We start from the raw sequence: 115,343 nt of genomic DNA on the forward strand, positions 1-115,343 counted from the left end.
TTTGCTTGGTAACCATAGCGTTTTGGACCCACCTGACCCCATGCCGAACTCAGTAGTGAAACGAAACAGCGCCGATGATAGTGTAGCATTTGCTATGTGAAAGTAGGACATTGCCAGGCTCCAAATAAGAGAAACCCGTTACAGCGATGTGACGGGTTTTTTGCTGTCTGGGATTTAATAAATAGCCAGACCATGGCTAACTCAGTAGTGGCCGCTCTTGCACATCCTGTGCTCCACGGTATTTGTATTCCTATACATCAAACGAAACAGCTCGAAGGCGAGCCCGACGGAAGGCCGCCCCGACACAATGATAGTGTCTCATTTGCTATGTGACTCTCTACCGCTGTGGGCACTACGACATCGCCAGGCTCCAAATACAAGAAAGCCCGACTCGAAAGAGGCGGGCTTTTTTACGTCTGCAGAAAAGTGAAAAATACATTCCAGATATTATTCGCACAGTCTCCACCACCACCGTAGCGTGGGTTGAGTATCACGAAACCCGCGCAAAGAGCCCACCACAGAACTCACACTCTTTGTACTAAAGGCTTCAATTTCAGCTTTAATAGCTGTTTAGCATGCTAAACCCGCTATTGAAAAGTGCTCTTTTATCCCAAGCTATAGTTATAGAGCATCTACACACTTATTTATGGCGAGTTTCTATGTTAAATAAACAAAGGCATATTTACACAAAAGATCAGGTTCGCTCCTATGAGGGAGAGGCGGCTAAGCAATGTGGAATAGATTTATTTACTTTAATGCAGCGAGCGGGAGAGGCAGTATACAAGCAGTGGCAGTCTTTTAACGCTAAGCTTACTTTAATTATTGCAGGTAATGGTAATAATGCGGGTGATGCTTACATAGCCGCGCGTTTAATTAAGGACTCTGGTGCAGAGGTTAAAGTTTGCGCTATAGACCCTGCTAAAACACTCAGTGGTGACGCTGCTAAAGCGAAGCAATTATGGCTTGATAATGGTGGCATAGTTAACGAGTTTGCAAAGAGTGATTTAGATTGCTGCGACTGTGTGATTGATGGGTTATTAGGTACTGGGCTTAATTCACCTGTTCACGAAAATTATTGTGAGATTATTACTGCCATCAACCAAAGCGAAAAGCCTGTTTTAAGTATCGATGTTCCCTCAGGGATTGATGCAAATACAGGTGAAGTATTAGGCGCAGCTATTCAGGCAACAAAAACACTTACTTTTATTGCGATTAAACAGGGCCTTTCTACAGGGACAGGTAAACAGCATGCCGGTGAGTTGATTCTCGATGAATTAGCAATTGAAGATACTTTTAGTCAACTCGCTTCACCTTGTGCTCACTTGATAAATATAGACAGCTTTAAACGCTTGGGCTCTCGGGCTGTAAATAGCCATAAGGGCAATCATGGCAAGTTATTATGCGTAGGGGGCAACCAAGGTACTGCGGGAGCAATTAGGCTCAGTAGTGAAGCTGCGCTAAGAGCAGGCGCGGGGATGGTAAAGGTTTATACGCACCAAAGTTCTATTATGCCAATAAGCATAGGTAGGGCAGAGTTAATGGTCATGAGTGAAAACCTTGAACAGGCTTTAGAGTGGGCAAGTTGTGTTGTACTTGGCCCTGGACTTGGGCAGGATGAATGGGCTAAAAAAACGTTTTGCACTGTAATGCACTATTGCCAAGAGCACAATACGCCGCTTGTACTTGATGCTGATGCACTTAATTTATTAGCTGAAAATGCAAGTGCTTATACGTTGGCTCAATGTGTCCTTACTCCGCATCCTGGTGAGGCGGCTCGGCTCATTAGCAAAAATACCTCTGAAATAGAGTCAAATAGGTTTGGAAGCGTGCGACTATGCGCAAAACGGTATAATGCTACTTGCATATTAAAAGGCGCTGGGTCTTTAATTGATAACGGCAAAAGTACTTGGGTGTGTGAAAATGGTAACGCAGCACTTGCCGTGGGAGGGAGTGGCGACGTACTTACAGGTATTATTGGTGCATTGCTTGCTCAAGGGCTTAGTATCGATGAAGCAGCGCGATATGGGGTAACTCTTCATGCTCGAGCAGGTGAGGTTGCGGCTGAAGAGCAAGGGCAGCGCGGCATGCTACCCTCGGATTTATTTCAAATAGTCAGGTCGTTAATCAACTAAGTATTTAGCTCTGTTGAATAAGATCCCATTTGTTACCATAGAGATCTTCAAATACGGCCACCGTACCGTAAGGCTCATTACGAGGCTGCTCATGAAATACTACGCCATTTTCTAGCATGCTTTCGTAGTCGCGCCAAAAGTTGTCAGTGTTTAAAAATAGCCATACACGGCCACCTGCTTGATTGCCAACAGCGTTAAACTGCTCTGGCTCTGTGGCTTGTGCAAGTAATATATGTGTGCCGTTTGAGTTGGGTGGGGTTATTAACACCCAGCGTTTTCCATCACCTAAATCCGTATCTTCCACTAATTCAAAGCTTAATTTTTTTGTATAAAATGCGATTGCTTCGTCATAGTCTTTTACAACAAGAGCAATACTACCTATATGCTGCTTTGGCATAACTTAAAAACCTAAAGTTGTTTTATGTTTGTGTATTTTCACATATCAATACAGGGTTGAATAGTATAGGTAAATGTTTATTAAAGCTTATTTTAAGGGGAGATATACGTTATACATTGGCTTCGCATCTATCGCTAGCAGTAAAAGGATTCACTCTATTTTAAACCCTATAGCATGCTTAAAGCGTCCTTAAAAAGTGTTCTAATTTACGCAGCTAAACTGGCTTAGTCATCTTCATTCGTAGGGTCGTCACCTGAGTCTTCTTTGCGTTTACGCTGCTCTTGCTTGGCCTTTTGAACATTTTCATAAGTAGGGGGTGGAATAGGCATAAGTGAAATTAGTGGAAAAAATGCTAAAAATAAATACGCTCCTTTAGACATGCTCTTACCCCATATAACGAGCTTAAGCATAATCCAATCAATAAATACCACTAACCCTGTTATAAGTGATACCAAAATAAAGAAGATGATTATTTCATTATTATTAAGCAAATCCTTTTACCTTTAATCCAATAACTCATGGTATAGATTTGGAGATAAATTAAGCAATAACAATAGGCTTGTATTAAAAAGCAAAAACCCAGCCGAAGCTGGGTTTTATATAAGCAAGGTGCTTAAAGGAGGATGATCACATCATGCCGCCCATACCACCCATTCCGCCCATGCCACCCATATCAGGGGCACCAGCAGCTTCTTCTTTAGGGATTTCAGCAACCATTGCTTCGGTAGTGATCATTAGACCTGCAATCGAACCTGCAAATTGTAGTGCAGAGCGCGTTACTTTAGTTGGATCTAGGATACCCATTTCAAGCATGTCGTTGTATTCGCCAGAGGCTGCATTGTAACCGTAGTTACCTTCGCCACCTTTAACAGCGTTTATTACTACTGACGCTTCGTCGCCTGCATTTGTTACGATTTGACGAAGTGGTGCTTCCATCGCACGAAGTGCAACTTTAATACCGTGGTTTTGGTCTTCGTTGTCGCCAAGTAGCTCAACTAGCTTGCTAGCAGCACGTACTAGAGCAACACCACCACCAGGTACCACGCCTTCTTCAACCGCTGCACGAGTTGCATGTAATGCATCTTCAACACGGTCTTTTTTCTCTTTCATTTCAATTTCAGTCGCTGCGCCTACTTTAATTACTGCAACACCGCCGGCAAGTTTAGCCATACGCTCTTGTAGTTTTTCTTTATCGTAGTCAGACGTTGCTTCTTCAATCTGTGCTTTAATTTGAGCAACACGGCCGTTAATGCCATCTTCTTCACCCGCACCATCAATGATAGTTGTATCATCTTTAGTGATTACTACACGCTTAGCAGTACCTAGGTCTTCGATAGTTGCTTTTTCAAGCTCTAAACCAATTTCTTCAGAGATAACAGTACCGCCAGTTAGTACCGCGATATCTTGTAGCATTGCTTTACGACGGTCGCCAAAACCAGGGGCTTTAACTGCTGATACTTTAACAATACCGCGCATGTTGTTAACTACAAGCGTTGCAAGTGCTTCGCCTTCTAGGTCTTCAGCAATGATTAATAGTGGCTTGCTTGCTTTAGCAACGGCTTCTAATGTAGGTAGTAGCTCACGAATGTTAGATACTTTTTTATCTACAAGTAGAATGAACGGGTTGTCTAGCTCAACAGCGCCTTTTTCAGCGTTATTGATAAAGTACGGAGATAGGTAACCACGGTCAAACTGCATGCCTTCTACAACATCTAGTTCGTTCTCTAGTGATTGACCTTCTTCTACAGTAATAACACCTGTGTTACGGCCTACTTTTTCCATTGCTTGTGCAATGATGTCGCCAATTTCTTTATCAGAGTTAGCTGAAATGGTACCTACTTGTGCAATAGCTTTAGTATCAGCACATGGTACAGATAGCGCTTTAAGCTCTTCTACTGCAGCGATAATTGCTTTATCAATACCGCGCTTAAGATCCATTGGGTTCATACCCGCAGCAACCGCTTTAAGGCCTTCATTAACAATAGATTGCGCAAGTACAGTTGCGGTAGTAGTACCGTCACCCGCTGCATCATTTGCTTTAGATGCAACTTCTTTCACCATTTGTGCACCCATGTTTTCAAACTTGTCTTCAAGTTCGATTTCTTTTGCTACAGATACACCATCTTTAGTGATCACTGGAGAGCCAAATGATTTATCTAGTACTACGTTACGGCCTTTAGGACCTAAGGTCACTTTTACTGCGTTTGCTAGGATATTTACGCCTGTTAGCATTTTACCGCGTGCGTCACCTGCAAAAAGTACTTCTTTTGCTGCCATCTTTAATTTCCTCTAAATTCTTAAATGTTTGTTAAACGAAAAGTAGGGTTAGCCTACAATGCCTAAAATGTTGTCTTCACGCATGATCAGGTACTCTTGACCTTCGATCTTTTCAGTTTTTTCAACATATGAGCCAAATAACACAGTGTCACCGGCTTTTACTTCTAAAGCTCTAACGTCACCGTTATCTAGAACGCGACCATTGCCAACAGCAATAACTTCTCCGCGAGTTGATTTTTCAGCTGCAGAGCCAGTTAATACAATACCGCCAGCAGACTTGGTTTCTTCTTCTAGACGCTTAACGATTACGCGATCTTGTAAAGGACGAATGTTCATTTTTTTAGTTCTCCTAACAGTTTCTGAACAGTACAGAAAAAAGCTTTTCTAATTTGCATTCATTAATGGGGGTAGAGTGTAAAATTCCAAGAGAAAAATCGATAAATTTTTAATCTTTTCTCTCATATTCGCCATCAATGGTAGTTGGTTTATTTACATGCTGTTGTTCTTGCTGCGAGTGTGCATGTTGTGTAAAGGCTGAAGAGCCTTGTGGTGCACCTGTGCTCATGCGTACCGTCGCTTGACTTGCAAGGCCTGCAGCAAGTTTATTACGTATTGAGGGGGTTAATAATAGTAGGCCGAATACATCGGTCATAATGCCTGGGGTTAGCAATAAAACACCCGCAATGATCACGCAAATACCGGTAAATAATTCTTTAGCTGGCATTTGTCCTTGGGCCATTTGGCTTTGTGCATTTTGTAATGCACCCATACCTTGTTGTTTAACCATTCTGGCGCCCAAAATAGCCGTAGCAATCACTAGGGCTATAGTCGCAAAACCACCAATTACATCGCTAACCTGTATTAGTAGCGCAATTTCGATGATAGGAATGATAATAAACAACACAAATAAAAATCTAAACATAGGGCTCTCTAAATAATGGCACTCAAAAGAGTGGATGAAATATAAGTGAGGGTGAAGGGGTCTATTTTCAAGGTTGAGCTTAAAGTGATTAATAATTGCTTAATATCTACAATTATTCATCGCCTACACATTACACTAGCTATCAGATACTATTGCATTAGTTCCCTATAAATTAGTAAAGGTTAATTATGACTACGCAATTTAAATTGATATTTACCACGTGCAAAGATGAGGCTGAAGCACGCACTTTAGCAAAAGCACTTGTAGCGCAAAAATTAGCGGCGTGTGTAAATATTTTACCAAATATGACCTCAGTTTATATGTGGGAAGGCGATGTTGCCCAAGAGATAGAAGCAAAGCTACTGATTAAAACAAAATCAGAAAAAATGAATGATGTTTTTGAAACCATCAAAAGTTTACACAGTTACGAAGTACCAGAAATTCAAGTGGTTGATGTGGCCACTGGTAATTTGGCTTATTTTCATTGGATGGATGAGGTATTAAATTAATGCGGTTTTTCTTTTTATTATTGGTTAGCTTGCTGGCGCTTCCGGCAAAGGCAAACACCAATAATGTGCTAGGTGATTTACTTGCCCCGCCACAGCAAACCTTTTTACCCGTAGACCAAGCGTTTGTATTTGATTTTGATCAGCAAGGTAGCACTTTATTTGTGGGATGGGATATAGCGCCTGACTATTACCTTTATAAAAAGAAAATAGAAATTATCGCCAAAGGCGCCAACATCAAGGTAGGCGATGCCGGTTCTGGCGAAATAATTGAAGACGAGTTTTTTGGCAAAACCGAAGTTTTTTTCAATAGTGTGAGTGTTATAAGTAAGCTCAGTAATGTTACAGAGGGTGCTGTTGTAAAGGTGCGCTATCAGGGCTGTGCCAAAGCAGGGCTGTGTTATCCGCCTGAGGTTATTAGTATTCCTTTAAGTGTTATTGCCTCAGAGCAAGCGCAAGGTAATAACTCATCTGCTAATGCCGCTGATACATTAAACGCATTAACTCCTCCTGTAGACTCAATGCGTAGCCAAAGTAATACAACCACTCAAGATTTAAGTTTTACAGAGCGATTAGCAAGTCAAAGTTTAGTAACCAATTTACTTATATTTTTTGCTGTTGGGGTGGGGCTTGCGTTTACACCGTGTGTGTTCCCTATGTTTCCTATTTTATCGAGTTTAATTGCAGGGCAGCAAAATCTATCTACTAAAAAAGCGTTTGCGTTGTCGTTTGTATATATACAAGGTATGGCGCTTACTTATGCTGCATTAGGGTTAGTAGTGGCGGCCTTAGGCGGGCAAGTGCAGGGGTATTTACAACACCCTTATGTACTTATTAGTTTTAGTTTACTGTTTGTATTGCTCGCAATGTCGATGTTTGGCTGGTACGAAATTAAGTTACCCAGCGCCATGATGAGCAAGCTAACGCAAGTCAGTAATAACCAAAAAGGCGGCAATTACCTAGGTGTGTTTTTAATGGGGGTGTTGTCAGGGTTAATTGCATCACCTTGTACCACAGCTCCGTTATCTGCTGCGCTATTATTTGTAGCGCAAAGTGGTGACTACCTTGTCGGTGGTTTAACCCTGTATGTATTAAGTTTAGGAATGGGCCTACCGCTTTTATTACTCGGTACGTCTGGTGGCAAATTGCTTCCTAAAGCTGGCGGTTGGATGGAGCAAGTTAAAACGTTATTTGGTTTTATTATGCTTGTTGTGCCACTTATTTTATTGGAGCGCATAATTAGCGCCGACATTATTTTACTTATGGCGGGTATTTTAGCACTGGCAACGGCTGTTTATTTACACTATTGGCAGAGTGCTCAGCCACAAAGCAAGCTTAAAACAGCGCTTTGGTTTAGTGCTACATTTTTAGTACTTACTGGTTTTACATTAGCTAAAAACGTTATTTGGCCGCAGCAACAGGTTGAGCAGGTTAGTCAGCAAAGTAATGAGTTTAAACAAGTGGCTAATTTAACCGAGCTAAAAAACGCTGTTGCTGAAGCTAATCAGCAAGGCAAACTGGTGATGGTTGATTTATACGCCGATTGGTGTGTGGCATGTAAAGAGTTTGAGCATTACACATTTCCAGATGCCAAAGTACAGAGCGAGTTTAGTCACTATCAGTTAATTCAAATCGATTTAACGCAAAGTGATGACACCACCATTGAGCTAATGGAAGAGTTCACTGTGTTTGGTTTACCCAGTATTTTGTTTTTTAACACACAAGGGCAAGAGCTAAGTTCAGAGCGCGTTACAGGATTTTTAAACGCCGATGATTTTGCCACCCACCTAGCTGCAGTGCGCGCCAGTGCACAATAATAGTGCAATTTAGCCGCTTGGGCTTACCAAGTGGCTTGCCTTCAATTACGTCATATTTATTACACCTCCAGAGATTAGACCAGTATTTTGCTGCTATTTACATCGAACTGACTATAATAGTTGGCTAACGTGAGAATTTGTTGCAATTTTTGTTTTTTATACTTACTTTAGTGTACAAAATTAGCTCGCAACGGCTTAACTCATTACTTAGAGGATATATCGCGTATTATGGCTGCAAAATTTAAACTTTTAGTTATAAATGGTCCAAATTTAAACATGCTAGGAAAGCGTGAGCCAGAAAAGTACGGTTTGCACACTCTTGGTGAAATTATGAGCGAACTAACGACTGCCGCAGAGGGTCTAGATGTTCAGCTTACGCATTTTCAAAGTAATAGTGAGCAAGCCCTTATAGAAAGAATACACGATGCTTGGCAGGCAGTTGATTACATAATTATTAATCCTGCTGCATTTACGCATACTAGCGTCGCTTTACGTGATGCATTGTTAAGCGTTGATATTCCTTTTTTTGAGGTGCACTTAAGTAATGTGCATGCACGTGAAGCATTTCGTCATCATTCGTATTTTTCTGATGTGGCGCAAGGTGTGGTATGTGGATTAGGTGCAATGGGTTACCACGCAGCATTGAACGCTGCCGTGAGCCGGTTGCAAAACTCGAATTAATTTAAACTAACAAACTTATAGGCGGGTCGTTCATGGATATTCGCAAGATCAAAAAGCTAATCGAATTAGTAGAAGAATCAGGTATTGCTGAGCTAGAAATCACTGAAGGTGAAGAATCAGTACGTATTAACCGTAACAACATGAGCGCAGGTCCTGCTTACGCTCAGTACGCACCACAGCAATTTGCTGCTCCAGCACCTGCGGCACCAGCACAAGCTGCGCCAGCCGTTGAAGCCGATGCTACACCAGCAGCGCCTGCAGGCCATCAAGTTAAATCACCTATGGTTGGTTCATTTTACTCAGCAGCTTCTCCAGAAGCGCCAGCATACGTAGAAGTTGGTTCTCAAGTTAAAGTAGGTGATACATTATGTATCGTTGAAGCAATGAAAATGATGAACCAAATTGAGTCAGATAAAGCGGGTACAGTTACAGCTATTTTAGTTGAAAATGGCGAACCAGTAGAATTTGATCAACCTCTATTCATCATTGAATAATTTAGTAACCTAAAGGCCAACTCTTATGTTAGATAAAGTAGTCATTGCAAACCGAGGTGAAATAGCACTTCGCGTATTGCGCGCCTGCAAAGAGCTTGGGATCAAAACGGTTGCTGTGCATTCAACGGCGGATCGCGATCTTAAGCACGTATTACTTGCAGATGAAACCATTTGTATCGGTAGACCTCCAGCCACTGAAAGTTACTTAGATATTCCGCGCATTATTGCGGCTGCTGAAGTAACAGACGCTGTAGCGATTCACCCAGGATATGGTTTTCTTTCAGAAAATGCAGATTTTGCTGACCAAGTTGAGCAAAGCGGCTTTGTATTTATTGGTCCAAAAGGCGACACTATTCGTCTTATGGGCGATAAAGTATCGGCAATCAATGCAATGCGCAAAGCTGGTGTACCATGTGTACCTGGTTCTGACGGTCCGGTATCGGATGACAAAGAACGCAACATGCAAATTGCAAAGCGCATTGGTTACCCGGTAATTATTAAAGCCGCTGGTGGCGGTGGTGGCCGTGGTATGCGTGTAGTACGTAGCGAAGCTGAATTAATTGATTCAATCGCACTTACTCAACAAGAAGCGAAACAGTTTTTTGGTAATAGCATGGTTTACATGGAAAAATTCCTTGAAAACCCTCGCCATATTGAAATTCAGGTACTTGCTGATGGACAAGGTAATGCTGTTCATTTAGGTGAGCGTGACTGTTCTATGCAACGTCGTCACCAAAAAGTAGTTGAAGAAGCGCCTGCTCCAGGTATAACGGCAGAAGTGCGTAAATTTATTGGTGAGCGCTGTACACGTGCATGTATCGAAATTGGTTACCGTGGTGCGGGTACGTTTGAGTTCTTATACGAAAACGGCGAATTTTACTTCATCGAAATGAACACCCGTATTCAAGTTGAGCACCCAGTGACTGAAATGGTAAGCGGTGTTGATTTAATTAAAGAGCAGCTAAAAATTGCTGCTGGGCAACCGCTATCTTTCACGCAAGATGACGTGGTTATCCGCGGCCATGCAATTGAATGTCGTATTAACGCAGAAGACCCAGAAACGTTTATCCCGTCGCCGGGTAAAATTACACGTTTCCACCCTGCAGGTGGTTTAGGTATTCGTTGGGATAGCCATATTTATGCTGACTATACAGTACCCCCACATTACGATTCGATGATTGGTAAGCTTATTACTTACGGTGAAAACCGTGATGTGGCTATTGCCCGTGCTCGTAATGCGTTGAACGAATTAGTTATTGATGGCATCAAAACAAACACGCCATTACATAAGAAAATTCTTGCAGACGAAAACTTCCAAAGTGGTGGTACAAATATCCACTACCTTGAGAAAAAACTAGGGCTATAAAGCCCCAGTTAATTAAAACCGGCTTAGGCCGGTTTTTTTATGCCTAAAACGCCAATTTATCGCCTTCAAGAAATATTCTGGTATGATTAGCAAAGATGCGCTTTTAGTAAATTTTTGAGGTAACAATGACGCGTAGTTTTGAAGCTCACCTAAATGATGAAATAGCCACAGTAGCAATGGGTAACAAAGTGGCTGCTATTATAGAGCAAGGTGCAGTAATTTATTTACACGGCGATTTAGGTGCAGGTAAAACAACATTTACGCGTGGTGTAGTGCAAGGCTTTGGCCACACTGGTAAGGTAAAAAGCCCAACCTATACGTTGGTAGAGCCATACGAACTGACACGTGCTAATGTATATCATTTTGACCTATACCGGTTAGGCGATCCTGAAGAGCTTGAGTACATGGGTATAAGAGATTACTTTTCTGAGCAGGCTATTTGTATTGTTGAGTGGCCAGAAAAGGGGGGAGAATTTATACCAGTTCCCGATTTAGACATTACCTTAAGTTACGTTGGGGATGAGCGCAAAATTGTTCTTAATAGTGCCAGCGAGCGCGGAATAGCAATTGTCGAAAAGCTAACTAACCTAAACCCGAGTTAATATACTTACTAACACATTGAAATATAAAAGCATCAAAGTTACCTTTTTAGTTGGCGTACAAAATAGCAGCTTAAGGTAGATTTACTATCCAACGTTTAGGTTAATAAGCTAATAGCGGGTCAAGGCGCCCGCTCTCATAATAATAAATAGTTAAGGCAATGGTAGTTATAATGAATCGAGGTGTAGTTAAACTTTTTATTTGTTTCATAGTTTTCGCTGTGAGCTTACCGTTGTGGGCAAAAAATACCATAAATAGTGTACGCGTATGGCCCTCGCCAGATAGCACGCGGGTGGTATTTGATTTAGATGATAAGCCCGATTTCAGCTATTTTATGCTTAAAAACCCGAGTCGCTTAGTGGTCGACCTTGAAAACACCAAAGGGTTAAAAGTATTACCGAGTATTCCTTCTAAACACAAAATTGTTAGCAAGCTGCGCTATTCAAAGCCTAAAAATAAACAAAGTGTACGTTTTGTATTTGAGCTAACCGCGCCTATTAAGCCGGTTATTTTTGCGCTGGCACCTACTGGTCCGTACAAAAATAGGTTAGTTGTTGATTTATATAATAAAAGTGAACCTGCAATAAGCACTACACCTGCCCAAAAAGCAGCTAAAAAGCGCCAGTTAAGCCAAGAGCGAGACATTGTTATTGCAATTGATGCGGGCCATGGCGGAGAAGACCCAGGTTCTATTGGCCCCTCCGGTACGTATGAAAAAACCATTACCCTGCAAATAGCTAAACGTTTAGAGCGTATGATTGACGGCGAACGTGGCATGATTTCGCGCATGGTAAGAAGTGGCGACTACTTTGTTAAGCTTAATACCCGTACCAACCGAGCACGCCAGAAAAAAGCCGACTTTTTAGTGTCAATTCATGCTGATGCATTTACCAGCCCTGGGCCAAATGGTGCTTCGGTGTGGGTGTTATCGCTTGGTCGCGCTAATTCTGAGATTGGTAAATGGATAGAAGATAAAGAAAAACACTCAGAGCTTTTAGGTGGTGCAGCCGATGTAATTAAAGATGCTGCTAACGAAAAATACCTCGCGCAAGCGCTACTCGATATGTCGATGGACCACTCAATGAAAACAGGGCTTAGTGTGGCCGAAGAAGTAGTAAAAGAGCTAAAAAAGGTCGCTAAATTACATAAAAAAGATCCACAGCATGCAAGTCTTGCTGTATTAAAGTCGCCAGATATTCCTTCCATTTTGGTTGAGACAGGCTTTATTTCAAACCCCCGTGAAGAGCGTATGTTAAAAAGCGCTAATCATCAGGAACGCTTAGCTAAAGCGATGTTTACGTCTATAAAAAATTATTACTTAAAAAACCCACCAGATGATTCGTTATTTGCAAAGCTTAAATCGCAGTACCCAACTAAGCATAAAGTTCGCCCGGGTGAATCGCTAAGCCTATTAGCGAGTCGTTATGGCGTATCGGTAGCCAAATTAAAGCAAGTTAATCAACTACGCTCAAACACCTTGTTTATAGGTCAAGAGCTGGACATACCGCAGAGTTGATGTTTATTAAACCTGTACACGTATTAGGGGCCTCATGAGTATTGAAATATTACCTGCACGATTAGCTAACCAAATAGCGGCAGGTGAAGTGGTTGAACGCCCGGCTTCAGTGGTTAAAGAATTAGTAGAAAACAGCTTAGATGCGGGCGCAACGCGTGTGCAAATAGACATAGAGCGGGGCGGTCACAAGCTTATTCGTATTCGTGATAATGGCTCAGGTATTGGCAAAAATGAGCTCACTTTAGCGCTTTCGCGCCATGCAACAAGTAAACTTAAATCACTCGATGATTTAGAAAACATTTGTTCTTTAGGCTTTAGAGGGGAAGCGCTTGCATCTATTAGTTCGGTATCGCGTTTAACGCTTAGCTCAAAGCCCAAAGCACAAGATGCCGCGTGGCAAGCGTTTGCACAGGGCCGCGATATGGACGTGCAAGTAAAGCCGGTAGCCCACCCAGATGGCACAACGATAGAAGTTAAAGATTTATTTTTTAACACCCCAGCAAGGCGCAAGTTTTTACGCACCGAAAAAACCGAATTTAGCCACATTGATGAGCTTATAAAGCGTATTGCACTGAGTCGTTTTGATGTGTCGATTACACTGACGCATAACCAAAAGGTGGTTAGGCAGTACCGTGCTAAAACCGATCCAAATCAAGCGATTACTCGGGTGGCGCAAGTTGCAGGTAAAGCCTTTGCTGAGCAAGGATTGCATATTCAATCTGGTGAAAGTGGTTTACAGCTACATGGTTGGGTATTGCCAGTGGGATCAGCTAATACCACGCAATATACATATGTAAATAATCGCATGATGCGCGATAAACTAATTTTACATGCTATTCGTCAGGCGTTTGAAGAGGTAAGTGGAGCGCAAGAACTCCCAGGTTTTGTTATTTATATTGATATTGACCCAAGGCAAGTGGATGTAAATGTTCATCCTGCAAAGCACGAGGTGCGTTTTCATCAAGGCCGGTTAGTGCACGACTTTATATTACAGGCAATTAAGCAAGTAGTTGTGCCTCTACAAGGCGAATTTGCAACTAATCAAGCGCCCACAGACAATTACCAATCCTCGGCGTTTATTGAGCAGCCAAGTCATGCGGCTAATAACCAGCCAGTTCAGCAGGGGTATGATTACCCAAAGTCACAGTTGCAGCCAATAGATTCACAAAACGGTGGTTTTACTAGTCGTGCCTCCTCTAATCGCGCAGGGTCAGGGGGTGGCGCTACGGGGTATGCTTCACCGTCTCAAAAACATGGTGCAAATCATCACGATGTAAATGCATTTTATCAAGGGGTGAGTGAGCAACAAGCCGCTCATTTTGAGCATAGTGTATCAACGCAGCCCGTTACTGATGAAAGCGCTGCACACGCATTAAAAAGTGTGCAGGTATTAAATGTAAATAAAGGCGTGTGTGTATTTACTCAGCAGCAGCAGTTATTTTGTTCACACTATAAGCATGCACTTGTTGATTACTGGCATGCACAAATAAAAGAGTTGGGTAATTTAGAGGGTAAAGCCTTGTTACTACCAGTGAGAGTTAGCCTTGAAAAAGCTGACTGCGAACTAATAGCTCAGCAGCAATCGTGGTTTACTTTATTAGGTTTTGAGCTAGTTATTGAAAAACAGTTTGTGATGGTTAAAAAGCTACCCACGTGTTTATATTTACTTGAAGTATCAGCTGCGGTTGAAAGCTTGCTTGGCGCATGTAAAACACAGCTCAACGAGTTACAAGCGTGGCTTACATGGCAGCTTAGTTGTGTACCAGAGCGCTTTTATGAGAGTAATGCATTTATTGAATTACAAATTAGCTTACAAAATAATCCGCAAACAATTGAACGTTTAAAAGAAAAAGCAGTTAAAATAGACCTAGAACACTATTTAACGCAATTAAATTAAGGTACCCGTGTTGAGCAATTTACCGGTCATATTTTTAATGGGCCCAACCGCAGCTGGTAAAACGGCGTTGGCAATTTCACTGTGTGAGCACTTAAATACAGAAATAATCAGCGTTGATTCAGCGTTAGTGTATAAAGGTATGGACATAGGTACGGCAAAGCCCGATGCAGAAGAGCTTGCTCGTGCTCCGCATCATTTAATTGATTTACTCGATCCGAGCGAAACCTATTCGGTCGCCGATTTTAGACGTGATGCGATAAAAAAAATTGATGAATTCCATCAACAAGGTAAAGTACCAATATTAGTGGGTGGCACCATGATGTACTTTAAATCTTTAATTGATGGATTATCGCCACTGCCAGAAGCCTGCCCAGTCGTTAGAGCAGAGCTTGAATCGCAAGCAAAACAATTTGGCTGGCCACATTTACATCAAGAGCTGGCTAAAGTAGATCCGCAAGCGGCCGACAAAATAAGTGAAAATGATTCACAAAGAATAAATCGAGCTTTGGAAGTTTACCGTATTAGTGGTAAAACAATGACTGAATTGCAAAAGCAAAAGCAGCCAACGTTACCTTATACTTTTCATCAATTTGCGATTGCGCCTGATGATCGCAGTGAATTACATCAGCGAATTGAAAAAAGGTTTAAAATAATGATAGAACAGGGGTTTGAAAAAGAAGTTTCGACCCTATATCTACGTAAGGATTTACACCCCAATATGCCTTCTATTCGTTGTGTAGGTTATAGACAAATGTGGGATTATCTTGCGGGTGAAGTAGACCATGATGAGATGGTTTTTCGCGGCATTGCTGCAACGCGTCAACTGGCAAAACGTCAGCTAACGTGGTTACGGAGTTGGCCTGATGTTACTTGGTTAACAACAGACGATGAAGAAAACTTGCATCGCGTAGTAAGTTCGCTAAGCTAGTAGTAGTTGCGAATTATTTAATTAAATAAGTTCAGCTACTTAAATTATAATAACACCTAGAACGAAGGAACAATAACATGGCAAAAGGCCAATCGTTACAAGACCCATTTTTGAATGCACTACGTCGTGAGCGCATTCCAGTATCAATCTTTTTGGTAAATGGCATAAAATTACAAGGTAAAATTCAGTCATTTGACCAATTTGTTATTTTACTTGAAAACACTGTAAACCAAATGGTGTATAAACACGCAATTTCAACAGTTGTACCTGCTCGTGCAGTCAACTTCCAAGGTGTTCAAGGGAGCGATGACACTGAAGAGCAAGAACCAGGAAATATTTAATTAGGAGCGTAATGCTTGTTTGACCGCTATGAATCCGGCGAACAGGCAGTCTTAGTTCATATCGACTTACCTAAAGATGGCGATCGTGAAGATCTTCATGAATTAGAGTTGTTGGTATCTTCTGCTGGTGTTAGTAGTTTGGCGGTTGTGCAAGGCAGCCGCCAAGCACCACATCCGAAACTATTCGTCGGTACCGGTAAAGCAGAAGAAATAGCTGAGATTGTCAAAATCCACAATGCAGATGTTGTCATCTTTAATCATCAATTAAGTCCGTCTCAAGAACGTAATTTAGAGCGCGTTTGCCAATGTCGTGTACTTGATAGAACAACACTTATTCTTGATATTTTTGCCCAAAGAGCCCGTACCCACGAAGGTAAGCTACAAGTAGAGCTTGCTCAGCTTAGGCATATGTCTACTCGGTTAATCCGAGGGTGGACTCACCTTGAACGCCAAAAAGGGGGAATAGGTTTACGAGGCCCAGGCGAAACACAGCTTGAAACCGATAGACGTTTATTGCGCGCGCGCATTAAAAATATTCGTGCCCGATTAGCCAAAGTGGCTGTACAACGCGAGCAGGGTAGACGTGCGCGTACGCGTAACGAAATTCCTACCGTGTCGCTTGTAGGGTATACCAATGCAGGTAAATCAACCCTGTTTAACCGTATAACAGACTCAGATGTATACGCAGCGGATCAGCTTTTTGCCACGCTTGACCCAACACTACGTAAACTTGATATAGGTGATGTTGGTTCGGTTATTTTGGCCGATACAGTGGGATTTATTCGCCACTTACCGCATGACTTAGTGGCAGCCTTTAAAGCAACACTAACAGAAACGCGTGAAGCCGACCTACAGTTACATGTAATTGATGTGGCAGACCCACGCAGACGCGAAAACATAGAGGAAGTACAGTCGGTTTTAAAAGAGATTGAAGCTGATGAAGTACCGCAATTATTAGTTTATAACAAAATTGATGCGCTTGATGATGTAAGCCCACGAATTGATCGGGATGACCAAGGGCAGCCTATAAGAGTATGGTTATCTGCACAAACCGGCGAAGGGTGTGAGCTACTTAGCGAAGCAATAAGTGACCTGCTTGCTAAGAAAATGCTTAGTGGTACGTTATTACTTGCCCCTCAATATGGCCGCTTAAGAGCGTCTTTATTTAGCTTAAGTGCAGTCCATGAAGAGCGCTTTGATGAACATGGTAACTGGTTGTTGGATGTACGTATACCTATGGTTGAATGGAACCGATTAATTAAAGAGTTTGGTCCTGAAATTGAGGGTTTTATCAATCGCGATTAAAAATTGGCATATAAATGTCGGTTTTTGTATGAGAAACGCGGTAGATTTGATAGATTTAACACAATTTCCTAATTTATTTAGATAACAATGGAGTATAGCTATGGCCTGGAATGAACCGGGTAATAATGGCAATGACAAAGATCCGTGGAACAATAAAGGCGGACGTGATCAAGGCCCACCTGATTTAGACGAGGTGTTCCGTAAGTTTAGCAACAAGTTAGGCGGCATATTTGGCGGTAAAAAATCCGGCAATAATAGTGGCGGTGGACTTGGCGGAGCCGGTATTTCATTTATCCTCATTATCGCCGCAATTGTGTGGGCGTTAAGTGGTATTTATACGGTTAAAGAAGCCGAACGTGGTGTGGTACTGCAATTTGGTAAGTATGACCGTATTGCAGAGCCAGGCTTACGCTGGAAAATGACCTTTATTGAAACGGTTATTCCAGTAGATATTGAAGCTGTACGTTCATTATCTGCATCTGGGTTTATGCTAACGGAAGATGAAAACGTGGTAAGCGTTGAGTTTGAAGTGCAATACCGTGTTATTGACCCGTACCTTTACAAGTTTAGCGTAACTAATGCTGATAACAGCTTAGAAGAAGCGCTTGATAGCGCGTTACGTTACGTTGTTGGCCATGCAAAAATGGACCAAGTACTGACTAATGGCCGTGAGGTTGTTCGTCAAAATACGTGGGATGAGCTTAATAAAATCATCGAACCGTATAACTTAGGTTTAATTGTGACCGATGTGAACTTTAAAGATTCACGTCCACCAACTGAAGTAAAAGATGCATTTGATGACGCTATTGCCGCACAAGAAGATGAAGAGCGTTTCATCCGTGAAGCAGAAGCGTATGCACGTGAAATTGAACCGCGCGCGCGTGGTCAAGTAACACGTATGACGCAAGAAGCAGAAGGTTATCAAGAACGCATTACACTTGAAGCACAAGGTGAAGTGGCTCGTTTTGAAAAGCTATTACCTGAGTATCAAGCAGCTAAAGAAGTAACGCGCGAACGTTTATACATTGATGCTATGGAAGAGGTGCTTAGCAGCAGTTCTAAAGTCATTGTTGATGTTAAAGGCGGTAACAACATGATGTACTTACCACTTGATAAAATTATGGAAAAGCAAGGCACTGCAACACGTGTAGCTTTACCAAGCTCAAGTGATATTCAAGATTTACGCAATAAAGTAAATACATCACGAAATAGCACTGTGAATAGCGGTAATGACCGTTTTAACAGTGATCGCTTTAACAATAACGGGAGATAAGCGTAATGAAAAACTTTAGTTTAGTCATACTATTAGCTGCCATTGTTATGTCTTTCTCTGCGGTATTTGTAGTACCTGAAGGGCAAAAAGCGATTGTGTTGCTATTTAGCAAAGTTGAAAAAGACAGTGAAGACAAAGCCGTTGTATACAGCCCAGGCCTTCACTTAAAAGTACCATTTTTTAGCCAAGTACGTCGTATTGATGCACGTATTCAAACGCTAGATGGCACGCCAGACCGCTTTGTAACAAGCGAGAAAAAAGACTTAATTGTTGATTCGTTTGTTAAATGGCGCGTAAACGACTTTAGCGCATTTTACCTTCGTGCTCGTGGTGATAAGCAATACGCTGAAACACTACTAAAGCAAAAAGTTAATAATGGTCTGCGCACTAACTTTGGTACGCGTACTATTCGCGAGATTGTATCGGGTGAGCGTAGTGAGCTAATGGAAGAGGCGTTAGTACAAGCTTCTGAAAGTGCGCGCGAGTTAGGTATTGAAGTACTTGACGTGCGTGTTAAGCAAATTAACTTACCACAAGAAGTGAGTAGCTCTATTTACCAACGTATGCGCGCTGAGCGTACTGCTGTTGCAAAAGAGCACCGCTCGGAAGGTCAAGAAAAAGCAGAAACTATTCGTGCTAATGTTGACCGCCGTGTAACGGTAATGCTTGCTGATGCAGAGCGTAATGCGCGCTCAGTACGTGGTCAAGGTGATGCAGAAGCTGCCGCTATTTATGCTAAAGCATACAACAAAGATCCAGAGTTCTTTGGTTTTGTTCGTTCTTTAGAGGCGTATAAAAAAACCTTTAAAGATAAACAAGATGTTATGGTACTTTCACCAGATAGTGACTTCTTTAAATATATGAAAGGCGCTGCAGCGCAATAAGCGATGCCTTAATCATTTAAAAAGTTATAAAGCCCCGCCTATGCGGGGCTTTTTGTTAAGCATAATTTAAAACTTTAAATTACTGTTATATATGTGGTTATTTAAAAAGTGTGATGGCCTAAAAAATACGCGCAGAAAAAATAAGCTGAACAGGGGTGATCTTTACTTCCGTTTTCTGGTAAAATCTCGTCCTAATTTTCTCGAAGTGAATTTACAATGGGTAAAAACGTTGTTGTATTAGGCACCCAATGGGGTGACGAAGGTAAGGGTAAGGTTGTTGATCTCCTTACAGACAAAGCATCTTTAGTAGTTCGATACCAAGGTGGCCACAATGCGGGTCATACTTTAGTTATTGACGGTGAAAAGACAGTTCTACACCTTATTCCATCGGGTGTATTACGTGACAATGTTAAATGTGTGATTGGTAATGGTGTGGTTTTATCACCAGAAGCGCTAATGAAAGAAATTGGCATGTTAGAAGAGCGTGGCGTACCTGTACGTGAGCGTCTTTTAATTAGTGAAGCATGTCCGTTAATTCTGCCTTTCCATGTTGCATTAGATGTAGCTCGCGAAACTGCTCGCGGCGACAAGCCAATTGGTACAACTGGCCGTGGTATCGGTCCTGCGTACGAAGATAAAGTAGCCCGTCGCGGTTTACGCGTAGGTGACTTATTCAATCCAGAATTATTCGCAGCTAAACTAAAAGAAGTACTTGAATACCATAACTTCACTTTAGTTAACTACTACAAAGTAGATGCTGTTGATTTCCAAAAAACGTTTGATGATGCAATGGCTGTTGCAGACATCTTAAAAGCAATGGTTGTTGATGTAACTGAGCTTTTAGATCAAACACGTTTAGCGGGCGAACACATTTTATTTGAAGGTGCACAAGGTACATTACTTGATATCGATCACGGTACTTACCCTTATGTAACCTCTTCAAACACCACTGCTGGTGGCGTTGCGACTGGTGCTGGTTTTGGTCCATTAAACCTTGACTACGTGTTAGGTATTATTAAAGCGTACACTACACGTGTTGGTTCTGGTCCTTTCCCTACAGAGCTTTACGATGGCCTTGAAAAACAAGACCCAGTGGGTAAGCACTTAGGTGATAAAGGTCATGAGTTTGGCGCGACAACAGGTCGTTTACGCCGTACTGGTTGGTTAGATGCTGTGGCAATGCGCCGCGCAGTTCAAATCAATAGCATCTCTGGTTTTTGTTTAACTAAGTTAGATGTTTTAGATGGTTTAGAAACGCTTAAAATCTGTACTGGTTACCAGCTTGAAGATGGCACAGTGACTAATGTAACGCCATTAGCTGCTGAGGGTTACGAGAAAGTAACACCAGTATATGAAGAGATGCCAGGTTGGTCTGAAAACACAGTTGGTGTAACTAGCCTTGAAGGCTTACCAAAAGCTGCGATTGACTACATCAAGCGTATCGAAGAAATCACAGGTGTACCTGTTGATATTATTTCTACCGGCCCAGATCGTGTAGAAACAATGGTACTTCGCAACCCGTTTGCTTAAATCACCATTAGTTTAAAAAAAGCTGCTTTTTGCAGCTTTTTTTATGCCTAAAATTCACCTTGGAACGATCTTTGTATATTATTTGATAAGTTTTATTTTATACGTGGTAAACATGCGCCTATCTACCTGTAACACTTTTCTAGCGTCTTTGCTCACTCTGTTACTTTTATCTATAAGTAGCAATGTGTTAGCTGAAGAAACGCCTGCTGCGGTGCCGCTTTATACCGAACCGGAGCTGATTGCACTAATAAATAAAAATACACATTTGCAGCGTGTAAAGGCAGACGATTGCCAATTAGTACAAGATATAGAGGCAAGGGCCAATAAAATGGCGCTGCCATCTTACCAATTTTTATATGGCGATATGCTGGCATATAACGTGTGTGTTGAACGCAATGTGGAATTAGGTGTGTACTACATGCGTAAAGCGGCTGAACAAGGCTTAGCGGCTGCATTAGAGCAGCTTGGACGTTATTACGACACGGGTCGCTTAGTGCAGCAAGATAAAGCTATGGCCATTACCTACTTACGAGAGGCCTCAGCGCAAGGGAACTTAAAAGCACAGCTAAGGCTGGTTAAGCTTTTTAATGCAGGCTACGGAAGCCCACGTGACTTTGAAGATGCGTATCGCTGGTTATTCAATGCCATGGTGGCAGATAAAGCAACCCATAAAAAAATTGAGCGTGCGCTTAGCTTACTCGCTAAAAAAATGCCCGACAGCGTTGTTGCCCGCGCCCGATTGCCCATGTAAGTGCCGATAACGCACGCTATTTATATAAAATAAAAAAGCCCTAATATTTAATTAGGGCTTTTTTGCAATAACCAAAAGAGGTTAGCTCTCTTCTTTATTTTTTGTTTTAGCGGGGTCTTTTAACACCGACATTTTTGGCGGCTGAAGTGCAAATATACGCTCTCCCTCTTGCGGTGGCTTTTCCATATTACTGGTAAATGGGCGAAGCTTAACTGGCGTATCGTCGTCGTTGTCTTTATCACCTTTTAAAATAAACAACGGGATCGCTTCAGGGTTCATCTCTTGGTATTTTTCCCAATCAAATTCTTCTGAAATACGCGTCGCACTTACTTTACCGCCTTTAGCAATAATACTGCTTAGGCGAGCGTAAGAGCCATCTTCACCAAACAAAATTTGTCTAGATAGGAATGTTGCACTGTCTTTGTTTGCTTTAGCATGCGAGGTAGATGAGCGCAGTGAAAATACATTTTTTTCATTCAACAAGTGAGAAAAATATTGTACACCAAGCGCATTATGGTGGCGGTTTGGTGAAAGTGCTAATACCGTTCTTATTGTTGTGAGCGGCAAGTAACGCTCAGCATGCTCTGATTGTGGGTTACCATAATAACAGGCAAGGCCGTCCATACGAGCCATTTTACAGTTCTCCCATGCGGGGTCTGAGAGATGAACAGGAATGCTTTGCTCTTGTAAGCCTTTACCTATAGCGCGAGATACATGGTTTGCACCAATAATCAGTATGGTATTTGGAGAAGGTTGGCGCACGCCCAATAGCTTAGCAACAGGAATAGCAGTTAAGCTTTGCAATACCACAGTGATGATAATAACGGTAAATATTAACGGCACCATTTTTTCTGCATCAGCTACGCCAGCTTCCATCATACTTAGCGCAAATACCGAGCCAACAGCAGCTGCAACAATACCTCTAGGGGCTATCCACGATAGCACCAAGCGCGATTTCATTGGCAAGTCAGTACCAAAAGTAGATATGGCAATACACAATGGACGCGCTATAAATAACACCACTGCAAGGAATATAAATACGTCGCTGTCTAACATCATCAAGTCAGAAAGCTGTAGCCGTGCAGCAAGTAAAATAAACAGTGATGATATTAAAATCATCGATAAGTCTTCTTTAAACTCAAGTACAGAATCGATTTCTAAATCATTTTGGTTAGCAAGCCAAATACCAAATACGGTAACAGCTAATAATCCCGATTCGTGACTTAAGTGATTAGATACCGAAAAGCTAATAAGCACCAAGGCAAGTATGCCAAATTTATGTAACTCGAACGGTAGCCATTCACGGCGCATAAGCTGTGTGGTGATCCAGCCCGCAACAACACCGATAGAAAGCCCCACGCCGACTGTTTTAACAAGTGCAACAATAGTGTGGCTAAGCACTTCTCCTTGGCCTACCAACATGACTGCTTCAAATACAAGCACAGCAAAAAGAGCACCGATTGGGTCAATTACAATGCCTTCCCATCGTAATATTCGGTCAATATCTTGTGTTGGGCGCATCGAATTAAGTAAAGGGGCGATTACCGTAGGCCCTGTTACTACTAGCACAGCGCCTAATACTGCAGCCACCCGCCAGTTAAGCTCCAGTAACCAATAGGCACTTAAGCTTATTACCACACAGGTGGTGATCATGCCGATAGAGCACAGGTTGCGTACGACCTTACTTATGCCTTTTAATTCTCTAAAGTGCAAAGTAAGGGAGCCTTCAAATAAAATGACAGCCACGCTCAGTGACACAACAGGAAATAATAAATCACCCAGTAAAGCATCAGGGTCTAATACACCACTAAACGGCCCTAGCAATAAACCGGTAAGCAATAAGAACAAAATAGCGGGTACTTTAAACGCCCACGCTACCCATTGGGCAAGCACCGAACAAAGTGCGATACCGGCTATATAAATTGCTGACATAAATTAAGAATTCCTTATTTATCACAATGTGAAAAGTATAACTTTTGTTAAATATTAATACAGGGGTATACACGTGAAATGTTTAATTTGCTAATAAAATTTTAGCGCTTAATACAAAAATTGTAGGTTAAACTTATTGATTTATTTATAAAAATTGAATTAAAACACAAAAATAAATATAACTCTTTGATTTTAAATGATTAACCGCATGAAGGTGAGGCGAAGATCTACATTAGAGTGATTTTTAGCCTTGATCTTACCCCTTGAAATGTCGTATTATATTTAGAGTTCAAACAATTAGTCATCTAAATATAATTTTGCAAAATAACGGTAAGTATTAATACTAGCGTCATATTTGCCCTGTAATAATAGATTTGTACGCTATTATTACCATTAATTAGTAGCTATTGTATTATTGAATATCTTGGTATGGTTTTTTCAAACAAGTTTATTTAAGCAATTAAGTAAATAAATGTTTGAGTTGAACTATTACTTTCAATGTTTAGCTCCCATCGTGGCGGCTAAATCTCGGTCCTTAAGTCATCACCCTATCTGTTGGTGTATCTGACTTTAGAGGCTCTATGTATGTTGTTAACAAAAAGGCCGCACACAGCTTTTTACAGCGATACATAAACAACACTTTTTATCTTTATATTTAATAGACCTCCATTTATTTTGGTTGGTGCTGTTTCATGTCTTTACAAATCTAAAAGCAATTTTAGGTCGTGTATTTGCGTGCGTTTAAAAAGTGTATAAACAAACAACCTATTCGAAATTGCGTATTTTATACGCAATTACCTAGTTTTAGTTCACACTATGTGAATGCAGATAAAATGGAAAGTTGAGATTTTATGCAAAAGTTAAATTGGCGTCGTATTGTTTTAAAAGTAGGTAGTGCTCTAATTGCTCCAGATCAAGATGGGTGCCGTTCACGCTACATATTAACCATTGCGCAATTTATTGTTCGCTGTCGTGCTCGTGGTATTGAAGTTATTTTAGTATCTTCAGGCTCAGTAGCTGCAGGCTCACACTTATTCCCATCTGACATTCCACGTTCAGTTGTGATGAAAAAAGCGATGGCAGCAGCAGGTCAAACTGAAATGATGGCCATGTGGGATCGCTTTTTCGATTTTCCATCAGCGCAATTATTGTTAACCCATGGTGATTTACGTGACCGTGAGCGCTATGAAAGTATTCGCGAAACTATTTTTACTTTGCTAGAGCATGGTGTACTGCCTATCATTAACGAAAATGATGCTGTAACAACTGATGACTTAAAAGTAGGTGACAACGATAACTTATCAGCCATGGTAGCGGCGGCCGCTGATGCCGATGCATTAATGATTTTTTCTGATGTAGATGGGTTGTATGATAAAAACCCAAATTTGCACGACGATGCAGTTTTACTGCCTGAAATAAAATCAATTGATGAGTCTATTTATGCTATGGCAGGATGTGCTACAAGCTCTGTAGGAACCGGTGGCATGAAAACCAAAATTGAAGCTGCTGAAAAAGCAACGTCTCACGGTATTGCTACTTATATTATTAATGGCTTTAAAGAAGAAACCTTTAATAGATTATTGGCAGGTGACAACCCTGGTAGTGTTTTCCTTCCTTATGAAAAACCAATGCAAGAAGCTGTGCACTGGATGACGCATACAGCCAATGAGCAAGGTGAAGTAGTCGTAGATGGCTCGTTTGATGAGTCTCTTGAAGGTGAAAACGGTTGCATACGGGGCGACGAAATAATGGAAGTTCATGGTGAGTTTGCCATTGGCGATACCATTTTAGTTAGAAGCGAGGATGGCACACGTTTAGCAAAAGCCACCGCAAATTATAGTAGTTGCTTGTTAAGCTTTATTGCAGATAACGAGCAAAGTGAATTTAGCGAAAAAATGCAGGATTCTATTGGTCCTGTTATTTCAGAAAAAGATATCGCATTATTGGAGAAGTCATGAGTTTGATTACGGATATTTCACGCCAGGCAGCAAAAGCTGCAAACACACTTGCTTTACTCGACACCGAGACCAAAAACCAAGTGTTAACCGAAATGGCGGCAGCATTACGCGCAGAAAAAGCATTTATAATTAAAGAAAACGAAAGTGATTTAAGCGCAGCACGCGATAATAACTTAGCCGCTTCGATGATCGACCGCCTAACGCTTAACGAAGAGCGCATTGAAGCAATGGCAGAGGGTATTGAAGTTATTGTAAGTTTAGATGATCCAGTCGGTCAGCTACGCGACATTACAGAGCGCCCAAATGGCATTAAAATACGTAAAATGCGTGTGCCATTAGGTGTTGTATGTATGATTTACGAAGCGCGTCCTAATGTAACTGCGGATGCTGGCGCATTGTGTTTTAAATCGGGTAATGGTGTTATTTTACGCGGCGGTAAAGAAGCCCTTAAAAGCTCACAAGCCATTGCGAGTGTAATGCACGGTGTACTTGAAAAACATAACTTACCTAAAGCGCTGATCTCAGTTATTCCTGATCCAGACCGTGCATTGCTTATGGAGCTAATGCAGCAACGCGAAAGTATTGATTTAATCATCCCTCGTGGTGGCGAAGGCTTAATTAACTTTGTTACAGAAAATAGTACTATTCCTGTTATTCAGCACTTTAAAGGGGTGTGTCATTTATACGTAGATAAAGATGCCGACTTAGAGGTTGCACTTAATTTACTATTAAATGGTAAAACACAGCGCACAGGCGTATGTAATGCGCTTGAAGGGCTAGTGGTTCACCAAAACGTTGCTGATGAATTTTTAAATTTATGTGCCGTTGTATTGCGCCAAGAAGGTGTGAAAATTAATGCAGATGAGCAAGCCGCAAAATACTTTGATAACGCAACAGTACTTGCTGATAATGAATTTGGTGAAGAATACTTAGATTTAGAAATTGCTATTCGTGTAGTACCAAGCTTTAGTGCTGCTGTGGAGCATATTGCTCAATTTGGTTCAAACCACACTGAGGTTATTTGTACTAAAAACGATACTGCGGCTGAGCTTTTCCAACGCAGTGTTGATGCATCGGTAGTAATGGTAAATGCATCATCGCGTTTCTCAGATGGCTCGCAATTAGGGTTAGGTGCTGAAATTGGTATAGCTACAACTAAGCTACATGCTTATGGTCCTATGGGGCTTGAATCACTTACAACTGAAAAGTATTTAGTTAATGGCGAAGGCCAAGTACGTAAGTAATATACTTCACATATAAAAAACGCCGATTGTTTAATCGGCGTTTTTTTATGCATTTTGCAAAGTATGCTTTAGTTTTTCTAACCAGCTTTCTAATGGCTCAGGCCGGTGCAGATGGTACCCTTGTAGGATAACCTCAGGGTACTCTTGTAATAAGTCAAAGTGCGATTGATTCTCAACTCCTTCCGCTACCACTTCTAATTGAAACAACCTGCCAAGGCTGACAATCATATCAATAATTAATTTATCGTTGTTATCAGTGGGGGCTTCAAGTACAAATGAGCGATCTATTTTTAGCTCATGAATAGGTAACTGTTTTAAGTAGGTTAAACTTGAATAGCCCGTGCCAAAGTCATCTATTGATACACGTACGCCCAGCTTTTTAAGGTAGTGTACGGCTTCAATGGCCGCTTCCATGTGATTAAGTAACGTCCCCTCTATTATCTCAATGGTGAGTTGCTGAGGATTAATATCAACACTTTTAATTTGTTGGCTTATAAAGTTTAAAAATCGCGGTTCATGAAAATGGCGACCGCTTATATTTACCGAAATATTCAAACTTGGGTGGCTGTATTTAAGCTTGGTAAGTAAATTAAGTGCATTAGTCGTAACCCAGCAGTCTAATTCAAAAATAACATCAGATTCTTCAGCTATTGATATAAATTCACATGGGCTTATAAAGCCTTTTTGAGGGTGATTCCAGCGCAGCAGTATTTCTGCGCCTTTTAACGTTTGCTTACTATCAAATTGCGACTGCAAAAATATGGATAGCTCATTTTGATGAATGGCTTTTCTTAAGTCTTGTTCAATTTCAAAACGTCGTTTAGCCTGCTCGCCAAATGTGGTATCAAAAAATGTAACTCTGTTTCCGCCTTTTTCTTTGGCTTTATAGCAGGCTGCTTCACAATTTCTGATTGTCTCAATAGCACTTTCCCATACATCGTCACGCGGGAAAATATAAGTGCCTATACTAATTGTTAAGCTAACCTCTTGCCCATCAACGTCAAAAGGGTGGTTGACTGCGTTTAAAAGCTCTTGCGCTTTGTTTTCAGCAATAGATTGCGCACGTGTACGCCCAACTCCTTTATCTACGCTACATAAGGCGGCAAATTCATCACTGCCTAAGCGTGCAATAATATCTTTTTTATCTACATTGGCATGAATACGCTGAGCAAGCTCCTTTAAAATATTATCCCCTGCTAAAAGCCCTAAGCCATCATTAATAGAGTGGAAGCTGTCAATGTCGATAATATAAATATAGGCACATGTTTTATCGCTACTGCAATCTTGTAGTTGCTGTTCTAATTGCTTTAAAAAACCGTTACGGTTTGGCAGCTTAGTAAGCTCATCATGCCAAGTTAGGTAATCTATGCGCTCTTGCGTTACCTTTACGCTTGAAATATCACTAAAAACGCCAATGTAGTGAATGTTGGTGTCTTGCTCGCTTTTAACCTTACTAAGCGTTAATAACTCGGGGTATAGCTCGCCATTTTTTCTTCGTGTTACAAGTTCACCGCTCCAGTAGCCAGCTTCGTTAGCATGTTTCCATACTTCATCAAAGCTAATACTTGGGTGGTTATTTTGTTTGATCTCTTTTAAGTCCATTTCCAGTGATTCAGCTTCACAATAGCCGGTAATTCTACAAAATGAAGGATTAACAGCGATAATCTTGCCATCGCTATTAGTAATTACAACACCATCGGCGGTACTGGTAAGTGCTTGATAAAATAACTTTTGCTTAGATGAAAGCTGCTTAAGCTCTTCCTCACGTTGGCTTAACTCTTTTGCAAGGGCTTCTATTTCGAGTAATTTGTCGTGTAAGTCAAAGTTTTTTTCGATGAGTCTGTCAAGCATGCCTTGCGAAGTAATGTGTGTACGTATACGTGCTCTTACCAACGCTAATTTATAAGGTTTGTGGATATAATCAATGGCACCCATTGCAAAGCCTTTTTCTTCAGATTCTTCTTCGGTCAGTGCGGTAACAAAAATTATAGGAATGCCTTTGGTATTTTGCTTTGCTTTTAATCTTTTACATACTTCATAGCCGTCCATGCCTGGCATCATAATATCGAGTAAAATTAAATCTGGGCGTGTGGATTCAACAAATACAAGCGCTTGTTCACCACTTGTTGAAATGCGTACATCGTAGTCTGCAAGTAAGCCTTCAACTAATACATGTAAGTTGCTTGGTTCATCATCAACAATGAGTATCAAAGGCTTTCGCGGTTGAGTTACTACAGCTTCATTATTGTTATCCAGAAAGGTTGAATGCACACTAAATCCTTATTCTTAAGTTACCCCTTAAAGTTAGTTTATAGTTGCCATAATTGTCTAGTTTTTATAGTTATTTCTGTATATATCAATAAGTTTAATCACTAAAGCGTAGTTAAAGTTATCTATAGCCTCTTTTAGCTTGTGTAATGGATGGGAATGATCGAATTTTTGTGGTTCTATTTCTCTAATTAGATTGCTGGGAATAGGGCGAGAAGATAACGCTAAAGAATAAATTTCATCAATTGGTGTATCTGAATTTTGCACTGAGCTTATAGCTTCTGGCTGAGGTTTATAGGTATTTGTTATCAGTAACTGTCTGACGGCATAAAGTGCTAAAGTCAACTGTTCATTAAAAGCGCTAAAGTCAGTTTGTACGCCATTGCTCAGTTCTAACTCTACTTTTTTTACGTTTTGTTCTAGTAGCTCCAACCCTAGAGTACCGGTTAGGCCTTTCAAACTATGCATTTCTCTTGCTAACGCTTTGTAATCATTGTTTTTAGATAGCTTTACAGCTACCTCCATAAAGTCGCTGTAGTCAGCATTAAATTTAGTGAAAATAGAATTAATGAGTTCATCATTATTTTCAAGATTTTCTCTTGCGACAGTGAGGTTTAATGTGCTTAAAGAGTGTGCCTTTGCTAAATGTTTTTCCATGGTGTCGCAAAGCAGGCCAAATAATAACGGTTTTACCAAATAGTCATCCATGCCTGCTCTAATAGCGGCTTTTTTATCATTAGAAAATACAGCTGCAGTTACAGCAACAATAGGCGTTGTATATCCCCTTTGACGCAGTATTCGCGTCGCTTCTAGGCCATCCATAACTGGCATTTGAATATCCATAAAAATAATATCAACTGCGTTTTCTTCTACTTTAATGAGTGCTTCCTCACCATTACTTGCAGAGATAACAGACATATTCATTTTAGTTAATAGTGCTTCGAGAATCTCTTGGTTTACAGGGTTATCGTCTACTGCAAGTGCGGTAAAACCGGTAAACTGTGGGTAAGTCTCGCCTTCTTTAAGCTGTGTAGAGTCGGGTAATAATAAGCGCATTAATTGAGATTCAGTGTGGATATTACCAATTGTTATAATGTCAATATGATCGCTATCGGGAACTGCCTGCGGGTGCTCTTGATCGTTAATGAGTAAAATAAGCAGCAGCTTATGTTTATTTTTTTGTTTTTGTAAGTACAGTTGCTGCAAAATAAAATTCTCTTTTAGTTCTTTGTGTGACAACGTCATGATCACAATATTAAAAGGGTTACTCGGTTGAGACATTTTTGCAATTGCACGCAACGGCTCTTGGGTAATTTCTGCAGTAATATCAGCGCTACTTAATAACTTAGTGAGTGATTTTATTTGCTCAGTATCGGGAGTAATTAGTAAGGCATGCTTTTTAAGCGCTTCTTTGCTCGTCATTTTAAACGGTAGTGTAAAATAAAACTCACTCCCGACGTGGGGTGTGCTGCGTACTTGTATTTCGCCGCCTAGTAACTTGGTTAGTTGCTTACAAATAGTTAAACCTAATCCGGTGCCGCCATATTTACGTGTTGTACTGGAATCGCCTTGGTAGAACGAGTCAAAAATTGAGGCGGTTTGCTCAGGCGTCATGCCTATGCCAGTGTCTTTAATACCAAAGCGTAACTGTATTTGCTGCTCATCTTGTGTTGTGGCTTCAATTGTTACAGTTACTTCACCGCGATCTGTAAATTTAATGGCATTACCTACACAGTTATTGATAACTTGACTCAAGTGCAGTGGATCGCCCATCAGCTCAAGCCCTGCATCAACATGCAATACAAAATTAAGGCGCAACCCTTTTTGTTTCGCATTTACCGAAAATAAATTTTTTACATTAGAAACCACGGTATGCAAAGTAAAAGGGATTGATTCAAGCTTTACTTTATCAGACTCAAGCTTTGAAAAGTCGAGTACGTTATTAAGTATTTGCAGTAAGTTTTGAGCACTTGAAAACGCTTTATCTGCATAGTGTTTTTGTTTTGCTGGAAGAGCGCTGCTTTGTAAAAGCTGCAGCATGCCTAAAATACCGTTCATTGGAGTGCGTAGCTCATGGCTCATATTAGCTACAAAGTCACCTTTCGCTTGGTTGGCATTTTTTGCTTGGGTGATGGCAAGTGTAAGCTCTTTATTCATTAATTCCATTTTAGAATTAAGCGCTTGGGTTTCTGCTAGTAGTTCTTTTGTTTGTTTATTTTTTAAATACAGCGCATTAGCGGCGGTAATAACCGAGTTAATTTCATTTTGATGATGCTCATCACTATTTAGTGTTACTTGCTTTTCATTACTCATATCATTTAACAGCTTAGTTAATTTCGCAATGGGCTTAATGACAGAGTTAAATATAAAAAAGGTAATTACTATTATGATAACAGTGATCAGCGCGGCAAAAAGGTTGGCCATTTCGGTACTTTTTAATACGTGGTCTCTTAGCTGCTGCTCGGTCTGGGAGAGCTTTTGCTTCTCTACATCCCTAATTTTTTCGGCTAGGTAAAGCAGCTCGTTTTCTATTCCTGTTAAAACTACATTTATCGAAAACGTATAGCTGCGGGTTAAAATAACTAATTGGCTATACGCTTGCTCAAGCTTGCCAGTATTATTAAGTAGGTTAACATTAGCGGTTTCAATACTCGCCAGTAGGGTATTTAAGTGTGCTAGGTTATCTTGCACATTTTGTGCTTCATCATAATTTGGCTTGTGTAAATAATTGGTTGTTGCTTGTTCTATATTGCTAATAGTTAAAAGGGTATTCACTATTTTATTTTGCTTGTTGGTTAGCGTGTTTTTTTTAAGCTCATTAAGTTGTGCTTTTAGCGCTTCAATAGGTTGTTTGAACTGTGTAATGTACAGCTGCTCTCGTTTGGTTCTGTTAACGACTACGCGATTAAATGTATCTTGGTAATTATTTAAGTACTCGTTAAGGCGCTTTATATTGTTTTGATAGTTTTCGTCATACTCATTTAAATGTGTACTTAGCGTATCTAAATCCATTTTTGCAGCATTTAAGTGCACATTAAACTTTTCAATGGTATTGCTATTAGCATGATCTAGATAAGCAATAGCTTGGCTTTGTAAAGAAATTACATCGTTTTCTAAACGGGTAACGGACTCGCTTTGTAATAAAGCTTTGTGCTGCGCATTTTGCAGCTCAAAAAGTGATTTTTGCGAATAATTGAATAGGTAACTTTGCAAAATTAATAAAGTAATTAATACGCATAGAGCAATTATTATTTTTGATTTTATTGAACGGGTTATCATTATCTGCTTATTAACTCATACCATTTTTGCAAACTGTAATCGTAAGTCGGCATAACGCTATTCCAAACAGCTACATTGCTTAAGCGTTTTAAATAGCTACCACCATTTCGCTGCTCGCCGGCTTTTACTGCGACTTGTTTTTGGGTGTTTAGTAAGTCAACCGTAGTGGGCTTGCCTAAGTACCAGTAGTCCCATTCACTTGGTGAAAGCATTGCTTTTGAGCGCTGTGGATTACTAATGTAATACCCTTGGCGAGCAATAAATGCGCCGGCCCATCCCGAAAGCCACCAGTTCATGTAATCGTATGCGGCATCTTTTTGGTTATTATTAACCTGTGACGATAAGCACATTACCCCATGCCAGCCACGATAGCCCTCTTTTGGGGCGGCAAATCGCACATTAACATTTTGACTATTGAGCGCGGCCACAGCGGGGGAAAACATACTTTCTATGTGCACGCGTTGGCTTTTCATAAATTCAACAGACTCTGGCACCGAGTTCCAATAACCTGCAAAATGCCCTTGGCGTTTATAGTCAATTAAAATACTAAATAAACGGTCAAGCTCGGAGCGAGTAATCGCACCAATATCTTTAAATGTTATTAACCCTTTGCTTTGTGCTGCCAAGGCAAGGTCAAATAAGCCAATTGTGGGTGCATTTACAATGCCTACTTTACCTCGGTGGGCATCATCAAGTAACCAGCCCCAACTTTCAGTTTCGTAGGCAATGCCAGGTTTTATCTTAGCGGTGTTATAGCCAAAAGAGTCAACATTATGTACATAGGGCAAAAAGCTAATGTAATCGCTTTCATTTGCGCTTAGTGTGCCGTCCTCTTGTACATTGAGTAATTTATAAGGAGCGTCGCCTGCACCTAATTTTGCATCGGGGGTGAGCTTCCCCGTTTTGGTTAGAGAATTTATTTCATTAAAGTAGGTTAGCCGTTTTTTTTCTATGGGCTGAATAGACCCCGCCCGCCAAAGTACATTAATACTGTTTGACCATTGCTCGTATAAATCAAATGAGCCAGGGTCCATGGAGGCTTTTTGTAATACGGCAGCACTACCGGCAGGGGAAAATTCTATATTTATGCCTAAATCAAGCATTGCTTGTTTACGAATGGCTTCTTGTAGCGTGACATGTGTTCCTAAGACTCTTAGGGTTACTTTTTTTCGGGCAAAAACATAAGGTACATGAGTAACTACGCCCGCGGTTAAACCGATGATAGCGAGCTTTTTTAATGTGGTGCGTTTAGGGGTATCCATTGTTTAAGCCAAAAGTATCACTGCTACAGATGAGATAATTTATAGCCAACAAAGACTAAACAAACAAGGAATGCGCAAATATAAAAGTTATTGTGTAGAAGATAAAAGAATAATAAGGCGATGAAAAATAGGAAGTAATAGAAGAGTAGGAAAATGGTGGAGCTAAGCAGGATCGAACTGCTGACCTCCTGCGTGCAAGGCAGGCGCTCTCCCAGCTGAGCTATAGCCCCACATTCCTAAATTACATAGTTGTAATTACTTGGCTGCTGAGTTCCAAGCGGGGTGAACTTTAAATATTTTTATAAATTTGGTCAAGTATTTTTTAGCAATATTTAACTGTTATCGTTTATTTTTGATAGACTCGAGAAAAATACCTCGCGAAACGACAAAAACAATGAAAAAAAGTATCTGTATACTTGCTTTGCTACTTGCAGGGTGTGCCAGTAATGAAGCGCCTCCTTATGAAATAAATAACAAGCAGTTTTATGAGAACGTGGATGAGCAAGGTAACAAAATATTTGCTTATGTTGTATCGGTAAAGGCTGAGCATCGCAGTAACATAAACTTAAATAACGGCGGGCGAGGCGAAAAAAGACCGAGCCGCTCTGATGTAAAACGTTACATAGAACAAGAACACTTCGAAGACTCTAGTGTATTAAAACTTAAGCTTGAAGATGAAGCCGTCAGGTTTTTAAACGAAACCCTCAGTGAAAATAACTATTGTGAAAATAAACACGAAATTACACAAGTGCTATGGCGTGACTTAAGTGTGCAGTTAAGAGGGCGTTGTTTGTAGTATGTTGGCCGATAAAGCAAAGCTTGCGCAGTTGTTAGCGCAATTAGGTATAAATTACGATGTAATAGAACACCCTGCGTTACATACCAGTTTAGATGCTGATGCATTTATGGTGGAGCGCCCAGGTACGCGACTTAAAAACTTGTTTTTGCGTGATAACGAGGGCAAAAAGCACTTTTTAGTAATTACCGCACACGACAAACAGCTCGATTTAAAAACCCTATCTAAGCAACAGGGGCTTTCTCGGTTGGGGTTTGCCTCTAGCGAGCGGTTAGCACGTTATTTAAAAGTAGCGCCCGGGTGTGTGTCTATGCTTGCTTTAGCAAACGATAAACAAAGCAATGTTACTTTGTGGCTTGATCAAGATATTTGGTTTAACGAGCTGTTTCATTGTCACCCGTTTGAAAACACTCAAACTTGGCTGCTTACAAAAAATGATTTAAATACCTTTTTTGAGCATACAGGGCATCAGCCTCGGGTAATGTTTTTACCTTCTCGATAGCCTAAAGTGACTAAGACTAAACCAATAAAACACACACTCAGTAAGCAAAGCATAAATGCAGTTTGCCCTGAGTGTTGATAAACAATACCTGGCAATAACGAGCCCAGCGCCCCACCACTATAATAAAACGATACATACCCGCCATTTGTTACACTTGCAGGCGCTTTGCTAATCTTGTTAACAAGCGGAGCAGCGCTTGAGTGTATAACAAACATAGCAGCACAAAATAACGTAAACGCGATTAAAAACACACTCAGTTGCTGGCTTATAAGTAATACAATGCTTAAGTTATACACGATAAAAACCGCAGCAAGTAAATGCCAAGCTGAAGGCACTTTTTTAGCAAGCCAAGGTGTTGCAATAGATGCTAAAGCACCGATTAAGTAGCCGCTGTACACTAAGCCAATATCGCGTGTGTTTGTAATTAAAAAGGTGTTTTGCAAAATAAATGGTAGGTAATTTAATAAGGCTGCAAAGCAAAAAAACATACAAAAAACGGCGCCATACAATTTTAGTACTGCCGCATCTTTTAGCTGCTTAATATACGTTAACGGCGTAAGTACTGATTGATTAGATACCACAAAGCCCGTGGGCTTTATACTTATAGCCAGGCCAATAAGCACAATCGAAATAACATAATAAAAACTTTGCCAATGCCATACATCACTAAATAAAGCGGCTAATACTCGGCCAAAGTAGCCCCCAGCTATGGTACTGCCTATGTATAAGGTCATATTTTTTTGTAAGGCATCTGCGCTGTAACGTATACCAATAAAGCTTGTCATCGCGGTGAGCGCGGCAGGTAAGGTTAAGCCTTGTATAAAACGCACCAAAAGTAATAGCTCAAAACTTGGCGCTACTGTAAACAGTATGCAGCTCAACCCTAAAATAAACATAGCAATACGTAAAATAATAAGCGGGTTTTGCTTGGCTAAAAATAGCCCATAAACCAAAGGTGCAATTGCTAAAGGCAGCATGGTTACGCTCATTAAGCTGCCGGCAAGCGCAGGGGAGACGTTAAATTCGCTAGCAAATAAGCTCAATAAAGGCTGAGGTGCGTACAGCACAAAAAATATAAACACCGAGCAAATAAGTAAATGAGCAAAACGCATTGTAAGGCTTAAAACATAAGCTGATAAGTTAGCCAAAGTATATGAAAAATGGCTTATATTTCATAGGTTAAATCATTAACAATTGCGCTAAATCAAAGTGTATATGCAGCCCTTTGCTAGATTAATGCTAATAGCACTGTTATTTGTACTCGTTGGTGATTAAAATAAACCTAATATAAGTTTTTAGTGGAACAAAGCCATGGGTTCATTACAAGACCAATTGCTGCAAGCAGGGTTAACAACATCGCACAAAGCTAAAGTTGCTAAGTCAGAAAAACGTAAGCAACAAAAAAAGCAAAAAAAAGGGGCTACCAGTAACCCAAGCGATCTGCAAAAGCACATACAGCAAACTAAATTAGAGCAGCAAAAAAAGGCTGAAGAACTTAACCAGTCGCGCCAAGAAGAGCTTAAGCAACGTGAGCAAGTTGCTCGTGTTAAGCAAATACTTGAGCACCATAACCAAGACTCTATCCGCGGTGAGCGTACCTTTAATTTTACTTACGATAACAAAGTAAAAGGGATAGACGTAAACGAGAAAACCCAAAAAGCGTTATCGGGTGGTCGTTTAGCTATTTGTGTACTGGAAGGGCAGTTTTACGTACTCGATGATGAGCCGGCGCGTAAAGTCGCAGAAGTTGATGAAAAGTACATTGTTTTTCATGTTGAGCCTGAAAACAAACCAAAAGATGAAGACGACCCATATGCAGACTTTGAAGTACCAGATGATTTAGTATGGTAAGTGTCTGTTCAGTATTGTTTGCTAAAGTTAACAACAATGGCTGAAAACGTAGTCATGTTTGTTTGATCGCCTAACGTAAATTGATACGTATGCTTTTTACTAGATTGTTTACTACAATCAATAGACTATTTTCTAACCGTCAAAAAGAAGAGTGAATATAATGAGCAAGATGAAAGCACTAATAGTAGGCGCGGGTATTAGTTTAGCCGCAAGTTTTTCGTTTAACGCCGCCGCTGCTGATGGCGAAGCCCTTTACACCCAAAAAATGTGTCAAACATGTCACGGTGCAGAAGGTAAAGCACCTATTATGGGCGCATACCCTAAAATTAATGGTCAAAACAAAGACTATTTAGTGGCCCAAATGAAAGATATTAAATCGGGCGCGCGTAGCAATGGTATGACTGCCGCAATGAAAGCAATGGTTGCAACGGTAACGGACGAAGAGTTTGAAGCAATTGCTGACTACCTTTCAAAGGTAAAATAAAGCACCGCGTTTAAAAACGTATTATCGTTTTAAATTAAAGCGCAGCGTAAACAGCCACACAATTGTGTGGCTGTTTTGTTTGTGTTTGCTATAAAATTAATACTGCTTTAGACTTCTAAACATCTATTCGTACTTGTGTTGTTGTACGTATTTTAAAAGGCTGATTATGATTGATTTACCCCAACTAGATTTAAAAAATAAAGTGTCGGAGCAAGAGTGGCAATTGCGCGTAGATTTAGCAGCTTGCTACCGATTAGTAGAGCATTTTCGTTGGGGGGATTTAATATACACGCATTTATCGGCACGTTTACCTGGCACTGATCACTACCTTGTAAATGCGTTTGGCTTAACGTTTGACGAAGTAACTGCATCAAACCTAGTAAAGGTTGATTTGCACGGCAATATTATTGACGACACCCCCTTTAGCATTAACCCGGCAGGTTTTACTATTCATAGCGCAATTCACGAAGTGCGTGAAGATGCTCATTGTGTTATTCACTTACATACTAAAGAAACCATTGCCGTTGCTACACAAAAAAATGGCCTATTGCCACTAAGCCAATACTCTATGTTTTCGCTCCCTTCACTGTCGTACCATGGCTATGAAGGGCTGGCTGTAAATGATGACGAGCGCAAAGTATTACAAGATGATTTAGGCAATACCAATCATATGCTATTGGTAAATCATGGTGGTTTAACTGTAGGCCCAACCGTAGGCGATGCCTTTATGCGTTTTTATGACTTGCAACGTGCCTGCGAAATTCAGCTTGCATTACAAGCCAGCTCACAAGAGGTTATTCCGGTGCCGCAGCCAATTATCGACAATATTTATAACCAAGCTAATGTGGTACATAGCGGCAGCACAGGTGGGCAATTAGCGTGGCCTGCCATGTTACGAAAAGCGTACCGACTTGATCCCAGTTTTGCACAATAGCCTGCGTGGCTAATAAGGAATTTTAATGAAAGTAAATCGCGTAGAAGTATTTGATATTCATTGCCCAGAGCGTCCAGCCTGGACGCCGGTTTTTGTACGTATTCATACCGATGAAGGTATTAGTGGTGTAGGTGAGGCTGGTTTAGCTTACGATTTAGGCCACAGCGCAGCAGCAGCAATGATAAAAGAAATGGCTGATGCTTTTTTAATTGGGCACGACCCGTTTCAAACCGAAAAGTTATGGTCGCGTATGTTACGCGAAAGCTTTTGGGGTTTAGGTGGCGGCCCTGTTGTTTATGCAGCAATGAGCGCCATAGATACAGCACTTTGGGATATAAAAGGTAAAGCACTTGGTTTACCGGTATACCAATTACTGGGCGGCAAAGTAAACGATAAGCTACGTACTTATGCATCGCAGCTACAGTTTGATTGGGACAGCGAATTTAAAGCGTTAGTACAACCGCAAGAATACGCAGAAGCGGCGTTAAAAGCGATTGGCGAAGGTTATGATGCAGTAAAAGTTGACCCTATCCAATACGATAAAGACGGTAATACGTATTACGACCGTACTAAAATAATTTCTCGCGCTGAAATGAAGCTATACCGAGCTCGTATGCAAGCTATACGTGAAGCAGTTGGTGACGAAGTGGATATTATTTTTGAGTGCCACAGCTTACCTGGCGCGACCTCTGCTATACAAATTGGTGAAATAGCCGAAGAGTTTGATTGCATGTACTACGAGGAGCCAGTTAACTACTTAAACCATTCTTTACATGCAAAAGTAGCTGATAAAGTGGCAGTGCCAATTGCAGGCGGTGAGCGTTTATACAACCGCTGGGGTGTGCGCCCTTATTTAGAAGATCAAAGCATTGATGTACTACAACCCGATATCGGTTTATGTGGTGGCTTTACTGAAACTAAAAAAGTATGTGACTACGCCGATATTTTTGATGTGCGTATTCAGGCGCATGTATGTGGCGGGCCTGTTGCTACAGCTGCATCGCTTCATTTAGAAACCGCTATTCCTAACTTTTTGATTCATGAGCATCATACTTATGCCATTAAAAAGTGGAACCGAGAGCTGTGCTTACAAGATCCACAACCAAAAAATGGCTTTTTTGAAGTATCAGAAGAGCCAGGCTTAGGCATTGAATTAAATGATGAGATTGTTATGCGTTCGCAGCGTGTAGAAATTAAATAATTTAAGCTTTATTTAAAGAGCGTTATTTAAATGCTATTGTTTAAAGTAAAGGCCGGTAAGTGATAACTCACTTACCGGCCTTTTTATAGCTGTGTTTCTCTAATACCTATGAGCAATACCATTTGAATAGTTAGTGGGTTTAATTGGCAAGATTAATTGTACACGTAACGCCTTTTATCTCAGCGGTGGCTTTACTATCAAGGTGGCGTATATAGCAGCGATTATTGTTTATCATTAACTCAAATTGATCGGGAAAGTTAAGCTGTTGATTGGCTGTTATATCGCTACGGTTTGTGTTTTTAAGAGTAAAGGTACTGGTGTGAATAAAGATATCGTCAGCAAGCGTTACGTTTTTTATATGCATTAAGCGCTCTATAACACGCTCTACCGCTTGGCTATTTGGCTGGGTAAGTAAGGCATGATGCAGCTTAGGAGTAGGCTGCATGTTAGATGCGCAACCACTTAAAATAGTTAAAATGCCAAGGGCTGATAATCGCGAATGTAATGTCATAGTCATTGCCGCATTTACGTAAGTGGTTAAATTTAATATAGCTTATCTAGGGTATGTTATAAAAATGCTTAGCATTTGCGTAGCTAAGGTTGTGCCATATTTTATTTGTTTTACACAAAGCTTGATGGCTATGCCAAACATCATTATAGCTTGCGTTAATTTGGCAAACCGGAAAGTTACTCGCAAACATAATGCGCTGCTCACCAAAGTACGAGAACATAGTTTCAAAACAATCTTGTTGCTGTTGTAAATTCAACGCTAAAAGCTCAAAACCCGAAAACTTAATCGCTATATTATTGTGCGCACTTAGCATGCGAATGCTTTGCTGCCAGTTATTAATATTATTAGGTAGGCCGCTATGGTTTATTATTATTTTTAGCTGAGGCAGCGCCTTAGCGTAACGAGCAAGCTGAGCGGCTATTGCAGTATTTTCAAGCTCAAACTGGGCTTCATAATGCAGCCCTTGCTGGCAAAGGGTTTGCAAATTACTAAAGCACACTGGGTTTAATAATCGCTGTGCGTCTGCGCCTTCGGTGATATCCCGTATGCCTATTAAATGGGGGTGGGCAAGGGCGTTTATTGCTTTTGCAAATTGCACAGGTGCGCAATCTAACTGAGCGTAACTAATGGCTTTAAAGGGAAGCTTTTTTAAATGCGCCGTTAGCCAATTAAGTTCGTTAATGGGGGCGTTGTTATCAAAACCAGCCTCTACATGTACTATGCCGGCGAGGGTAAAGCCGCTGCTCTCTAGTAGCTCTTTTTCGCTAATAGGTTGTTTTATTAACTCTAAATTTGGCCATGCTGGTGGGTTTTCGCCTTGCAGCCAAGTATATTGCCCCTCGGCAAGGTTAAAAAAATGCACGTGGGGGTCAATAATTTGCAGGCTCATCGGCATGTGCTCATTGTGTGGTATAGCCGCCATCAATATGTTGTAGGCTACCGGTTATAAAGCTTGCATCATCACTTGCTAAAAAGCTAACTAACGCGGCAACTTCATCAGCTTGTCCTAAGCGGTTTAGCGGTTGAAGGCTTGCCTCTTCTGCCACTATATCGGCCTTGTTAGCCCCACTTTTTTTACAATAAGCATCTATCGCGTTATGAAATAGAGGGGTTTCTATTGTCCCTGGGCATACCGCATTCGCGCGAATATTAAATTGGGCGTAATCAAGTGCTGTAGTTTTTGCCATAGAAGCAAGAGCATGCTTTGTCAGGTTGTAGGCAAACGAGTTAGGTTTACCAATTATTGCCTGATCTGAGGCTATTAAAATAATGGCGCCATTGTTTTGCGCTTTCATGCTGGGTAGTACACTTTGTACAGCCGCATAGGCCCCTTTAACGTTCAATGCAAATAATGCATCGAAAGTATGCTCATCGGTATCCTCAATGCTAGCACTGAGGTGTTTACCGGCATTAGAAACAAGTACATCTATGCGTGGGCTTTGTTTACAAATGGCCGTAATACATGCTTTTACAGCACTAACATTACTCACATCGCATTGGTGAAAAACCCCCAGCTCGCTGTACTCAATATCCAAATTGTGCACCGTGTAGCCATTTTCAATAAAGCGTTTTACAACTGCTAATCCAATGCCTTTTGTACCGCCTGTAACAATAGCAACCTTAGACATACTTGCTCCTAATTTAAGGTGTGTGATTAGTGAGAGTGACCACAGCCGCCTTCAGCGTGAACATGGCCATGCGAAATCTCTTCACTGGTTGCTTCACGAACCGATACCACTTCTAAATCAAACGTTAGCGTTTTGCCTGCAAACGGGTGGTTTAAATCACAATCTGCATTAAAGCGGCCTACTTTAACTAATGTTACCTGGTGTTGGCCTTGGTTTGAGTGCACCATCGCAGTCATACCTGGTTTCCACACCTTTACGTCACCTTGTAGGTGCTTAAGCGGAATACGCTGAATTAAATCGTCAACGCGCTCACCGTATGACTCGCTAGGCTCAAGTGTTACGCTAAACTTATCGCCAGCGGCTTTGCCTTCAAGTGCTTTTTCTAAGCCAGGAAGCATGCCTTCGCTGCCATGAATATAGCTAAGAGGCGCGTGGTTTACACTGCTTTCTAGTTGCTCGCCCGCTTCGCTTAATGTGTAATGAAATTCAACTGCTGAATTTTTGCTAATTTGCATGCCTGTCTCTTTAAGTTTTTGACTAAGTTAAAAGCCGATTTTACGCGAAATACCGAGCTTTATAAACTCAGCGTGGTTGAATAAGTGATTTTTGTAGATCTTGCAGTAAATCTTGTTTTTGCTGCGGCTGTTTGGGTTTTTCTGCCTGGGGAATAAATAGCGTTAATTGCGTGCCAGGCTTTAAAATGCTTGAGGCACTTAAGTTGTTCCATTTTGCTAAATCACTGTGCGGCACTTCGTAAAGCTGACTAATGCTCCACAAGCTATCGCCTTGTTTTACTTCATAGTCTATTTCAAGAGTGGGGATCACGACTTCTTGTGGCTCTAAATAAGGACTAATTTGATAATCTATAGTGAGCGATTTTGGGAGCGTTTTAGGCTGTCCAACCAGCAGTTTTTCACCTATGCCTATCATATTATTTTGTTTGCCATTGAGCTGCTTTAACGCGCTTACCGACATGCTGAAGCGTCTTGCAATACTGTATAGCGTATCATTTTTTTTAACAATGTATTCGCCTGCAAAATTAGACTTAAAAAACTGACTTTTTAACAGTGCCTCTTGGCCGATAGGTAAAAGCAATGAGTGGGGACCATTAGGTGAGCTTTGATTTTTTAAATAGCCCTGGTTAAGCGCGTGCAACTGTTTTGAGCCAACCCCAGAGAGCTTAGCGATGACCGAAAAATCAAACTGTTGGCCAACATTCATTTGCGTTGTTATTGGTTTATTAGCCAGCTTAGGACGCTTAAAGCCTTTTTGCGGGTGTTTAACTAAGTAGCTTAGCGCTAACAGTTTAGGTACGTAGTCGGCCGTTTCTTTTGGCAGCTTTAGAGAAAAGTAATCGGTACTTTTACCGCGTTTTTTATTTCGCTCAATGGCTCGTTTAACACGCCCCTCACCACTATTATAAGCCGCTAGGGCGTGTAGCCAGTCGCCATCAAAGCGTTTGTGTAAATAGCTGAGGTATTCAAGTGCGGCATCGGTGGAGGCAAGTACATCTTGTCGGCCGTCATACCACTGATCGGATTTAATCCCAAAATGATGCGCTGTGGCGGCCACTAATTGCCAAACGCCTACCGCTTGCTGCGATGAGGCAATGGTGGGTCTAAAATCACTTTCTACAAAGGGCAGTAAAGCCAGCTCCATAGGCAGGCGCTTTTGCTCAATTTTTTTTACGATATGATACAAATAAGGCGCGGCGCGTTTATTTACAGTGGGTAAATAGTTAGGTTGTTTTAAATACCAGTTAATACGCTTTTTTAAGGCGCGATTTTGATACACCGTAAAATGTAGGTTGTTGGCAATATGCACCCATAGGTTTTTAGCTTTGGCGGGGCGCTTTTTTACAATTGTTTTTTTTGCCTTTACCGGCGGCGCAGTATTGGCTTGCTGTAATTGTTTTGGCTTTACAGGCTCAAGCTCTATTTGGTTTTCGTAGCTTGGCTCAAAGTGAGTAAAAATTTGTGGTGCGTCTGTTTCGGGTTGTGTTTGTGTGCTGTTACAGCCATACAAAAAAATAATTACACAACTTACAAGCAATCCACGCATCTTCATCTCTTATCTACAATCCTTTATTTTATAACACTACTGCGCGTGCTCAATTAACTGGGCGCGCTTAAGCCCAGCCTGTAAAAATAACTGGCTCGATTTTGTATTGAGCGCTTCTTGTTTATATGGTGCTAAAACATCCGCAGGGAAACTCTCAGTAAGTTGCTCAAGCGTTTGTTTTTTATTGTTTTTCACATGGGTTATTAAATTTGTTAAAAACAATAAAGGCTGCTTAAGTTGCGCTTTTTCAAGCGCCCCGCCGTGGCCGGGAAGTATTGTACGCAAATTAGGCTGACTAATATAGCGTTTGAGCAAGGCTTGCCAATTTTGTAACTGGCCGTGGCCTGGGTAGGGGAGCCAGTCAACAATATCGCCGCCTATTAGCAGCGTGCTATTATTGGTGCTAAGTGTTAAATCGCCGTTTGTGTGGGCTTTTTCGGGCGTTATTTGTACCGCAAAGTTACCTAAATCAATACTTTGTTGCTCGCTGATTACGGTGCTAGGTGATTTTAAGTGATAGTTTTTCCAACGTAAAAAACGTTGTTTAGCTAAAGAGAGCTTTTCGCGCCACTGTGTTTGCTGTTGCTCGGGCAATGTGGCTAAGCGCTGATAGCTCAGCTCTATACTTTTTTCATAGCCTGCTAACTTATCATCGTAAGCCTTCTGGTATGTGGCAAAATTATCGGCTACCTGTTTATGTACTATTAGCTGCGCTTTTGGGAAAGCGTTTTGTAATACGGCCATGCCGAGTAAATGGTCGTCATGAAAGTGGGTCGCAACTAAATAACAGAGCGGGGTTTTAAGGTGTTTTTTTAACTGTTTTGCCAGTGCTTCAACGGCTGCAAAGTTTCCGCTTGCATCTACCATGAGTGCGCATTGCTCGCCCTCTATGAGCACTTGGTTGGAATCGTAAAAACGTAGCTTATCTTGTTGTTTTAAAAATTGTACATTTTCGTTTATTTGCTGCCAAGTAACCGCTGCCTTACTAGAGTGAGAAAATAGGCTAAGGGTAATAAAAAGGGCGGGGATTACAGTTACTAAAAGGGGTTTTAATGTCATTGTGTTTCTCTGCGCGGCATTTATTTACCCTCATAATAAACAAAAAGCGCACGGGGCGCTTTTTATTTTTTTATTGGGTCACTCGCCAAGCATTGGCTGAGTTTATCAATGAGTTGATCTTGTTGCTGTTGCTCTACACTGGCATGCGTTTTAGCTTCTAGCAACTCATGGCTAAGTGTAAGTGCTGCTAAAAGTATCGCCTGTTGTTCGTTGCGAACTGATGAGCGTTGCTTTGTTTGCTCAACCAAGTCATTTAAATTTTGTGCTGCTGCTATTAATGCATCTTCTTGCCCAACCGGGCATGCAAACTGCTGCTCTTTACCTAGCAACTCAACTGTGACCCGCTGGTTTTGCAGCTCAGACATTAGCTTGCCTGTTGTGCGCTTTGTAGTTTATCAAGTAAGCCTGTTAACGTAGAGCTGGCATCTTTTTGCTTTTCTTCGTTTTCAAGGGCTTCTAGTTGTAAAATTTCGTTTTCGTCACTTAGTTTTGCATTTTGCTCTTTTAAGCTAGCAACATCTGTTTGTAATTGGTTGTTGCGCTCGATAAGCGAGTCAATCAGTTGTTCGAGTTGTTGAAGAGTTGTGTTGTTCATAAAGGCGCTCATATAACTGTAATTAATGTCATGCAAATGTAAAGCAAAGTGTGTTGTTTTGCCAGCATTTACGGTGGTTTTAGCACAATTTTATTGTTTATTAAGTGATAATTCAGGGTAGCGGCTTTTTTGTTCATAAATGGTTCACTTAACTGCTCGCAAAGCGGTGTATAGGTTGCCAAAATACAGAGCTTATGGTTCACTGCCGATATTAAATTGCGTATAGCGAAAATTAACAATGCTTAGTTACAGACACTCTTTTCATGCAGGTAACCCTGCCGATGTGCTTAAACATTTAGTACTTGCACAGGTACTTCAATATCAAACCATTAAAGATAAACCTCTCGATTATATTGATACCCACTCAGGTGCGGGATTTTTTGAGTTAAGTTCATCTGATGCCCAAAAAACACAAGAATACAAAGAGGGCATTGCTAAGCTTTGGCAACATAGCAGTGAGCACGAGGCGCTAAACGATTATATTGCATTAATTAAATCGTTTAATGATGGGGACGAACTGGCGTTTTACCCCGGTTCGCCAAAAATTGCTGAGCATTACTTACGTCGTCAAGACAAAGGCTGGTTTTTTGAATTACACCCACGCGATTTGCAGTTACTTGAGCAAAACATGCAAGGTAAGCGCTCTATTCGCGTACGTGGCGAAAACGGTTTTGCCGGATTAATAGGGTTGCTTCCGCCAGCTTCACGCCGTGCATGTGTGCTTATTGACCCACCTTATGAGATAAAAGACGATTACGATACTGTAGTAAGCACTTTAGTTAAGGCGCACCAGCGCTTTGCAACCGGCACATATATGATTTGGTACCCCGTTGTTGATAGAGAGCGAATCAATACAATGGAGCAAGGGCTGATTGATTCGGGAATGCGTAATATTCAATTATTTGAGTTAGGCACGCAAGCGGATACTGACGTACACGGTATGACGGCATCAGGCATGATTGTTATTAACCCACCGTGGAAATTAAAACAAACTATGGAGAGCATATTACCTGAATTAGTTGAGCTTTTAAGTGAGCCTAGCGGGTTTTATAGAAGCGAGCAGTTAGTCGACGAATAACTGCCTGCCATTATGTAAAGTAAAAGCCCAACAGGGCTTTTATTTAATTAAAATAAACCGCATTAAAGGTGGCAAGCGTGTTGCCACTGCTATCTTTTAATTCTAAAGACTCGCCTTCTATAGCCCACTTTTGCGTGTTATTGAGCATGTTTAACATAGCCGCTTCTTGCTCCATGCTTTGTGAGCACATTTTTTTTGTACTTGCCAATTGGCTAAACGAAATTGAATGTTGCTCTGTGCTATAGCTACCACTGACGTTATTACACCCTAAAAAGCCGTTAACGCGGTTATCTTTATCAAATTGTATAAATGGCTCTTTTGTTCTTACACTGACTGTTTGCGCATTAATTGTAATGGCTTTCCAGTATGTATTTGTAAGGGTAACATCGCTTTTAGGTGAGGCGACTTTTTCAAGCTCAATTTCGTGAAGAATCCCCGAGTTTGCATTTTTAAAAGGGTCGTACTGCATTGTGCTGGTATAAAGAACCTTGTCTTTATTAATGATTCTAGCGGTGAGGTTATAGCGGTGTTTATCAACAATGTTGTTGTCATCATAAGCTAGCTCCACGGTATACGGCGGCGCTTTATTTATATCAATTACTTGTTGAGTAATTATTTCGGCTTTTACATCTGCTTTTGACACATCAGATAGCGTTACAATTAGTTGTGAGCCAGGGCGTGGCATACTGCGATCTTTATAGCTCACTTGCGTGGTTAAACCCATAACGCTTTTTTCTTGTACTGTGGATTGTGATTCGTTAGCTGGTTTTTCACAGCCCGCTAATGTGAGTGCACTTAGGGCTAATAAACCTAAGCCAGTAAATGTACGTTTTTGAAACCTAAATTGCTGCTTTGCCATGCTTGCGCTCCTTATTCCTATATTGCTGGTAAGTGTAGGGGGGAGGAGCTTAATCATGGCTTAATTTTTTAAGGCACAAAAAAAGGCGCTAATGCGCCTTAATACAATGCTTTAACGCTATTTTTTTACAAACTTTGTTAAAATAACAATACGTTGGCCGTCTACTCGCCCTTCAATATGTTCAGGGTTATTTGTTAAGCCTATATTGCGTACTGCTGTGCCGCGTTTGGCGGTCAAGCTACTACCTTTAACGTCTAAGTCTTTAATTAAAGTAACCGTATCGCCAGCTTGTAGCACTACGCCGTTACTGTCTACGTGTTTTATATCGTCATCTTCAGCAAGGGCTTTTTTGGCCCAAGTAAGGGTGTCTTCTTCTAGGTAAATCATATCTAGCGCATCTTGTGCCCAGCCATTATCAACAGCTAAGCGCGTTAGCATTCTGTAAGCCACTACTTGTACGGCAGGTGTTTGGCTCCACATACTGTCGTTTAAACAGTGCCAATGTGTTGGGGTAAGCTCGCTGTTGTTTTCTATTTGATCTTTACAGGTTTGGCAGGTGTAAATGCATTTGTCTGAATGGGTTTCGGTAACAGGAGGCACTTCGTAAACAGATAAGTGTTCGGTTGCGCTGCATAATTCACACTGGTTATTACTGCGCTCGATTAAGGCTTTTTCAATACTCATAAGGCGTTCTTATATAGGAAGAGGTTTACATTTGGCCGTATTATACCCTAGCAAAGGTAGGCGGCGATACTAATCCCTTAAATTTTGTGCGGGTATTGGGTTAATGTATTTATCTTCTATGCGTTTTATGTAACCACTGCTATGTAAGTGGGTAAGGGCTTGGTTAATTTTAGGCAGTAACGCTTTGTGCTTAGCAAGTAAACGCACTCTTAAATAACCATGCGAATGCTGGGCGCCAAACTTAGCATTAATATTTAATTGTTTAGACCAATACGCTGCGGTATGAATACCCATAATAGCAACGTCAATACGCGCTTTAGATAATGCAATCATTAGCTCTTTTTCAGAGGGGAAATCGACGCGGTTAAATTTTGCATCATCATGGTAGTAGTAGCCAAGTACTGTACCAACCTCTTTAGAGTATAAACTTTGCTTAGTTTGATACTGTGCGACGTTATCAGGCAGTGCAACAATCATTTCGGTTGCGGGGATCAGCGGCTCTGAAAAAATATAGTAAGGGTTATCTCGCTCGCTTTGCGCTAACCATTTTAAAGAAATTACATCAAAATCAATAAAGCCGTTTTCTAAATATTTGGTAATTCGCTTAGTGGGAAGCTCAACGTGGTTGGCGGTAATATTTGCTTGCGCCATTAAAGCGGTGATTATTTCTGGCAAAATGCCGGGTTTTTCTGGGTTGCCGGTGTAAAAAGGGTAGTGACTACCTGACGCACTGACATTGTAATTTAGTTCTGGCTGGTTTTGCTGGGCATGAGCAAACGTAGCAAGATGCAAAATAAATAAGGGTAAAAACAACTTTAAAAAAAACAAATACGTAACCTTTGCTAAACTTTTAACCTTGAGCGTTATGTAATTTTACTCCGCTTGCAATGATTCTAGAATCTTCATAGCAGTTGAATTACAGTGTATAACCTAATTGTAATAAACAACGTCAAATTAGATAGGTTTTATTAAGTGAATCCCACAAATATTTTACAGAACGGGCAAAAGATAACACAGTTTGTTGCAAGGCAACCTATTTTTGATGCGCAGCAGAATGTGTTTGCTTATGAGCTGCTTTATCGCGATTCAGCCCATAACGCATTTCCTGTGGGGACATCTGATGAGCAAGCAACCAGCCGTTTGTTTTTTAATACGCTGATGATGCTAGGGCCAGACAAACTTACAGCGCATCATTTGGCGTTTATTAACCTTTCTTCAGCCACTATTTTAGAAAATTTTCCTAAATTGTTAGTGCCACAAAATTGTGTGTTAGAAATCGTTGAGCGTACGAACAAAATAGCTGAGGTAACTCAGCGCGTGAAAGCGCTCAAGCAAGAGGGATACAAGTTTGCCTTAGATGATTACGATGGCGACGATAAATGGGCGCCATTACTTGCGCATGTAGATTACATTAAAATTGAAATGGACGATGTAATAATTAAAACCAATATGCGCATAAAAAAAATTAAACGCGCTAATCCGCATGCAAAAATTATTGTTGAGCGCATAGAAACGCATGCGCAATTTCACTCGTTAAAACAAGCGGGTTGCGATTTATTTCAGGGTTACTTTTTTGCCCGCCCAGAGATGATCACTTACAAAGATGTGGAGCCGGGTAAGGTTATTGTGTTTGATTTACTGCGCTTTACGGCAAAAGAATCTTTATGCTTTGATGAAATACAAAAACAAGTAGCCAGAGATGTGGCAATTACAGCGCGAGTATTGAAATTAGCGAATGCCCGCTCGGGCAGTACTAAATTAACCATTACTTCTATTTCGCAAGCGGTTGTGTATTTAGGAGAGGACAGCATAAGGCAACTGGTACGCGTGTTGGCGCTGAGCGAATTAGGCGCCGATAAGCCCTCAGAACTCACAAAACTTGCCTTAACCAGAGCGCAGTTTATTGCGCTATTGCTAGGGCAAAACCACGCAGAACTGGTTGGTCAGGGCTACTTGGTTGGGTTGTTTTCTGTGATGGATGCAATTTTAGATACAGACCTTGAAGCGATTGTTAAAGAATTTTCGCTAGATGAAAGTATTGCTCAGGCATTATTAAACAATGATGGCATTTTAGGGCAAAGCCTTGCGCTTATTAGGGCGTTTGAACTAGATGAAATGGATAAAATAGCGGTGTTAATGCCGGCAATAAACAGTGATTTGCATATAGGCCATATTTTTAATTATGTTCTTGATGCACTGTTGTATAGTGACGAAATTATTGAGGCTATTGCAGAATAAATATGCGTAATTGGTTATCTATTTTAAGTATTGCGGTTGCATTAGGGCTGTTATTTCCTGGTGTTACCAAACCTGTATTATCGATTGAGGGCAACATTGATAAATCGCAACTCGCCAAAGCAGGCATAGAAATGCTGGCTGAGGAAGGCGATGGCCGTACCCGTAGTATGTTAATGATGTTCTCTAGTATGTTGGGACTTGATAAATTAGAGGGTGAAATAAACGCGTATAGCAAAACACAAAGCATTTGGGGAACCGTAAACGAACTAGCTAATAATAATAATTTATTTGTAGCGGCGTTAGTTGGGTTGTTCTCTATTGTGATCCCAAGCTTAAAATTACTGCTGCAATTACTGTATTGCTGCTTGTCGGCCAGCAGATTTAAAAATAAGTTAGGTGTGGTTATTTGCGCACTGAGCAAGTGGAGCATGGTGGATGTGTTTGTTATTGCGTTAATAGTGACTTATTTGGCAGGCAATGCTCATGGCCAAAGTAGCGATTTACTAATTATGCATAGCACTTTTGGTGAGGGATTTTGGTATTTTAGTGCTTATTGTATTTTTGCTATTTTAGCGAGTAGCTTAATTACACCACCTAAAAAAGAAAATTAATTATTTGAGTTAGCTCAATAACTCAAATATTATTACTGGGTAATTTACTTAATAGGCTTTGTTTTGCAGCGTTTTTACTCAAATTTACTCGTTGTTGTGATGCTACTCACGTTTGTGGGGCAAGCCGTTGCGTCTGTAAATCAGCAGTGCGAAATGCCACATATGAGCCTATCAGCAAAGCATGTCACACATGTAATGAGCGAGAGTAAATTGCATACAGGTATGATGGAAATGGATTGCTGCAGTGATGAAGCAGATGTTCAAAATGATTGTCATTGCCCAATAAATGGCTGTGGAAGCAGCTCTATTTTAACGTCCCCGGCCTTATTTACTGCTTTTTCGTTATCGAGTGAAAAAGTTACCCAGCTTAATAGCGGTATTTCCTCCCCACCTAGCAATACCTTATATCGCCCTCCTATGTTTGCTTAAACGCAGGATAGGTGTGATACCAATCGACTTGATTATTTAGTCATTTAGCGTGCCAAATAAAGCGTTAACAGCGTTATAAACCTCTCATGTAGAACAACTACATGCCGATATTTATGCCTTGTTATCACTCTATTTAACTGTCGCTATACATAACGACTAATTTAACACCATTGGTATAAGTGAAATTTAGCTATATTCGCTTAAAGCGCCTGTTCTGCTTGTTAATTTAAGATTTTATTTTTAATTTTAGATGGAGCAGGCAATGACCCGCACTGTAATTTTTAAAGCTGTATTACTGAGCGCCACCTTATTTGGTGCTGTATTTAATAGTGATGCTATAGCAAAAGCATCAACCCTTAATTTAACGGATGCCATAAACCTAGCGCTCAATAACGAGCCGTGGCTGAGCGCCAGTGAGCAAAAGCAAGCCGCCGCCACAGCGCAAAGTATTGCTGCAGGAACACTACCAGATCCCGTATTAAGCATAGGTTTGCAAAGCGTACCCGTAGATGGCTTTGCGTTTGATCAAGAAAACATGACGCAGTTAAAACTGGGTATAAGCCAAAGCTTTAGCCGTGGTAATAGCCTGGCACTTAGCCAACAAGCAATAAAAGAAGAGGCACTTGAGCAGCCGTGGCTTAGGGCGCAGCGAAAGGCGCAAGTAAAAGCTAGGGTAATGGAGCTGTGGTTAAATGCCTACAGAGCACAGCAAAGTATTGCGTTAATTGAACAAGATAAAGCATTGTTTAGTCAGTTAATTGAAGTTACCGAAGCCAGTTACTCCAGTAGTTTAGGTAAAACCCGTCAGCAAGATATTATTCGCTCACAATTGGAGCTCACACGCCTTGAAGATAAACTGATTGTATTAGCGCAGCAGCTAGATGCCGCTAAACAAGGGTTAGCCCAGTGGTTACCACAGAGCATATTACGCCAACCATTAAGCCTAACTTTTACAGCGCCAGCCCCGCTTACCCAATTTAATAGCTTAGACTTTGATGAACTCATTAAGTTACTTATGGCGCATCCCTCTATGGTGGCTATAGATCAACGTATAGCCGCTAAACGTACACAAGTGAGCCTTGCTAAACAAAGTTATAAGCCACAACTTGGCGTAAATATGGGTTATGGCTACCGCGCTGATAACCAAGCTGGTGAATCGCGTGCTGATTTGCTTTCGGTGGGGGTGAGTATTGATTTACCTTTATTTACCGACAACAGGCAAGATCAGCAAGTTAATGCGGCTATTGCTAATGCAGAGGCCATAAAAACCGACAAACGCGTGGCGCTACAAAGCTTAAAAGGACAGTACTTTAAAGAGGTTAGTCAACTTGAGCGAATTGAGCAGCGCAATACGCTTTATCAAAACACGTTATTACCGCAAATGTCGCAGCAAGCTCAGGCTACTTTAAACGCGTATACCCGTGACGATGGCGACTTTTCTGATGTTATGCGCGCGCGTATTAGTGAGCTAAACGCCAAAATAGATGCCCTTAATATTCAAATAGACAAACACATAATTATTGCTCGCTTAAATTATTACGCAGCCAGTTTAGACTCGCTAGTAATGGCTGAGCTACAAGGATAAAACAATGAAAACTAACTTAAAATACCTTGTAGCGCTGCTTATTGGTGCCACGTTAATGTTTATTGCTAATCGTTGGTTGATTGATGACACTGAGCACTTAGCCACAACCGCTGATAATAAAAAAGCGAAGCCGCTGTATTGGGTTGCGCCAATGGACAGTAACTATAGGCGCGATGAACCAGGGCTATCGCCAATGGGGATGGAGCTGGTGCCTGTATATGCAAACGCTGAAAACGACAGCCCAGGTACTATAAAAATATCACCTGAAGTGGTTAATAACTTAGGCGTTAAAACCAGTAAAGTGCAACTGAAAACACTGCAAAGTGATATTCAAACAATCGGTTATGTGCAATACAATCAAGATCAGTTAACTCATATTCACCCCCGCGTAGAAGGGTGGATAGAAACCCTATTTGTAAAAGCGCAAGGGGAGCCCGTTAGTGCTGGTGAGCCACTTTACACACTTTACTCTCCTCAACTTGTGAACGCACAAGAAGAATTTTTACTCGCAGTAAATAGAAAAAACAGCGTATTGATCCGGGCTGCTAAAGCGCGTTTAGAGTCGCTAAATGTGTCTGATGGCTTTATTGAGCGCTTAGAAAAAAATAAAAAAGTGATGCAAAACATTACATTTTACGCGCGTCAAAGTGGCGTGCTTGATGAGCTTAATATACGTGAAGGTTTTTATGTTAAGCCCGGCACCTCAATGATGAGCATCGCTAAATTAGATCAAGTATGGGTAGAGGCAGAAGTATTTGAGCGCCAAGCAGCTTTAGTGAGCAAAGGGCTACCCGTTACAATGACCCTTGATTACATTCAAGGTAAGCAGTGGCAGGGCGTAGTAGATTACATTTACCCAGCGCTAAATGCTCAAAATCGTACTTTACGTGTAAGGCTGCGTTTTGAAAATACCGCAGGGCTACTTAAGCCTGATATGTTTGCCCAAGTAAGTATTCACACACACAGTGACTCACCGCAATTAGTTATACCTAAGCAAGCGCTTATTCGTACAGGTGCACAAAACCGAGTAGTACTTGCCCTAGGCGATGGGCGTTTTAAATCGGTGGCGGTAAAAGTAGGGCAAATTAGCCAACATGAGGTGGCTATTTTATCGGGCATTACGAAAGAAGACCGTGTTGTGACTGCTGCGCAGTTTTTAATAGACTCTGAATCGAGTAAAGACTCGGACTTTAAGCGTATGAGTGCACCGAGCACTCATGCCATGAGCGACATGCCTAACATGGAAATGGACAAGGCTGAAGCGGTTCAAACAGCTACAGTAATGGGAACCATAAATAATATAAACGCAGCGCAGCGGGTTATTAATATTAGCAGAGAGGCTATTGCTAAATGGAACAGAGGCCCTGCTACTATGGACTTTATACTTGCTAAAGAGCTTGATATTAGTGCGCTTTCACCTGATCAGCAGGTTCATTTTACATTTAGCATTATTGAGGGCGAATTTGTAATAAGCAAAATTGCTGAGCACCCTACTGACGAAGGCGCAGCTCATCATTCAATGCATGGGGAGTCATTATGATAGCTGCTGTTATTCGCTGGTCGGTTGTTAATCGTTTTCTCGTCTTGTTACTGAGTATTATTGTATTTGGCGCGGGTATTTACAGTGTAAAACAGACACCCGTTGATGCGCTTCCGGATTTATCGGACGTACAGGTAATTGTTAAAACCAGCTACCCAGGCCAAGCGCCCCAAGTAGTGCAAGACCAAGTTACCTTCCCGCTCACCACGGCAATGCTGTCTGTGCCTGGCGCTAAAACGGTGCGTGGTTTTTCATTTTTTGGCGACTCGTATGTGTATATTATTTTTGATGAAAATACCGATATTTACTGGGCCCGTAGCCGCGTACAAGAGTATTTAAGTCAGGTAGAAAGCCGCTTACCGGCAAGTGCAAAGGCACAACTTGGGCCCGATGCCACAGGAGTGGGGTGGGTTTATTTATATGCATTAGTCGATAAAACAAATCAGCTCAATATAAGCCAGCTTCGTAGCTTGCAAGATTGGTTTTTAAAATTTGAACTGCAAAGCGTTGAAGGTGTATCTGAGGTCGCTGCTGTAGGTGGCATGATAAAGCAGTACCAAGTGGTTGTAGACCCCGTTAAGTTACGTGCTTATGGCCTTCCTCTTAGTTTGATACAAACTGCAATTAGCCAAGGTAATCAAGAAACCGGCGCCTCAGTAATCGAAATGGCTGAAGCCGAATACATGGTAACCAGTACCGGTTATATTAAAAGTGTCGCCGACTTAGAAGTCATTCCATTAGGAATTAACGCCCAAGGAAGTGCATTACAATTACGAGATGTAGCGGATGTGCGCTTAGGTCCTCAAATGCGACGAGGCATTGCAGAGCTAAATGGCGAAGGCGAGGTTGCGGGTGGCATTGTGGTGATGCGTTATGGCGAAAACGCCCAAGAAACGATTTCTCGGGTAAAAGCAAAACTTGAGTCTTTAAAACAAGGGTTACCCGAAGGGGTTGAAATAATTCCGGTTTACGACCGCTCCACGTTAATAAAAAGCGCGGTTGATAACCTAAGTAGTAAATTGTTTGAAGAGCTCATTATTGTAGCCTTGGTGTGCGTGGTATTTTTATTTCATGTGCGTTCATCGCTGGTGGCTATTATTACCTTGCCTATGGGTATATTAATGGCTTTTATTGTGATGTATTGGCAAGGCGTAAACGCTAATATTATGTCGTTAGGCGGGATTGCTATTGCTATTGGCGCTATGACAGATGGTGCTATCGTAATGATAGAAAACATGCATAAACACATGGAAAAAACGCCACTGACCAAGCAAAACCGCTGGCAAATAGTGACTAAATCGGCCACCGAGGTAGGCCCTGCATTATTCTTTAGCTTGCTCATTATTACTGTAAGTTTTATGCCTGTATTTATTTTAGAGGCGCAAGAAGGGCGCATGTTTGCCCCGCTTGCTTATACCAAAACGTATGCAATGGCAGCCTCTGCCGGCTTAGCTATAACCTTAGTGCCGGTGTTAATGGGCTACTTTATTCGGGGTAAGGTCATTTCTGAGCATAAAAACCCTGTTAATAGAGCCTTGGTTGCAGGGTATAAACCGCTGTTAGCCACCGTACTTAAATTTCCAAAAAGTACGTTATTTATTGCATTTATAGTGACGGTTATAGGCTTTTATCCGGTAAACAAAATAGGCAGTGAGTTTATTCCTTTGCTAGATGAAGGCGACTTAATGTATATGCCAACAACTTACCCAGGGCTCTCTATTGGTGAAGCACGAAAAATTTTACAGCAAACAGACAAGCTCATAGCCTCTGTGCCTGAAGTAAAAACTGTATTTGGTAAAATAGGGCGCGCCGATACCGCAACCGACCCCGCACCGCTGACAATGATTGAAACCTTTATTCAATTTAAGCCCAAATCACAGTGGCGAGAGGGCATGACGAAGCAAAAAATTAAAGCCGAGTTGGAAAGCTTAGTTGCATTACCGGGCCTTACAAATGCGTGGGTTATGCCAATAAAAACGCGAATTGATATGCTTGCCACCGGTATTAAAACGCCCGTAGGTATTAAAATTGCGGGCCCAAGCTTGTTAGAAATTCAAAATATTGGGCAGCAAATTGAGCAATTGTTAAAAGATGTGCCCGGCACAGCCTCAGTGTATTCAGAGCGTGTAGCCACAGGGCGTTATATTAAAGTGGATATAAACCGCGAAAAAGCAGCACGGTATAATCTAAATATAGCCGACATACAACAGGTTGTAGCTACTGCAATTGGCGGCTCAAACGTGACTGAAACAATTGAAGGGCAACAGCGTTACCCGGTAAATTTACGCTACCCGCAGAGCTTTCGTGCTTCGCCTGAAGATTTAAAATTATTACCTATTATTACACCGTCAGGCCAACATATTGCACTTGGTGATGTTGCTAAAGTATTTATTGAAGATGGCCCTACCGGCATTAAAAGCGAAAATGCGCGTTTAAATGGGTGGAGCTTAATTGATATTAAAGGCAGTGATATTGGCAGCTATGTAGCACAAGCTCAGCAAGTACTTGGTGATAACCTACAATTACCCGCTGGTTATTCAATTACTTGGGCAGGGCAGTACGAATACATGCAACGCGCAAAAGCAAAGCTTACTTATGTGATCCCGCTGACACTCGCAATTATTGTAATACTGCTATACCTTAATTTTAAATGCCTAAGCGAAGTACTTATTATTATTGCCACCCTTCCTTTGGCTATGGTAGGCGGTATTTGGCTAATGTACTTTGAAGCGTTTAACTTTTCGGTGGCAGTGGGTGTAGGGTTTATTGCATTGGCCGGTGTTGCGGTAGAAATAGGCGTCATAATGCTTGTATATTTAAACCAAGCTTATACAGAGCAGCGCCAGCAGTGCGAGCAAACTGGAACTGCATTTAACTTACAAGCGCTACAACACGCTATTATGCAAGGTGCAGGGCTAAGAGTGCGCCCCGTAATGATGACGGTAGCTACCATTATTGCTGGCTTATTACCCGTTTTATACGGCACCGGCACCGGTAGCGAAGTAATGAGTAGAATAGCTGCGCCGATGGTAGGCGGGATGCTAAGCGCAATTATACTTACGTTATTGGTTATACCTGCGGTGTATTTACTGTGGAAAAAGCAGCATATTAGTCAATAGGTGTTGTTCTTTGTGAGTTAAAACTTGCTGAATGAAGGGGCGGTTAAATCGCGGCGCACGGTTTGTACCCTTGTGAGCTTGATAGCTGCCCCTAATTCAGCACGCTCTAATAACACAAGGTGGGCAATACCCGTTTCGTTGCCCTATAAAAATTACCCGTATTTTGTAACTTGTACCAAATAACCCGCCTAGCTCCTATTTTTTTATTTTTAGTGCATTGTTTTTAATTGAGTTTATGTTGGCACGGTTTACGCAACCTATACCTTATACAGTCAACTTAGTAAGGAATGCACATGCAAGTTAAAACAATTAAAGAAGTGTACGATTGGACCGTTCTATTTCACACACAAATGGCGGCAAATTTTTACAGCGTTAAGGAGTTACTTGATGAACGTAACGCGATGCTAGTGGACTATTATTTAGATTATGAAAAAAAGTTAGCTGAAGACTTAGTTGGCTTTAAAGCAATTACAGAGATCAACACCTTAGATACTTACAGCTACGAATACTTTGCAGACAACCCCGAGTTAATTACGTTCAACGATATTAGCAAAGACCAAGAATTTGATGAAAAGGTGATTCAAAACTACCTCTCTGAGCAGCACAAAAAAGTAATCGAACTTTACGAGTACTTATTAGAGCGCGCTGAGACAGAAAACGGTAAAGAAAAGCTCGAGCAAATTTTAGAGCTTGAAAAGCAAGGCGTTAAGCAAATGATGCAAAGCTCAAACCGCCATATGGATATGTAAACCTGATAAAATAACTCGGTTGTTACCTTTATAGGTGAATACCTTTATAGGTAAAGCTTTAAACGCCCTTGGGTTTACCCCAAGGGCGCTTTATTATGTGTGCTTTACATGGGGCGTAAGTAAAGCAGCAAGCTCACTTTAAAAAGCGCGGGTCGCAGTTACTTTACTTTAGAACAAACTATGTCACAGGCTTTTAATAGCCTTATAAAATTAAACGCACTCAAACTGAATCCCTGCTTTTTTAAGATAGAGCTGCTCTTGCTCTAGGTCTGCTTGTAGCAATGTATGCTCTTGCAAATAGCTGTTACTAAACTTAATAAATAACCCTAAGTTGCTTGCGCTTATTTCCATATCCGGCTTTAAGCTCACTTGGCGCTTTTGATTAAATAAAATGGCTAAGCGTAAAATAACAATCAGTTTAAGCACATGCTTTTGAGAAATAGTTAAAAACTCTGGCAGCTCAGTCAGTTTAATTTTTTTACGATAAAAGCGTATAAGTGAGCTTAAAATAAGTTGCTCTTGCTGCGTAAAACCGGGTAATTGACTATTCGCCACTATATAAGCGCTGTGTTTGTTAATCCCCGATGAGTTAATTGATAAACCAATCTCGTGTAATTTTGCTGCCCACGTTAACAAAGCAATATCGTCGTTATTATCTAAATGCCATACATTTTTTAACTGTTTATAGAGCCAAATAGCCGTATCAGCAACACGCGCTGCATGCGCTTTATCAGCGGTGTAGCGCTCACTTAAATTATTAATGGTGTTTGAGCGAATATCTTTATCGGCCAGCTTTTGCTGCATTTCGTGCAGCAACCCTTCGCGCAACGAAAAATCGCTGTAGGTCAGCTCTTTAATGGCAAACTCTGTAAATATCGCAATTAAAATTGCTAAACCACCACATATACTTTGTTGGCGCTCGGGTGTAAGCCCTGCAATAGCTAAGTTATCAATATGTTTAGCACTAATAAATTGCTGTTTTAACGCGAGTAAATCGTCGTAAGTAATGTTAGGTTGCTGCGGATTTGTGGCGCTTATCATCGCTAATATTGACTTTATAGTGCCCGACGTGCCAATTACCGATTGCCAATTTTCGCTTACATAATTAGAAAAAATGGCTTCAAGCTCTTGCTCGGCTCTTATTTGCGCTTTGTTAAAGCGTTTGGCCGTTATTTTTCCATCGCTAAAAAACTGCTTTGTAAAGCTAACGCAGCCCATATTACGGCTAGATAAAAGCTTATGCTTGAAATGTTTACCTATTATAAGCTCGGTACTGCCACCACCAATATCGATCACTAAGCGGTTTTCTTCATTATGAACATAATGCGCAACGCCCTGATAAATAAGGCGCGCTTCTTCTTGACCTGCAATTACATCAATATGAAAAGGAAACACAGCGCTAGCTTGGGCTAAAAAGGCGTTAATATTTTTAGCGCGCCTAAAAGTGTAAGTGGCAGCTACCTTTACATTACTTGCGGGGAACTCATGTAAGGTTTTAGCAAATTGCTTTAGTACCACGAGGGCGCGGTCTATTGCAGCTTGGCTTAAGCGAAATTTATCATCTAGCCCATCGGCTAAATAAACGCGCTGTTTTTCTTTGTGCAAAATTTGCAAAGTGCCGTTTACTTCTCGGGCAACCACTAAATGAAAGCTGTTGGAGCCTAAATCAACTGCGGCTATTGAAGGGTGATCATTCATTATAATAAGTGTGTTCCCATTTTTTTAGATAATCGTAAATTGCTATCTGAGAGCGAATTTTTTTACGGTTACCCCTTCTTACATAAGCGTTTTTTTGCTCGCTATCAATAATGCGTGCTTTGGTACGGTCTTTAAATTGTAGCTCTAATATATCAACTATAAGGCGTTTTAACTTAACATCCAAAATAGGAACACCTACTTCAACACGATGATCTAGGTTACGTGTCATCCAATCAGCAGAAGATATAAATACTTTTTCATCGCCATTGTTACCAAATACCATTACGCGAGGATGCTCTAAAAAGCGATCAACAATACTAATTACCTTAATATTATCGCTAAGTTTAGGCACGCCAGGGATGAGCGAGCACATGCCACGTACAATAATTCTAATTTTAACGCCAATTTGACCAGCTAGGTAAAGCCTGTCTACCAGCTCTTTATCGACGAGGTTATTTATTTTTACTGTTATTTTGCCTGGTTTGTTGTTTTTAACATGGTCAATTTCGTTATTGATTAAATTAAGCAGCGTTTCACGGGCGTTAATTGGCGAAAGCATTAAGTAGTCAAATTTGAACGGTTTATAACTGCTTTCTATAAATCTAAATACGCTGTCGCTTTCTTCACAAATACCAGTGTGGCGAGTAAATAGGCTAAAGTCAGTGTAAATTTTGGCTGTTTTTTCATGGAAATTGCCTGTACCAATATGAGCATATTTTACTATTTGGCCTTTTTCTTTACGGTGCACCACACATAATTTGCTGTGCACTTTTAGCGCGGGTATACCAAAAATTACTTTAATACCTGCACTGCTTAGTACCTTTGCCCATTCAATATTATTTTGCTCGTCAAAACGTGCTTTTAGCTCAACCATAACGGTCACTAATTTACCGTTTTGAGCGGCATTAATTAACGATGAAATTAGCCTAGATTTGCTCGCTACACGATAAATATTAACCTTTATTTGTGTAACCTTAGGGTCGAAGGCCGCTTGGCGCACATATTCAAGCACATGATTAAAAGTATGATAGGGATAATACAGTAAAATATCTTGCTCGCTAATAGCGTCAAATACACTGGCATGTTTATTAAACGCACTACTTTGCAATGCTGGGAGAGGTTTGTTTTCTAAATATTGGCGCCCTACATTAGGAAACGATATAAAGTCTCTAAAATTACGATAACGCCCCCCAGGAATTAACGCATCATGATGCGTGACACCGAGGCGTTTTTTCATCACTTTTAGCATGTTTTCAGGCATGGCTTGATCGTAAACCAATCTTACCGGCTCAGCATAAATACGTTGTTTTAACCCTTTGGACATTTTATCAAGTAAGCCAGCCTCTAGCTCGTCGTCTAGGTTGTACTCTGCATCGCGAGTTAATTTTATTGCATAACCGGCAATGCTTTTATAAGAAAAAAAGCTACTAAATACATCGTTTAAAAAGTAAGTGATGACATCATCAAGCATTACAATGGTTTTATGGCGGCGGGTTTTTTCTGGAGGCAGGTTTATAAAGCGATCAACCCTGTCGGTGGGTACCTCAAGCATTGCGTAATAACTTTTTTCATCACTCATTTCTACAAATAAGTAGGTCATGGTGTCGTTTATATAGGTAGAGAAATCTTTGTTCTCGTTTAGCAAAATAGGAGAGGTATGTTGCAGAACGTGATCATGAAAGTAATTTTTTAACCAGTTTAAATGAAACTCACTGAGCTCATCAGGGCGACTAACATGAATGTTATGATGGTTTAAGTCGGTTAATACCTGCTGATGTATGTGGTTAAATTTTTTACCTAACTGCAGTACTTTTTTTTGTATCTCACTAAGCAGTATTTCGTCTTCTTCAAAATTAGCATCGGGGAGTTTATTTAATAAAATTCGGCGCTTTACATCAGCAACGCGTACTCTAAAAAATTCATCTAAATTATTAGAGAAAATGCCCAAAAAGCGCATGCGCTCAATAATCGGATTGTTTTTATCTTTAGCCTCTTGTAGTACACGCTCGTTGAATGACAGCCAGCTTAATTCTTTTGCAAAATATTCAGTTGTTTGAGGGGGTTCTATATGGGCATTCATATCTATTCCGTTATCAGGATATGTTTCAAATTTAATTTGGGGCTGTGCGTGCGCTTATGAGGTTTAAATGTAAAAAGCGATAAAAGTAGTAATAATCAGCCCTTTTTACTCAAACATACGCCAGTTAGATGACATAAAAATGACTACCATGTCATTTTTATGTCAACGGCGTTTGGGCTATGCCTCTTCAATATCTACAATTAAATCACTGGTAATCGATTCAAGTGCATCAATAACTTCTTCTTTATTCATACCACTGGGTAAGGTGACAGTCGCTACGGCACTAAAAATAGGCACTCCCCAATTTGGCGCACTTTGTTGCCTTGAGTTTAAGTGAGTAATGCTAGCGCCTTTGTGGCGTATTACACTTGCCAGCTCCTGCACAATGCCCGGGCGGTCATTGCCAGTAATGACAAAATTTATTTGTTCTTTGCTACTTGGCTCTACTTCTGTGTTGCCAGTCTCAATCCGCACGTCGAGTTTAGGTAAGGCATTTAATTCGTTTTGCAATGCTTCAAAGTGCTCTTGCGCTACTTCTACCTGAATAATACCGGCAAAGTGGCCTAGTAAGTGGCTTAAATTACTGCTCAGCCAGTTACCCTTGTTTTGCAAGATAACCGATGAAATACTTTCTACTAATCCGGGCCGGTCTTGCCCTAAAATGGTGATTACCAACTGCTTCATAAATAGCTCTCTCTAAGCCTGAAAATGTAAATGCGTAGGCATTAAGTGTTTATAACGTTTCTATCATTGTAGTGGGTAATATAAACGCATAAAAACTAATTGTTTATTATTACTTATTTGTGTCTTTATCGTTGAGTTTTTTTAACTTTAGCGCTGCGGTCTGGTTTCGTTATACATAGATTTAGTATTGTCTGCGTTAAATTGTTTGTCCAATAAAAGCACAAATTAGTTCCTTCAAGAACATAAATACACTCTGAATTTATTAACAATTTTATAGCATTTTTGATAATAAGTGTCATTTATGAACCATAACATTTATTTTTTTAATGCTTTGAGCGCTATGTACTTTATTTAACCATAAAAGTGTTAACAACTGATGCGCCATAAAAGCATAAATTTAGTCATCTCCAGCAGGGCAATAAAACGCGTTATTAAATAGCTAAATAAGCACTAATTTAGGGCGTTTATATTAAATATTTCCCCTTTTTTTGTATCGATTTATGTTGTGGCATATCAGTGAGTAACAATTTAGCAAGCGCTGTTAATAGAAAAAAGGACTGATTTTAAAGCATTTAGGCGGGTATTTATTACATCTGTAACATTACTGTCATCTTGATGAAATATAATTTGCGCAACGACAGAATTAAAGGGTGTTTTGATGACTTCCAATCCGAATAAGCCGACTTTAAATACGGATCGAAGCCGTCTATTTAAAGACCGGTTTGCAAAGTGGGGTATTTCCGCAGGCGGAGTAATGGTATTAATAGCATTGTTATTAATATTCTTTTACCTTCTTTATGTAGTACAACCAATTTTTGAATCAGCAAAAGTAGAAAAACGTAACAGTTTTAACGTTGCTAATGCTGAACAAATTGTGGGCTTAGGTGTTGAGGAGCAAACTGAGGTTGCTTTTTTACTCTCTCAGCAAGGAGAGGTAGATTTTTATAGTGTGCAAGATGGCAGCTTTGGTAAAAAGCTTAAAACATTAAGCGCCGAGCTACCTAGTGATGCATCAAGCTTTGCAAACAGTGCGCCGTTTCAGGGGCATTATGCGTTTGGTTTAGAAAATGGCTCAGTGGTGCTGGTAGCACCTAAGTTTTTAGTTACTTTTCCTAACAACGAAAGAAAGCTAACGCCACGTTTAGATTACCCACTTGGCAAAATGGCATTAGAAGTTGACGAGCAAGGTGCTGCCATTAAGCGTTTTGCATTTAGTCATTACGAAGATAAAACAGCCGTGGTTGCTTTAACCGAAGACAAACGCGTTTTATTTAGCAGCTTTGTTGCTGAAGAAAACATGTTTACCGGTGAAGTAGAATGGGTAGTTGAGCGCACTGAGCTTAATATTGAAGGCCGTGTTGATGAGCTTTTAATGTCGCCAGACACCACCCGCACATTTGTACGTTCGGCAAATCAAATTTATGTTTACGATACACGCTACCCAAGCGAAGTAGAGCAAATTCAGCTGCTTTCGGCTAACGAAGAAAGTGCTAACTTAGTGTCTGCGCAGCTACTTGCTGGTGCTAACTCACTCATGCTTGCAAACGATAACGGTGAAGTATCGCAGTGGTTTGAAGTAAATACAGACAGCGGCCGTGAGTATCAAAAAATTCGCTCGTTTGAAACAACTAAACAAAGCAAGCTGAACATTTTTACCGAGTTTTATCGTCGAACTTTCTTCACTACGAGCAGTAACGGTGAGTTAGGTGTGTATTACACCACAAGTGAGGCAAAACTTTGGCAAGGTAAAGTAAGTGATGGCGAGATTAAAAACTTTGCTATAGCTCCGCGCTCAAATGCCGCCCTTATTTTAGCCGATAACCAACTAACCGTATTAGAAATTCATAATGAGCACCCAGAGGTTACCTGGTCTGCACTTTGGCAAGAAGTGTGGTACGAAGGTTACCCTGAGCCTGGTTATATTTGGCAATCTACATCGGCAAGTGATGACTTTGAGTCTAAATTTTCTTTGGTTCCTATTTCATTTGGTACGTTAAAAGCAGCGCTTTACGCCATGCTATTTGCAGTACCCATTGCGCTTTCTGCCGCTATTTACACCGCTTACTTTATGTCGAGCGAGCTGCGTAAAGTGGTAAAGCCAACGGTAGAAATTATGGAAGCCCTCCCGACTGTAATATTAGGCTTTTTAGCAGGCCTGTGGTTAGCGCCACTTATAGAAGAGCACCTACCTGCTATTGTCGGCTTACTGATTTTATTACCGTTAGGTGTGCTAGCAACAGCACTCGGTTGGACTAAGTTACCAGCGAGTATTCGCCATAAAATCCCTGAAGGGTCGCACTCTATTTTACTTATTCCGGTTGTTCTATTAATTGGTTGGTTCTCGTTCGCGATGAGCGAAACAGTAGAGCTTTGGATGTTTGACGGAAATGTACGTCAATACCTAACCAACGAGCTGGGTATGACGTTTGACCAACGTAATTCATTAGTGGTGGGTATTGCGATGGGCTTTGCCGTTATTCCTACTATATTCTCGATTGCAGAAGATGCCGTATTTAGTGTTCCTAAACACTTATCAAATGGCTCACTAGCACTTGGTGCTACGCAGTGGCAAACGCTCGTACGTGTTGTACTACTTACAGCAAGCCCAGGTATTTTCTCTGCCGTGATGATGGGACTTGGCCGTGCGGTAGGCGAAACCATGATTGTATTAATGGCAACAGGTAATACGCCAATTATGGATTGGAGTATTTTCCAAGGTATGCGTACGCTTGCAGCAAACATTGCAGTAGAAATGCCTGAATCAGAAGTAGGCAGCTCGCACTATAGAATATTATTCTTAGCAGCATTTGTACTATTCATATTCACCTTTATTTTCAACACAGTGGCTGAGTTTGTTCGTCAGCAACTGCGTGAAAAATACAGCTCAATGTAAGTGGAGAGACACGACATGGTAAAGCAGTGGTTTAAGTCTGGTTCTCCTTGGATTTGGATGACAGGTGGTGCGGTAAGTATCAGCTTAATTTCAGTTCTCGGTTTATTAGCAATGATAGCTTGGAAGGGATTAAGCTTTTTCTGGCCATCAGAGGTAGTTCAATTTGAGCTAGAAGGGTCTATTTCAAAACAAACCATAATTGGTGAAGTTTACGACCGAGAACTTGTGCCTACAGCGCGTTTAGCTGCAACAGGTATTGATGTATCAGATTTTAATAAAGACGAAGTTGAGCGTTTACTTATAAAAACAGGTAACCGCGAATATGTAGATTTAGATTTTCGTTGGATATTAGAAACCGATATTACTGAGCAAAGTACACCGGCTACGCTTGCTGTATTTGAGCGCAGTAAAAACGGTAACTTTTATGGCTACATAGAAGGTGTAATTAAAGATGGAAAGCCGGTTACTGGCGATAAAATCGAAACCTTACATGAGCTAGTAGAGCGTGCGGTTGATTTAAACGATGAAGCGCTTGATTTACAAAATGGCGACATTGGTCATATCAACTACGAATTAGAGCGTCTTCGCTTACAAGAAAAAGCGTACCTACTTGATGACGAACTAACCGATGAGCGTGTTGCTGAGCTTGCTCAAGCACGTGCCGAGTTACGTAACGAATATGCCGTACTTGAAAAAGAGTTATTTGCACTGCGTAAAAAAGCCAAGCGTGACCAAGTTTTAGTTAAGGACATGCGTGGTGAAGTAGTCACCATTCCACTGTATCAAGTGCTTGATGTTTGGTTGCCTAACGACATGGGCTTTTTCTCAAAATTAGGTCATTACTTTGTACAACTGGGTAAGTTTGTATCAGACGACCCACGTGAAGCAAACACCGAAGGCGGCGTATTCCCTGCTATATTCGGTACAGTATTTATGGTAATGCTGATGGCCGTTATTGTGACCCCATTTGGTGTTGTAGCTGCAATTTACTTACATGAATACGCAGCTAAAAATGCAGTAACTAAGATGATTCGTATTGCGGTAATTAACCTTGCCGGTGTACCGTCTATTGTTTACGGTGTATTTGGCTTAGGCTTTTTTGTTTACATGTTAGGTGGTAGCCTTGACCAACTGTTTTACCCAGAAGCTGCGCCTACGCCAGTATTTGGTACGCCGGGTGTTATGTGGTCCGCGCTTACATTAGCTATTCTTACATTACCGGTTGTTATTGTATCAACCGAGGAAGGTTTATCGCGTATTCCTAGTACAGTGCGTGATGGTTCATTAGCGCTTGGTGCAACCAAAGTTGAAACCTTATGGCGTATTATTATTCCTATGGCAAGCCCAGCAATTATGACAGGTTTAATACTTGCAGTTGCTCGAGCGGCCGGTGAAGTTGCGCCGTTAATGCTCGTAGGTGTTGTAAAAATGGCCCCTACGTTACCACTTGATGGCAACTTCCCTTATTTTCACTTAGATAGAAAGTTCATGCACTTAGGCTTTCATATTTATGATGTGGGCTTTCAAAGCCCGAATGTTGAAGCGGCACGCCCGCTGGTATACGCAACGGCCTTCTTATTAGTGTCGGTGATTATTACCCTCAACATAACAGCGATAGGCATACGTAACCATTTACGTGAAAAATTCAGATCGCTTGAACACTAATTAGTAAAGAATTATAGGTAACAAACATGATTACAGTCGCTCCACAAGTAAACCAAGCTAACAAAAGCTTGAAGTTAGACTTAGAAAACTTAACTGATGACCAAAAAGCGTTAGAGATTAAGGACCTTGATCTTTACTATGGTGAAAAGCAAGCGCTTAGCAAAGTAAATATGAATATCCCGAAAGGCCAAGTTACAGCGTTTATCGGTCCGTCGGGTTGTGGTAAATCAACGCTATTGCGTTGTATTAACCGCATGAACGATTTAGTTGATGTGTGTCGTATTGAAGGTGAAATATTGCTTCATGGCCAAAATATTTACGATAAAAGTGTAGATGTAGCCGCGCTTCGTCGTAACGTGGGTATGGTGTTTCAGCGTCCTAACCCATTTCCTAAATCAATTTATGAAAATGTGGTTTATGGCCTACGCTTACAAGGTATTAAAGAAAAGCGTAAGCTAGATGAAGTGGTAGAACAATCACTTCGCGGTGCAGCCTTATGGGATGAAGTAAAAGACAGATTACACGATAGCGCATTTGGTCTATCGGGTGGTCAGCAACAGCGTTTAGTTATTGCCCGTTCAATTGCGATTGAACCTGAAGTACTATTACTTGATGAACCAACATCGGCACTTGACCCAATTTCTACTTTGGTTATTGAAGAGCTAATTAACGATTTAAAGAACAAATTTACCGTTGTTATTGTGACACATAACATGCAACAAGCAGCGCGTGTATCTGATCAAACGGCCTTTATGTACATGGGCGAGTTGATTGAATACTCGGACACAAATACCTTATTTACAACGCCAAGCAAAAAGAAAACGGAAGACTACATTACAGGCCGTTACGGCTAGTCGTATACGTTTTAGTGTTGTAAACGAATTTAAGAGAAGGTAATTATGGAACATAATATAAATAAGCATATTTCTGGGCGCTTTAACCAAGAGCTAGAAAATGTTCGTAACCATGTACTTAACATGGGTGGCCTAGTTGAGCAGCAGCTAAGCAGTGCATTAGATGCAGTAAGTCGCAATGATGCTGAACTGGCACAAAAAGTACGCCAGAACGATTACAAAGTAAATGCGATGGAAGTTAGCATTGATGATGAATGTACGCGCATTATTGCTCGTCGTCAGCCTGCTGCGAGCGATTTACGCTTAGTAATTGCTATTGCAAAAACGATTGCCGATTTAGAACGCATTGGCGATGAAGCAGAGCGCATTGCTAAAGTGGCTTTGGATTCATTTACTAAAGATCAGCAAGATTTATTAGTAAATATTGAAAACATGGGTCGCCAAGTTTTAAAAATGCTACACGATGTACTTGATGCGTTTGCGCGCATGGATGTACAACGTGCCTTTGAAGTACATAAAGAAGATGCAAAAGTTGACCGTGAATATGAAGCAATCACGCGTCAAATTATGACTTACATGATGGAAGACCCACGTTCAATTCCTAAAATTATGGATTTAGTATGGTCTGTACGTTCATTAGAGCGTATTGGCGACCGTTGCCAAAATATTGCGGAATACATTATTTATTTTGTTAACGGTAAAGATATTCGTCATACATCTCAAGAAGATATAGAAAAATCGTTGTAGGTTTTTATCTATCATTCTTTTTTTTTGAAGCGGCTTAGTGCCGCTTTATGCATTGTTAGCCATGATGAAATAATAAAAAGCGTTCACAATCGCGGCTAATACTGTAAAATTCATGCTGCAAAGCATATCAATTTGATTAAAGGGTCAGTTATGCCTACAAACGCGTTTTTAGGAGTATTTGCAAAATCTCCTATCAAACCAATGGAAGAACACATCAAGAAGGTTCATCAAGCAAGTAAAGCCTTGATACCTTTTTTTAATCACGTATTTAAAGAAGAGTGGGAGCAAGCAGAAGAGCTTCGCTTAACTATTCGTAATTTAGAGCGTGAAGCTGATGATATGAAAAGAGATATACGCTTACAATTACCGCGTGGTTTATTCATGCCGGTAGAGCGTACAGATCTGCTCGAACTCGTAACTCAACAAGATAAAATAGCAAATAAGGCTAAAGACATTGCAGGGCGCGTAATTGGCCGTGAAATGACAATTCCTAGTGCTATGCAAGCAGACTTTTTAGCTTATCTAACACGTTGTGTTGATGCGACTAAACAAGCATCAAAAGCAATTAATGAGTTAGAAGAATTGTTAGAAACGGGCTTTAAAGGTCGCGAGGTGACTTTAGTAGAAAAAATGCTCGTAGAATTGGATGCCATAGAACAAGACACGGATGAAATGCAAATTAAAGTACGCCGCCAACTACGCGATGTAGAAAGCGAGCTAAACCCAATTGATGTTATGTTTTTATACAAAATAATTGAATGGGTTGGCGAACTTGCAGATATTGCAGAGCGCGTAGGATCACGTCTTGAGCTGATGCTAGCTCGTTAATTTATAAAAATCAGTTCAAACGAAAGATTAAGGTTACACAATGGATATCATTGCATCTTACGGCACGGTATTAGTTTTAATTGCCGCAGCAGTCGGCTTTTTTATGGCTTATGGTATTGGCGCGAACGACGTTGCTAATGCGATGGGTACTTCGGTAGGTTCAAAAGCGTTAACAATTAAACAAGCAATTATTATTGCTATGATTTTTGAATTTGCTGGTGCTTACTTAGCAGGTGGTGAGGTTACATCAACAATCCGTAAAGGTATTATTGATGCTGCTCCTTTTGCTGCTCTCCCTGATTTAATGGTTTTAGGTATGATCTCTGCACTTTTTGCAGCAGGTACTTGGCTATTAATTGCCTCATTTTTAGGTTGGCCTGTTTCAACAACTCACTCAATTATTGGTGCAATCATTGGTTTTGCATTAGTTGCAGTGGGTACAGAGGCTATTCAATGGAATAAAGTAGGTGGTATTGTAGGTAGCTGGATTATTACACCTGCTATTTCGGGCTTTATTGCTTACTTAATCTTTATGAGTGCGCAAAAGCTTATTTTTGATACTGATGCACCGCTTAAAAACGCAAAACGCTTTGTACCTTTGTACATGGGTTTAGCGGGCTTTATTATGGCGCTAGTAACAATCAAAAAAGGCTTAAAGCATATAGGTATTAACCTAGGCGCTACTGAAGGTTATTTAATTGCAATAGCGATTGCTGTGATTGTAGCTATTATTGGTAAAATTGCGATTTCACGTTTAAATATCGACCCTAAAGCCGATAAACAAATGCAATTTAATAACGTAGAAAAAGTATTTGCGGTATTAATGGTATTAACAGCGTGTTGTATGGCGTTTGCGCATGGCTCAAACGATGTAGCGAATGCAATTGGTCCACTTGCTGCGGTTGTGAACATTGTTGAAAGCAACGGTGAAATTGCTAAAAAAGCGGCTATTGCTTGGTGGATTTTACCACTAGGTGGTTTTGGTATTGTTGCCGGTCTTGCTATTTTAGGTAAAAAGGTAATTAAAACGATAGGTGAAGGTATTACTCACTTAACGCCTAGCCGTGGTTTTGCTGCTGAATTAGCTGCTGCGTCTACCGTTGTTATTGCATCAGGTACAGGTATGCCAATTTCTACTACACAAACCTTAGTTGGTGCGGTATTAGGTGTAGGTATGGCACGTGGTATTGGTGCACTTAACATGGGTGTTATCAGAAACATTGTAGTTTCTTGGGTAATTACATTGCCAGTTGGCGCTGCCCTTGCTATTGTTATTTTCTACGTACTAAGAACCGCGTTTGGGGTTTAACAAAAAAGTACTCAAAGACTTTTAGCTTGAAAAGATCTCAACGCCCTAGGTGTTGGGGTCTTTTTATTTGTGGAAAGAAAAAATGACCAACCTACCAAGTATTAAACAGCTACAGTATTTATTAGCTGTACATCAGCACCAGCATTTTGGCCGTGCAGCAAGTGCGTGCTTTATTGGGCAATCTACTTTAAGCAGTGCAATTCAAAACCTTGAAGAAACACTCGGTTGTCAGCTAATTGAGCGAGAAAATCGCAGCCTTATGTTTACCAGTATTGGTGAAGAGGTCGTTGAGCGCTCTCGTAAAATTATTAACGATACAATTAGTTTAAAAGAGCTAACCAAAAGCTTTTTAACGCCACTCAGTGGTAAGTTAGTGGTAGGGGTTATACCCACTATCGCCAGCTTTATAGCGGCGCCTTTGTATCACTTTTGTAAGCAAACCTTTTGTGATTTAGAGTTGGTACTTGTTGAAGATACCAGCGACAAGTTATTAGATAAGCTTGAACACGGCCATATTGATTTAGCCTTATTAGCCTTACCGTACCAAACGGAGAAGTTTCATACTCAAGTATTGGCTAAAGATCACTTTAGTTTAGTGCACCATAAAGATTACAGCCCTGCTAAAGGCGTTGAAGACTTTAACTTGCTACCCGATGCTAGTGTGTTTTTATTAGAGCGAGAGCATTGTATGACGGGGCATGCATTGAGTGCGTGTCATCTAAACCGCTCAAGCTGTATTAACCCTTTTGAAGCTGCAAGCTTACATACCTTATTAAGCATGGTAGAGCATCAGTTAGGGGTTACATTTTTACCGCAAATGGCGATTAATGCGGGCATTCTTAAAGATAAAAACATGATAGCAACCCCATCGCAAGGCGATGCCTACAGAGATATAGGCATACTGTGGCGTAAAACCACAGGAAGAATTCGCGACTTTAAGTTATTCAGCCAACAGCTAGAAGTGTTTTTAGCTCGCCAATGTAGCTTAGACTTTGAGAGTTAAGCCTATTTACCTTTAAGGTTAAAATGCAGCAGTAATATGTTGTTTTAGGTAAACAGGGTTTGTGCAGTGTGGTTATTGGTCACTATTAAGCACTCGCGTAGCATAAACAAAACAGCAGCCTATAAGGGCTGCTGTTTGCTATGTGTTTGGCTTTCAAAGGGTTCGAGTTCGGGTAGGAAAAGCAAGTAAATCCAAACCACTACATTAAAATACGGGAGTAGGCCTAAAGTAGCAAATACGCCTACTGGGTAGCGCTTTAGCTGCGCGTACCGATAGCACTGATACGCAATTACACAATGTATTACGAGAAGTAAAATAATCAACTGCGCCATACCTTCCTCCTTAAACCTGACAAGCTTTAACCTCTATGTAATTGCTAGTCATGTATGCTTATAGGTAATGTCATGTTTTTATTGTTAAATCATCAAAATAACAAGACATTTACTAAGTGGTACGTAAAGTATAGGCAATAAGTGTAATAATGATAGTAATAAAATGCTTAAAACTGTTTAAAAATGTTTAGCTGGCGCTAGTGTGTTGTTGGATAAAAGGTTTCTTCTGGTAAATAATTTTAAGCGTCGATTGTACTTTTTCTACAGGCACAGGACGGGCAATAAAATAGCCTTGTCCGTAGTCAACACCAATCTCTTTTAATGCAAAAAATATCTCTTCGCTTTCTACGTATTCTGCCACAGAGCGCTTATCAAGGGAGCGGCTTATATCGTTAATGGCCTTAACCAGTGCTAAGTCGATGGGGTCGTTAATCATGTCGCGTACAAACGAGCCATCTATTTTTACATGTTGTGCAGGTAACTGTTTTAAATAGTTAAATGTGCTAAAGCCTGTACCAAAGTCATCAATAGAAAAATGACAGCCTAAACTGTTTAGCTTTTCTATCATTTTACGGGTGGCTTTTAAATTGTTAACTGAGGCCGACTCGGTGATTTCAAAAATAATACGCGAAGGCGGTACGTGATATTTTTCTAGGCTCGATTCTATATGTGGCAATAAGCGCTCATCTAAAAACGATTGAGCAGAAAGGTTAATAGCCACTTGATTTAAATCTGGGTGTTCAGCCACGCTAGCAATGGCATTGCGAATAACACATTGGTCCATTAAAAAGGTGTCGTTTAGCAGCTCAAGAGAGGGAATAAATTGATTAGGGAAAATAAGTTTATCGTCTACTTTTAAACGCAGTAACGCTTCAAAATAAGCCACTTTATTGGCTTTAAAGTCCCATATTGGCTGATAGTGCAGCTCTACGTTATCTTGCTGAAGTGCTTGTCGAATCTCATGCCCCCACTCAAGCCCTGTTTGCAAGGTGTTATTTTGCGCATCTTCTTTTGAGTAGCAGTGGACTAGGTTACGGCCTAAACTTTTAGCAATATATAAGGCTATATCGGCTTGCTTGAGGCACTCACTCGGGTCGCAATTTTTAGCTGTTATTTGCGTTAAGCCAATAGAGCAGCTAATTGAATACACTTGGTCTTCAGATTTAAACTCGTGCTGTTCAATCGCGCTACAAATACTCTCTGCAATTAGGTGAGCGTCAAGCAGCTGCGTATTTTTTAAAATAACAGCAAATTCGTCACCGCCTATTCTACACACTAAATGTTTAGCGCTAATGTTTGCTTCAAATAATTGAGCTACATCTTTTAGTACAATGTCGCCTTGTTGGTGGCCTTTGCTGTCGTTAATTATTTTAAAATGATCTAAATCGATGTAAATAAGCGCGTGCTCTACATCACCATAAGTGTGCTTGGTTTGGCATATTTTATTGAGTTGTTGATCAAAATAATAACGATTATGTAAACCTGTTAGCGTATCGTGCAGGGCCAAGTGGCGCAGCTTTAATTCAGCTTGTTTACGCTCGTGTATGTTGTCGATTGTGGCAGTAATGGTGGCATTATTACGGCTGTTTTTTATTAACTGTAAGCGGCATTCCACCCAAATCTGATTGCCATTTTTATGATTAAGTTGAATCTCGACTTGCTGCTGGTGCATGCCGCCATTAAGAATATCGTTAATGGTCGTATTTAGTTTTACTTGGCATTCATCAGAGCAATAATCGATTAATGATTTTTGCAAAGACGATTTAACCCCAAAGCCACTTAGTGTTTCCCAAGCAGGATTGATAAAGCGAATTTTACCTTGTTGGTCGAGCTCTAAAACCACCGTATTTAAATGCAGCAAAATACGTTGGTGCGCCGAAAACAGCTCTTTGTAGCGTACTTCGCTAATACTTAACTGTTCAACCTTTTGGGCAAACTCAGCATAACTAACCATAAAGTCTTCACGGCGCGCAGCATGGTCACATACTTTATTTAAAAACGACGGGTCGTATGGCGCTCTTATAAAGTCGGTAACGCCGGATAGCAGCAGCTGCTCTGCATAGTCGGCATCGTTATTATCAATAATAGTTACAATGGCTTGTTTAGGGTTATGTTGCAGTATTTCTTCGACTAAAACACTTGAAGTATCTGCGCGCGACGCGGTTGCATCAAGCAGTACAATAGCAAATTGTTGTTGGTTGTAAGCATTTAAAGCACTTTGGCTTGAGGTGACATGGGTAATGGCAAAATTGAGCTTAAGTTGCTCCGCTATTTCATCGGCTTTTTGCGCTATTGGCTCAAGCAAGAGTAAATTAAGGCGGCTGCTTTTTTCTAAATGCGTAGACAGAACATTGGCCAGCACCTGCGGCAGCATATCTTGGTGCTCAAAAGGCAGTACGGCATCTATGCCATAACTACGAGCGGTGGTTTCTGCTATACGCTCACAGTAAATAGGCGGAATAAGTAAAATTGGGGTGTTTTTTGGGGTGTTAAGTAAGCCTGAGCGGATCATGCGAGAAAAACGCCAGCCATCTATTTTCCCCACGCTCAAGCCCGTAATAATCATGTTTACTGGCTGCTTTTTTAACAGGGTGAGTGCATCTAGGCTATCTGCGGCTTCAATAAATTCAAATACGTTTAAGTACTCTAAAGTGGCGCGTATAGTGCGGCGTTCTTCGCTACTTGCGTTTAGAATGAGCAACTTCAGCTTATCTGCCACTTTTTTATAACCCCAAAACTAAACCATCATTATTAAGGACAGTAAGAATAATGATATTTACCAATAAGAACAAGATTATTTAAAGTAGTTACTCAAATGTATCTAAAATAGGGCGAATCCTCTCAACTGTGGTAGATATCTTGAGCTTAGCCGAGGATAGATATACACTTGGCGCGATTTTAATGATGTGGAATACCGACTATGCGCGTGGCTGACTTTAGCTTTGACTTACCTGATGAATTAATTGCTCGTTTTCCTAAACAAGACAGAACCAGTAGCCGTTTACTAACCCTAGATGGTCCAACTGGCAACGTTGAACACAAAGTGTTTAGCGACCTACTTGATTTAGTAAACGAAGGTGACTTATTAGTATTTAATAATACCCGCGTTATTCCTGCCCGTATGTTTGGCCAAAAAGCCTCTGGCGGTAAAGTCGAAGTACTTGTAGAGCGTGTAGTTGATGAACACCGCGTACTTGCCCATGTAAGAGCAAGTAAGTCGTTAAAGCCTGGTAACGAAGTTATTTTAGAAGGCAAAGCCAAAGCGACAATGATTGCGCGTCACGATACGTTATTTGAGCTTGAATTTGATCGCAGCCAAAATGTACTCGATATTCTAAACGACATTGGCCACATGCCTTTACCTCCTTACATTGACCGCCCAGACACCGAAGCTGACCGCGAGCGTTATCAAACCGTTTATGGCGAAAAGCCCGGTGCAGTAGCAGCGCCTACAGCAGGGCTGCATTTTGACGATAAGCTAATGGCGGCATTAAAACAAAAAGGCGTAAACATGGCGTTTGTTACGCTACATGTGGGCGCAGGTACGTTTCAGCCGGTGCGTGTAGAAAGCGTAGATGAGCATGTCATGCACTCTGAATACATTGAAGTACCTGATGAGGTGGTTCACGCTGTTGCTAATACAAAAGCTAACGGTGGGCGTGTTATAGCTGTGGGAACTACTTCTGTACGCTCGCTGGAGTCGGCAGCAAAAGTACACGGCGGTAAATTAGAGAGCTATTTTGGCGATACCGATATTTTTATTTTTCCGGGTTATCAGTTTAATGTAGTTGATGCCATGGTGACTAACTTTCACTTGCCAGAATCAACCCTCATAATGCTAGTAAGTGCCTTTAGCGGCCAAGATAACATTATGGGCGCGTACAACACGGCTATAGAACAAAAGTACCGCTTTTTTAGCTACGGCGATGCGATGTTTTTAACACGTAAATAAGCACGTTTTTATCCGGTACCGTTTTTAAAAGCCCAGCTCGCACGCTGGGTTTTTATTTGCCTGCGCTAATACGCAGTGAATTTAGCGCAGCTAATAGTAATAACGGGGCAAAAAGGGTAGAATCGAGCGGTTAAATTATAGCTTGTTGGACTGTTTTTCCGACATTGAGGATGATATGAAATTTGAATTAGACCGCACCGACGGAAAAGCGCGCCGCGGCCGCTTGATTTTTGACCGTGGTGTAATAGAAACGCCTGCATTTATGCCAGTAGGTACTTACGGTACTGTTAAGGGCATGACCCCAGATGAAGTTAAAGCCACAGGGGCACAAATTTGTTTGGGTAACACCTTTCATTTAATGCTACGTCCAGGTACTGAAATCATTAAACAACACGGTGATTTACACGACTTTATGAATTGGGACTTTCCAATTTTAACCGACTCAGGTGGTTTCCAAGTATTTAGCCTTGGTGCTATGCGTAAAATTACCGAAGAAGGCGTGTTGTTCCAATCGCCGGTAAATGGTGACCAAATTATGATGTCGCCTGAAAAATCAATGGAAGTACAGCGTGATTTAGGCTCAGACATCGTCATGATTTTTGACGAATGTACGCCATACCCTGCCACCGAAAAAGAAGCAAAAGACTCAATGGAGTTATCGCTTCGTTGGGCTAAGCGCTCTAAAGAAGGCCACGGCGATAACCCATCAGCCTTATTTGGTATTATTCAAGGTGGTATGTACCCAGAGTTACGTGCACAATCACAAAAAGGCCTAGAAGAAATTGGCTTTGATGGTTACGCATTAGGCGGCCTATCGGTTGGTGAGCCTAAAAACGAAATGATGAATATTCTTGATCATTGTGCGTACAAAATGCCAGAAGACAAACCGCGCTACTTAATGGGTGTAGGTAAACCTGAAGACTTAGTTGAGTCTGTACGCCGTGGTATTGATATGTTTGACTGTGTAATGCCTACCCGTAATGCACGTAATGGTCATTTATTTATTACCACAGGTACAATTAAAATTCGTAACGCAGTACATAAAACAGATACTGGCCCACTTGATCCTGAGTGTGATTGTCATACCTGTAAAAACTATTCGCGTGCTTATTTGCATCACCTTGATAAATGTAACGAAATTTTAGGCGCACGACTAAACACAATCCATAACTTACGTTACTATCAACGTGTTATGGAAGGCCTACGCAATGCAATTAGCGAAGGTAAACTAGAAGAATTTGTTAGTGATTTTTATGCTCGCCGTGGCCAAGACGTGCCAGAGCTTGCAGATATAAATTAAAATTTAAAAATATAGAGGAAGTATTATGAGTTTATTTATTTCAAACGCACACGCCGCTGCTGGTCAACCTGCTGCAAGTGGTGGCTGGGAAATGCTAATTATGTTAGCTATTTTCGGTTTAGTTTTTTACTTTTTAATTTACCGCCCACAAGCTAAGCGTGTTAAAGAGCACAAAAGCCTTATGAGCGCGATGGCTAAAGGTGATGAAGTACTAACCCAAGGCGGTTTAGTAGGTAAAATTGTTAAAATTACTGAAGATAAAGATTTCATCGTGATTTCTTTAAATGAGCAAGCTGAAGTAACAGTACAAAAATCGGCAGTATCTGCTGTATTGCCTAAAGGCACAATGAAGTCACTATAAAAATAAAAAGGACATGCCTGTGTTAAACAAGTTTCCAATTTGGAAGTATTTACTTGTTTTAGCTGTGGTAGCCATTGGCCTTTTATATGCTTCTCCAAACTTGTATGGCCGCGATCCGGCCATTCAGGTTTCGGGGGCAAAAGGCGCAGATGTCGATCTCAGTGTAGTAGACAAAGTAAACGCAACCCTCAAACAGCATAATGTAACAGCTAAGTCTACCGTGCTTGAAGGCGGCCAAGTATTAGTACGTTTTAAAAATGTTGAAGAACAGCTAAAAGCGCAAGACTTACTGCGTAATTCTCTTAGCGACGATTATATCTCTGCTATTAATATGGCACCTGCGCAACCTGCCTGGTTAAAATCATTGGGTGGTAACCCTATGAAGCTAGGTCTTGATTTAAGTGGTGGTGTTCACTTCACCATGGAAATCGACATGGCAACCGCGGTAGATAACCAGCTAGAGCAAATGGAACAAGATTTTCGTAGCGACCTACGCGAAGAAAAACTTCGTTACCGTAGTGTTCGCCGCGTAGCGGGATCTGAGCGTATGCGTGTAGAAATGCGTACCGAAGAAGATAAAGAAGCGGCTGAACGCTTTTTAGCATCGCGCTACCCACTAAACGTATACATTGATGATAGCAGTAACGATCGCGCATTTTTTGCCACTATGAGTGAGCAAAAGCTTAAAGAAATACGAGACTACGCTATTAAGCAAAACGAAACCATTATTCGTAATCGTATTAACCAAATTGGTGTTGCAGAGCCTAACGTACAGCGCCAAGGTGCTGAGCGTATTATTGTGCAACTACCAGGTGTACAAGATACAGCACGCGCTAAAGAAATTTTAGGTGCAACGGCCACGCTTGAATTTCGTGAAGTAGACGAAAACGCAGACCCAAGTGCTGCTGCTCAAGGACGTATTCCTGCGGGCACAGAAATGATCATGAGCCGTGATGGCTACCCTGTGGTACTTAAAAAACGTGTAATCCTTGAAGGTAGCCATATCACTGGTGCACAATCAGGAAACGACGAATATCAGCGCCCACAAGTAAGCATTACCTTAGATAGCAAAGGTGGGGCAAAAATGAATGCCTTTACCAAGCGCGCTATTGGTAAGCGCATGGCAACGGTATTTATTGAATACAAGCCATCGGGTAAAAAAGATGCTGACGGTAAAGCACTTCCACCTATTAAGGTAGAAGAGGTCATTAACGTTGCGACTATTCAGGCTCGTCTTGACCGTTCATTCCGTATTACAGGTATTGATAACCCAGCCGAAGCCCACAACTTAAGCTTACTATTACGCGCCGGTGCATTAGTAGCGCCAATTCAAATTGTTGAAGAGCGCACAGTAGGCCCAAGCCTAGGTCAAGAAAACATTGAAGCTGGTATGACAGCTGTAGCCCTTGGCTTTGCGTTTGTACTTGCCTTTATGCTTATTTACTACAAAGGGTTTGGCTTAGTTGCCAACATTGCACTAGCAGCTAACTTAGTGCTTATTGTAGGTGTAATGTCGTTAATCCCAGGAGCCACATTAACGTTGCCAGGTATTGCCGGTATTGTATTAACAGTGGGTATGGCGGTTGATGCTAACGTACTTATTTTTGAGCGTATTCGTGAAGAGCTGGCCGATGGCCGCAGCCCTCAACAAGCCGTTCATTTTGGTTACGATAGCGCCTTTAGTACTATTTTTGATGCCAATATTACCACTTTAATTGCTGCGGTTATTTTATTTGCAGTGGGCACTGGCCCTATTGCAGGTTTTGCCGTAACGCTGGCAATTGGTATTTTAACTTCAATGTTTACAGCCATAGTTGGTACCCGTGCGGTAATTAACTTATTTATTGGTGGTAAGCGCATTGATAAACTTTCAATTTAAGGAGCGGACATGCAAATTTTAAGTTTGGGTGGTAAAACCCTACGTTTCATGTCACTTCGTAAAGTGGCTATGGGTTTTTCTACGCTATTAATTTTAGCGTCGTTTGCCTCAATTTTTATCAAAGGTTTAAACTTTGGTTTAGATTTTACTGGCGGTACCGCTGTAGAGGTTGGTTTTTCGCAACCTGCAGATTTGAAAAAAGTACGCTCAGTATTAGCTGAAAACGGTTTTGCCGATGCTTCAGTGCAGCTGTTTGGTTCTAGCCAAGATATTTTGGTTCGTTTAGCGCCGCGTGGCAGTGAAGTAAAAGCCGAAGTTATTGGTAACCAAGTTATTACTGCCTTAAAGCAAGCTGATGAAAGCGTAGTAATGCGCCGTATTGAGTTTGTAGGTCCAAGCGTAGGGGAAGACTTAAAAGAGCAGGGTGGCCTTGCCATGTTAACTGCGCTTATTTGTATTTTGATTTACGTGGCATTTCGCTTTGAGTGGCGTTTTGCTGTGGGCGCGGTAGGTGCACTACTACACGATGTAATTATTACAGTGGGTTTGTTTTCTGTATTAGGGTTAGAGTTTGACTTAACTATTTTAGCGGCAATATTGGCGGTAATTGGTTACTCACTTAACGATACTATTGTTGTATCTGACCGTATTCGTGAAAACTTCCGTAAAGTACGCATCGACGACACTATCGAAATTATCGACATGTCGTTAACGCAAACACTTAACCGTACACTTGTAACGTCAATCACCACTATTTTGGTATTGATTGCGCTATTTGTGTGGGGCGGACAAACCATTCACGGCTTTGCTACAGCCCTGTTATTTGGTGTGTTCATTGGTACTTATTCTTCAGTTTACGTTGCAAGCTCGGTAGCTATTACCATGGGCGTAAGTAAAGAAGATTTAATACCAGAGGTAATTGAAAAAGAAGGCGCAGACCTAGACGCATTGCCGTAATAGAGTTAACGCTAAATAAAACCGCTCAATTGAGCGGTTTTTTTATTGCGCGCGGTTTTATAGAGCTTGATTACCTTTAATACTAAACGTACAGGCCTTTTAGGCTGAACTTAAAGCCTGGAGCCGGTTATATAATTAAGCCATTACAATAACGTATGAATAGTTAACAGTATATTAGGCTATAAACTTAGCGCTGAGGTTGTACCGCCCCTAAATTGAGCAAATTTAATCCGGAATGGTCAATAGTACCTAATGCCATAAAATTGTCATACAGGCTTGCTACTTTAATGCCCCTATTAAACGACAATCAGGTTTTGCAGTGACGATGCAGCGCAAAGTACTAGAGTACATTTTAAGTAACGGTGAAATAACCACGTTATTTCAGCCTATTTTTGATATAGCTAATCAAACAATTATAGGTTACGAAGCGCTAAGTCGAGGGCCTAAAAACAGCCCTTTGGAAATGCCTAACCGACTGTTTGAAGCGGCCAGTGAGCACGCTTTAATTTCAGAGCTTGAGCTATTATGCCGCTCAAAAGCAATTGAAAACTTTGTAAAGCTTAATCTAAACGGTAAGTTATTTTTAAATGTAAGCCCTAAAACCTTGCTTGACCCTTGCCACCCAAAAGGTGAAACTCTGCACTTAATAGAGCAGTTTGGTTTAGCAGCAAACCGTGTGGTAATTGAAGTAACAGAGCAAGAAAAGGTAGACGATGGTTTTTTATTATTAAAAACAATTGCACACTACCGCGAGCTGGGTTTTACCATTGCCATTGACGATTTAGGTGCTGGTTACTCGGGCTTAAAACAGTGGTCTGAACTATGCCCCGACTTTGTAAAGATCGACCGTTACTTTATTGATCATTGCGATGAAAGCGAGGTTAAAAAAGAGTTTTTGAAATCGATTACGGTACTCGCAAAAGCAACAAACACCGCCGTAATAGCCGAAGGCATAGAAAGAGTAGAAGAGCTTGCCTATGTTGAAAGCTTAGGCATAGCAAACGTACAAGGTTTTTTACTGGAAAAACCAAACCCAAATCCAAGCCTTGATTACAGCTCAGAGCAATTACAAGCATTGAACTTTAAACAGCCAAGCAACACGTTTGATCAATCAATGGCGATTGGCTGGCTTGCTGTTACACAAGAAGCAATCGACAGCGAAACCCGTTGCAAAGACGCCCACAAGCTATTCGAAAAAGATAAAGCCGTGATGAGCCTAGCGGTTTTAAATAAAGCCGGCCAACCGGTTGGGTTACTACATAAAGATCAGCTTACTGAGGTGTTTGCAGCGCCCTATGGCCATGCACTTTACGACAAGTGCCCCGTAACCGACTTTATGGATAAACAACCTTTAGTGGTGGATGAAAACCAACTTCTTGATACCGTGAGTCAGCAAATTACAGAGCAAGACTTTGATATTCGCCGCCATATTGTGATCACCCGAAATAAACGTTACCTAGGGCTTGCCCCTTTGCGTGATATTTTAAAGCACATAACAGAAGAAAAAATTCGTCACGCCCAGCATGCTAACCCACTCACCATGCTCCCTGGTAATGTAGCGATTAATGAGGCAATAGAGCAAAGGTTACGCTCACAAAGTGCGTTTTCGCTTGCCTATATAGATCTTAATCACTTTAAGCAGTTCAATGATTTATACGGCTATGCCAGTGGCGATAGTGTGATTAAATTATTGGCAGATGTAACCGTGCAAGCATGCGAAAACAGTGCTAACTTTGTAGGACATATAGGTGGTGATGACTTTATGGTTGTGTTTGACCAATCAGATGCTGTGTATATTTGTAATACCATAATTGAGCAGTTTGAACTGCAATCACGCACTTTTTTTACGCCTGAGCACATTAAGAGCAAAGGTTACTGGGCTACAAATCGTGAGGGAGAAAAGCAATTTGTACCTTTACTTACGTTATCAATTGGCCTTGTGGAGCCCGACTTACAAGAATGTAAAAACAGCCATCAAGTTGCAGCACTTGCAACAGATGCTAAAAAAGAGGCTAAGCGATATCGCCATAGTTATTTGTTTATTTGTAAGCGCAGAAAGCCTGCGCCTGCCGTAGTGCGCTTAGCACCAGAGAATAAACAGGTGGTATAAGAAATAGGTAATTATTATGTTGCCATTAAAAGTAGTTGTTGGTGGGTTTGCTTTATTTGCGGTTAGTTTTTTTGTGCAAGGGGTAGAAATTGTTAATGTTGCTCAAAAGCAAAGTGTGCAAAATGCCCGTGAAGAATACCTAAGTGAGCTATTAACACGAGCCCTAGAGCGGGCTAATTACCCTGTAGACATAAAAATGCAGCCAGTGAGCTTACAGCAACAGCGTGACCTGATTGAGCTAGATAAAACAGAGCTAGATGTTTATTGGAGCATGAGCAGCCCAGAACGAGAGGCACGGGCAATAGCCGTTAAAGTCCCGCTATTTAAAGGCTTTATAGGCAAGCGCGTTTTATTAACCAGTAAAAAAAATGTCGAAAAATTTAAAAGCATTACCACGTTAGCGCAATTAAGTGAGCTCTCGGCAGTGCAAGGGCATGATTGGCCAGATACAAAAATAATGGCCTATAACGGCTTACATGTAAGGCCGCTGAGTAACTATCAAGCTATGTTTACGCTTACTAGCCGGGGCAGAATCGATTACTTTCCTCGCTCATTTATCGAAGTTAATTCTGAGCTTGTTGCCAATGCGCAGAGTAACTTAGTTATTGTGCCTAATTTATTTATTAGTTATCCCACCGGTATTTATTATTTTGTTGTAAGTAGTAAGCCAGCTTTAGCGCAAGCCATAGAGCTTGGGTTGCAAAACATGCAAAACAGCGGAGAGTTTGATGCGTTATTTGATGAGTATTTTGCAAAAGACATAAACTCACTCCCTTTTACAAAAGGTTATACCACGGAGCTTAAGCTCGATAACCCTTACTTTTAAAACAAAAAAGGAGCCATAGGCTCCTTTTTTATAATAGGGTTACATGCACTTTATTAGCGAAGTAACGCTTCAGGTAATACTGGGCGAATTTCACGGATAATTGCTTGAGTAAGCTTAGGTGCACCACAAATAATGTTACCGCTATTGTTGTAGTTAACGCCACCTGCAAAATCAACAACCATGCCGCCAGCTTCTTTTACAAGTAACTCGCCTGCTGCTGTGTCCCACGGTTTTAAACCAATTTCAAAAAAGCCATCAACACGGCCCGCAGCTACATATGCCATATCTAGTGCTGCAGAACCTGCACGACGAATATCAGCAGTTTGTGTAAACAATGCTTTAAACGCGTCTGTGTATGCATCTAAGTGATGTTTTTGTTTGAAAGGGAAGCCTGTTGCTAAAATAGAACCAGCTAATTCTACGGTTTTAGTAACGCGTAAACGCTTGCTGTTTAGCTGTGCGCCTTGACCACGAGATGCTGTGAAAAGCTCGCCACGAATTGGATCGTAAATTACAGCTTGGTCTAAACGACCTTTTACTTTAAGTGCGATAGAAACCGCGAAATGAGGGATACCCTTGATGAAGTTAGTTGTGCCATCAAGCGGGTCAACAATCCATTGGTAATCTGCATCTTTGCCTTTGTGCTCACCTAGTTCTTCACCAACAATGCAGTGATCAGGGTAAGATTTTAAAATTGTATCACGAATTACGGCTTCGGCTTCTTTATCAATGTTAGTCACTAAGTCGTTAGTGCCTTTTTGTTGAATTTCAACTTTTGATAAATCTTCACTTGCGCGAAGTAAAATTTTGCCTGCGTTGCGCGCAGCGCGAACCGCAATGTTTAACATTGGATGCATGGTATTACCTTTGGGTTGTAAAAGAACGTTTATATATTTAAGCCGGCGTATTTTAGCGACTTTTGCCATAAAGTAAACAATAAACCCTAAATACTTTTGTGCGTTTTTTATACGGCCTTGAAATGCATGTAAATTTATTCGTATCTAAGACGTGTTGGCGTGTATGGATTGAAATTTGTTCAACCGAAGGGCGACTTAATCACAGCGCGAAGTGCGAAGCCTTGGGAGTTCAATAACTTCCATGAAGCAAAGCTTCCGCGTCCTGCTAGCAAACATACTGTTGTAAAAATTAATCTTACAAGGGCAATACACGCCAATAATACTAAAAAGTAAAAAAAGTGCTTTACCTAAAGTTAGCTTGAGGTTTTATCTTGTGTTTAAGCAATCAACTAGGGTAAATAATAATGAAATTAGAACACGTACATTTAGTAGTAAACGATATAAATGCCATGCTTAAATTTTATCAAGCAGCCTTTCCTTATTGGTCAATTAGAAGTGAAGGGCATAACACTTGGTATGGTAAACCTAAGCGCTGGGTACATTTTGGCGACGATAATCACTACATTGCTATAAGCGATAATGGCGAGCATAAAAACAGAGATTTGGCAGGGCATCAAGTCGGGCTGGCTCACTTTGCCTACGTTACAAACAACCTAGACGCTGTTATACAGCGCTTAAAACACGCCGGATTTAGCATTGATAAAGAGGGGGCAGAAAACCCATTTAGAAAAAACGTATATTACCTAGACCCAGCAGGGTTCGAGGTTGAGTTTGTGCAATATATGAGTGACATTCCAAGCGAGCGTAATAACGACTTATAAAATAGGTAGTAAATAACGGTGTAGAAAAGCGCATAATATGGCTTTTCTACCCATTGTGTTTTTACCCGTATTATTTATTACTCACCCCAAGCTGGGCCTTTAAATCATTAGCAAAACTCACAAACTTTTCTTTAATGGTGCGTTTAACTTTTACCTCCACCGAGCCTAAAACTGTTTTACCTTCGAGGTTAATTGTTGGGCCTTGGCGCTTATTAAGCGACACCGTTTTGTTTTCAAAACTACCTAATATACAAAACATTTTAGAAACTACATTAACATGCTCTGGTACGTAAATTTCTTCGCTGCCAAAAATACAATTTACATGCACGGTAACATGTTGGTGGGCAAAAATGGCATCAGTAAAATCTAAAACAATCGACCCCATATAGTTTTGAATATAAATATCTTTAGGCACCACCCATTGGCCGCTACGCTCGCTTGAGCCTAAAATGCTTCGCAGTGTTAAGTTTTCTTCATCCGCTTGTTGGGCGCTGTAGTTAGGGGCAAATTGCGTTTGCTTATGAGCACTGTACTGGGTATCTGTAGTAAGGGTTAAATCCTCTACTAAATTAAGTAACGCGGCATTATCGGTTGCTTCCATTGCACTGTCTAAGCGCCTTTCAAAGGCTTCAGCTGAAATAACACCATGGCTGTAGTTATAAATAAGTTGGTCTATCACTTGTTCGCGAACTTGATCTATTGGGCGGTCTTCAATTTTTACAGACATGGGAATAATCCTTTTTATATGAGTTACCACAGTACATAGCAAGTGGTGTACCAAAAATTAACTATTTATATATCAATGGTTTATTGTTTTAATAACTCCGCTTAATTTATATATTAACGATAGATTAACCAAAACAGCAATATAATCGTTATTTTCACCACTTAAGAAAGTTTTACCTAATAGCCTGTAAATGTTTACTCGGAGGTATTTTTATTTATACCCAATAAAATAGCTAACTTCATGAATTTAAAGTGTTAATAAAGTTGGCCTAAAGCTCGCATATATAAAAGTGTCTTTAATCAAAAGGAGAAAGATTATGAAAACATTCAACAAATCTATGATTGCGGCTTTAGTTCTAGGTACTACAGCTATGGGTGCTCAAGCGGGCACTTGGGAAAATGAAAGTAAAGATGCTTGGATTGATGGTAAGGCAGAAACAGTGCTTCTTATGAACACTAATCTAAACAACTTTGACATTAACACTGATGTAAAAAATGGCAAGGTAGTACTTACAGGTAAAGTAGACAGCGACCTTGATAAAGAGCTAGCTGAAGAACTTGTAATTAGCCTAGATGGCGTATCTGATGTAGAAAACAACCTAACTGTTGTGAAAAACATGGATATGGACGACAAAGATCGTGACACTATGGATGATGACGATAACGACTTAACTGACGCTAAAATCACCACAGTAATTACTACACGTTTCTTATTTGACTCAGAAGTTGACGGTACAGATATCGACGTTGATACCGACAACGGTATAGTAAAACTTAAAGGTTCTGTTGAAACAGAAGCTGAAAAGCAGTTAGCAGTAAAAATTGCTAAAAATGCTGAAGATGTTCGTGACGTAGTAGATGAACTAACTATTGTTGCTGAATAATACACTATACTAAAAAGCCCAGCTTAGCTGGGCTTTTTGCTTGTCATTTTTAAAGGAGCTACATCATGGATATCATTCGTATAATATTGTCGATTTTATTACCGCCACTGGGTGTATTTTTACAAGTTGGTTTAGGTATGCACTTTTGGCTAAATATTTTACTAACTTTACTGGGTTACTTCCCTGGTTTAATTCACGCTATCTACATTATTGCTAAAAAATAATGTGTGGTGTGTTCAATGTGAGCCGGCCACTTTTTTATAGTTATTAAAATTGTAAAAAAGCGGCTTACATACTTCTGCGTTTATTTTTCTGTTATTTCCTACCTATTCGCATGCAAAAAGATTACTATTTAAGCAGTCAGCTTACTGATTGTTAAAATAAAGGTTTTTGCTAGTGACAAGCCTTAAAAAACTTTTTATACTGCAACCCGCTTTAGTCGCTCAGTGGCTAAACGCTTCAAAAATTAACTACCTCGTAGTTATACAAAGTTGGCCCCTTAGCTCAGTTGGTTAGAGCACACGACTCATAATCGTTAGGTCCCCAGTTCGAGTCTGGGAGGGGCCACCACTTTTCAAAGCTTTCCAATTTTTAAATAGTTATAGCCAATAAAAAATATTCTCTACTGTACTTTTTATACAGCATTTAGGTTAGTTGTTTACGTGCCTATACCGTCTCTATTATTTAAAAGCCAGCTTCAATCATTTTCCTATCTGGCCAATACCAAACTATGGGTAATTCAGATGATGGTGTAGATGTGGACTTAAACTGGCTTAGTGCTGGAATAGGTTATCGCACAGCTATTGGCGCGAACACTGACTTTTATGGTTTAGCAACTTACGAAAACGTAGAGCTAGAGGCATCGTATCGTGGAAGTAGTGCTTCGAATGACGAAAATGGCTATAGTCTATCTGTAGGTGTTCGCTCTATGGTAAGTGATAATATTGAGCTAGATGGCCGAGTAGGCAATGTCGATATTGCAGATGAGAGTGAAACATCTTTCAGTGTGGGCGCACGTTACTACATTAATAACAACGTTTCACTTGGGGCTAATTACACCTCATTGGACGAGCTAGATTTAGTTAGCTTAACTGCTCGTTATAGCTTTTAAGTATTAATAAATAAAAAATAAGCGCACTAAACAGTGCGCTTTTTTATGCCATTTACTTTTTTAAGTAGCTTCTAATTTACTTGGTACTTACTGTTAGTACGAATGTAAATAGTGGCTGTTTTGTCGCTAGTGTTCTCAATCGTGTGGGTAAAGTTACCGGTTGATTCTACATAGCTGCCTGCACTTAGGTTTTGCGCTTTATCTTGCTCGCTTGAGTTGTACTCAACGGCGCCGGCTATAACAACAGCACGAAATTCGCTTGCATCTGTTTTTAATTCACCTTTAAAGCCGGCAGGAAGTTTAATCATTGAGCCGTTCATATCGGCTGTACTTCCCCAAAGGTAGGCGGTTTGAACGCCTTGGGCGTTAATGTCGTTTAAATCGCTGCTGTTTAACCATACTATGTTGTCTGCATGTAGGTTTAACGGGCGCTCACCATTATCAAACTGGGCATTAGTTGGTTTAACTAAGTACGGCCCTGAGTCGATTTCTAAGTAAATTAAATTTGTTTCAGCATTGGCTGCAGTGGTGTGGTTTTCACCTGCTGGTTGTGTCCAAAACGAACCCGCTGGCATCCACATTTTTTCGGCTGTTGGGTCGTCATTATGCATTTGCCCTTCAATAACGATACCGCGGTAGGTAATGTTGTGAATGTGCGGCGGAGATTCAAAGCCTTTTTTAAAGCGTACTAACATGCCTGTTGCAGTGTCGGTTGTGCGGTTTCCCCATAAATCTGCAGCGCCAGGGCTTTTATCACCACGTAGCGGGTTTAAGTAACCCCAGTCAATATTGCTTGCAGCAACAACTTTTGATGCGCTTTGCTCTGCAGAGGCTGGCGTTGATATGAGTGTTGCAACCAGTGCAAGAGTTGATGCGTTTAGTAAAAATTTCATTTAAAAGCTCCGTTAAGTTGGTATAGCGCTATAGTACGGCTTAAAATTCAGTCAATAAATGGGCATAAGTTAAATACACTTTCGCAAAAACGTGGATAATAACGTTATAGTTACGCATGCTGGTTTATGCAATAAGAGGGTTTGATGAAAATAGCTGATTTACAAGTATTACTCAAAGTGGCTGAGCTGCAATCAATTACAGCTGCTGCAAATCAATTAGATATGAGCTCATCGGCTGCAAGTGTCTCGTTAAAGCGTATAGAGCAGGCGCTTGGGGCACAAATATTTGTGCGCACAACAAGGCAAATACGCCTCACGCCTGAAGGGGAACGGTATTTACCTCTGTGTCAGCAGGCACTCGATTTATTGCAACAAGGGCAAGTGCTTATTCATGAGGAACAGCAATCTATTAGTGGTGAAGTGCGAATAGCAGTGTCATCGGAAATGGGGCGCAACCTTATGCGGGTATTACTAAATAATATTATGGATAAACACAGCGAAGTGACGCTGCGCTTACAAGCAAGCGACAGCCGCGCTGATTTTTACCGTGATGGAATTGATGTTGCGCTGCGCGCCTTAACTAAAGAAGCCGCACAGGAGCTAAATTTATACGGCTTTAAAATTTGTAACATAGCACACGTGCTATGCGCCTCGCCTGATTACATTAAAAAGCACGGTGAGCCGTTAACGCCAGATGACCTACTGAATCATAATGCCCTTTTATATAAGCTCTACGAGGTAGTGCATGATGGGTGGGAGCTGTATAACGATAACCAAAAATACAAGGTTAAAATGAGCAGCGATCGCGCCGTTAACGATGGCGATATAGTTAGGCGTTGGTGTGTTGATGGCACCGGGATAGCCAAAAAATCGGCCATTGATGTAGCTGAAGATTTATTAGCAGGCAGACTAAAAAGGTTAATGCCCGATTACAAAATCCCCCTCACTGAAATGTGGTTAGTACTGCCTAGCCGCCAGCTTATAACGCCTGCCATTAGGCTTATTCGTGACGAGTTAAAACACACGATTAGCCAATTAAGAAAAAACCTGATTGCGCAAGGTATAATTAACGAGCAAGAGTGGCCCGATTCACCCTAGTGCACCTTACGCGAGGTTAGTGTTGCTAGCCTTGCGCCTTTAAAATTTAATTCGCTTTCCTGTGGTGGATTAAATTAAAATACACGCTCTTCTTTTATGTTCTATTTTTTCTAATTATTGGGCTTATTGCTCAGCTGATCCTATATTTATTCTAAGCAAGTGTTAGTTAAGTCCTTTATCCATTTACAGGTATTGTATGTTACTTAAACAAAAAGTTTATATTAGTCTTATTTTGGCTATTGTTGTGCCGTTAGCGGTTTCTACATTTTTATTTTCAAATAGTATTCAAAATCATACCGATGAAAAGCTCGCAAAGGTTGATCTACCCACCGCATTGAGTGAAGTAAAAAGCAAAATTGAACTCGAACTTGCCACTCCTATAATTGTTGCCAAAGAAATTGCGCAAAACAGCTTTGTTAAACAGTGGCTAAGCAACGGTGAGAGTGAGCAAGCAAGAGCCGATTATATTAATTATTTAGCCAGTATTAAAAAAGATAACAACGCAGTTATTGCGTATATAATTTCCAAAAATACCAACAACTATTACACCGATATTGGCATATCTAGACAGATAGATAGAAGCGAAGATGTATGGTTTGATCAGTTTCTATCCTCTAACAGACCCTTTGAAATAGCACTGGATATAGATAAAACCACAAATAGCATGGTGGTTTTTATTAACTATGCACTGCAAATTAATGGTGAGCGTACCGCCATTACTGGCGTAGGGCGCTCGCTCGATTCTATGATCAACTTAATTAACGAATACCGTATTGGCGAAGCCGGTGTGGTGTATTTGGTCTCTGATGAAGGTGAGGTAATGCTTCACAGTGACAGAAGTAAAATGGGTCAAAAAATTAATATTAACGATATAAAAAATGGTGCCATTATTAGTAAAACAATGGCAGGCGAAGATTATGTTGTGTCGAGTACGCCTATTGAGTCATTAGGTTGGCATTTAGTGGCAGAAGTGCCCGAGCAGCAGTTATACGGGCCAATAAATAGTGCCATTAATAGCAATTTATTATTTGGTGTGATCATTGCCATTATTGGCTTTGCCCTGGCCAGAGTTTTAGTGTCGCAAATATTTAAACCCATTGAAAACATAACCGCTGCAGTGAGCGCGTTAACTAAAAAAGATGGCGATTTAACCGTAAGGCTGCCTACTAACGATAACAACGAAATATCAGAGCTTGCCGCTAACTTTAATTTATTTTTAGAGCAGCTACATGGCATGTTTAAGCAAGTGTCGGACTCAGCAAACCATGTTAAAAGCATTTCAGAAAATGTGTTAGTACAAGTACAAGGCGCGGCTAACTTGGCCGAGGTACAATCATCTAGCACGCAAACGGTGGCGGCAGCCGTTAACGAAATGGAAGTAACCGTACAAGACATTTCAAACAGTGCCAGTAACGCCTCTGACATTGCGACTTTAACAGAAGAAGCGACTCATAAAGGGGTGGAGTTTGTAAATAGCACGATAAAGCAAATGGAGCAGCTAGAAAACGCCATGGCTACCTCGGTTGCCTCGGTAACTGAGCTTTCAGGAGAGATAAAGTCAATTACGCAGGTGCTTGATGTTATTAAAGCAATATCGGAGCAAACTAACTTACTGGCGCTCAATGCTGCCATAGAAGCCGCGCGGGCAGGCGAACACGGTCGTGGTTTTGCCGTTGTAGCCGATGAAGTAAGAACCCTTGCAATGCGTACTGCAGAGTCGACCGAGCAAATTAACGAAATGATAGACACGTTAAATTCTAAGGCTTCAAGTACGGTGTCGGCTATAGAGCTTGGCAGTAAAAATACCCTAGAAAACGCCGAACGTTTAAAAGTAACGGGGAGTACCTTAACGGGTATCTCTCAAGAAATTGTTACCCTAAGTGAGCTAAATAGCTCAGTGGCAACAGCCACCCGCGAGCAAACGTTGGCTACCTCAGAAATTAGTCAAAATGTGGTGATGATTTCTGATTCTGCTGAGCAAACAAAACAAAATATGAAAACCTCAGAGCAGCTATGCAATGGGCTAAATGAAGAGTCGAATATATTAAAAGACTTACTGGGTAAGTTTACGCTTTAAAAAAAGTGACAACATTAAGCTAAAAAACGCGTTGTAACTTAGTTAATCTAAGCTTTGGTTAAGAGGTTTATTATCCAAAGTTTAGGTTAATAACAACGCGTTTTTAAAGGGTTAATTTTTACGGTAAATTTCATGTTGAATGTCGTAAATATTAACGCTTAAGCTGTCAGAATCTCGGCAATAAGTTTTTAAACACTCAAGCAAGCTCTCGCTTAACATTTGTTTTTGTTCAATAGAGCGCCCGGCCATGATATGCGCCGCAATATGAATAAACCCTTCTTTTCCTTCACCTAGCTGGTATTGCTGATAAGCAATGGCGCGGGTTTTAATGGTTTCTAAGTCAAACAAACCACTTTGAAAAGTCGCGTTGTGCACTTTTTCAACAAGTACTTGCGGTAATACAGGAAGATCTTCAGAGTGTTCAATAATAATGTGCGGCATTTACGCGTTTCCTATTATGAGTTACTACGTGGGCGTACGTATAATTGTACCAAAGCCTGAACTGTGCGCTAACCCCTCAATGGCCTAAATTTAGTTGTATTAATTTTTGATGGTAGTATAAAAACAGTCACGTGAACCTTCGCTTATAAAGCAAAATTAAGGATTAATATGAAATTACCACACCGCTTTAAACGTTTAGCTGTGCTATTAAGTGCAGTGGTTACCTTAAGTGCCTGCTCAGATGATGTTGCATCGGTGAGCTTAGGGCTGTTTACTACTAAAGATGTAGTGGTAAATTCGCAGCAAGACCCACTAGTAAAAGGGGTTACGTGCCATATTAGCCATATTGAGGCCGACTTAGATTTTTCAGATCCCTCTGATATGTCTATTGCGTGTCGCCAAACTGGGCCAATTACAGCCGATATGTTACAAGCAATAGATCGCAGTAAGTCGGGCGAAGTGGTGTTTAAGTCATCAAAAAGTATTTTATTTAAATCGCTAAAAGTACGCCGTATTTACGATGCACAAAACCGCACATTACTGTACTTATCGTACTCGACTAAAGAGTCGAGCGGCAGCCACCACCACGCACTTTCAACTGTGCCTTTATACAATACAAAAGCTTGGAACTGGGCACTTGAACAAAAATAAGAGCACACTATGTTAGCGTTATTTAAATCAAAGCCGCTGCTAGAACAAGCCGAGCAGCAGTGGCTAATTGATACCTTTATTTGGGCGGTAGAGCACTTTGATGCCGCATTTTTTACCAAGCACACGCAAATAATATTGCCAACGGTGGCGCATTTTCCTGATTCGGTATCGAGTATTGAGGAAATGGCCACTAAGGTATTTGTACGAGTACGTGATTACGCAGGTATGAGTGCGTGGCCAATACAATTAGTTGCGCCACAACAGTTACAGCCGCAAGTATTTCCGCATTTTGAATTTGCTGAACACTTACGCGGAGAGCAAAGCCAACTTATTGTACCGCCAAGCCACACGATTAATATTTCATTTAATCCTAATCAAATTAATCAGCCGCAAGATTTAGTGGCCAGCTTTGCCGGCACACTGGCTACTGTATTAATTCATCATGTTGGGGTGTTACCGCCAGGCGGTAAAGACTACTTGCCACAAGCGGCAGATGCGCTGGCCTGTTTTTTAGGGTTTGGGGTAATGATGAGCAACACTGTGTATCAATTTAAAGGCGGGTGTGGCTCGTGCTATAACCCTTATGCTAATCGTGAAGCGAAGCTCAGTGAAACTCATACCGTATTTATGCACGCGCTGATTAGTTATTTTAAAAACGATCATGACTCTAAAAAACATTTAAAGCCACATTTGCGCAGCCAATTTAAAAAAGCCCAAAAAGAGATCAAAGCATTAGTTGATAATTCTGCTAATCCGCTATTGCTTGCCTATGCACCAACTTAAACCGGATACTTGTGAACTACTTAGACGAATTTTTACTGATTGCCATCGCCCACTTTTTTGCAGTAGCCAGCCCAGGCCCCGACTTTGCCGTGGTGCTCAAACAAAGTATACAGCAGGGCAGGCGTAACGCCTTATGGACAAGCGCTGGTGTGGGCGCTGCTATTTTATTACACGTAGGATATTGCGTATTAGGGGTTGCGCTAATTTTAACGCAATCGCCTAATTTATTTATGACATTAAAGTACGTTGCGGGGGCGTATTTAGCCTATTTAGGCGTACAAGCATTGAGGGCTGCCAAACCACCGGTAAATAAAACAGACAACATAGAAAACAAAACTACCCCACAAGAAAGCGTATGGCATGCATTTAGGCGCGGCTTTTTAACCAACGCGCTTAATCCTAAAGCCACTCTCTTTTTTATGTCGTTATTTACCTTAGTTATTAGTGTAACTACACCAACTAGCGTGCAAATTGTGTATGGGGTTTATATGGCTCTGGCAACGTGGGTGTGGTTCTCTATGCTTTCTTTAGTGTTGTCAAAACCCAGTGTACGGGCGTTTTTTCAAAAAAGCGGCTATTGGTTTGACCGGGGTATAGGTGTTATTTTAATTGCTTTAGCCATTCGTGTAGTAATTTAACCCTAGGGAGAAGTCATGCCTATTTATAATTTTTCGTTTGGATCGAATATGTCCTCTAACCGCTTGCTTGCGCGTTTACCAAAAGCAAAGCGAGTTGGCACAGCTGTACTAAAAGGCTACGAGCTTACGTTTAATATGTTATTTAAAGATGGCTCGGGCAAGTGCAGTATTCAAAAAAGTGATGACAAAAACGCCTTGGTATATGGCGTGGTCTATGAACTTGATGAAGCCGAAAAAGCAATTTTAGATACCATAGAAGGCCCAGGCTACGATTGCGTTGCTATTAAGCCCACTTTGTTAAATGGGGAGCAAATAGAGGCCCATTGCTATATTGCTAACACCCACGATAACGATGTACTGCCATACGACTGGTATATTCAGCACGTTCATCGCGGCGCACTTGAGGCTGGCGTACCAAAAGAATACAGTGATGCAATACTTAATCGGCCGCATAAGCCCGATACAAATAAAGAGCGTGCTGATATTGAATTTGCAGTGCACCAAAAATAATAAGGATAATCATGAAACTCACCAAATTAGCCAGTTTAGCGTTGCTTGCCAGTGCCACTTTTAATAGTTGGGCACAAATTAATACCACGGACTTAGAAGAGGTTATTAACACCTCAATGGCACGCTTTGACGTACCGGGTATGGCGGTAGCGGTTGTGCAAGACGATAAAGTTGTATTTGCTAAAGGGTTTGGGACAAGCAACCTCAATACAAATGCAAAAGTGAACAAAGACACACTTTTTGGTATTGCCTCAAACACAAAAGCGTTTACCAGTGCAGCGCTGGCTAAGTTGGTTGATGAAGGTAAGTTAAGCTGGGATGACAGGGTAATTGACCACTTACCTGAGTTTAGGTTGTACGACTCCTACGTCACCCGCGAAATGCGTGTTCGTGATTTATTAAGCCATCGCAGTGGCTTAGGGCTTGGGCAGGGCGATTTAATGATTTGGCCAAGTACTGATAAATCTATAGAGGCTATTTTAGCCGGCCTACAGTATTTAAAGCCAGCCAGCAGCTTTCGCAGCCAGTATGCCTATAACAACTTAATGTTTGTAACCGCAGGCGAAGTGGTGGCACGTGTATCAGGTATGAGCTGGAACGATTACATCGAAAAAAATATATTACAGCCTTTGCATATGGATAACTCTCGCGCGGGCTTTTCGCGTATTCCAAAAAGCAATAAAAACTGGGCAATTGGCCACATACCAATGGATGGCAAGCTCAATCCTTTTTTTGTTAACTACCTAGAAGATTTTAGAGGCGCAGGGGCTATTGCATCAAGCGTAAACGATATGAGCCAATGGTTACTAACGCAGTTAGCTGGCGGAAAAATGCCAAGCGGCGAGCAACTATTTAGTGAAAAACAGCAAGCGCAAATGTGGCATCCGCATATTACCTCTATGGCTTCTAAAAGTGCGTATGAGGCCTATCATCAGCAATTTAGAGGCTATGGGCTAGGTTGGAGCGTTGAAGATTACCACGGCTTTAAAAAGCTAGGCCACGGCGGGGGCATTTTAGGTATGGTGTCGCAAGTCACATTATTGCCTGAGAAAAAACTTGGCATTGTTATTTTATCTAATCAGCAAGCATTTAGTGCACTTTCGGCAGTAACCCACGAAGTGCTTGAAGATGCCCTTGAGCTTGAAGATAAAGACTGGGTTGAAGAGTTGGCTAAAAAACATTTTGCGAGTAAACAAAAAGCCTACGCCAATGCAAAACCCGACACCCCAGCAGATTACCAGCCACAGTTACCTAATATAAATTACACCGGCACGTTACATGACGATTGGTACGGCGATGTAATTATTGAGCAACTCGATGGCAAACTACGTATTGATTTTACCCATACCAAACGCTTAAAAGGCACGCTTGAGCATTACACGGGTAATACGTTTATTGTTAAGTGGGATGAAAAGCTACTGGAGGCCGATGCGTTTATTCGTTTTGATATGGGCGCAAACAACCGTGTTAATAGCGCAAAAATGCGCGCGGTATCAACAGCGGTAACAGACTTTAGTTTTGATTTTAGAAACCTTAATTTAAAAGCTAAGTAGTGATGCTATACACCAAAGTCGCAAAGCCACCGTAAGGTGGCTTTGTTATATTAAGCACTCACATTAAAGGAGCGTTTATGCGTACTGCAGTTATTTCACACCCTCATTGCCGTAAACATAAAATGATTGACGATCATCCAGAGTGCCCAGAGCGCCTAGACGCTATTGCAGATAGACTTTTGGCAAGTGGTGTAGATATTGGCTTAACGCATCTACAAGCGCCTAAAGCGCAGCGTGAGCATTACTTATTAGCCCATGATGAGTCATTAGTTAACCTTGTGGAGCGCTTAGTCCCTGAGCAGGGGCTACATAACCTTGATGGCGATACCTGGCTTTGCCCTGATTCGTTTAAAGCGGTAGAGCGCGCCGTAGGAGCAGGGTTGTTGGCTGTAGATGAAATACTCGCAGATAAACTCGATGCGGCGTTTTGCGCTGTACGCCCGCCAGGGCATCATGCCAATGCACACGCTTCTTCTGGGTTTTGTGTATTTAATAATTTAGCTATAGCAGTTAAGTATGCCCAAAGTAAAGGCATTAAACGTATAGCAATTGCTGATTTTGACGTACACCATGGTAATGGCACCCAAGACATATTTATAAACGATGAAAACATATTACTTTGTTCGTTATTTCAATACCCATTTTACCCAAACACAGCTGTAAAAAATAACAGCCACATAGTTAATTCTCCTTTGCCAATTGCCAGTAGTGGCGATGATTTAAAAGAAGTGTTTAATACCCAATGGTTGCCAAAATTAAAAGCCTTTAAGCCAGAGCTGCTATTTATCAGTGCAGGGTTTGATGCCCACCTAGAAGATGACATGGCAAGTCTAAAGTTTGTAGAAGATGACTACAGCTGGCTTACAGAGCAGTTATGCGATGTTGCAAAAGAGAGTGGCTGCAAAGGTGTTATATCTTACCTTGAAGGGGGCTATGCGCTATCAGCATTAGGAAGAAGTGCTGTAGCGCATATAAAAGTGCTTAGTGAGTACTAAGACCAATCCGCAATAATACTTAATTAAGCGAATTGGTATAACTAAGGGTTACAAACCCAGTAAATCAAACGCCTGCTTGGTATTAAGGGTTTTAATTTTGCCAAGGCAGCATTGCCCTTCATTTAATAAATAAGTAGTGACCAGTTGCGCTAGCTGCTCCTGTGAAAGAGGGGCGCATGCAGCGCCTTGCAGGTCAACGTACTCACCTTGCTTGTTCAACACGCGCACATTACTAAGCTCACTTTGCGTAACGCTGTGCAAACACGCTTCTTGTTCTTGTTTATCGTGCGCTATTTCAAGCTCATTATAAACAATTAATAACTGTGGAAAGCTGTTTAGCATAGTTACCCTACTGTTACCTCATATGAGGTAAATTTACGCACATTAATAACGCCAGTATCAAAAATTAAGTACTGACCTTTTATACCTTGCAGCACGCCGCTTACTACTGGGTTTTTATCAAAATTAAACGAGCTAATTTTAGTAGGGTACTCTGTCACCGGAAAGTTTAAATCAACCACGTCTTCATCAAGTTGCTCTATGGCTGTGGCACCAAATAACTCGCTTAGCTCGTTTAATTTATCGCTAATTTGCGGGATCAGCTCTGCCGCGGCGGCTTTAAGGTCAATGGCTTCGTTTTGGCCCTTTAGCATGTTACGCCAATTGGTTTTATCGGCAATAAACTCGGCCAATGCCACCTCAACTAAGCCTGATTGTAAACGTGTTTGTACTTTAAAAATAGGCAGTGCTTGAGTGGCGCCTTGATCAACCCAACGTGTCGGTATTTGCGTATGGCGAGTAATACCTACTTTTAGCCCAGAGGTGTTGGCTAAATACACATAATGCGGGATCATGCAGTTTTTTTCGCCCCATTGCGGCTCGCGGCAAGTGCCTTTATCGTAATGGCAAGTTTCTGGTTTCATAATGCACATATCGCAGCTAGCAAGCTTGCGCATGCATACAAAACAGTGGCCTTGCGAGTAACTCTTTTTGGTTTTTTTGCCACAGTTTGAGCATAAAATGGTACCGCTAAACGTCAGCGTTAACTCTTTACCAATGAGTGCGTTTAGGTCGACTAGGTTGTCGCCCACAGGAAGGTGATGTTGAACCGGCTCTGTTAAGCTCGATTTTAATTTACGCAAAGTGCCTTGCATCTTTACTTGGCCCCTAAAGATGTTGATATTAAAACGTGGAGTTTAACATCTTTAAACTGTATTGGCTTTTTAAGAAATACAAATAGTCATCTAGAGGAATTGGCTTAGCGTATAGGTAACCTTGCGCTCTGTCGGCGCCCATTTCTTTCAATAAGTGGTGCACATCTTGGGTCTCTATGCCTTCCATGGTTATAGATAGCCCTAGGTTATGTGCCATATCTATAGCGGTTTGCACAATCACTTTATTGGCGGTGTTATTCGTTAAATCAAATACAAACGATTTATCTACTTTAAGCTCCGTAAAGCGGTAATTAACCAAATAACTTAGCGATGAATAGCCAGTGCCAAAGTCATCAAGGACCACGCGCACTCCTAAATCAGAAAGCTCATTAACCAATGAAATAAGCGCTTCGTGGCTTTCGACTAATGCTGACTCCGTTAATTCAAACTTAAGAAGCTGCGCCGGAACTTGGTATTTTATAAGGACGTTTTCGACTTTTTCGGCTAGGTTTTTAATCGACAGATTTTTAGCACTTAAATTTACGCTAATTGGGTGATCGTTGTAGCCTTGCTCGGTTAGTTTGAGGATATCCTTACAGGCTTGCTCAATAACCCATAAGGTAAGCTCGTTAATAATACCTGTGTGCTCAGCAAGGGTGATCAGCTCTTCTATCGATACGCCTTTAAAAGCAGGGTCGGGCCAACGTAACAGTGCTTCGGCGCCACATACCTGATTAAAGTTCAGCCCTATTTGAGGCTGATAGTATAACGCTAGTTGGTTGTTTTTAATTGCTTTTTGTAATTTAGCGGCCAATGCCACATCCATTAATATATTACTGCCGTTAGAGGCGCTTACTACTAAATCGTTATTACTTTTAGCTTTTTTAAGTGCCAAGTAACCCCGTTTTGTCCAGTATTCAAAGTCGTCACTGTGGGCTGCGCTACTAATCCCTATGTTATAGGTAAGTTGTAAGTTTAAGCCTTGAATTTCGTATTGTTTGGGCAGGCTATTTATAACTTTAATTAAGGCCCCTTCAAGTGACTCCTGGTTTTGGTTTTTAGTAGATATGCAGGCAAATACCCCGCTGCCTAAGTCGGCTAAGCGGGGGCTGTTATTAAAATCTGTATCTAGGTTGGTAAATTCGCGCTCATGGCTAAGCTCTAACTCTATTTGTTTAGCCACGTGCTTTATTAAAGTGTAGCCCTGCGATGGGGTAATAATGGTATTGAGCGAGTTAAAATGGCGAATTTTAATTAAACACAAGGTGGTATTACGCCCCTGTGCTTGTAAGCTCATAAACGCTTGTTTTAATTTGGCACTGTTAAGTAATTTAGTTTGCTGGGTATGTGTAGCATGATAAAGCGCACGCTCGCGCTGGTAGCGCACTCTATCGGCAAGTGCCATAGCCATTAAAATAACTTCACACAATATAGCCACTAAAAACGCGTGACGAATCGCAAAGCTATAATCCAAATAGCCCGTTAATTCTAATGGCTGTATTGCCGCGCCAACAATGAGGGGAACCCACGAAAAAACGTAAAACTTCGCCCACCTAAAGCCCGTGCGTAGTTTGTTATAAATTAAAATAACACACGTAATATATAACAAGCTTAATACACAAAAAAAGATGGGTGCTGCAATGTATTCGGGTATAAATAAAGTGGTGATTGATAATAAAAATATTAAAATAAGTAGCGCTTTACTCATTTTATAGCGCCAGCATTTGTCCTTGTGGTAGCGCAAAAACATGGTGCAAAAGGCGAGAGTAAAAAAGGCCATTGCGTAGTTTGAAAAAATCACTTTTTCGTGTAAGTACAATTGCCACTCTAGGGGCCACAAGTAAAAGCCAAAGCCCATTACAATGCCCATTAAACACAGCGCACTAATTATATAGCCTATATAAACTAAATAAACGCGGTCTTTAATCCCAAAATAAAGCACTAAATTATACAGGGCAGCCATTAATAACACGCCGGCAAATATGCCCCAAATGCCGGTTTGCGAGCGAACTAAATCAACAAATTCTTTATGGCGATACAAATTAACCGGGGTTTTGCTGATCCCCGTTGTATCTATTTTTATGGCTAAGCGCTCTGTTGTTTTACTCTCAAGTGCAAAACGTATATGCGGTACGCTATATTGAAAAAGCGTGAGAGACTTTACTTTATCACCTAATTTATAGCTTTCTATAAGCTCATTTCTTTTGTTTAACCGATACACGCTTAGGTGATCAACCATCGGGTTATCAAAATGGGCAACAATGTCTTGAGCATCCAAGCTTTTATTTTCAAGGTCTATAAATAGCCAATAGTTTTGCTGCTTAAAGCTCCATTGAATATCGGTTAACGGCTGGTGGGTGATTAGCTCGGGATCTAAAATAATATCGTTGAGTGTGTGAGATTTACTTTCATCTATGTAGTAGGCAAAGTCTAAATATACAGGCGTGGTTTTATCGATGGTATAGCGAGTCGGCACAACCAGGTTAGAAGCGAGTGTGCTAATAATATAAAATATGAAAATCAGTATGGCTATGGCCGCGGCATGATAACGTAAAGTTTTCGTTTCCAACGTTGTATACTTGTAATAACTCTTTTAATTAGTGTAGCACTAAAAAAGCGCATATAAACTGCGCTTTTTTAGTTAAATTTTTAGGGCCTGCTTATCCTTCAGGATTAAAATTTGTTCTAACTAGGGACGATTTAATCGTGGCGCGAGGTTTGTAACCTAGTGGGCTAAGTAAAAACCGAGCAACAAAGAGTTAATCGTCCCTAGGACGAACCTTCGTGCAGCGCGTGTTTGGTATTTATACTGCGTTATCGCCTATTTATGGGGAATAACCACACTACATAGGCTCTGCCTTGCCTAAATACCAAACACACTGCTGCAAATTTAATCTCGAAAGATAAACAGGCCCTAAGTTAAACCAATAATTTAGTTACAGGCTACTGCTCTCGGGCAATCGCTCTGTAAGCAATATCGGTGCGGTACTCCATACCTTCCCAGCTAATTTGTTTTACAAGCTCGTATGCACGTTGCTGTGCCTCGGTAACGGTATTGCCGAGTGCCGTTGCACATAATACACGTCCACCTGCGGTGACAACGTTTTCGCCATCTTGCTTAGTACCCGCATGAAATACTTTTTCATCAGCAGGGTAGTTAACTTTAAGGCCTGATATTGCATCACCTTTAGGGTAATCACCTGGGTAGCCTTTAGCAGCAAGTACAACACCTACGGCTGCGCGCGGGTCAAACTCAATGGTTGTTTTATCAAGCTCTTCGCGGTTAGCCGCTTCAACTAGTTCAACTAAGTCTGATTTAAGACGAAGCATCATAGGTTGCGTTTCAGGGTCACCAAAACGACAGTTGTACTCAATTACTTTAGGCGTGCCCTGGGCATCAATCATTAAGCCTGCGTATAAAAAGCCAGTGTAAGGATGACCTTCGCTTGCCATACCCTCAACGGTAGGAACGATTACTTCGTTCATAATGCGCTGGTGGATTTCGTCGGTTACTACAGGTGCCGGTGAGTATGCGCCCATGCCGCCAGTATTTGGACCTTCATCGCCATTGTATGCACGCTTATGATCTTGGCTTGTTGCAAATGGCAAAATGTTTTTACCATCAACCATAACAATAAAAGAAGCTTCTTCGCCTTCTAAAAACTCTTCGATCACGACGCGGCTGCCAGCCTCGCCAAAAGCATTACCGGCAAGCATATCGCGAATAGCGTCTTCAGCTTCGCGCTCATCCATTGCCACAATAACGCCTTTACCAGCTGCTAGGCCATCTGCTTTTATTACAATTGGCGCGCCTTTTTCCTTTAAATAAGCAAGGGCAGGGTCAATTTGTTCAAACGTTTGGTAATCAGCGGTTGGGATAGCATGGCGAGCTAAAAAGTCTTTAGTAAACGACTTAGAGCCTTCTAGCTGCGCTGCACCGGCTGTTGGACCAAAAATAGCGAGACCGTGTTCACGGAACTTATCTACAACGCCCAATACAAGCGGTACTTCAGGGCCAACAATCGTAAGTTCTACATTGTTTTGTCGTGCAAAGCTTAATAGGCCATCTAGGTCTTCAACATTAATTGCAACGTTTTCTAGTTTTGGCTCAAGTGCAGTACCGGCATTACCCGGTGCTACAAATACAGTGTTTACTTTCGTGTTTTGAGCGGCCTTAAACGCAAGTGCGTGTTCGCGGCCGCCGCTGCCAATGACTAATACATTCATGGCGAAATATTCCTATTTAAAGCGGTTTTTTAAATTTCAGCGTCATACGGTCGCTTTCACCAATAGCTTTGTATTTATCAGCGTCTTGTTCGCCAAGGCGTAAGCTAGGTGGTAGCGTCCACACCCCTTTAGGGTGATCGGCTGTATCTTTTGGATTGGCGTTAATCTCACTGCTTGCAACTAATTCAAATCCAGCTTTTTTAGCTAAATCGACCACGTAACTTTGCTTCATGTAGCCGGTTGATTTTTGATCCTCATCAGGTCGGCTTTCATCTAAGCGATGTTCAACTACACCTAATACGCCACCTGGTTTTAACGCTTTATAAAAAGACTTAAATGCACTGAGTGCGCCTTTAGTGTCTTTACCCATGTACCAGTTATGTACATTGCGAAAGGTTAATACCATGTCGGCAGTGCCGGCTGGGGCAATATCAGTGTGCGTTAATGGGGCAAACTCAGAAATTTTTACTTTGCTAAAACGCTCATATTCGGCCACTTTTTTCTTAAAGCCAGCTAAAGAGCGCTGGTAGTAACCTACCGATGAATCACTCGGAAAATGCGCTGCGTAATATAAGCCTTGCTCTTTAAGTGCTGGGGCTAAAATTTCGCTGTACCAACCACCACCAGGGGCAATTTCAACCACAGTCATTGTTGGTTTAAAACCAAAAAATGCCAGTGTTTGCTTAGGGTGACGGTATTCATCGCGGGCGCTATTTTTAGCGCTACGCTCGCTTGATTGAATAGCATGGCTAAGGCTTGACTCGTGGTTATGGCTAAGTGCCATTGTTGAGGTCAGCGTAAGCGAGGCAACAAGTAGTGACTTTAGTGCAAATTTCATCGTTTGTTCCTTAACATTTTATATAGGTGTTGAACCAGAATACGTGAATTGATTGCAAACAAAAAGGGCTAAACGTTGTGTTTAACCCTTTGTGTGATTAGTGGCGGAAGTGGCGCATGCCGGTAAATACCATCGCCATGCCAGCTTCGTCAGCGGCGGCGATAACTTCTTCATCGCGCATTGAACCACCCGGTTGAATAACCGCGGTAATACCAGCGGCTGCGGCTGCGTCTATACCATCACGGAATGGGAAAAACGCATCTGATGCCATTACAGAGCCAGGTACTTCTAGGTTTTCATCAGCGGCTTTTATACCCGCTATTTTAGCTGAGTAAACACGGCTCATTTGGCCTGCGCCTACGCCAATGGTCATACCGTCGCGGGCATATACAATCGCGTTTGATTTAACAAACTTAGCCACTTTCCAGCAAAATAGTAAATCTTTAAGTTCTTGCTCAGAAGGTTGGCGCTTAGATACGACTTTTAAATCGCCTTGGGTAACCATGCCTAGGTCGCGGTCTTGTACTAAAACACCGCCGTTAACGCGTTTAATATCGTGGCCAGTTGCTTTGCCACTCCATTGACCACACGCTAATAAGCGTACGTTCTTTTTCGCTTCAACAATTTTTGCTGCTTCGCTTGAAACGCTAGGAGCAATAATTACTTCAACAAATTGACGCTCTACAATGGCTTGTGCTGTTGCAGCGTCAAGCTCGCGGTTAAAGGCAATAATGCCACCAAACGCTGAGGTTGGATCTGTTTTAAAGGCGCGGTCGTAAGCACTAAGAATATCTTCGCCAATTGAAACGCCACACGGGTTTGCGTGTTTAACAATAACACATGCAGGTACATCAAATTCTTTAACACACTCAAGTGCTGCGTCGGTATCTGCAATGTTATTAAACGACAGGGCTTTACCTTGTAGCTGAGTAGCTGTTGCAACAGACGCTTCGCTTACGTTGTTTTCAACATAAAAAGCAGCATCTTGATGTGAGTTTTCACCGTAACGCATATCTTGCTTTTTAGTGAACTGCATATTGATAGTGCGTGGGAATTTAGTCTCTTCAGCGGCTTCTTCAGTGTAATCAGGTACCATTTTGCCAAAGTAGTTAGCAATCATGCCATCGTACTGAGCTGTGTGCTCATACGCGGCAATGGCTAAATCAAAACGTGTTTTGTACGTTGTTGAGCCATTGTTGCTTTGCATTTCGCTAATAACGCGCTCGTAATCGTTTGCGTTTACCACGATGGTGACGTCTTTGTGGTTTTTAGCGGCTGCACGAACCATGGTAGGTCCGCCAATATCAATGTTTTCAATAGCATCTTCAAGGCTGCAGTTTTCTTGAGCGACAGTATTCGCAAAGGGGTATAAGTTAACTACAACAATATCGATAGCAGAGATGTTGTTATCTGCCATTACGCTTTCATCTTGTCCGCGACGCGCTAAAATACCGCCGTGAATTTTAGGATGAAGGGTTTTTACGCGACCATCCATGATTTCAGGATGACCTGTGTGATCTGATACTTCAGTCACTTTTATGCCGTTATCAGCAAGGAGTTTGCAGGTACCGCCAGTTGATAAAATATCTACACCTTGCGCTTCTAGTGCGCGGGCAAATTCAACAATACCGGTTTTATCAGACACACTTAATAGTGCGCGACGAATAGGACGATGAGTATCCATTGTAGTTTAATTTCCTCAGTTAATGAGCTAGCTTAGAAGCGGGCATTTTAACTGATTACTACTCAAAAAACGACTTATAAAGCGCCAATAAGCGTGAGCATTTTGCAACATCTATACTAAATTGTGCGCATAAAAAAAGCACCCTAAGGTGCTTTTTTTGCATGATACCAATTGTATTGGATTAGTAAGCAGTTATAACGATAGAAAAACAAGTCTATAACAAGGCAAAAATTTTACAGTGTAGTTATTCTACATAAGAAATTTTTAACGCCGTTATGGGCTTGTTTAGCTCGTTAGCATGCTTACGCTTTCAATATAATTGGTATTAGTTCATGCCGTATTTTTTAAGCTTTTTACGTAAAGTACCACGGTTGATACCTAGTAAAATTGCCGCACGAGTTTGGTTTCCACGTGTGTATGTCATTACTTCTTCAAGTAATGGCGCTTCTAGCTCTGAAAGAACAAGGTCGTAAACGTCTTGCACATCTTGACCGTTAAGCTGCTTTAAATAGTGGTGAACAGCTTTTTTTACTGCATCACGCAATGGCTGCGGTTTCTCGTGTGACTGAACATGAGGGTTTGTGATAAATGGAGAAGTCACGTTTTGTTCGAACATTATTTAATCTCTTTCTTTCTTAGTTAGCTGCTAGTGTTTTAAAGTATTGCGTTAATGCGTCAACCTGTGCTTGTGGGTTGTCGAGCGCATTAAATACTCGCCTAAACTGACCGTCACTGTCATGGGTTTGCAAATACCAAGATACATGTTTGCGAGCGATTCGCGCTCCCATTGGCTCGCCGTAAAACGCATGGAGGTTATCTAAATGCTCCATTAAAATACTTCGCACCTCTGAAATAGCAGGTGGTGGTAAGTGTTCTCCAGTTCGCAAATAGTGGTCTATCTCCCTAAATATCCAAGGGCGACCTTGGGCGGCTCGGCCAATCATGATGGCATCTGCACCCGTATAGTCCAAAACCTGCTTTGCTTTTTCTGGAGATGTAATATCACCATTAGCAACCACAGGTATCGACACTGAGCGTTTTATATCCCTAATCGTGGCATATTCTGCTTCACCTTTGTACATACATGCGCGTGTACGCCCATGTACGGCAAGTGACGCAATGCCATAACGCTCAGCTATTCTCGCAATCTCTACACCATTACGGTTGTCCTGATCCCATCCTGTACGGATTTTAAGTGTGACCGGGATATCAACAGCGTTAACCACTGCATCAACTATCTCTTCCACAAGTTCAGGAAACTGTAATAATGCAGAGCCTGCGAGTTTCTTGTTCACTTTTTTTGCTGGGCACCCCATATTGATATCTATGATCTGTGCACCGTTAGCAACATTGAATTGTGCGGCCTGCGCCATAAGCTCAGGATCAGCTCCTGCAATTTGCACCGCGCGTATACCCGACTCACCGCTGTGATCCATACGGTTCATCGATTTTTCAGTTTTCCAAACCTTCGGGTTTGACGATAACATTTCAGACACGGCCAAGCCTGCGCCTAAGCGGCGGCAAAGCTGTCTAAATGGTCTGTCTGTAATACCTGCCATTGGCGCGACTATTACATTATTCTCAAGTTGGTATGAACCGATACGCACTGTATTCAATAGGCCTCTTTTCAAGGGGCGCTAAGTTTACGGTTTTTTTAGGAAAAATCAAAGGCTATAAATTGAACAAAAGTGACTTTTTTTTGCCCTTTTCGTATTGACTTTTGATAACCGCATGACAAGTGGGTCGATTTGTTTGAAATTTAAACAAAAAATAATTTTGTGAAATTATGCGTGCTAATTTTCTAACTGTAAAAAAATAGTAAAGCCTGTTAAATACAGGCTTTACATGCAAGTTTTGAGTTAAAACTCTAAATTTATAAATGTACGCTGCTAGCTATTTTTTGTACCGCTTACACGAGTCCAATCACCCTCTAGTGCAATATCGTCAAGCTCAATAAACGGTGCGTAAATATCGGCAACCGATTGGGCTTGTTCTTCTAATATGCCCGACATAGCAATTTTGCCACCCGGTTTAAGTAATCCCAAAATTACACTGTGAAGCTCACGCAGCGGCTGCGCTAAAATATTAGCGACTACAATATCAGCACTAAACTCAGGTTGGTTTTCTGGTAGGTATACCTCAAGCTTATCGGCTACGCCATTACGCTGTGCGTTATCTAAGCTTGCTTCAAGTGCTTGCGGGTCAATATCAATACCAATCATGCGCTCTGCGCCAAGTTTAATGGCTGCAATGCCTAAAATGCCCGATCCACAACCAAAATCAACCACTGTTTTGCCGGTTAGGTCTTGGCTTTCTAGCCATTTAAGGCACAGTGCCGTTGTTGCATGCGTACCCGTACCAAATGCAAGGCCTGGGTCGAGCAATACATTGACTGCATCTGGGTCTGGAATGTCGCGCCAGCTTGGGCATATCCACAGTTTTTCGCCGAACTGGATTGGGTGAAAGTTATCCATCCACTCACGTTCCCAGTCTTTATCTTCTAGTTGCTCAATTTTGTATACCAGTGTGTCTTTAATTTCATCATGACGCTTAAGTAATGCAATTACCGCGTTCATATCATGATTAGCTTCAAATAGACCAATTACAGTGGTATCGGCCCAAAACTCAACGGTGCCAATTTTAGGCTCATAAATAGGGGTGTCTTTAGCGTCAATAAAAGTAACAGAGGCGCTGCCTGCCTCCATTAATAAGTCACTCACTGCATCTGCGGTAGCAGCATTGGCATTGATACGGATTTGGATCCAAGCCATGGTTGTTTCCTTTAAATAGAAAAAAGGCCGCTACAGCGGCCTTTTTAGTTTATATGAAGCGCTAAATTATTTAGCGTCTAAAAAGCTTTTTAGTAAATCAGAGCGAGAAGGGTGGCGTAATTTACGCAGTGCTTTCGCTTCTATTTGACGAATACGCTCACGTGTTACGTCAAACTGTTTACCTACTTCTTCTAAGGTGTGGTCGGTATTCATATCAATACCAAAGCGCATACGAAGTACTTTAGCTTCACGGGCTGTAAGGCCTGCTAGCACGTCGTTTGTTGCGCCACGAAGAGATTCCATTGTTGCCGAGTCGATTGGCGAATCAATAGTGGTATCTTCGATAAAGTCACCTAAGTGCGAATCTTCATCATCACCGATTGGTGTTTCCATCGAAATTGGCTCTTTGGCAATTTTAAGTACCTTACGGATTTTATCCTCAGGCATCATCATGCGTTCTGCTAATTCTTCAGGATTTGGCTCACGACCCATTTCTTGTAACATTTGACGAGAGATACGGTTAAGTTTATTAATCGTTTCTATCATATGTACTGGAATACGGATTGTTCTTGCTTGGTCAGCAATTGAGCGGGTAATCGCTTGGCGAATCCACCACGTAGCATAAGTCGAGAACTTATAACCACGGCGGTATTCAAACTTATCTACCGCTTTCATCAAGCCAATGTTACCTTCTTGGATTAAATCTAAGAACTGTAAACCACGGTTTGTGTATTTTTTAGCAATTGAGATTACAAGACGTAAGTTAGCTTCAACCATTTCTTTTTTCGCACGGCGCGCTTTTGCTTCACCAATGCTCATACGACGGTTAATGTCTTTGATACGCTCAATGCTTAAGCCTGTGCTTTCTTCAATTACACATAGCTTTTGAATGCAACGAATAATTTCAGGCTTCACTTCTTCAAGTTTAGCTGAATGTTTTTCGTTAGCATTTATTTCTAGGTCTAGCCACGCTGAGTCAGTTTCGTTATTAGCAAAGTGCTTAATAAACGTTTTCTTAGGTAGCTTAGCAATTTGTACCGCTTGTTTCATGATAAGGCGTTCTTGAATACGCACTCTATCCATCATTTCACGCATGTTGTTAACCATGCGATCAAACTGTTTTGGTACTAATTTAAAGGTTCTGAAAAGCTCGCCAATTTCAAAAATAGCGGCTTGAGAATCTGGGTGCGAACGCCCTTTTTCATCAAAGGTAGCGCGAGCTTTAACGTATAAATCACGTAAGTTTTCAAAGTGAATACGGGCTTCTTCTGGATCTGGGCCTGTATCTACTTCTTCTTCGTCTTCATCGTCATCACTGTCTTTGTCATCTTCATCATCGTCTTCATCAAGTTGTTCTTCACTTAATTCAGAGCCAATGTGAGTTGCTGAGATTTGCGCTTCGTCTTCGTTAGGGTCGAAAAAGCCTGAAATAATGTCGCTTAAGCGCATTTCTTCTGCTTCAAACTTATCCCACTGTTCAAGTAGGTAAGTAATCGCTTCAGGGTATTCGGCAACAGAAATTTGTACCTGGTTGATACCTTCTTCAATACGCTTAGCGATTACAATTTCGCCTTCACGTGTAAGAAGTTCAACAGTACCCATTTCACGCATATACATGCGCACTGGGTCAGTTGTACGGCCAATTTCTTTTTCTACAGTTGCAAGGGCTGCAGCAGCAGCTTCTGCTGCGTCTTCGTCTGTCGTGGTTTCTTGCATCATTAATTCATCAGCATCAGGCGCGTTTTCGCTAACCTTGATACCCATGTCATTAATCATGCTAATGATATCTTCTACTTGATCTGAGTCGATTATGTCTTGTGGAAGGTGATCATTTACTTCAGCAAAAGTTAAGTAGCCTTGCTCTTTACCTTTTTGAATCAGAAGTTTTAATTGTGACTGAGGAGTTGGATCCATAGAGATTGTTTCTTCCACTCTGATAAGTTGATACAACAGGCGTCATCATAGAGTTAGCCTTTTAACTAACTTTAATAATGTGACGCAGTGAATAGCACAGTATAACAGTTTAAATCAAGTCTGACTAGCTGTTACTCGCTTTTAGCGCTGTCATAAGTAAATGACATTCTAGTTTTTCATCACTTGATAAGCCCTGTGTCTTGTCCTTTATTAATAGGGTCTCTAGTCGATAATTTAAACACTGATCTTCAATAAATTTAAAAGTATTTTGAAAAACAGTCTCTAAACGCTCATCACTAATTTGGTGCTGCCATGTGGCAAGCTTTACTAGCGGTTCGTAATCCTCGGAATCTCTAAATGATTCGAGTAAAACCGCTGTGTTAGCATTGTCTTTTTGCAGTGCGCGCTCTTGTAAGCGCAGTAGCAAACCAATACCCGCTATGTTCATTTGCGCCAATTCTGGCAAATGGGGCACACTTTTAGCTAACTGTGGGTGCTGAATTAAAATACCAATAGCTTGGCGCATTGGGGTAATTTTAAATTTTCGCTCAACAGCGTGTTGTTGCTTTGGTGTTTTTAAGCGGCTATTTAGCTGCTCACGCGTACGGCCAATTAATCGCCCTAACTGCTCTAAAATATTTTCTTGGTAAAATTCACTCGGAATTTTTTCAATTAACGGCAAAGCGGCACTTAATAGCTTCGCTTTGCCTGAGTCGAGTGTTAGGTCTACTTCTTGGCTAAGCTTATTAAATAAAACTTTGGTAAAATCATCTGCTTGGCTTAAGCGTTGCTCAAACTGTGTTTTACCTTCTTGCTGAACCAGTGAATCAGGGTCTTCGCCGTCAGGTAAAAATACAAAGTGTAATGCTTTGCCATCGTTTAAGTAGGGCAGGGCATTTTCTAGTGCTCGCCATGCAGCGTCGCGGCCAGCTCTGTCGCCATCGTAACAACAAATAACTTTGTCGGTGGTTCTAAATAGCGTATGCATATGCTCGCTTGTTGTTGCGGTGCCAAGCGCAGCTACGGCATATTCAATACCTTGCTCTGCAAGTGCAACTACATCCATGTAACCTTCTACAATAAGTACATGTTCAAGCTTTTTATGTGCTTGTTTTGCCTCATAAAGGCCATATAGCTCAAAGCCTTTATGAAAAATGCGGGTCTCTGGTGAGTTGAGGTATTTTGGCCCTTGGTCGGCTTGCATTACACGCCCGCCAAAGGCGATAACACGGCCACGTTTATCACGAATAGGGAACATTAACCGATCGCGGAAAAAATCAAACTGCCTACCTGGTGTTTTTTCGGAGGCGAGCTTAAGCTCGACCAACTGTTCTTTTTGCTCTTTTGTTCGGCCAAGTTGTTGGCACAGCGCTTCCCATTCGCTCGGCGCATAACCAATCATAAACTTTTTAACGGTTTCGCCACTTAAACCACGCCCTTTTACATAATCAATCACCGCAGCAGAGTTACTGTGGTGCTTTAATTGATGCTGGTAAAAGCGTGCTGTGTGTAACATTAAATCGTAATCTGAGCGCTTTTGCGCTGCTGTGCGCTCAGGTGCTGAGCTACTGCCTTTCTCGCGAGGTACGTCTAAATTTAAAAGGCTTGCAAGCTCTTCTATGGCATCAACAAATTCAAGCTTGTCGTATTCCATAACAAACGAAATAGCGTTGCCATTAGCACCACAGCCAAAGCAGTGGTAAAACTGTTTATCTTGAGAAACAGTAAACGAGGGAGATTTTTCGTTGTGGAAAGGGCAGCAAGCTTGGTAGTCTTTGCCTGCTTTTTTAAGACCAACTTTAGAGTCTATTAGCTCTACAATATCTGTTCTGGCGAGTAAATCGTCAATAAAATTTCGTGGGATCTTTCCAGCCATGTTTTGTAAGTAGTCCTAACAATTGGTGAGGTGTAATTTCAACACAATGCGCGCATTTATAAAAGGGGTATCGGTAAGCTAAAAAGTTACATTATATCCATGGGCAATAATACTTAATCATTTTCAGGTGCTAAACCTGACGCTAACAGCGTACAAAGCTAGGATATTGAAGGTAGAGCAGTGCAGGCGCAGTAAGTGATAGCCCTAAATAACCCATTTTACCTAGCCCTCAATGTGCTTTTGTAGTTACACAATAAATCACTTAATTACATGCACGAGCATTACTTAAAAGCGTTTTGTTTGTCTACTTAAACGAAGAAACCGAGCACTAGGCTCGGTTTGCTTTAATCATACTTTGTGTATGTGGGAGTATTAGGCTGTTAATCGTTGCTTAATTAAACCAGAAAGCTTGCCCATATCGGCACGTCCTTCGGCTTTGCTTTTGATTATGCCCATTACTTTACCCATGTCTTGCATACCTGCTGCATTAGTATCAGCAATAGCCGCATCAATAAGGGCAACTATTTCTTCTTCACTCAATTGTTGAGGTAAAAAAGTTTCTAGTGCTGCGATCTCATTGGCTTCAATTTCGGCTAAATCTTCACGCCCAGCATCTTTGTACTGAGTGTAAGAATCACGACGTTGTTTAACAAGCTTCACTATAACGGAGGTAATACCTGCGTCGTCTAGTGTTATTTGCTCGTCAATCTCACGTTGCTTGATTGCGGCAAGTACCATGCGAATAGGGTTAAGACGTTGTTTGTCTTTCGCTCTCATCGCATCTTTTTGCGCATCTTTTAGCGTTATTAAAAGGCTCATTTATACAAGACCTAATACTATTAGTATAATTTAACGCGACGTGCGTTATCGCGAGAAAGCTTCTTCATGTGACGCTTAACCGCTGCAGCTTTTTTACGCTTACGCTCAGCTGTTGGCTTTTCATAGTGCTCGCGACGACGAACTTCTGAAAGGATACCTGCTTTTTCACATGAACGCTTGAAGCGACGAAGTGCTACGTCAAACGGTTCGTTCTCTCTTACTTTAATTACTGGCATTAAAAATTCACCTACCTAAATTATGAGCGTTGCTCAAGTTGATCAAACATTGATCAAGTGGTTCAAAAATGGTGCGGTATTGTAATCCGAAGCAACACCACATGTAAAGGATAATATTAACAGAAATGCAGCGGCTTAAATAGTGTTAATTTGGCTGGCGTTGGTATAGCCTGCAGAATACTTGTCCTGCTTTTTTTTCTTTAATTAACAGCCAGTTATCTGGTTGTGAAAAGCTGCTTAGTTCGGTTTCTACCTCAACATAAATGAGCGCGTCTTCGCTAAGCCATTGGTTATTTTCTAATAAATCACAGCTACTTTGCGCTAAGTTTTTACGAAATGGTGGGTCAACAAAAACTAAATTAAATGGTGAATTTGTATTCTTTTGCTCTAAATATGAGAGTGAATTAGTGTGTTTTACCTGTGCATTTTCAAGCTTTAAGGTACTAATATTTTGCTCAATTTGCTTAGCAGCCGAGGCATCTAGTTCGATAAACGTGGTGCTTTTAGCAAACCGAGAAAGCGCTTCAAAGCCAAGCCCGCCAGAGCCTGCAAAGCAATCGAGTACTGTTGCATCGCGCGTATCTTGCATTAACCAATTAAACACGGTTTCTTTAATGCGGTCTGTTGTTGGGCGTAGCCCTTCTACATTTTTTACCGGCAGTTTACGGCCACGAAATTGCCCGCTGATTACTCTAATAAAGCCGTCAGTAGATTTGCTAATTGCTTTATTTTTCGTTGTTTTTTTTCTCATTTAGGTCACTAAAAAATGGTATAAGGGATCTAGCTCAGATAATATTGTGCGTAGTTTACGTTTAGCTTCATTTTTCAACCGCATTAAAAGTGTTACTATTTAGCACTTACGTTTTGAACGGTTGTTTGGCCGGCACGCTTTGCTGAGCCACACCAAGCTATTTCAAATTTTAGTTTATCAGATTTTTATAAGTGGTTATTAGCAAGTATGGCAAAAAAAAGTAAATTCATGTCTTGGCTCGGTTTTGGTAAGTCAGATAAAAAACAAGCAGAAGCTGATAAACAACAGGCATTAGCTCAGCAACAAGAAGCTGAGCGCTTAGCGGCAGAAAAGGCTGAAGCAGAGCGTGAAGAACAAGCGCGTATTGCTGCTGAAAAAGCACAAGCAGAGCGTTTAGCAATTGAAAAGGCTAATGCAGAGTTGCTTGCAAAAGAACAAGCCGAAGCACAGGCGCAACAACAAGCACAAGCTGCACGTTTAGCTGAGCAAGAAGCGCAAATGCGTTTAGAGCAAGAGCGCATGGCTGCACAGCGAGCTGAGCAACAACGTTTAGACACAGAGCGTGAGCAAGCTGAGCAAGATGAAAAATTAGCAATTGAAAAAGCCAACGCTGAGTTGCTTGCGAAAGAGCAAGCTGAAGCACAGGTACAACAACAAGCACAAGCCGCTCGTTTAGCAGAGCAAGAAGCGCAAATGCGTTTAGAGCAAGAGCGTGTTGCAGCAGAAAAAGCTGAAGCTGATCGCTTAGAACAAGATCGTATTGTACAAGAACAAGCAGAAGCCGAACGTGCAGAGCAAGAGCGTATTGCTGCAGAAGCGGAAGCTGAGCGTTTAGAGCAACAGCGAATTGCCACAGAACAAGCAGAAGCTGAACGTGCAGAGCAAGAGCGTATTGCTGCAGAAGCAGAAGCTGAGCGTTTAGAGCAACAGCGAATTGCCGCAGAGCAAGCAGAAGCTGAACGTGTAGAGCAAGAGCGAATTGCCGCAGAGCAAGCAGAAGCTGAACGTGTAGAGCAAGAGCGTATTGCCGCAGAGCAAGCAGAAGCTGAGCGTATAGAGCAGCAGCGTATTGCAGCAGAGCAAGCAGAGGCCGAGCGTGCAGAGCAAGAACGTATTGCACAAGAACAAGCAGAAGCTGAACGTGCAGAGCAAGAACGTATTGCAGCAGAGGCCGAAGCTGATCGTTTAGAGCAAGAGCGCATTACGGCAGAGCTTGCAAAAGAAGAAGCTAAACTTGCCGAAAAGCCTAAAAAAGAAGGCTTTTTTTCACGTCTTAAAAAAGGGTTATTAAAAACCCGTGTAAATATAGGCTCTGGCTTTGCATCTATTTTTAGTGGTAAAAAAATAGATGATGATTTATTTGAAGATTTAGAAACACAGCTTCTTACCGCCGATTTAGGTGTTGATACCACCATGAAGCTGATTGATAGCCTTACTGATGCCGCCGATCGCAAGCAGCTTAAAGATGGCGATGCGCTTTATG

At 41.2% G+C, this 115,343-nt stretch carries 103 protein-coding genes, 2 tRNA genes and 1 rRNA gene (1 of these 106 running past the window's edge); 61 read left to right on the forward strand and 45 right to left on the reverse strand.

The annotated features are described in order from the left end of the window. Positions 1 to 4: 4 nt before the first annotated feature. Both rrf and NQT65_RS13090 read left to right on the forward strand, forming a co-directional pair. Positions 5 to 119 (forward strand): 5S ribosomal RNA (gene rrf / locus NQT65_RS13085). Positions 120 to 659: 540 nt separating this feature from the next. Beyond that, positions 660 to 2,132, forward strand: a complete 1,473-nt coding sequence (locus NQT65_RS13090; protein ID WP_256851347.1) for an NAD(P)H-hydrate dehydratase — start codon at positions 660 to 662, stop codon at positions 2,130 to 2,132. A 4-nt stretch (positions 2,133 to 2,136) separates the two neighbouring features. Here the strand turns inward: NQT65_RS13090 and NQT65_RS13095 are convergent, their stop codons facing one another. From NQT65_RS13095 to NQT65_RS13115, 5 genes are all read right to left on the reverse strand, one after another. Further along, a complete protein-coding gene (locus NQT65_RS13095; protein WP_004587679.1) occupies positions 2,137 to 2,529 on the reverse strand; it encodes a VOC family protein in 393 nt (130 codons plus the stop codon). Positions 2,530 to 2,753: 224 nt separating this feature from the next. Next, a complete protein-coding gene (locus NQT65_RS13100; protein WP_164521643.1) occupies positions 2,754 to 2,939 on the reverse strand; it encodes a hypothetical protein in 186 nt (61 codons plus the stop codon). Positions 2,940 to 3,156: 217 nt separating this feature from the next. After that, complete coding sequence (gene groL / locus NQT65_RS13105; RefSeq protein ID WP_029772614.1) at positions 3,157 to 4,806, reverse strand: chaperonin GroEL; 1,650 nt, start codon at positions 4,804 to 4,806, stop codon at positions 3,157 to 3,159. Between the two features lie 48 nt (positions 4,807 to 4,854). Next, positions 4,855 to 5,142 (reverse strand): co-chaperone GroES, encoded by a 288-nt coding sequence (locus NQT65_RS13110; RefSeq protein ID WP_004587676.1) that lies wholly within the window; start codon positions 5,140 to 5,142, stop codon positions 4,855 to 4,857. A gap of 109 nt (positions 5,143 to 5,251) precedes the next feature. Continuing rightward, entirely contained in the window at positions 5,252 to 5,728 is a 477-nt protein-coding gene (locus NQT65_RS13115; RefSeq protein WP_256851348.1) for an FxsA family protein, read from the reverse strand. A gap of 188 nt (positions 5,729 to 5,916) precedes the next feature. Between NQT65_RS13115 and cutA the strand changes: the two genes are divergently transcribed. The 15 genes from cutA to NQT65_RS13190 all read left to right on the forward strand — a co-directional run bounded on the left by cutA (position 5,917) and on the right by NQT65_RS13190 (position 21,617). Then, positions 5,917 to 6,237: a divalent-cation tolerance protein CutA gene (gene cutA / locus NQT65_RS13120; protein ID WP_029772613.1), complete on the forward strand. Its 321-nt coding sequence runs from the start codon at positions 5,917 to 5,919 to the stop codon at positions 6,235 to 6,237. After that, complete coding sequence (locus tag NQT65_RS13125) at positions 6,237 to 8,051, forward strand: protein-disulfide reductase DsbD (RefSeq protein WP_256851349.1); 1,815 nt, start codon at positions 6,237 to 6,239, stop codon at positions 8,049 to 8,051. Before cutA ends, NQT65_RS13125 begins: the two co-directional genes overlap by 1 nt. A gap of 228 nt (positions 8,052 to 8,279) precedes the next feature. After that, the gene (aroQ, locus tag NQT65_RS13130) at positions 8,280 to 8,732 is read left to right on the forward strand and encodes a type II 3-dehydroquinate dehydratase (RefSeq protein ID WP_024031479.1); all 453 of its coding nucleotides are present in this window, start codon (positions 8,280 to 8,282) and stop codon (positions 8,730 to 8,732) included. 32 nt (positions 8,733 to 8,764) lie between these two features. Next, the gene (accB, locus tag NQT65_RS13135; protein WP_004587671.1) at positions 8,765 to 9,226 is read left to right on the forward strand and encodes an acetyl-CoA carboxylase biotin carboxyl carrier protein; all 462 of its coding nucleotides are present in this window, start codon (positions 8,765 to 8,767) and stop codon (positions 9,224 to 9,226) included. 25 nt (positions 9,227 to 9,251) lie between these two features. Next, entirely contained in the window at positions 9,252 to 10,592 is a 1,341-nt protein-coding gene (gene accC / locus NQT65_RS13140) for an acetyl-CoA carboxylase biotin carboxylase subunit (RefSeq protein WP_024031477.1), read from the forward strand. A 125-nt stretch (positions 10,593 to 10,717) separates the two neighbouring features. Continuing rightward, positions 10,718 to 11,194 (forward strand): tRNA (adenosine(37)-N6)-threonylcarbamoyltransferase complex ATPase subunit type 1 TsaE, encoded by a 477-nt coding sequence (gene tsaE / locus NQT65_RS13145; RefSeq protein ID WP_256851350.1) that lies wholly within the window; start codon positions 10,718 to 10,720, stop codon positions 11,192 to 11,194. 170 nt (positions 11,195 to 11,364) lie between these two features. Further along, a complete protein-coding gene (locus NQT65_RS13150) occupies positions 11,365 to 12,708 on the forward strand; it encodes an N-acetylmuramoyl-L-alanine amidase (protein WP_256851351.1) in 1,344 nt (447 codons plus the stop codon). 34 nt (positions 12,709 to 12,742) lie between these two features. Next, a complete protein-coding gene (gene mutL, locus NQT65_RS13155; RefSeq protein ID WP_256851352.1) occupies positions 12,743 to 14,605 on the forward strand; it encodes a DNA mismatch repair endonuclease MutL in 1,863 nt (620 codons plus the stop codon). 10 nt (positions 14,606 to 14,615) lie between these two features. Further along, positions 14,616 to 15,533, forward strand: a complete 918-nt coding sequence (gene miaA / locus NQT65_RS13160) for a tRNA (adenosine(37)-N6)-dimethylallyltransferase MiaA (RefSeq protein WP_096740243.1) — start codon at positions 14,616 to 14,618, stop codon at positions 15,531 to 15,533. A gap of 77 nt (positions 15,534 to 15,610) precedes the next feature. Continuing rightward, positions 15,611 to 15,874 carry an RNA chaperone Hfq gene (gene hfq / locus NQT65_RS13165; protein ID WP_004587665.1) on the forward strand — a complete coding sequence of 88 codons (264 nt, stop codon included), beginning with the start codon at positions 15,611 to 15,613 and terminating at the stop codon, positions 15,872 to 15,874. A 15-nt stretch (positions 15,875 to 15,889) separates the two neighbouring features. Further along, entirely contained in the window at positions 15,890 to 17,179 is a 1,290-nt protein-coding gene (gene hflX, locus NQT65_RS13170) for a ribosome rescue GTPase HflX (RefSeq protein WP_256851353.1), read from the forward strand. Positions 17,180 to 17,279: 100 nt separating this feature from the next. Further along, the gene (gene hflK, locus NQT65_RS13175) at positions 17,280 to 18,452 is read left to right on the forward strand and encodes an FtsH protease activity modulator HflK (RefSeq protein ID WP_004587663.1); all 1,173 of its coding nucleotides are present in this window, start codon (positions 17,280 to 17,282) and stop codon (positions 18,450 to 18,452) included. Positions 18,453 to 18,457: 5 nt separating this feature from the next. Continuing rightward, entirely contained in the window at positions 18,458 to 19,336 is an 879-nt protein-coding gene (hflC, locus tag NQT65_RS13180) for a protease modulator HflC (RefSeq protein ID WP_004587662.1), read from the forward strand. Positions 19,337 to 19,552: 216 nt separating this feature from the next. Next, a complete protein-coding gene (locus NQT65_RS13185) occupies positions 19,553 to 20,866 on the forward strand; it encodes an adenylosuccinate synthase (protein ID WP_004587661.1) in 1,314 nt (437 codons plus the stop codon). Between the two features lie 112 nt (positions 20,867 to 20,978). Then, positions 20,979 to 21,617 (forward strand): tetratricopeptide repeat protein, encoded by a 639-nt coding sequence (locus NQT65_RS13190; protein WP_256851354.1) that lies wholly within the window; start codon positions 20,979 to 20,981, stop codon positions 21,615 to 21,617. Positions 21,618 to 21,698: 81 nt separating this feature from the next. On the opposite strand, the gene NQT65_RS13195 is transcribed toward NQT65_RS13190, so the two are convergent. Beyond that, complete coding sequence (locus NQT65_RS13195) at positions 21,699 to 23,549, reverse strand: cation:proton antiporter (RefSeq protein WP_024031470.1); 1,851 nt, start codon at positions 23,547 to 23,549, stop codon at positions 21,699 to 21,701. 851 nt (positions 23,550 to 24,400) lie between these two features. On the opposite strand from NQT65_RS13195, the gene proB reads away from it, so the two are divergent. Next, entirely contained in the window at positions 24,401 to 25,507 is a 1,107-nt protein-coding gene (gene proB, locus NQT65_RS13200) for a glutamate 5-kinase (RefSeq protein ID WP_256851355.1), read from the forward strand. Continuing rightward, positions 25,504 to 26,751, forward strand: a complete 1,248-nt coding sequence (locus NQT65_RS13205) for a glutamate-5-semialdehyde dehydrogenase (protein ID WP_256851356.1) — start codon at positions 25,504 to 25,506, stop codon at positions 26,749 to 26,751. Before proB ends, NQT65_RS13205 begins: the two co-directional genes overlap by 4 nt. A 45-nt stretch (positions 26,752 to 26,796) precedes the next feature. Here NQT65_RS13205 and NQT65_RS13210 read toward each other — a convergent pair whose 3' ends face one another. The 4 genes from NQT65_RS13210 to NQT65_RS13225 all read right to left on the reverse strand — a co-directional run bounded on the left by NQT65_RS13210 (position 26,797) and on the right by NQT65_RS13225 (position 33,790). After that, positions 26,797 to 29,022, reverse strand: coding sequence for a two-component system response regulator (locus NQT65_RS13210; RefSeq protein ID WP_256851357.1), 2,226 nt, complete (start codon positions 29,020 to 29,022; stop codon positions 26,797 to 26,799). Between the two features lie 57 nt (positions 29,023 to 29,079). Further along, positions 29,080 to 32,298, reverse strand: a complete 3,219-nt coding sequence (locus NQT65_RS13215) for an ATP-binding protein (protein WP_256851358.1) — start codon at positions 32,296 to 32,298, stop codon at positions 29,080 to 29,082. Continuing rightward, positions 32,298 to 33,560, reverse strand: coding sequence for an ABC transporter substrate-binding protein (locus NQT65_RS13220; protein ID WP_256851359.1), 1,263 nt, complete (start codon positions 33,558 to 33,560; stop codon positions 32,298 to 32,300). The genes NQT65_RS13215 and NQT65_RS13220 overlap by 1 nt, the downstream gene beginning before the upstream one ends. Before the next feature lie 154 nt (positions 33,561 to 33,714). Next, positions 33,715 to 33,790: transfer RNA gene (locus NQT65_RS13225), tRNA-Ala, on the reverse strand. 164 nt (positions 33,791 to 33,954) lie between these two features. Between NQT65_RS13225 and NQT65_RS13230 the strand changes: the two genes are divergently transcribed. Both NQT65_RS13230 and NQT65_RS13235 read left to right on the forward strand, forming a co-directional pair. After that, positions 33,955 to 34,356, forward strand: a complete 402-nt coding sequence (locus NQT65_RS13230; RefSeq protein ID WP_024031465.1) for a putative periplasmic lipoprotein — start codon at positions 33,955 to 33,957, stop codon at positions 34,354 to 34,356. A gap of 1 nt (position 34,357) precedes the next feature. After that, complete coding sequence (locus tag NQT65_RS13235) at positions 34,358 to 34,858, forward strand: prolyl-tRNA synthetase associated domain-containing protein (protein WP_096042387.1); 501 nt, start codon at positions 34,358 to 34,360, stop codon at positions 34,856 to 34,858. Here the strand turns inward: NQT65_RS13235 and NQT65_RS13240 are convergent. Beyond that, entirely contained in the window at positions 34,825 to 35,970 is a 1,146-nt protein-coding gene (locus tag NQT65_RS13240) for an MFS transporter (RefSeq protein WP_256851360.1), read from the reverse strand. The two genes, NQT65_RS13235 and NQT65_RS13240, sit on opposite strands and share 34 nt — an antisense overlap. A gap of 199 nt (positions 35,971 to 36,169) precedes the next feature. Between NQT65_RS13240 and NQT65_RS13245 the strand changes: the two genes are divergently transcribed. From NQT65_RS13245 to NQT65_RS13260, 4 genes are all read left to right on the forward strand, one after another. Beyond that, a complete protein-coding gene (locus NQT65_RS13245) occupies positions 36,170 to 36,709 on the forward strand; it encodes a DUF2058 domain-containing protein (protein ID WP_004587650.1) in 540 nt (179 codons plus the stop codon). Positions 36,710 to 36,869: 160 nt separating this feature from the next. After that, positions 36,870 to 37,193, forward strand: a complete 324-nt coding sequence (locus NQT65_RS13250) for a c-type cytochrome (protein ID WP_004587649.1) — start codon at positions 36,870 to 36,872, stop codon at positions 37,191 to 37,193. 166 nt (positions 37,194 to 37,359) lie between these two features. Then, on the forward strand, positions 37,360 to 38,127 hold the full coding sequence (locus NQT65_RS13255; RefSeq protein ID WP_024031462.1) for a class II aldolase/adducin family protein: 768 nt from the start codon (positions 37,360 to 37,362) through the stop codon (positions 38,125 to 38,127). A gap of 25 nt (positions 38,128 to 38,152) precedes the next feature. Next, positions 38,153 to 39,328 carry a mandelate racemase/muconate lactonizing enzyme family protein gene (locus NQT65_RS13260; RefSeq protein WP_054983246.1) on the forward strand — a complete coding sequence of 392 codons (1,176 nt, stop codon included), beginning with the start codon at positions 38,153 to 38,155 and terminating at the stop codon, positions 39,326 to 39,328. Between the two features lie 139 nt (positions 39,329 to 39,467). On the opposite strand, the gene NQT65_RS13265 is transcribed toward NQT65_RS13260, so the two are convergent. From NQT65_RS13265 to zapB, 8 genes are all read right to left on the reverse strand, one after another. Beyond that, positions 39,468 to 39,839: a hypothetical protein gene (locus NQT65_RS13265; protein WP_256851361.1), complete on the reverse strand. Its 372-nt coding sequence runs from the start codon at positions 39,837 to 39,839 to the stop codon at positions 39,468 to 39,470. A gap of 46 nt (positions 39,840 to 39,885) precedes the next feature. Beyond that, positions 39,886 to 40,728: an amidohydrolase family protein gene (locus NQT65_RS13270; RefSeq protein ID WP_256851362.1), complete on the reverse strand. Its 843-nt coding sequence runs from the start codon at positions 40,726 to 40,728 to the stop codon at positions 39,886 to 39,888. Positions 40,729 to 40,738: 10 nt separating this feature from the next. After that, a complete protein-coding gene (locus tag NQT65_RS13275) occupies positions 40,739 to 41,467 on the reverse strand; it encodes an SDR family NAD(P)-dependent oxidoreductase (protein ID WP_096042384.1) in 729 nt (242 codons plus the stop codon). Positions 41,468 to 41,493: 26 nt separating this feature from the next. After that, positions 41,494 to 41,982, reverse strand: coding sequence for an FKBP-type peptidyl-prolyl cis-trans isomerase (locus NQT65_RS13280; RefSeq protein ID WP_024031457.1), 489 nt, complete (start codon positions 41,980 to 41,982; stop codon positions 41,494 to 41,496). A gap of 67 nt (positions 41,983 to 42,049) precedes the next feature. Beyond that, positions 42,050 to 43,528 carry a LysM peptidoglycan-binding domain-containing protein gene (locus NQT65_RS13285; protein WP_256851363.1) on the reverse strand — a complete coding sequence of 493 codons (1,479 nt, stop codon included), beginning with the start codon at positions 43,526 to 43,528 and terminating at the stop codon, positions 42,050 to 42,052. 36 nt (positions 43,529 to 43,564) lie between these two features. After that, positions 43,565 to 44,587 (reverse strand): MBL fold metallo-hydrolase, encoded by a 1,023-nt coding sequence (locus NQT65_RS13290; RefSeq protein WP_256851364.1) that lies wholly within the window; start codon positions 44,585 to 44,587, stop codon positions 43,565 to 43,567. Between the two features lie 62 nt (positions 44,588 to 44,649). Then, complete coding sequence (locus NQT65_RS13295; RefSeq protein WP_004587640.1) at positions 44,650 to 44,952, reverse strand: cell division protein ZapA; 303 nt, start codon at positions 44,950 to 44,952, stop codon at positions 44,650 to 44,652. Continuing rightward, positions 44,952 to 45,182 (reverse strand): cell division protein ZapB, encoded by a 231-nt coding sequence (zapB, locus tag NQT65_RS13300; protein WP_024031454.1) that lies wholly within the window; start codon positions 45,180 to 45,182, stop codon positions 44,952 to 44,954. Before zapB ends, NQT65_RS13295 begins: the two co-directional genes overlap by 1 nt. A 238-nt stretch (positions 45,183 to 45,420) precedes the next feature. Here zapB and NQT65_RS13305 point away from each other — a divergent pair, with 238 nt between their 5' ends. Then, positions 45,421 to 46,260: a 23S rRNA (adenine(2030)-N(6))-methyltransferase RlmJ gene (locus NQT65_RS13305; protein WP_256851365.1), complete on the forward strand. Its 840-nt coding sequence runs from the start codon at positions 45,421 to 45,423 to the stop codon at positions 46,258 to 46,260. A 43-nt stretch (positions 46,261 to 46,303) separates the two neighbouring features. Here NQT65_RS13305 and NQT65_RS13310 read toward each other — a convergent pair whose 3' ends face one another. From NQT65_RS13310 to NQT65_RS13320, 3 genes are all read right to left on the reverse strand, one after another. Then, the gene (locus NQT65_RS13310; RefSeq protein ID WP_256851366.1) at positions 46,304 to 47,119 is read right to left on the reverse strand and encodes an META domain-containing protein; all 816 of its coding nucleotides are present in this window, start codon (positions 47,117 to 47,119) and stop codon (positions 46,304 to 46,306) included. 117 nt (positions 47,120 to 47,236) lie between these two features. Beyond that, a complete protein-coding gene (locus NQT65_RS13315; protein WP_055252603.1) occupies positions 47,237 to 47,803 on the reverse strand; it encodes a PhnA domain-containing protein in 567 nt (188 codons plus the stop codon). Positions 47,804 to 47,872: 69 nt separating this feature from the next. Further along, complete coding sequence (locus NQT65_RS13320; protein WP_256851367.1) at positions 47,873 to 48,631, reverse strand: substrate-binding periplasmic protein; 759 nt, start codon at positions 48,629 to 48,631, stop codon at positions 47,873 to 47,875. 144 nt (positions 48,632 to 48,775) lie between these two features. Here NQT65_RS13320 and NQT65_RS13325 point away from each other — a divergent pair, with 144 nt between their 5' ends. The 7 genes from NQT65_RS13325 to NQT65_RS13355 all read left to right on the forward strand — a co-directional run bounded on the left by NQT65_RS13325 (position 48,776) and on the right by NQT65_RS13355 (position 58,074). Then, the gene (locus NQT65_RS13325; protein ID WP_256851368.1) at positions 48,776 to 50,041 is read left to right on the forward strand and encodes an EAL and HDOD domain-containing protein; all 1,266 of its coding nucleotides are present in this window, start codon (positions 48,776 to 48,778) and stop codon (positions 50,039 to 50,041) included. Between the two features lie 2 nt (positions 50,042 to 50,043). Continuing rightward, complete coding sequence (locus NQT65_RS13330; protein ID WP_256851369.1) at positions 50,044 to 50,652, forward strand: paraquat-inducible protein A; 609 nt, start codon at positions 50,044 to 50,046, stop codon at positions 50,650 to 50,652. A 63-nt stretch (positions 50,653 to 50,715) separates the two neighbouring features. Then, a complete protein-coding gene (locus NQT65_RS13335) occupies positions 50,716 to 51,081 on the forward strand; it encodes a hypothetical protein (protein WP_256851370.1) in 366 nt (121 codons plus the stop codon). Between the two features lie 262 nt (positions 51,082 to 51,343). Next, positions 51,344 to 52,666 carry a TolC family protein gene (locus tag NQT65_RS13340; RefSeq protein WP_256846226.1) on the forward strand — a complete coding sequence of 441 codons (1,323 nt, stop codon included), beginning with the start codon at positions 51,344 to 51,346 and terminating at the stop codon, positions 52,664 to 52,666. 4 nt (positions 52,667 to 52,670) lie between these two features. Then, complete coding sequence (locus NQT65_RS13345) at positions 52,671 to 54,206, forward strand: efflux RND transporter periplasmic adaptor subunit (RefSeq protein WP_154945213.1); 1,536 nt, start codon at positions 52,671 to 52,673, stop codon at positions 54,204 to 54,206. Continuing rightward, positions 54,203 to 57,325: an efflux RND transporter permease subunit gene (locus NQT65_RS13350; RefSeq protein WP_256851371.1), complete on the forward strand. Its 3,123-nt coding sequence runs from the start codon at positions 54,203 to 54,205 to the stop codon at positions 57,323 to 57,325. The genes NQT65_RS13345 and NQT65_RS13350 overlap by 4 nt, the downstream gene beginning before the upstream one ends. Positions 57,326 to 57,618: 293 nt before the next feature. Further along, positions 57,619 to 58,074 carry a hypothetical protein gene (locus NQT65_RS13355; protein ID WP_004587628.1) on the forward strand — a complete coding sequence of 152 codons (456 nt, stop codon included), beginning with the start codon at positions 57,619 to 57,621 and terminating at the stop codon, positions 58,072 to 58,074. Positions 58,075 to 58,284: 210 nt separating this feature from the next. On the opposite strand, the gene ppx is transcribed toward NQT65_RS13355, so the two are convergent. The 3 genes from ppx to NQT65_RS13370 all read right to left on the reverse strand — a co-directional run bounded on the left by ppx (position 58,285) and on the right by NQT65_RS13370 (position 62,536). Beyond that, on the reverse strand, positions 58,285 to 59,772 hold the full coding sequence (gene ppx, locus NQT65_RS13360) for an exopolyphosphatase (RefSeq protein ID WP_126008341.1): 1,488 nt from the start codon (positions 59,770 to 59,772) through the stop codon (positions 58,285 to 58,287). Next, complete coding sequence (ppk1, locus tag NQT65_RS13365; RefSeq protein ID WP_004587626.1) at positions 59,765 to 61,852, reverse strand: polyphosphate kinase 1; 2,088 nt, start codon at positions 61,850 to 61,852, stop codon at positions 59,765 to 59,767. Before ppk1 ends, ppx begins: the two co-directional genes overlap by 8 nt. 177 nt (positions 61,853 to 62,029) lie before the next feature. Next, positions 62,030 to 62,536 (reverse strand): glycine cleavage system transcriptional repressor, encoded by a 507-nt coding sequence (locus NQT65_RS13370; RefSeq protein WP_004587625.1) that lies wholly within the window; start codon positions 62,534 to 62,536, stop codon positions 62,030 to 62,032. A gap of 658 nt (positions 62,537 to 63,194) precedes the next feature. On the opposite strand from NQT65_RS13370, the gene NQT65_RS13375 reads away from it, so the two are divergent. From NQT65_RS13375 to NQT65_RS13405, 7 genes are all read left to right on the forward strand, one after another. Beyond that, complete coding sequence (locus NQT65_RS13375) at positions 63,195 to 65,429, forward strand: ABC transporter permease subunit (RefSeq protein WP_138685570.1); 2,235 nt, start codon at positions 63,195 to 63,197, stop codon at positions 65,427 to 65,429. A gap of 15 nt (positions 65,430 to 65,444) precedes the next feature. Beyond that, on the forward strand, positions 65,445 to 67,094 hold the full coding sequence (gene pstA, locus NQT65_RS13380) for a phosphate ABC transporter permease PstA (RefSeq protein WP_004587623.1): 1,650 nt from the start codon (positions 65,445 to 65,447) through the stop codon (positions 67,092 to 67,094). A 26-nt stretch (positions 67,095 to 67,120) separates the two neighbouring features. Further along, positions 67,121 to 67,948: a phosphate ABC transporter ATP-binding protein PstB gene (pstB, locus tag NQT65_RS13385; protein ID WP_004587622.1), complete on the forward strand. Its 828-nt coding sequence runs from the start codon at positions 67,121 to 67,123 to the stop codon at positions 67,946 to 67,948. Between the two features lie 45 nt (positions 67,949 to 67,993). Beyond that, on the forward strand, positions 67,994 to 68,695 hold the full coding sequence (phoU, locus tag NQT65_RS13390; protein WP_004587621.1) for a phosphate signaling complex protein PhoU: 702 nt from the start codon (positions 67,994 to 67,996) through the stop codon (positions 68,693 to 68,695). A 150-nt stretch (positions 68,696 to 68,845) separates the two neighbouring features. Continuing rightward, complete coding sequence (locus NQT65_RS13395; protein ID WP_126008337.1) at positions 68,846 to 69,523, forward strand: TIGR00153 family protein; 678 nt, start codon at positions 68,846 to 68,848, stop codon at positions 69,521 to 69,523. Between the two features lie 40 nt (positions 69,524 to 69,563). After that, positions 69,564 to 70,832, forward strand: a complete 1,269-nt coding sequence (locus NQT65_RS13400) for an inorganic phosphate transporter (RefSeq protein ID WP_126008334.1) — start codon at positions 69,564 to 69,566, stop codon at positions 70,830 to 70,832. An 82-nt stretch (positions 70,833 to 70,914) separates the two neighbouring features. After that, entirely contained in the window at positions 70,915 to 71,835 is a 921-nt protein-coding gene (locus tag NQT65_RS13405; protein WP_004587618.1) for a hydrogen peroxide-inducible genes activator, read from the forward strand. A gap of 119 nt (positions 71,836 to 71,954) precedes the next feature. Here NQT65_RS13405 and NQT65_RS13410 read toward each other — a convergent pair whose 3' ends face one another. Next, on the reverse strand, positions 71,955 to 72,167 hold the full coding sequence (locus tag NQT65_RS13410; protein WP_256851372.1) for a hypothetical protein: 213 nt from the start codon (positions 72,165 to 72,167) through the stop codon (positions 71,955 to 71,957). A 187-nt stretch (positions 72,168 to 72,354) separates the two neighbouring features. Then, positions 72,355 to 74,886 carry an EAL domain-containing protein gene (locus NQT65_RS13415; RefSeq protein WP_024031437.1) on the reverse strand — a complete coding sequence of 844 codons (2,532 nt, stop codon included), beginning with the start codon at positions 74,884 to 74,886 and terminating at the stop codon, positions 72,355 to 72,357. Positions 74,887 to 75,087: 201 nt separating this feature from the next. Between NQT65_RS13415 and queA the strand changes: the two genes are divergently transcribed. The 7 genes from queA to NQT65_RS13450 all read left to right on the forward strand — a co-directional run bounded on the left by queA (position 75,088) and on the right by NQT65_RS13450 (position 83,552). Beyond that, on the forward strand, positions 75,088 to 76,119 hold the full coding sequence (gene queA, locus NQT65_RS13420; RefSeq protein WP_004587615.1) for a tRNA preQ1(34) S-adenosylmethionine ribosyltransferase-isomerase QueA: 1,032 nt from the start codon (positions 75,088 to 75,090) through the stop codon (positions 76,117 to 76,119). Between the two features lie 175 nt (positions 76,120 to 76,294). Beyond that, positions 76,295 to 77,419, forward strand: a complete 1,125-nt coding sequence (gene tgt, locus NQT65_RS13425) for a tRNA guanosine(34) transglycosylase Tgt (RefSeq protein ID WP_004587614.1) — start codon at positions 76,295 to 76,297, stop codon at positions 77,417 to 77,419. A 25-nt stretch (positions 77,420 to 77,444) separates the two neighbouring features. Then, complete coding sequence (yajC, locus tag NQT65_RS13430; protein WP_004587613.1) at positions 77,445 to 77,780, forward strand: preprotein translocase subunit YajC; 336 nt, start codon at positions 77,445 to 77,447, stop codon at positions 77,778 to 77,780. Between the two features lie 19 nt (positions 77,781 to 77,799). Continuing rightward, complete coding sequence (secD, locus tag NQT65_RS13435) at positions 77,800 to 79,659, forward strand: protein translocase subunit SecD (RefSeq protein WP_004587612.1); 1,860 nt, start codon at positions 77,800 to 77,802, stop codon at positions 79,657 to 79,659. Between the two features lie 9 nt (positions 79,660 to 79,668). Next, entirely contained in the window at positions 79,669 to 80,616 is a 948-nt protein-coding gene (gene secF, locus NQT65_RS13440; RefSeq protein WP_004587611.1) for a protein translocase subunit SecF, read from the forward strand. A 319-nt stretch (positions 80,617 to 80,935) separates the two neighbouring features. Then, entirely contained in the window at positions 80,936 to 82,726 is a 1,791-nt protein-coding gene (locus NQT65_RS13445) for a bifunctional diguanylate cyclase/phosphodiesterase (protein WP_256851373.1), read from the forward strand. 16 nt (positions 82,727 to 82,742) lie between these two features. Then, entirely contained in the window at positions 82,743 to 83,552 is an 810-nt protein-coding gene (locus NQT65_RS13450) for a substrate-binding periplasmic protein (RefSeq protein WP_256851374.1), read from the forward strand. A 53-nt stretch (positions 83,553 to 83,605) separates the two neighbouring features. Here the strand turns inward: NQT65_RS13450 and suhB are convergent, their stop codons facing one another. Further along, a complete protein-coding gene (suhB, locus tag NQT65_RS13455) occupies positions 83,606 to 84,409 on the reverse strand; it encodes an inositol-1-monophosphatase (RefSeq protein WP_004587608.1) in 804 nt (267 codons plus the stop codon). Between the two features lie 404 nt (positions 84,410 to 84,813). On the opposite strand from suhB, the gene NQT65_RS13460 reads away from it, so the two are divergent. Beyond that, positions 84,814 to 85,230 carry a VOC family protein gene (locus tag NQT65_RS13460; RefSeq protein WP_004587607.1) on the forward strand — a complete coding sequence of 139 codons (417 nt, stop codon included), beginning with the start codon at positions 84,814 to 84,816 and terminating at the stop codon, positions 85,228 to 85,230. Between the two features lie 70 nt (positions 85,231 to 85,300). Here NQT65_RS13460 and NQT65_RS13465 read toward each other — a convergent pair whose 3' ends face one another. Beyond that, complete coding sequence (locus NQT65_RS13465; RefSeq protein ID WP_256851375.1) at positions 85,301 to 85,957, reverse strand: LiaF domain-containing protein; 657 nt, start codon at positions 85,955 to 85,957, stop codon at positions 85,301 to 85,303. A 316-nt stretch (positions 85,958 to 86,273) separates the two neighbouring features. Between NQT65_RS13465 and NQT65_RS13470 the strand changes: the two genes are divergently transcribed. The 4 genes from NQT65_RS13470 to NQT65_RS13485 all read left to right on the forward strand — a co-directional run bounded on the left by NQT65_RS13470 (position 86,274) and on the right by NQT65_RS13485 (position 87,951). Further along, a complete protein-coding gene (locus NQT65_RS13470; RefSeq protein ID WP_126008327.1) occupies positions 86,274 to 86,840 on the forward strand; it encodes a BON domain-containing protein in 567 nt (188 codons plus the stop codon). A gap of 65 nt (positions 86,841 to 86,905) precedes the next feature. Beyond that, positions 86,906 to 87,064, forward strand: coding sequence for a YqaE/Pmp3 family membrane protein (locus NQT65_RS13475; protein ID WP_004587604.1), 159 nt, complete (start codon positions 86,906 to 86,908; stop codon positions 87,062 to 87,064). Between the two features lie 269 nt (positions 87,065 to 87,333). Further along, positions 87,334 to 87,410: transfer RNA gene (locus NQT65_RS13480), tRNA-Ile, on the forward strand. 133 nt (positions 87,411 to 87,543) lie between these two features. Then, complete coding sequence (locus NQT65_RS13485) at positions 87,544 to 87,951, forward strand: outer membrane beta-barrel protein (protein WP_256846246.1); 408 nt, start codon at positions 87,544 to 87,546, stop codon at positions 87,949 to 87,951. A 71-nt stretch (positions 87,952 to 88,022) separates the two neighbouring features. Here NQT65_RS13485 and NQT65_RS13490 read toward each other — a convergent pair whose 3' ends face one another. Then, on the reverse strand, positions 88,023 to 88,844 hold the full coding sequence (locus NQT65_RS13490) for a DUF4437 domain-containing protein (RefSeq protein WP_256851376.1): 822 nt from the start codon (positions 88,842 to 88,844) through the stop codon (positions 88,023 to 88,025). 144 nt (positions 88,845 to 88,988) lie between these two features. Between NQT65_RS13490 and NQT65_RS13495 the strand changes: the two genes are divergently transcribed. Both NQT65_RS13495 and NQT65_RS13500 read left to right on the forward strand, forming a co-directional pair. Then, positions 88,989 to 89,942: a LysR family transcriptional regulator gene (locus tag NQT65_RS13495; protein ID WP_256851377.1), complete on the forward strand. Its 954-nt coding sequence runs from the start codon at positions 88,989 to 88,991 to the stop codon at positions 89,940 to 89,942. A 196-nt stretch (positions 89,943 to 90,138) separates the two neighbouring features. Further along, the gene (locus tag NQT65_RS13500) at positions 90,139 to 92,019 is read left to right on the forward strand and encodes a methyl-accepting chemotaxis protein (RefSeq protein ID WP_004588644.1); all 1,881 of its coding nucleotides are present in this window, start codon (positions 90,139 to 90,141) and stop codon (positions 92,017 to 92,019) included. Positions 92,020 to 92,130: 111 nt separating this feature from the next. On the opposite strand, the gene NQT65_RS13505 is transcribed toward NQT65_RS13500, so the two are convergent. Beyond that, positions 92,131 to 92,460 carry a 5-carboxymethyl-2-hydroxymuconate Delta-isomerase gene (locus tag NQT65_RS13505; RefSeq protein ID WP_004588643.1) on the reverse strand — a complete coding sequence of 110 codons (330 nt, stop codon included), beginning with the start codon at positions 92,458 to 92,460 and terminating at the stop codon, positions 92,131 to 92,133. Positions 92,461 to 92,628: 168 nt separating this feature from the next. On the opposite strand from NQT65_RS13505, the gene NQT65_RS13510 reads away from it, so the two are divergent. The 6 genes from NQT65_RS13510 to NQT65_RS13535 all read left to right on the forward strand — a co-directional run bounded on the left by NQT65_RS13510 (position 92,629) and on the right by NQT65_RS13535 (position 97,590). Further along, positions 92,629 to 93,111 (forward strand): CreA family protein, encoded by a 483-nt coding sequence (locus tag NQT65_RS13510; RefSeq protein ID WP_024031426.1) that lies wholly within the window; start codon positions 92,629 to 92,631, stop codon positions 93,109 to 93,111. Positions 93,112 to 93,120: 9 nt separating this feature from the next. Further along, on the forward strand, positions 93,121 to 93,894 hold the full coding sequence (locus NQT65_RS13515; protein WP_256851378.1) for a hypothetical protein: 774 nt from the start codon (positions 93,121 to 93,123) through the stop codon (positions 93,892 to 93,894). A gap of 11 nt (positions 93,895 to 93,905) precedes the next feature. Continuing rightward, positions 93,906 to 94,532, forward strand: a complete 627-nt coding sequence (locus tag NQT65_RS13520) for a LysE family translocator (protein ID WP_004588640.1) — start codon at positions 93,906 to 93,908, stop codon at positions 94,530 to 94,532. A gap of 15 nt (positions 94,533 to 94,547) precedes the next feature. Continuing rightward, positions 94,548 to 95,042 carry a gamma-glutamylcyclotransferase family protein gene (locus NQT65_RS13525; RefSeq protein ID WP_004588639.1) on the forward strand — a complete coding sequence of 165 codons (495 nt, stop codon included), beginning with the start codon at positions 94,548 to 94,550 and terminating at the stop codon, positions 95,040 to 95,042. A gap of 11 nt (positions 95,043 to 95,053) precedes the next feature. Then, the gene (locus NQT65_RS13530; RefSeq protein ID WP_256851379.1) at positions 95,054 to 96,595 is read left to right on the forward strand and encodes a serine hydrolase; all 1,542 of its coding nucleotides are present in this window, start codon (positions 95,054 to 95,056) and stop codon (positions 96,593 to 96,595) included. 77 nt (positions 96,596 to 96,672) lie between these two features. Continuing rightward, positions 96,673 to 97,590 (forward strand): histone deacetylase family protein, encoded by a 918-nt coding sequence (locus tag NQT65_RS13535; RefSeq protein ID WP_256851380.1) that lies wholly within the window; start codon positions 96,673 to 96,675, stop codon positions 97,588 to 97,590. Between the two features lie 48 nt (positions 97,591 to 97,638). Here the strand turns inward: NQT65_RS13535 and NQT65_RS13540 are convergent, their stop codons facing one another. The 14 genes from NQT65_RS13540 to rsmD form a co-directional block, all read right to left on the reverse strand. Continuing rightward, positions 97,639 to 97,932 (reverse strand): DUF4144 family protein, encoded by a 294-nt coding sequence (locus NQT65_RS13540; protein WP_004588636.1) that lies wholly within the window; start codon positions 97,930 to 97,932, stop codon positions 97,639 to 97,641. Positions 97,933 to 97,934: 2 nt separating this feature from the next. Next, on the reverse strand, positions 97,935 to 98,744 hold the full coding sequence (locus NQT65_RS13545) for a DUF2797 domain-containing protein (RefSeq protein WP_256851381.1): 810 nt from the start codon (positions 98,742 to 98,744) through the stop codon (positions 97,935 to 97,937). 28 nt (positions 98,745 to 98,772) lie between these two features. Beyond that, a complete protein-coding gene (locus tag NQT65_RS13550; protein ID WP_256851382.1) occupies positions 98,773 to 101,313 on the reverse strand; it encodes an EAL domain-containing protein in 2,541 nt (846 codons plus the stop codon). A 374-nt stretch (positions 101,314 to 101,687) separates the two neighbouring features. After that, positions 101,688 to 102,971 carry a phosphoribosylamine--glycine ligase gene (gene purD, locus NQT65_RS13555; protein WP_256851383.1) on the reverse strand — a complete coding sequence of 428 codons (1,284 nt, stop codon included), beginning with the start codon at positions 102,969 to 102,971 and terminating at the stop codon, positions 101,688 to 101,690. 16 nt (positions 102,972 to 102,987) lie between these two features. Continuing rightward, on the reverse strand, positions 102,988 to 103,809 hold the full coding sequence (locus NQT65_RS13560; RefSeq protein ID WP_256851384.1) for a class I SAM-dependent methyltransferase: 822 nt from the start codon (positions 103,807 to 103,809) through the stop codon (positions 102,988 to 102,990). A 97-nt stretch (positions 103,810 to 103,906) separates the two neighbouring features. Continuing rightward, positions 103,907 to 105,493 carry a bifunctional phosphoribosylaminoimidazolecarboxamide formyltransferase/IMP cyclohydrolase gene (gene purH / locus NQT65_RS13565; RefSeq protein WP_004588631.1) on the reverse strand — a complete coding sequence of 529 codons (1,587 nt, stop codon included), beginning with the start codon at positions 105,491 to 105,493 and terminating at the stop codon, positions 103,907 to 103,909. A gap of 325 nt (positions 105,494 to 105,818) precedes the next feature. Next, on the reverse strand, positions 105,819 to 106,109 hold the full coding sequence (gene fis, locus NQT65_RS13570) for a DNA-binding transcriptional regulator Fis (RefSeq protein WP_002957804.1): 291 nt from the start codon (positions 106,107 to 106,109) through the stop codon (positions 105,819 to 105,821). Positions 106,110 to 106,128: 19 nt separating this feature from the next. Then, positions 106,129 to 107,100, reverse strand: coding sequence for a tRNA dihydrouridine synthase DusB (dusB, locus tag NQT65_RS13575; protein ID WP_004588630.1), 972 nt, complete (start codon positions 107,098 to 107,100; stop codon positions 106,129 to 106,131). A 282-nt stretch (positions 107,101 to 107,382) separates the two neighbouring features. Beyond that, complete coding sequence (prmA, locus tag NQT65_RS13580; protein WP_004588629.1) at positions 107,383 to 108,264, reverse strand: 50S ribosomal protein L11 methyltransferase; 882 nt, start codon at positions 108,262 to 108,264, stop codon at positions 107,383 to 107,385. Between the two features lie 66 nt (positions 108,265 to 108,330). Next, positions 108,331 to 110,178, reverse strand: a complete 1,848-nt coding sequence (gene rpoD / locus NQT65_RS13585) for an RNA polymerase sigma factor RpoD (protein WP_054983281.1) — start codon at positions 110,176 to 110,178, stop codon at positions 108,331 to 108,333. A 124-nt stretch (positions 110,179 to 110,302) separates the two neighbouring features. Further along, positions 110,303 to 112,054, reverse strand: coding sequence for a DNA primase (dnaG, locus tag NQT65_RS13590; protein ID WP_024031414.1), 1,752 nt, complete (start codon positions 112,052 to 112,054; stop codon positions 110,303 to 110,305). Between the two features lie 372 nt (positions 112,055 to 112,426). Continuing rightward, positions 112,427 to 112,873 (reverse strand): GatB/YqeY domain-containing protein, encoded by a 447-nt coding sequence (locus NQT65_RS13595; RefSeq protein ID WP_004588626.1) that lies wholly within the window; start codon positions 112,871 to 112,873, stop codon positions 112,427 to 112,429. A gap of 20 nt (positions 112,874 to 112,893) precedes the next feature. Beyond that, the gene (rpsU, locus tag NQT65_RS13600; RefSeq protein ID WP_002957797.1) at positions 112,894 to 113,109 is read right to left on the reverse strand and encodes a 30S ribosomal protein S21; all 216 of its coding nucleotides are present in this window, start codon (positions 113,107 to 113,109) and stop codon (positions 112,894 to 112,896) included. A gap of 145 nt (positions 113,110 to 113,254) precedes the next feature. Continuing rightward, a complete protein-coding gene (rsmD, locus tag NQT65_RS13605; protein WP_004588625.1) occupies positions 113,255 to 113,860 on the reverse strand; it encodes a 16S rRNA (guanine(966)-N(2))-methyltransferase RsmD in 606 nt (201 codons plus the stop codon). A 207-nt stretch (positions 113,861 to 114,067) separates the two neighbouring features. Between rsmD and ftsY the strand changes: the two genes are divergently transcribed. Next, positions 114,068 to 115,343, forward strand: partial view of a signal recognition particle-docking protein FtsY gene (gene ftsY, locus NQT65_RS13610; RefSeq protein WP_256851385.1) — the 5' portion only. 701 nt of this gene lie beyond the right edge of the window; 1,276 of the gene's 1,977 nt are visible here — the first part of the coding sequence; its start codon is at positions 114,068 to 114,070; the stop codon falls past the right edge of the window.

The sequence above is a fragment of the Pseudoalteromonas agarivorans genome (assembly GCF_024518735.1).
GTDB classification, from domain to species: domain Bacteria; phylum Pseudomonadota; class Gammaproteobacteria; order Enterobacterales; family Alteromonadaceae; genus Pseudoalteromonas; species Pseudoalteromonas atlantica.

Excerpts from the sequence above, each read along its gene's own strand:
- NQT65_RS13125 (WP_256851349.1), top strand. The coding sequence starts at position 6,237 with ATGCGGTTTTTCTTTTTATTATTGGTTAGCTTGCTGGCGCTTCCGGCA.
- cutA (WP_029772613.1), top strand. The coding sequence starts at position 5,917 with ATGACTACGCAATTTAAATTGATATTTACCACGTGCAAAGATGAGGCT.
- NQT65_RS13535 (WP_256851380.1), top strand. The coding sequence starts at position 96,673 with ATGCGTACTGCAGTTATTTCACACCCTCATTGCCGTAAACATAAAATG.
- NQT65_RS13370 (WP_004587625.1), bottom strand. The coding sequence starts at position 62,536 with ATGAAGCAGTTGGTAATCACCATTTTAGGGCAAGACCGGCCCGGATTA.
- NQT65_RS13215 (WP_256851358.1), bottom strand. The coding sequence starts at position 32,298 with ATGATAACCCGTTCAATAAAATCAAAAATAATAATTGCTCTATGCGTA.
- ppk1 (WP_004587626.1), bottom strand. The coding sequence starts at position 61,852 with ATGAATGCCCATATAGAACCCCCTCAAACAACTGAATATTTTGCAAAA.
- NQT65_RS13290 (WP_256851364.1), bottom strand. The coding sequence starts at position 44,587 with ATGACATTAAAACCCCTTTTAGTAACTGTAATCCCCGCCCTTTTTATT.
- NQT65_RS13100 (WP_164521643.1), bottom strand. The coding sequence starts at position 2,939 with ATGCTTAAGCTCGTTATATGGGGTAAGAGCATGTCTAAAGGAGCGTAT.
- NQT65_RS13355 (WP_004587628.1), top strand. The coding sequence starts at position 57,619 with ATGCAAGTTAAAACAATTAAAGAAGTGTACGATTGGACCGTTCTATTT.
- NQT65_RS13525 (WP_004588639.1), top strand. The coding sequence starts at position 94,548 with ATGCCTATTTATAATTTTTCGTTTGGATCGAATATGTCCTCTAACCGC.
- purD (WP_256851383.1), bottom strand. The coding sequence starts at position 102,971 with ATGAATGTATTAGTCATTGGCAGCGGCGGCCGCGAACACGCACTTGCG.
- NQT65_RS13475 (WP_004587604.1), top strand. The coding sequence starts at position 86,906 with ATGGATATCATTCGTATAATATTGTCGATTTTATTACCGCCACTGGGT.
- accB (WP_004587671.1), top strand. The coding sequence starts at position 8,765 with ATGGATATTCGCAAGATCAAAAAGCTAATCGAATTAGTAGAAGAATCA.
- aroQ (WP_024031479.1), top strand. The coding sequence starts at position 8,280 with ATGGCTGCAAAATTTAAACTTTTAGTTATAAATGGTCCAAATTTAAAC.
- NQT65_RS13395 (WP_126008337.1), top strand. The coding sequence starts at position 68,846 with ATGCCTACAAACGCGTTTTTAGGAGTATTTGCAAAATCTCCTATCAAA.
- rsmD (WP_004588625.1), bottom strand. The coding sequence starts at position 113,860 with ATGAGAAAAAAAACAACGAAAAATAAAGCAATTAGCAAATCTACTGAC.
- NQT65_RS13500 (WP_004588644.1), top strand. The coding sequence starts at position 90,139 with ATGTTACTTAAACAAAAAGTTTATATTAGTCTTATTTTGGCTATTGTT.
- NQT65_RS13375 (WP_138685570.1), top strand. The coding sequence starts at position 63,195 with ATGACTTCCAATCCGAATAAGCCGACTTTAAATACGGATCGAAGCCGT.
- NQT65_RS13530 (WP_256851379.1), top strand. The coding sequence starts at position 95,054 with ATGAAACTCACCAAATTAGCCAGTTTAGCGTTGCTTGCCAGTGCCACT.
- NQT65_RS13280 (WP_024031457.1), bottom strand. The coding sequence starts at position 41,982 with ATGCAAATTAGCAAAAATTCAGCAGTTGAATTTCATTACACATTAAGC.
- groL (WP_029772614.1), bottom strand. The coding sequence starts at position 4,806 with ATGGCAGCAAAAGAAGTACTTTTTGCAGGTGACGCACGCGGTAAAATG.
- NQT65_RS13265 (WP_256851361.1), bottom strand. The coding sequence starts at position 39,839 with ATGACATTACATTCGCGATTATCAGCCCTTGGCATTTTAACTATTTTA.
- hflC (WP_004587662.1), top strand. The coding sequence starts at position 18,458 with ATGAAAAACTTTAGTTTAGTCATACTATTAGCTGCCATTGTTATGTCT.
- NQT65_RS13400 (WP_126008334.1), top strand. The coding sequence starts at position 69,564 with ATGGATATCATTGCATCTTACGGCACGGTATTAGTTTTAATTGCCGCA.
- NQT65_RS13490 (WP_256851376.1), bottom strand. The coding sequence starts at position 88,844 with ATGAAATTTTTACTAAACGCATCAACTCTTGCACTGGTTGCAACACTC.
- NQT65_RS13350 (WP_256851371.1), top strand. The coding sequence starts at position 54,203 with ATGATAGCTGCTGTTATTCGCTGGTCGGTTGTTAATCGTTTTCTCGTC.
- tsaE (WP_256851350.1), top strand. The coding sequence starts at position 10,718 with ATGACGCGTAGTTTTGAAGCTCACCTAAATGATGAAATAGCCACAGTA.
- NQT65_RS13230 (WP_024031465.1), top strand. The coding sequence starts at position 33,955 with ATGAAAAAAAGTATCTGTATACTTGCTTTGCTACTTGCAGGGTGTGCC.
- tgt (WP_004587614.1), top strand. The coding sequence starts at position 76,295 with ATGAAATTTGAATTAGACCGCACCGACGGAAAAGCGCGCCGCGGCCGC.
- NQT65_RS13465 (WP_256851375.1), bottom strand. The coding sequence starts at position 85,957 with ATGTCTGTAAAAATTGAAGACCGCCCAATAGATCAAGTTCGCGAACAA.
- NQT65_RS13185 (WP_004587661.1), top strand. The coding sequence starts at position 19,553 with ATGGGTAAAAACGTTGTTGTATTAGGCACCCAATGGGGTGACGAAGGT.
- prmA (WP_004588629.1), bottom strand. The coding sequence starts at position 108,264 with ATGGCTTGGATCCAAATCCGTATCAATGCCAATGCTGCTACCGCAGAT.
- suhB (WP_004587608.1), bottom strand. The coding sequence starts at position 84,409 with ATGCATCCAATGTTAAACATTGCGGTTCGCGCTGCGCGCAACGCAGGC.
- NQT65_RS13470 (WP_126008327.1), top strand. The coding sequence starts at position 86,274 with ATGAAAACATTCAACAAATCTATGATTGCGGCTTTAGTTCTAGGTACT.
- hflK (WP_004587663.1), top strand. The coding sequence starts at position 17,280 with ATGGCCTGGAATGAACCGGGTAATAATGGCAATGACAAAGATCCGTGG.
- NQT65_RS13255 (WP_024031462.1), top strand. The coding sequence starts at position 37,360 with ATGATTGATTTACCCCAACTAGATTTAAAAAATAAAGTGTCGGAGCAA.
- rpoD (WP_054983281.1), bottom strand. The coding sequence starts at position 110,178 with ATGGATCCAACTCCTCAGTCACAATTAAAACTTCTGATTCAAAAAGGT.
- NQT65_RS13545 (WP_256851381.1), bottom strand. The coding sequence starts at position 98,744 with ATGCAAGGCACTTTGCGTAAATTAAAATCGAGCTTAACAGAGCCGGTT.
- NQT65_RS13515 (WP_256851378.1), top strand. The coding sequence starts at position 93,121 with ATGTTAGCGTTATTTAAATCAAAGCCGCTGCTAGAACAAGCCGAGCAG.
- NQT65_RS13205 (WP_256851356.1), top strand. The coding sequence starts at position 25,504 with ATGAGTTTGATTACGGATATTTCACGCCAGGCAGCAAAAGCTGCAAAC.
- pstB (WP_004587622.1), top strand. The coding sequence starts at position 67,121 with ATGATTACAGTCGCTCCACAAGTAAACCAAGCTAACAAAAGCTTGAAG.
- phoU (WP_004587621.1), top strand. The coding sequence starts at position 67,994 with ATGGAACATAATATAAATAAGCATATTTCTGGGCGCTTTAACCAAGAG.
- NQT65_RS13295 (WP_004587640.1), bottom strand. The coding sequence starts at position 44,952 with ATGTCTGAGCTGCAAAACCAGCGGGTCACAGTTGAGTTGCTAGGTAAA.
- NQT65_RS13405 (WP_004587618.1), top strand. The coding sequence starts at position 70,915 with ATGACCAACCTACCAAGTATTAAACAGCTACAGTATTTATTAGCTGTA.
- NQT65_RS13235 (WP_096042387.1), top strand. The coding sequence starts at position 34,358 with ATGTTGGCCGATAAAGCAAAGCTTGCGCAGTTGTTAGCGCAATTAGGT.
- NQT65_RS13195 (WP_024031470.1), bottom strand. The coding sequence starts at position 23,549 with ATGTCAGCAATTTATATAGCCGGTATCGCACTTTGTTCGGTGCTTGCC.
- purH (WP_004588631.1), bottom strand. The coding sequence starts at position 105,493 with ATGGATACTCATCGTCCTATTCGTCGCGCACTATTAAGTGTGTCTGAT.
- fis (WP_002957804.1), bottom strand. The coding sequence starts at position 106,109 with ATGTTCGAACAAAACGTGACTTCTCCATTTATCACAAACCCTCATGTT.
- NQT65_RS13460 (WP_004587607.1), top strand. The coding sequence starts at position 84,814 with ATGAAATTAGAACACGTACATTTAGTAGTAAACGATATAAATGCCATG.
- yajC (WP_004587613.1), top strand. The coding sequence starts at position 77,445 with ATGAGTTTATTTATTTCAAACGCACACGCCGCTGCTGGTCAACCTGCT.
- NQT65_RS13305 (WP_256851365.1), top strand. The coding sequence starts at position 45,421 with ATGCTTAGTTACAGACACTCTTTTCATGCAGGTAACCCTGCCGATGTG.
- NQT65_RS13110 (WP_004587676.1), bottom strand. The coding sequence starts at position 5,142 with ATGAACATTCGTCCTTTACAAGATCGCGTAATCGTTAAGCGTCTAGAA.
- NQT65_RS13495 (WP_256851377.1), top strand. The coding sequence starts at position 88,989 with ATGAAAATAGCTGATTTACAAGTATTACTCAAAGTGGCTGAGCTGCAA.
- NQT65_RS13270 (WP_256851362.1), bottom strand. The coding sequence starts at position 40,728 with ATGAGCCTGCAAATTATTGACCCCCACGTGCATTTTTTTAACCTTGCC.
- NQT65_RS13150 (WP_256851351.1), top strand. The coding sequence starts at position 11,365 with ATGAATCGAGGTGTAGTTAAACTTTTTATTTGTTTCATAGTTTTCGCT.
- NQT65_RS13090 (WP_256851347.1), top strand. The coding sequence starts at position 660 with ATGTTAAATAAACAAAGGCATATTTACACAAAAGATCAGGTTCGCTCC.
- ppx (WP_126008341.1), bottom strand. The coding sequence starts at position 59,772 with ATGAATGATCACCCTTCAATAGCCGCAGTTGATTTAGGCTCCAACAGC.
- NQT65_RS13410 (WP_256851372.1), bottom strand. The coding sequence starts at position 72,167 with ATGGCGCAGTTGATTATTTTACTTCTCGTAATACATTGTGTAATTGCG.
- NQT65_RS13310 (WP_256851366.1), bottom strand. The coding sequence starts at position 47,119 with ATGGCAAAGCAGCAATTTAGGTTTCAAAAACGTACATTTACTGGCTTA.
- queA (WP_004587615.1), top strand. The coding sequence starts at position 75,088 with ATGCGCGTGGCTGACTTTAGCTTTGACTTACCTGATGAATTAATTGCT.
- NQT65_RS13505 (WP_004588643.1), bottom strand. The coding sequence starts at position 92,460 with ATGCCGCACATTATTATTGAACACTCTGAAGATCTTCCTGTATTACCG.
- NQT65_RS13245 (WP_004587650.1), top strand. The coding sequence starts at position 36,170 with ATGGGTTCATTACAAGACCAATTGCTGCAAGCAGGGTTAACAACATCG.
- accC (WP_024031477.1), top strand. The coding sequence starts at position 9,252 with ATGTTAGATAAAGTAGTCATTGCAAACCGAGGTGAAATAGCACTTCGC.
- NQT65_RS13595 (WP_004588626.1), bottom strand. The coding sequence starts at position 112,873 with ATGAGCCTTTTAATAACGCTAAAAGATGCGCAAAAAGATGCGATGAGA.
- NQT65_RS13345 (WP_154945213.1), top strand. The coding sequence starts at position 52,671 with ATGAAAACTAACTTAAAATACCTTGTAGCGCTGCTTATTGGTGCCACG.
- NQT65_RS13560 (WP_256851384.1), bottom strand. The coding sequence starts at position 103,809 with ATGAAATTTGCACTAAAGTCACTACTTGTTGCCTCGCTTACGCTGACC.
- NQT65_RS13260 (WP_054983246.1), top strand. The coding sequence starts at position 38,153 with ATGAAAGTAAATCGCGTAGAAGTATTTGATATTCATTGCCCAGAGCGT.
- NQT65_RS13340 (WP_256846226.1), top strand. The coding sequence starts at position 51,344 with ATGACCCGCACTGTAATTTTTAAAGCTGTATTACTGAGCGCCACCTTA.
- NQT65_RS13540 (WP_004588636.1), bottom strand. The coding sequence starts at position 97,932 with ATGCTAAACAGCTTTCCACAGTTATTAATTGTTTATAATGAGCTTGAA.
- zapB (WP_024031454.1), bottom strand. The coding sequence starts at position 45,182 with ATGAACAACACAACTCTTCAACAACTCGAACAACTGATTGACTCGCTT.
- NQT65_RS13510 (WP_024031426.1), top strand. The coding sequence starts at position 92,629 with ATGAAATTACCACACCGCTTTAAACGTTTAGCTGTGCTATTAAGTGCA.
- NQT65_RS13220 (WP_256851359.1), bottom strand. The coding sequence starts at position 33,560 with ATGGATACCCCTAAACGCACCACATTAAAAAAGCTCGCTATCATCGGT.
- NQT65_RS13450 (WP_256851374.1), top strand. The coding sequence starts at position 82,743 with ATGTTGCCATTAAAAGTAGTTGTTGGTGGGTTTGCTTTATTTGCGGTT.
- hfq (WP_004587665.1), top strand. The coding sequence starts at position 15,611 with ATGGCAAAAGGCCAATCGTTACAAGACCCATTTTTGAATGCACTACGT.
- secF (WP_004587611.1), top strand. The coding sequence starts at position 79,669 with ATGCAAATTTTAAGTTTGGGTGGTAAAACCCTACGTTTCATGTCACTT.
- NQT65_RS13285 (WP_256851363.1), bottom strand. The coding sequence starts at position 43,528 with ATGCGTGGATTGCTTGTAAGTTGTGTAATTATTTTTTTGTATGGCTGT.
- NQT65_RS13115 (WP_256851348.1), bottom strand. The coding sequence starts at position 5,728 with ATGTTTAGATTTTTATTTGTGTTGTTTATTATCATTCCTATCATCGAA.
- NQT65_RS13190 (WP_256851354.1), top strand. The coding sequence starts at position 20,979 with ATGCGCCTATCTACCTGTAACACTTTTCTAGCGTCTTTGCTCACTCTG.
- NQT65_RS13095 (WP_004587679.1), bottom strand. The coding sequence starts at position 2,529 with ATGCCAAAGCAGCATATAGGTAGTATTGCTCTTGTTGTAAAAGACTAT.
- NQT65_RS13330 (WP_256851369.1), top strand. The coding sequence starts at position 50,044 with ATGCGTAATTGGTTATCTATTTTAAGTATTGCGGTTGCATTAGGGCTG.
- mutL (WP_256851352.1), top strand. The coding sequence starts at position 12,743 with ATGAGTATTGAAATATTACCTGCACGATTAGCTAACCAAATAGCGGCA.
- NQT65_RS13315 (WP_055252603.1), bottom strand. The coding sequence starts at position 47,803 with ATGAGTATTGAAAAAGCCTTAATCGAGCGCAGTAATAACCAGTGTGAA.
- dnaG (WP_024031414.1), bottom strand. The coding sequence starts at position 112,054 with ATGGCTGGAAAGATCCCACGAAATTTTATTGACGATTTACTCGCCAGA.
- NQT65_RS13240 (WP_256851360.1), bottom strand. The coding sequence starts at position 35,970 with ATGCGTTTTGCTCATTTACTTATTTGCTCGGTGTTTATATTTTTTGTG.
- NQT65_RS13275 (WP_096042384.1), bottom strand. The coding sequence starts at position 41,467 with ATGTCTAAGGTTGCTATTGTTACAGGCGGTACAAAAGGCATTGGATTA.
- pstA (WP_004587623.1), top strand. The coding sequence starts at position 65,445 with ATGGTAAAGCAGTGGTTTAAGTCTGGTTCTCCTTGGATTTGGATGACA.
- rpsU (WP_002957797.1), bottom strand. The coding sequence starts at position 113,109 with ATGCCAGTAATTAAAGTAAGAGAGAACGAACCGTTTGACGTAGCACTT.
- proB (WP_256851355.1), top strand. The coding sequence starts at position 24,401 with ATGCAAAAGTTAAATTGGCGTCGTATTGTTTTAAAAGTAGGTAGTGCT.
- NQT65_RS13250 (WP_004587649.1), top strand. The coding sequence starts at position 36,870 with ATGAGCAAGATGAAAGCACTAATAGTAGGCGCGGGTATTAGTTTAGCC.